96 protein-coding genes are annotated in these 115343 nt (G+C 34.0%); 47 read left to right on the forward strand and 49 right to left on the reverse strand.

The genetic code is table 11. From position 1 onward, the window contains the following. Window positions 1-324 precede the first annotated feature (324 nt). The 11 genes from DFQ02_RS13480 to DFQ02_RS13530 all read right to left on the reverse strand — a co-directional run bounded on the left by DFQ02_RS13480 (window position 325) and on the right by DFQ02_RS13530 (window position 10903). On the reverse strand, window positions 325-1566 hold the full coding sequence (locus DFQ02_RS13480) for an alginate export family protein (RefSeq protein WP_116524977.1): 1242 nt from the start codon (window positions 1564-1566) through the stop codon (window positions 325-327). A 165-nt stretch (window positions 1567-1731) separates the two neighbouring features. Continuing rightward, entirely contained in the window at window positions 1732-2562 is an 831-nt protein-coding gene (locus DFQ02_RS13485) for an ABC transporter ATP-binding protein (protein WP_116524978.1), read from the reverse strand. 9 nt (window positions 2563-2571) lie between these two features. Beyond that, on the reverse strand, window positions 2572-3420 hold the full coding sequence (locus tag DFQ02_RS13490) for an ABC transporter ATP-binding protein (protein ID WP_181896426.1): 849 nt from the start codon (window positions 3418-3420) through the stop codon (window positions 2572-2574). An 88-nt stretch (window positions 3421-3508) separates the two neighbouring features. Continuing rightward, the gene (locus tag DFQ02_RS13495; protein WP_116524980.1) at window positions 3509-4615 is read right to left on the reverse strand and encodes an ABC transporter permease; all 1107 of its coding nucleotides are present in this window, start codon (window positions 4613-4615) and stop codon (window positions 3509-3511) included. Between the two features lie 33 nt (window positions 4616-4648). Then, window positions 4649-6043, reverse strand: a complete 1395-nt coding sequence (locus tag DFQ02_RS13500) for a CmpA/NrtA family ABC transporter substrate-binding protein (protein WP_116525086.1) — start codon at window positions 6041-6043, stop codon at window positions 4649-4651. 227 nt (window positions 6044-6270) lie between these two features. After that, window positions 6271-6984 (reverse strand): cytochrome c3 family protein, encoded by a 714-nt coding sequence (locus DFQ02_RS13505; protein WP_116524981.1) that lies wholly within the window; start codon window positions 6982-6984, stop codon window positions 6271-6273. 15 nt (window positions 6985-6999) lie between these two features. After that, window positions 7000-8031 carry a ferredoxin--NADP reductase gene (locus tag DFQ02_RS13510; RefSeq protein ID WP_116524982.1) on the reverse strand — a complete coding sequence of 344 codons (1032 nt, stop codon included), beginning with the start codon at window positions 8029-8031 and terminating at the stop codon, window positions 7000-7002. Window positions 8032-8035: 4 nt separating this feature from the next. Then, window positions 8036-8518: a hypothetical protein gene (locus DFQ02_RS13515; protein WP_116524983.1), complete on the reverse strand. Its 483-nt coding sequence runs from the start codon at window positions 8516-8518 to the stop codon at window positions 8036-8038. A 93-nt stretch (window positions 8519-8611) separates the two neighbouring features. Continuing rightward, window positions 8612-9433 (reverse strand): c-type heme family protein, encoded by an 822-nt coding sequence (locus DFQ02_RS13520; protein ID WP_116524984.1) that lies wholly within the window; start codon window positions 9431-9433, stop codon window positions 8612-8614. A 21-nt stretch (window positions 9434-9454) separates the two neighbouring features. After that, window positions 9455-9871, reverse strand: a complete 417-nt coding sequence (locus DFQ02_RS13525; protein ID WP_116524985.1) for a globin family protein — start codon at window positions 9869-9871, stop codon at window positions 9455-9457. A gap of 282 nt (window positions 9872-10153) precedes the next feature. Next, window positions 10154-10903 (reverse strand): Crp/Fnr family transcriptional regulator, encoded by a 750-nt coding sequence (locus DFQ02_RS13530; protein ID WP_116524986.1) that lies wholly within the window; start codon window positions 10901-10903, stop codon window positions 10154-10156. Between the two features lie 279 nt (window positions 10904-11182). On the opposite strand from DFQ02_RS13530, the gene DFQ02_RS13535 reads away from it, so the two are divergent. Both DFQ02_RS13535 and DFQ02_RS13540 read left to right on the forward strand, forming a co-directional pair. Beyond that, window positions 11183-12190, forward strand: a complete 1008-nt coding sequence (locus tag DFQ02_RS13535) for a PorP/SprF family type IX secretion system membrane protein (RefSeq protein ID WP_116524987.1) — start codon at window positions 11183-11185, stop codon at window positions 12188-12190. Next, window positions 12190-15255, forward strand: coding sequence for a gliding motility-associated C-terminal domain-containing protein (locus tag DFQ02_RS13540; RefSeq protein ID WP_116524988.1), 3066 nt, complete (start codon window positions 12190-12192; stop codon window positions 15253-15255). Before DFQ02_RS13535 ends, DFQ02_RS13540 begins: the two co-directional genes overlap by 1 nt. A 59-nt stretch (window positions 15256-15314) precedes the next feature. Here DFQ02_RS13540 and dsrP read toward each other — a convergent pair whose 3' ends face one another. From dsrP to DFQ02_RS13570, 6 genes are read right to left on the reverse strand one after another with little or no spacing between them, the layout of a single operon-like run. Further along, entirely contained in the window at window positions 15315-16532 is a 1218-nt protein-coding gene (dsrP, locus tag DFQ02_RS13545; RefSeq protein ID WP_116524989.1) for a sulfate reduction electron transfer complex DsrMKJOP subunit DsrP, read from the reverse strand. Window positions 16533-16547: 15 nt separating this feature from the next. After that, window positions 16548-17633, reverse strand: a complete 1086-nt coding sequence (locus tag DFQ02_RS13550; protein ID WP_116524990.1) for a 4Fe-4S dicluster domain-containing protein — start codon at window positions 17631-17633, stop codon at window positions 16548-16550. A 2-nt stretch (window positions 17634-17635) separates the two neighbouring features. Beyond that, complete coding sequence (locus DFQ02_RS13555; RefSeq protein WP_116524991.1) at window positions 17636-18259, reverse strand: cytochrome c3 family protein; 624 nt, start codon at window positions 18257-18259, stop codon at window positions 17636-17638. Continuing rightward, window positions 18252-18947, reverse strand: coding sequence for a nitrate reductase cytochrome c-type subunit (locus tag DFQ02_RS13560; protein WP_116524992.1), 696 nt, complete (start codon window positions 18945-18947; stop codon window positions 18252-18254). Before DFQ02_RS13560 ends, DFQ02_RS13555 begins: the two co-directional genes overlap by 8 nt. A 3-nt stretch (window positions 18948-18950) precedes the next feature. Then, the gene (locus DFQ02_RS13565) at window positions 18951-21275 is read right to left on the reverse strand and encodes a molybdopterin-dependent oxidoreductase (RefSeq protein ID WP_116524993.1); all 2325 of its coding nucleotides are present in this window, start codon (window positions 21273-21275) and stop codon (window positions 18951-18953) included. A gap of 3 nt (window positions 21276-21278) precedes the next feature. Continuing rightward, window positions 21279-21518 carry a hypothetical protein gene (locus DFQ02_RS13570; protein ID WP_116524994.1) on the reverse strand — a complete coding sequence of 80 codons (240 nt, stop codon included), beginning with the start codon at window positions 21516-21518 and terminating at the stop codon, window positions 21279-21281. Between the two features lie 122 nt (window positions 21519-21640). Here DFQ02_RS13570 and DFQ02_RS13575 point away from each other — a divergent pair, with 122 nt between their 5' ends. From DFQ02_RS13575 to moaA, 11 genes are all read left to right on the forward strand, one after another. Then, window positions 21641-22819, forward strand: a complete 1179-nt coding sequence (locus DFQ02_RS13575) for a molybdopterin molybdotransferase MoeA (RefSeq protein ID WP_116524995.1) — start codon at window positions 21641-21643, stop codon at window positions 22817-22819. Window positions 22820-22830: 11 nt separating this feature from the next. Then, complete coding sequence (locus DFQ02_RS13580) at window positions 22831-23169, forward strand: winged helix-turn-helix domain-containing protein (protein ID WP_116524996.1); 339 nt, start codon at window positions 22831-22833, stop codon at window positions 23167-23169. A gap of 45 nt (window positions 23170-23214) precedes the next feature. After that, window positions 23215-23568: a four helix bundle protein gene (locus tag DFQ02_RS13585; RefSeq protein ID WP_116524997.1), complete on the forward strand. Its 354-nt coding sequence runs from the start codon at window positions 23215-23217 to the stop codon at window positions 23566-23568. Between the two features lie 48 nt (window positions 23569-23616). Further along, window positions 23617-24357, forward strand: coding sequence for a sulfite exporter TauE/SafE family protein (locus tag DFQ02_RS13590; RefSeq protein WP_116524998.1), 741 nt, complete (start codon window positions 23617-23619; stop codon window positions 24355-24357). Window position 24358: 1 nt separating this feature from the next. Beyond that, window positions 24359-24943: a molybdenum cofactor guanylyltransferase gene (gene mobA, locus DFQ02_RS13595; protein WP_116524999.1), complete on the forward strand. Its 585-nt coding sequence runs from the start codon at window positions 24359-24361 to the stop codon at window positions 24941-24943. Next, a complete protein-coding gene (locus tag DFQ02_RS13600) occupies window positions 24927-25160 on the forward strand; it encodes a MoaD/ThiS family protein (RefSeq protein ID WP_116525000.1) in 234 nt (77 codons plus the stop codon). The genes mobA and DFQ02_RS13600 overlap by 17 nt, the downstream gene beginning before the upstream one ends. Before the next feature lie 4 nt (window positions 25161-25164). After that, the gene (moeB, locus tag DFQ02_RS13605) at window positions 25165-26259 is read left to right on the forward strand and encodes a HesA/MoeB/ThiF family protein (RefSeq protein ID WP_116525001.1); all 1095 of its coding nucleotides are present in this window, start codon (window positions 25165-25167) and stop codon (window positions 26257-26259) included. Then, window positions 26249-26692: a molybdenum cofactor biosynthesis protein MoaE gene (locus DFQ02_RS13610; RefSeq protein ID WP_116525002.1), complete on the forward strand. Its 444-nt coding sequence runs from the start codon at window positions 26249-26251 to the stop codon at window positions 26690-26692. The genes moeB and DFQ02_RS13610 overlap by 11 nt, the downstream gene beginning before the upstream one ends. 26 nt (window positions 26693-26718) lie before the next feature. Continuing rightward, window positions 26719-27018 (forward strand): four helix bundle protein, encoded by a 300-nt coding sequence (locus DFQ02_RS13615; RefSeq protein ID WP_116525087.1) that lies wholly within the window; start codon window positions 26719-26721, stop codon window positions 27016-27018. Window positions 27019-27090: 72 nt separating this feature from the next. Continuing rightward, window positions 27091-28002, forward strand: a complete 912-nt coding sequence (moaCB, locus tag DFQ02_RS13620; RefSeq protein WP_116525003.1) for a bifunctional molybdenum cofactor biosynthesis protein MoaC/MoaB — start codon at window positions 27091-27093, stop codon at window positions 28000-28002. A gap of 88 nt (window positions 28003-28090) precedes the next feature. After that, entirely contained in the window at window positions 28091-29089 is a 999-nt protein-coding gene (gene moaA / locus DFQ02_RS13625; protein ID WP_116525004.1) for a GTP 3',8-cyclase MoaA, read from the forward strand. A 3-nt stretch (window positions 29090-29092) separates the two neighbouring features. On the opposite strand, the gene DFQ02_RS13630 is transcribed toward moaA, so the two are convergent. The 17 genes from DFQ02_RS13630 to DFQ02_RS13710 all read right to left on the reverse strand — a co-directional run bounded on the left by DFQ02_RS13630 (window position 29093) and on the right by DFQ02_RS13710 (window position 52883). Continuing rightward, the gene (locus DFQ02_RS13630) at window positions 29093-29464 is read right to left on the reverse strand and encodes an Hsp20/alpha crystallin family protein (RefSeq protein WP_116525005.1); all 372 of its coding nucleotides are present in this window, start codon (window positions 29462-29464) and stop codon (window positions 29093-29095) included. A gap of 208 nt (window positions 29465-29672) precedes the next feature. Further along, on the reverse strand, window positions 29673-31109 hold the full coding sequence (locus DFQ02_RS13635; protein ID WP_116525006.1) for a rubredoxin: 1437 nt from the start codon (window positions 31107-31109) through the stop codon (window positions 29673-29675). Further along, the gene (locus DFQ02_RS13640) at window positions 31109-34630 is read right to left on the reverse strand and encodes a nitrate reductase (protein ID WP_116525007.1); all 3522 of its coding nucleotides are present in this window, start codon (window positions 34628-34630) and stop codon (window positions 31109-31111) included. The genes DFQ02_RS13635 and DFQ02_RS13640 overlap by 1 nt, the downstream gene beginning before the upstream one ends. Window positions 34631-35167: 537 nt before the next feature. Continuing rightward, complete coding sequence (locus DFQ02_RS13645) at window positions 35168-35830, reverse strand: response regulator transcription factor (protein ID WP_116525008.1); 663 nt, start codon at window positions 35828-35830, stop codon at window positions 35168-35170. 50 nt (window positions 35831-35880) lie between these two features. After that, complete coding sequence (locus tag DFQ02_RS13650) at window positions 35881-36264, reverse strand: RidA family protein (RefSeq protein WP_116525009.1); 384 nt, start codon at window positions 36262-36264, stop codon at window positions 35881-35883. 6 nt (window positions 36265-36270) lie between these two features. Beyond that, on the reverse strand, window positions 36271-38091 hold the full coding sequence (locus tag DFQ02_RS13655) for a sensor histidine kinase (RefSeq protein WP_116525010.1): 1821 nt from the start codon (window positions 38089-38091) through the stop codon (window positions 36271-36273). A gap of 11 nt (window positions 38092-38102) precedes the next feature. After that, window positions 38103-38690 (reverse strand): DUF4202 domain-containing protein, encoded by a 588-nt coding sequence (locus DFQ02_RS13660; RefSeq protein ID WP_116525011.1) that lies wholly within the window; start codon window positions 38688-38690, stop codon window positions 38103-38105. Window positions 38691-38702: 12 nt separating this feature from the next. Further along, the gene (nirD, locus tag DFQ02_RS13665; protein WP_116525012.1) at window positions 38703-39080 is read right to left on the reverse strand and encodes a nitrite reductase small subunit NirD; all 378 of its coding nucleotides are present in this window, start codon (window positions 39078-39080) and stop codon (window positions 38703-38705) included. Window positions 39081-39101: 21 nt separating this feature from the next. Then, the gene (nirB, locus tag DFQ02_RS13670) at window positions 39102-41621 is read right to left on the reverse strand and encodes a nitrite reductase large subunit NirB (protein WP_116525013.1); all 2520 of its coding nucleotides are present in this window, start codon (window positions 41619-41621) and stop codon (window positions 39102-39104) included. 269 nt (window positions 41622-41890) lie between these two features. Continuing rightward, on the reverse strand, window positions 41891-44185 hold the full coding sequence (locus tag DFQ02_RS13675) for an FdhF/YdeP family oxidoreductase (protein ID WP_116525014.1): 2295 nt from the start codon (window positions 44183-44185) through the stop codon (window positions 41891-41893). Window positions 44186-44357: 172 nt separating this feature from the next. After that, window positions 44358-46574 (reverse strand): xanthine dehydrogenase family protein molybdopterin-binding subunit, encoded by a 2217-nt coding sequence (locus tag DFQ02_RS13680; protein ID WP_116525015.1) that lies wholly within the window; start codon window positions 46572-46574, stop codon window positions 44358-44360. 16 nt (window positions 46575-46590) lie between these two features. Then, window positions 46591-47052: a (2Fe-2S)-binding protein gene (locus DFQ02_RS13685; protein ID WP_116525016.1), complete on the reverse strand. Its 462-nt coding sequence runs from the start codon at window positions 47050-47052 to the stop codon at window positions 46591-46593. 114 nt (window positions 47053-47166) lie between these two features. Beyond that, a complete protein-coding gene (locus DFQ02_RS13690) occupies window positions 47167-48129 on the reverse strand; it encodes a YheT family hydrolase (protein ID WP_116525017.1) in 963 nt (320 codons plus the stop codon). Next, window positions 48129-49763 (reverse strand): adenine deaminase, encoded by a 1635-nt coding sequence (gene ade / locus DFQ02_RS13695; RefSeq protein ID WP_116525088.1) that lies wholly within the window; start codon window positions 49761-49763, stop codon window positions 48129-48131. The genes DFQ02_RS13690 and ade overlap by 1 nt, the downstream gene beginning before the upstream one ends. Window positions 49764-49816: 53 nt before the next feature. Further along, window positions 49817-51139, reverse strand: a complete 1323-nt coding sequence (gene tilS, locus DFQ02_RS13700) for a tRNA lysidine(34) synthetase TilS (protein WP_245940271.1) — start codon at window positions 51137-51139, stop codon at window positions 49817-49819. Between the two features lie 13 nt (window positions 51140-51152). Then, window positions 51153-51506, reverse strand: a complete 354-nt coding sequence (locus DFQ02_RS13705) for a four helix bundle protein (RefSeq protein ID WP_116525018.1) — start codon at window positions 51504-51506, stop codon at window positions 51153-51155. 54 nt (window positions 51507-51560) lie between these two features. Beyond that, window positions 51561-52883, reverse strand: coding sequence for an anthranilate synthase component I family protein (locus DFQ02_RS13710; protein ID WP_116525019.1), 1323 nt, complete (start codon window positions 52881-52883; stop codon window positions 51561-51563). A 138-nt stretch (window positions 52884-53021) separates the two neighbouring features. Between DFQ02_RS13710 and DFQ02_RS13715 the strand changes: the two genes are divergently transcribed. Then, complete coding sequence (locus DFQ02_RS13715; protein ID WP_116525020.1) at window positions 53022-54377, forward strand: DEAD/DEAH box helicase; 1356 nt, start codon at window positions 53022-53024, stop codon at window positions 54375-54377. Between the two features lie 212 nt (window positions 54378-54589). Here DFQ02_RS13715 and DFQ02_RS13720 read toward each other — a convergent pair whose 3' ends face one another. Beyond that, window positions 54590-54892: a hypothetical protein gene (locus DFQ02_RS13720; RefSeq protein ID WP_116525021.1), complete on the reverse strand. Its 303-nt coding sequence runs from the start codon at window positions 54890-54892 to the stop codon at window positions 54590-54592. Window positions 54893-55309: 417 nt separating this feature from the next. On the opposite strand from DFQ02_RS13720, the gene DFQ02_RS13725 reads away from it, so the two are divergent. Continuing rightward, entirely contained in the window at window positions 55310-56125 is an 816-nt protein-coding gene (locus DFQ02_RS13725) for a 2,3,4,5-tetrahydropyridine-2,6-dicarboxylate N-succinyltransferase (protein ID WP_116525022.1), read from the forward strand. A gap of 41 nt (window positions 56126-56166) precedes the next feature. On the opposite strand, the gene DFQ02_RS13730 is transcribed toward DFQ02_RS13725, so the two are convergent. Further along, complete coding sequence (locus tag DFQ02_RS13730) at window positions 56167-56916, reverse strand: glycosyltransferase family 2 protein (RefSeq protein ID WP_116525023.1); 750 nt, start codon at window positions 56914-56916, stop codon at window positions 56167-56169. Window positions 56917-56980: 64 nt separating this feature from the next. Between DFQ02_RS13730 and DFQ02_RS13735 the strand changes: the two genes are divergently transcribed. Genes DFQ02_RS13735 through DFQ02_RS13745 form a run of 3 tightly spaced genes read left to right on the forward strand, consistent with a single transcriptional unit; the run spans window position 56981 to window position 59038 of the window. Beyond that, window positions 56981-57766 carry a glycosyltransferase family 32 protein gene (locus DFQ02_RS13735; RefSeq protein ID WP_116525024.1) on the forward strand — a complete coding sequence of 262 codons (786 nt, stop codon included), beginning with the start codon at window positions 56981-56983 and terminating at the stop codon, window positions 57764-57766. 34 nt (window positions 57767-57800) lie between these two features. Then, window positions 57801-58232, forward strand: coding sequence for a glycosyltransferase family 2 protein (locus DFQ02_RS13740; RefSeq protein ID WP_116525025.1), 432 nt, complete (start codon window positions 57801-57803; stop codon window positions 58230-58232). 50 nt (window positions 58233-58282) lie between these two features. Continuing rightward, a complete protein-coding gene (locus DFQ02_RS13745; RefSeq protein ID WP_116525026.1) occupies window positions 58283-59038 on the forward strand; it encodes a glycosyltransferase family 2 protein in 756 nt (251 codons plus the stop codon). Here the strand turns inward: DFQ02_RS13745 and DFQ02_RS13750 are convergent, their stop codons facing one another. After that, a complete protein-coding gene (locus DFQ02_RS13750) occupies window positions 59039-59800 on the reverse strand; it encodes a lipopolysaccharide kinase InaA family protein (protein WP_116525090.1) in 762 nt (253 codons plus the stop codon). Window positions 59801-59874: 74 nt separating this feature from the next. After that, entirely contained in the window at window positions 59875-60525 is a 651-nt protein-coding gene (locus DFQ02_RS13755; protein WP_116525027.1) for a DUF1919 domain-containing protein, read from the reverse strand. Between the two features lie 121 nt (window positions 60526-60646). Here DFQ02_RS13755 and DFQ02_RS13760 point away from each other — a divergent pair, with 121 nt between their 5' ends. From DFQ02_RS13760 to DFQ02_RS13775, 4 genes are read left to right on the forward strand one after another with little or no spacing between them, the layout of a single operon-like run. Then, window positions 60647-61207: an L-threonylcarbamoyladenylate synthase gene (locus tag DFQ02_RS13760; protein WP_116525028.1), complete on the forward strand. Its 561-nt coding sequence runs from the start codon at window positions 60647-60649 to the stop codon at window positions 61205-61207. Between the two features lie 41 nt (window positions 61208-61248). Next, window positions 61249-62667, forward strand: coding sequence for a CCA tRNA nucleotidyltransferase (locus DFQ02_RS13765; protein WP_116525091.1), 1419 nt, complete (start codon window positions 61249-61251; stop codon window positions 62665-62667). 21 nt (window positions 62668-62688) lie between these two features. After that, window positions 62689-63708 (forward strand): COX15/CtaA family protein, encoded by a 1020-nt coding sequence (locus DFQ02_RS13770; protein ID WP_116525029.1) that lies wholly within the window; start codon window positions 62689-62691, stop codon window positions 63706-63708. Between the two features lie 37 nt (window positions 63709-63745). Next, window positions 63746-64258 (forward strand): IS1096 element passenger TnpR family protein, encoded by a 513-nt coding sequence (locus tag DFQ02_RS13775; protein WP_116525030.1) that lies wholly within the window; start codon window positions 63746-63748, stop codon window positions 64256-64258. Window positions 64259-64261: 3 nt separating this feature from the next. On the opposite strand, the gene DFQ02_RS13780 is transcribed toward DFQ02_RS13775, so the two are convergent. Beyond that, window positions 64262-65323, reverse strand: a complete 1062-nt coding sequence (locus DFQ02_RS13780; RefSeq protein WP_116525031.1) for a hypothetical protein — start codon at window positions 65321-65323, stop codon at window positions 64262-64264. Window positions 65324-65443: 120 nt separating this feature from the next. Here DFQ02_RS13780 and DFQ02_RS13785 point away from each other — a divergent pair, with 120 nt between their 5' ends. The 6 genes from DFQ02_RS13785 to uvrB all read left to right on the forward strand — a co-directional run bounded on the left by DFQ02_RS13785 (window position 65444) and on the right by uvrB (window position 83022). After that, the gene (locus DFQ02_RS13785; RefSeq protein WP_116525032.1) at window positions 65444-66352 is read left to right on the forward strand and encodes an ABC transporter ATP-binding protein; all 909 of its coding nucleotides are present in this window, start codon (window positions 65444-65446) and stop codon (window positions 66350-66352) included. Between the two features lie 4 nt (window positions 66353-66356). Then, the gene (locus tag DFQ02_RS13790) at window positions 66357-67181 is read left to right on the forward strand and encodes an ABC transporter permease (protein WP_116525033.1); all 825 of its coding nucleotides are present in this window, start codon (window positions 66357-66359) and stop codon (window positions 67179-67181) included. A gap of 29 nt (window positions 67182-67210) precedes the next feature. Continuing rightward, window positions 67211-69979 carry a T9SS type B sorting domain-containing protein gene (locus tag DFQ02_RS13795; RefSeq protein WP_116525034.1) on the forward strand — a complete coding sequence of 923 codons (2769 nt, stop codon included), beginning with the start codon at window positions 67211-67213 and terminating at the stop codon, window positions 69977-69979. Between the two features lie 126 nt (window positions 69980-70105). Further along, a complete protein-coding gene (locus DFQ02_RS13800; protein WP_116525035.1) occupies window positions 70106-74989 on the forward strand; it encodes a T9SS type B sorting domain-containing protein in 4884 nt (1627 codons plus the stop codon). Between the two features lie 178 nt (window positions 74990-75167). After that, complete coding sequence (locus DFQ02_RS13805; protein ID WP_116525036.1) at window positions 75168-80945, forward strand: T9SS type B sorting domain-containing protein; 5778 nt, start codon at window positions 75168-75170, stop codon at window positions 80943-80945. A 73-nt stretch (window positions 80946-81018) separates the two neighbouring features. Further along, window positions 81019-83022 (forward strand): excinuclease ABC subunit UvrB, encoded by a 2004-nt coding sequence (gene uvrB, locus DFQ02_RS13810; protein ID WP_116525037.1) that lies wholly within the window; start codon window positions 81019-81021, stop codon window positions 83020-83022. Between the two features lie 66 nt (window positions 83023-83088). Here the strand turns inward: uvrB and DFQ02_RS13815 are convergent, their stop codons facing one another. Further along, entirely contained in the window at window positions 83089-83496 is a 408-nt protein-coding gene (locus DFQ02_RS13815) for a TerB family tellurite resistance protein (RefSeq protein ID WP_116525038.1), read from the reverse strand. Window positions 83497-83873: 377 nt separating this feature from the next. Next, window positions 83874-85064, reverse strand: coding sequence for an ADP-forming succinate--CoA ligase subunit beta (gene sucC / locus DFQ02_RS13820; RefSeq protein WP_116525039.1), 1191 nt, complete (start codon window positions 85062-85064; stop codon window positions 83874-83876). 189 nt (window positions 85065-85253) lie between these two features. On the opposite strand from sucC, the gene lysA reads away from it, so the two are divergent. From lysA to DFQ02_RS13900, 16 genes are all read left to right on the forward strand, one after another. Next, window positions 85254-86489, forward strand: coding sequence for a diaminopimelate decarboxylase (gene lysA, locus DFQ02_RS13825; RefSeq protein WP_116525040.1), 1236 nt, complete (start codon window positions 85254-85256; stop codon window positions 86487-86489). A 214-nt stretch (window positions 86490-86703) separates the two neighbouring features. Further along, window positions 86704-87429, forward strand: a complete 726-nt coding sequence (locus DFQ02_RS13830; protein WP_116525041.1) for a hypothetical protein — start codon at window positions 86704-86706, stop codon at window positions 87427-87429. 113 nt (window positions 87430-87542) lie between these two features. Next, window positions 87543-88418, forward strand: a complete 876-nt coding sequence (locus tag DFQ02_RS13835; RefSeq protein WP_116525042.1) for an ester cyclase — start codon at window positions 87543-87545, stop codon at window positions 88416-88418. 27 nt (window positions 88419-88445) lie between these two features. Then, complete coding sequence (locus DFQ02_RS13840) at window positions 88446-89483, forward strand: hypothetical protein (protein WP_116525043.1); 1038 nt, start codon at window positions 88446-88448, stop codon at window positions 89481-89483. 144 nt (window positions 89484-89627) lie between these two features. Then, the gene (locus tag DFQ02_RS13845) at window positions 89628-90539 is read left to right on the forward strand and encodes a hypothetical protein (RefSeq protein ID WP_245940272.1); all 912 of its coding nucleotides are present in this window, start codon (window positions 89628-89630) and stop codon (window positions 90537-90539) included. Between the two features lie 95 nt (window positions 90540-90634). Further along, on the forward strand, window positions 90635-91957 hold the full coding sequence (locus DFQ02_RS13850; protein WP_245940273.1) for an MBOAT family O-acyltransferase: 1323 nt from the start codon (window positions 90635-90637) through the stop codon (window positions 91955-91957). A 294-nt stretch (window positions 91958-92251) separates the two neighbouring features. Then, window positions 92252-93388 (forward strand): FIST signal transduction protein, encoded by a 1137-nt coding sequence (locus DFQ02_RS13855; protein ID WP_116525045.1) that lies wholly within the window; start codon window positions 92252-92254, stop codon window positions 93386-93388. A 93-nt stretch (window positions 93389-93481) separates the two neighbouring features. After that, window positions 93482-94621, forward strand: a complete 1140-nt coding sequence (locus DFQ02_RS13860) for an FIST signal transduction protein (RefSeq protein ID WP_116525046.1) — start codon at window positions 93482-93484, stop codon at window positions 94619-94621. Beyond that, window positions 94622-96772: a sensor histidine kinase gene (locus DFQ02_RS15360; protein WP_245940274.1), complete on the forward strand. Its 2151-nt coding sequence runs from the start codon at window positions 94622-94624 to the stop codon at window positions 96770-96772. Between the two features lie 2 nt (window positions 96773-96774). Further along, on the forward strand, window positions 96775-99273 hold the full coding sequence (locus tag DFQ02_RS13870; RefSeq protein WP_116525047.1) for an ATP-binding protein: 2499 nt from the start codon (window positions 96775-96777) through the stop codon (window positions 99271-99273). Window positions 99274-99305: 32 nt separating this feature from the next. Beyond that, on the forward strand, window positions 99306-99680 hold the full coding sequence (locus DFQ02_RS13875) for a response regulator (protein ID WP_116525048.1): 375 nt from the start codon (window positions 99306-99308) through the stop codon (window positions 99678-99680). Next, complete coding sequence (locus DFQ02_RS13880; protein ID WP_116525049.1) at window positions 99680-100720, forward strand: adenylate/guanylate cyclase domain-containing protein; 1041 nt, start codon at window positions 99680-99682, stop codon at window positions 100718-100720. The genes DFQ02_RS13875 and DFQ02_RS13880 overlap by 1 nt, the downstream gene beginning before the upstream one ends. Window positions 100721-100741: 21 nt before the next feature. Beyond that, window positions 100742-101302, forward strand: a complete 561-nt coding sequence (locus DFQ02_RS13885) for a Pycsar system effector family protein (protein WP_116525050.1) — start codon at window positions 100742-100744, stop codon at window positions 101300-101302. 55 nt (window positions 101303-101357) lie between these two features. Next, on the forward strand, window positions 101358-102542 hold the full coding sequence (locus tag DFQ02_RS13890; RefSeq protein ID WP_116525051.1) for a DUF1624 domain-containing protein: 1185 nt from the start codon (window positions 101358-101360) through the stop codon (window positions 102540-102542). A 3-nt stretch (window positions 102543-102545) separates the two neighbouring features. Beyond that, window positions 102546-103841 carry an APC family permease gene (locus tag DFQ02_RS13895; RefSeq protein ID WP_116525052.1) on the forward strand — a complete coding sequence of 432 codons (1296 nt, stop codon included), beginning with the start codon at window positions 102546-102548 and terminating at the stop codon, window positions 103839-103841. 71 nt (window positions 103842-103912) lie between these two features. Further along, window positions 103913-104866: a PD40 domain-containing protein gene (locus DFQ02_RS13900; protein ID WP_116525053.1), complete on the forward strand. Its 954-nt coding sequence runs from the start codon at window positions 103913-103915 to the stop codon at window positions 104864-104866. A gap of 1 nt (window position 104867) precedes the next feature. Here the strand turns inward: DFQ02_RS13900 and DFQ02_RS13905 are convergent, their stop codons facing one another. Then, window positions 104868-105425 (reverse strand): hypothetical protein, encoded by a 558-nt coding sequence (locus DFQ02_RS13905; RefSeq protein WP_116525054.1) that lies wholly within the window; start codon window positions 105423-105425, stop codon window positions 104868-104870. After that, a complete protein-coding gene (locus DFQ02_RS13910) occupies window positions 105418-106269 on the reverse strand; it encodes a PPK2 family polyphosphate kinase (RefSeq protein ID WP_116525055.1) in 852 nt (283 codons plus the stop codon). Before DFQ02_RS13910 ends, DFQ02_RS13905 begins: the two co-directional genes overlap by 8 nt. 117 nt (window positions 106270-106386) lie before the next feature. Here DFQ02_RS13910 and DFQ02_RS13915 point away from each other — a divergent pair, with 117 nt between their 5' ends. After that, complete coding sequence (locus DFQ02_RS13915) at window positions 106387-107118, forward strand: hypothetical protein (protein ID WP_116525056.1); 732 nt, start codon at window positions 106387-106389, stop codon at window positions 107116-107118. 35 nt (window positions 107119-107153) lie between these two features. Here the strand turns inward: DFQ02_RS13915 and DFQ02_RS13920 are convergent, their stop codons facing one another. The 6 genes from DFQ02_RS13920 to DFQ02_RS13945 all read right to left on the reverse strand — a co-directional run bounded on the left by DFQ02_RS13920 (window position 107154) and on the right by DFQ02_RS13945 (window position 113440). After that, window positions 107154-108317, reverse strand: coding sequence for a sigma-54-dependent transcriptional regulator (locus DFQ02_RS13920; RefSeq protein ID WP_116525057.1), 1164 nt, complete (start codon window positions 108315-108317; stop codon window positions 107154-107156). Window positions 108318-108327: 10 nt separating this feature from the next. Continuing rightward, the gene (locus tag DFQ02_RS13925; RefSeq protein ID WP_116525058.1) at window positions 108328-109209 is read right to left on the reverse strand and encodes a mechanosensitive ion channel family protein; all 882 of its coding nucleotides are present in this window, start codon (window positions 109207-109209) and stop codon (window positions 108328-108330) included. Between the two features lies 1 nt (window position 109210). Then, window positions 109211-110521, reverse strand: a complete 1311-nt coding sequence (locus tag DFQ02_RS13930; RefSeq protein WP_116525059.1) for an ABC transporter permease — start codon at window positions 110519-110521, stop codon at window positions 109211-109213. A 2-nt stretch (window positions 110522-110523) separates the two neighbouring features. After that, complete coding sequence (locus tag DFQ02_RS13935) at window positions 110524-111450, reverse strand: ABC transporter ATP-binding protein (protein ID WP_116525060.1); 927 nt, start codon at window positions 111448-111450, stop codon at window positions 110524-110526. A gap of 307 nt (window positions 111451-111757) precedes the next feature. Beyond that, window positions 111758-112870 carry a molecular chaperone DnaJ gene (gene dnaJ, locus DFQ02_RS13940; protein WP_116525061.1) on the reverse strand — a complete coding sequence of 371 codons (1113 nt, stop codon included), beginning with the start codon at window positions 112868-112870 and terminating at the stop codon, window positions 111758-111760. A 9-nt stretch (window positions 112871-112879) separates the two neighbouring features. Then, entirely contained in the window at window positions 112880-113440 is a 561-nt protein-coding gene (locus DFQ02_RS13945) for a nucleotide exchange factor GrpE (RefSeq protein ID WP_116525062.1), read from the reverse strand. 252 nt (window positions 113441-113692) lie between these two features. On the opposite strand from DFQ02_RS13945, the gene DFQ02_RS13950 reads away from it, so the two are divergent. Both DFQ02_RS13950 and DFQ02_RS13955 read left to right on the forward strand, forming a co-directional pair. Continuing rightward, on the forward strand, window positions 113693-114346 hold the full coding sequence (locus DFQ02_RS13950) for a YceI family protein (RefSeq protein ID WP_116525063.1): 654 nt from the start codon (window positions 113693-113695) through the stop codon (window positions 114344-114346). Between the two features lie 68 nt (window positions 114347-114414). Continuing rightward, a complete protein-coding gene (locus tag DFQ02_RS13955; protein ID WP_116525064.1) occupies window positions 114415-115323 on the forward strand; it encodes a 3-keto-disaccharide hydrolase in 909 nt (302 codons plus the stop codon). The last annotated feature ends 20 nt before the right edge of the window (window positions 115324-115343 follow it).

The raw sequence follows: 115343 nt of genomic DNA on the forward strand, positions 1-115343 counted from the left end.
GGGTTATATTTTGATAAAGATTGGACCTTCTTTGAAGAGTTCCTTATTGTAGAGCGCATTTGTGAGTATCCTAAACACTATTGGTTGCCTTTTGAGGCAAACCAAACACAGTTCTATGAAGGATTCCCACAAAACCCAGGGTGGTAAGCTTTAATTTTACAAGTAATATTAAAATGGTCTTCTAAAAATACTTTTAGAAGACCATTTTTTATAACACCTTTGCTAACAAACAAATCTTATAAGCATAAAAAAATCCCGCAAGCAGGCGGGATTTTTAAAACTAGTCATGAAAAACCCGAACTCATTCAGGCTTTATTTTTAGTATTATTGAGCTGTATTTAAAAATTTCGGCTTGATTACTAACATAGCCCAAGCCCAATTTTGAGTATCCTTAACCCCTGGTAAATCTGCTACAGCACTTGGCTCAAAAAAGTGAGAATAACCACCAACTAATGAAAATTCTTTGAATTTCTTAGCTAACACTAAATCTATTTCAGAACCTAGATTGTTACCCATACCATCAATATCAGATTGTTCAGTAAAGTAGTGTCCAGCAATTGAAACAGCTACCCCAGAAATTTTGGTTGCATAAGATAATTGAAAATCGTTTAATCCACCTGCATTTGCATGGTTACCAACATAGAATCTATCAATTAATCCATTAAAGGCGTGGTTTGTACCATATAATGGAAAGAATGCTGCCGACTCAGAATTTCTACCTGAAATACGCTCTACTGTACCCGTAAGAGAGCTTTTATCACTCAATTTTAAGTTTGCCGCTAAACTTGCTAAATAAGCACCCTTAACATCAACTCCACCTATTCTCTGTCCTTCTTGTACAAATAAGTTTGTTGTTAACTTAACACCCCCTAAATTATAATCTGCATGAATACCAGCAGTTATTAAACTAGATTTATTTGATCCGTCTACATTTGAATCTTGGAATGTATTCACTAAACCCAAGAAAGTAAAATTCAGTTTCTCCCCTTTACTATTTGCTCTTGCAAAAACCATATCTCTATATGAAAACAGGTTTGAAACATTATATACTTCATCAGTAGTAGTATTTAAAGACCCACCTAAATCAAGGCTAAATTTTTCTTTTTTATACTTATATACAGCGGCATCATGTGTACGTGCTTGTTGTGCCCATCCTAAACCACCAAGAATTCTTTGATCATCGTAAGATAATTGTTGACGACCAAGTTTTAAACTAGAAAATTCACCTAATTTTAAATCTGCCCAAGCTTCTTGTACTCTAAAGTTGCCATTTCCATTTGTTGCAATCTGTGGTCGATCACCAAATGCAAAAACTTCTTGAAAACTTGTATAAACAGTATAGGTTTCTGCTTTATACTTGGCATTTAATGCTGCTCTTACCGTTGTTCTAATGAATCCTTCATCTGCATCGGTAGCCGTTTGAGCTGGAAATGTGCCTCCTGTAAAGTTACCACCATTACCAAAATATTCTGAACGTGGTCTAAATTCACCATCTAAAGTAAATTGTGCTTGTGCAAATTGTATTGCAAGAGCAAAAATTGCCAAAAATACGTATTGTTTCTTCATGTTTTCTGATTTTAAATTTTCTTTGTTGAATTAGTTATTAATTATTGAATTGAATTAGTTATTTATTTTATTCATTGTTTGAAACATCGAAGCAAATATAAAAAGACCTAAATATCTCTTTTATGACAAAACTCATGTTTCTAACTGCTTTTTTTCTTTTAAAATTTAATGTTCTAAGAAATCGATAAGGTGTTTTCTATACTTATAATAATCGTCGTGTTCAAGAACCGCTTTTCGTGTTCTTGGGCGTTCAAAATCAATTTCTAAAACATCCCCGATTTTTGCTCTTGGACCACTCGTCATCATGACCACTCTATCAGCTAAAAAAATGGCTTCATCAACATCGTGGGTAATCATAACTGCTGTAATTTTTTCTTTGTTCCAAATATCAATTAAAGTGTCTTGAAGTTCCCCTCTTGTTAGAGAGTCTAACATCCCAAAAGGCTCGTCTAATAACAACACTTTTGGCTTTATTGCAAAGGCTCTAGCAATACCAACACGTTGCTGCATACCTTGCGATAGATCTGACGCCTTTTTATGAAATGCATCTTCTAAACCAACTTTTTGTAAATAATATTTTGCAATATCATTACGTTGGACTTTGGTAGCATCTGGAAACACTTGGTTAACACCCAACAATACATTTTGTAGTGATGTCATCCAGGGCATTAAACTAGGTGCTTGAAAAATAACACCTCTATCAGGTCCTGGCCCCTTAATATGTCTTCCTAACACCGAAATATTCCCTCCAGAAATTGGATTCAATCCCGCAATCATAGAAAGCATCGTAGTTTTACCACATCCAGAATGCCCAATAATAGTAACAAACTCTTCTTTTTTAATTTGAAGGTTCAAGTCTTCTAGAACCACATAATCGCCTTTTGGTGTTGGATAAACTTTCTTTAGCTGCTTTAAATCTAACATCACTTCATTTGAAGGAAACAATCCGTTCTCCTCCAACCCAGTTGTTTTTTTATCTTTTATAATTGTACTCATTTGATGTTATTATTTAAATTGATAAACAAAATCTTTTGGAGTTAAATCTGGTAGTTCATATTCTTCTGTAGCCTCAGATTTTCTTTCATTTCCTATATCCATTAAATACTCTATAATGGCATTACGCGTTTTTTTGTAACTTTCATTATCATTCATCTCGGTTTTATCACGAGGTCTTTCAATGTCAATATTAAACTCTGGTCCCAAAGTTGCTCTTGGACCTGGCTTTAAAGGAATAATTCTATCCGCCATGTAAATACCTTCATCAACATCATTGGTAATCAATAAAGCGGTACGTTTATCCTTTCCCCAAATATTTAAAATCTGATCCTGAAGTGTGCCTCTTGTTAAAGCATCTAAGGCTCCTAGAGGCTCATCCATAATAATCATATCTGGTTTCATAGACAAAGCCCTTGCAACTGCAACACGTTGACGCATTCCTCCCGATAATTCTCTAGGTAACTTATTTATAGCTGGTGTTAAACCTACCATGTCGATATAGTGAGCTGCTTTACGCTTATAAACCGCTTTTTCTCGTTTAGGAAAAGCTTCTTTAACAGCCATTAAAACATTTTGCTCTACAGTTAACCAAGGTAATAATGAGTAATTTTGAAAGATTACCCCTCTTTCGTGACTTGTTCCCGAAACAGGTTTTCCTTTAAACAAAACCTCTCCACTTGTTGGCTCTAATAAACCGTTTATCAAGTTAACCAGAGTTGTTTTTCCACTTCCTGTAAAACCTACGATGGCTACAAATTCTCCCTCTTCGATAGACAAGTTGATATTTGATAGTACTTCAGTAGCGTGATCACCTTGACCGTAAGTTTTACTGATATTATTTAATTCTAAATATGCCATAATCTTAATTGTTTATTTGCTGTGTTGTTTATTTGTTAAGTTGTTTTTTTGGGCTAAACGTATAAACAACTGCACAACTCCATATAATTTATATTGCATCCGTCTTTTCAAATGACACTGAATTTTGAACAAATAACATCAAGCGATCTAACAAGAATCCTATAATCCCAATGACAAACATGGCAACAATAATCTTTGCATTAGAATCATTAGCGCCGTTTTGGAATTCCTCCCATACAAATGTTCCTAAACCTGGACTTTGTGCTAATAACTCAATAGCAATAAGTACCATCCAACCTACTGACATTGTAATCTTTAAACCTGTAAAGATTAATGGTAAAGATGATGGTAAAATCACTTTAAATATTTTTTGAAAAGTTCCCAACTTTAATACTTTAGCAACATTGATGTAATCTTTATCTACAGCAGAAACTCCCATAGCCGTATTTACTAAAGTGGCCCACATAGAACATAATCCTACACTAATAAATGAAATGGTAAATGAACTATCTTCACTAGAGTCAATTAATAAGGTCTTCACAATCATGAAAACTAACAAGTACCATACTACTGGTGACACTGGTTTGAAAATTTGAATAAACCAGTTAAAGGCACTCTTTAAAGTAGGACTTAATCCTATAAATATTCCAAGCGGCACAGCTATTAAAAGTGCTAATAAGAACCCTGCAAATACCGTTTTTAAACTTCTAAAAATTTGATCCACAAATGATGGTCTACCAGTATAAACAATAGGTTCTTTACCTTCTGCAACACGCTTTTCGTTTAAAGCTGCAGTTTTCTCTGCGAATGCAGCCTTATCTGCGCTAATAATTTGGTGGTCTTTTAATAAAGATTGATACGAATCCCAAACTTTTGCCGGAGATGGCAACGTATTTGGTTGACAACTGATGTCTCCCGACGCAATACATTCGCGCATTGCTTCGGCAGCCTCAGGACCTTGATCGTTAAGAGCTTTTTCAATTTTAAATTCTGCTTCTGTGTTGTACAAAGACTTAGCGCCTAAGTGCCACAGACCTAAAAATAATAGTATGGAAGCAAGCGGTACGACTACTTTACGAAGAAAACTTTTTAAATCTTCTTTTTCTAACTTCCCTGTAAATAAGTCTTTTAATGTGCTTAAAAAACCTAACCCCATAAACTTAGTTACTTTTCCTAATGTTATACTTTGCTTCATGACTAATCAAACTATTTTATTAAGTGATTTTTTTTATTTTACAGCTTCGTCTTTGTTTCCTATTTTGAAACTATTAATGTATCCTATAGGATCTTTTGCATCATACGTTGTACCATCAATAAAATCTGCAGTAGCTGGCTTATAACCATCTGTTTTTGGAATATCACCTGCTGGAATATTTCCCTCTTCCACTAAAAGATTAGCAGCTTTAGTCCAGATATCAGGTCTGTAAATGTTTTTAATAGTTTCTTCATACCAACCAGCTGGTTTAGCCTCAGGAATTTGCCCCCATCGTCTCATTTGAGTTAAGAACCATATACCATCAGAGTAAAATGGATACGTAGCATTGTACTTGTAGAATACATTGAAATCAGGCATCTCTCTTTTATCGCCTTTTTCAAATTCAAAAGTACCAGTCATTGAGTTAGCTAATACAGCTTCATCTGCACCAACATATTGAGACATTGAAAGGATTTTTACAGCTTCTGCTCTGTTTCCTGGTTCATCTAACCATTTACCAGCTCTTATTAAAGCTTTTGTAACAGCGACAGCAGTATTTGGATAATCATCTACAAATTTCTTTGTCATTACAAATACTTTCTCTGGGTTATTTTTCCAAATATCATAGTTGGTGGTTACTGGCACTCCAATACCTTTAAATACTGCTTGCTGATTCCATGGCTCACCTACACAGTATCCGTAAATGGTTCCTGCTTCAAGAGTTGCTGGCATTTGTGGCGGAGGTGTTACTGATAATAAAACCTCAGCATCAATTTGTCCTTGTACATTTTCAGCAGTATACATTCCTGGATGAATACCAGCAGCAGCCAACCAATATCTAATCTCATAGTTGTGTGTAGATACTGGGAATACCATACCCATTTTAAAAGCTTTACCACTGGCTTTGTAGTCAGCAATTACAGGCTTTAGTGCATCTGCTTTTATAGGATGAATTGGCTTGCCATCTGGACCTGCAGGCACATTTGGCTTCATTTTAGACCATACATCATTTGAAACCGTAATACCATTACCGTTTAAGTCCATAGAGAATGGTGTAACCAACTCTGCTTGACGACCAAAACCAGCACCAGCAGCAATTGGCTGACCTGCTAACATGTGAGAACCATCCAACTGACCATCTATAACTCTATCTAATACATTTTTCCAGTTTGATTGAGCTTCAACTGATACAAATAGCCCCTCGTCTTCAAAGAATCCTTTTTCTTTTGCAATGGCTAAAGGTGCCATATCAGTTAATTTGATAAAACCAAAAGTTAACTGTGGCTTTTCAATTTCTAATGTTTTTGTTTTTGTAGTTTCTGTTGAAACATTTTCTGCTATGGCAGCATCCTTTTTCTTGTTACCGCAAGAAAATAATAGAACAGCCACTGGCAGAATGAAGATTGATTTTTTAATTAGTGCTTTCATATTCATTGTTTTAATTAATTTCTAAGTAGTATTACTTAATTTTAAGACAAATATATAAGTAGACTGGTTTCTATTTCATGACTAACACCATACACAAAACACTTTTTACGCCATAAAAAAACCTGCTATAAAGCAGGTATTTATTTTAAATAATTGACTTTAAGGCGTTTTATATAAATATTTTATACTTATTTGCTAATTAACAATACTTAGATTTAAGTACGTACTTAGTTTTTATTTAATTTTTTAAGCCATTCTTCTTGAGAAAGTGCAATATACTTCTTGTCTGTACCGTATGGATCAGTTCCTCCTTCAAAATATTTTTTAACTTCAAGTAAAGGAATGGTATCTTTCATCTGTTCAGGAACCTCATATCGATGATTACCATGAAAATCATGACATTGAATACAGGTAGTCCACTGCTGGTTAGAGATCAAATCTTCATGCGATATATCTAAAGGATCATTTTCTACTACTAATTTTTGATGGCAATTCATACAGTAATCAGCTGTTTTAAGAGATACACGTTCTTTATCATGATGCTCTGTATGACAAGTAATACAAGTAGTAGCATTAATTACCTTGATAGCATCCTTAAATCTCGGTTCTGAAAATCGGTATGTTGGGTGTCTGTCATTGGCTCTGTCATGGCATTCTAAACAATTGTCTACAGTTACATCTTGCGTTCCGAAATCTACGCCCTCACTCCTAGCTCCAAAAGCATGGGAGATATTTGACTGAATTTGTTGCATTAAATTTCCTTTAGCATCTGCATGACATGCAAAACAGGACAAATCTTGATGACCTGTATTCATTGGACCTATGGAAACATATGCTTCTGTGGAATCTAACGTCAATATATAAAACAAGGAACTACCAAGTACTAAACCAATAACTCCTCCAATAACTTGCCGTTTTCGCAAAGGGCTTACTTTAAACATAGACTATGTATTTATCTAAATTTCTATAACAACTTTTTCACTCAAAGGATACGTAATACAGGTAAGTATACTTCCAGAAGCAACATCCTCGTCTGTTAGCAAATGGCCATTGGTCATTTTTACTTCACCTTCCAAACATTTAGCTTTACATGTAGAACACATACCTGATCTACATGAATATGGTAAAACAATATTATCAGACAAAGCCTGGTTAAGTATAGATTTATCACCTCTAACTTGTAATTGATGCTCCTCTCCTTTATACTTTAGCGTAACATCACTTAACAAATTTTTACCAGAAACCTTAACCTCTGGCGCCTTGAAAACCTCTAGCTTAATTTTATCTCTTGTGATACCGTTATCCTTTAAAATTTCCTTTATTTTTTCCATATAACCAAAAGGGCCACATATCATATAAGCATGATCACTGTTATAAGTAATATTATGTTTTACAAAGATTTCATCAATGAGTTTATGCGTTGCTAAACCAACATGGTAATTGTTATTTGACCCTTCATAAACCGAAACAATATGCTCTACGGAAAACTTATTTGGATACTCCTTTTCTAATGCTTTAATTTCCTCATGAAAAATAATAGATTCTAAATTTTGATTGGCGTATAACAAGAGAATCTTGGAATCTTTTTCTTCAGTTAGAACAGACTTTATTATTGAAAACATAGGCGTCACCCCACTACCTCCAGCAAATAATACATATTGCTTTTGGGATTTACTATTGGGATTAATATAAAATGAACCCGCTGGGTCATCTACCTCTAATTTATCTCCTATTTTAAGATTATCATGTACGTAGTTAGAAACCAACCCCTTTTCAACTCGTTTTATAGTTATTTTTAAATCCTTATCTGTATAAGGGTTACTACTGAATGAGTAAGCACGCTTATGAACCTTATTGTCAATTGGCACATGGATAGTTAAAAACTGACCAGGCTTATACTTTAGCTTCTTGAAGAAATTACCATTTTTAAAAGATAAGCTTACAGCTTCATTAGTTTCCTTTATAATATCTTTTACTACTAATTTCATAGGTCTATTTGTAATAAAAAACCATTACAATATGGAATACCATAAGAATGGTAATGATTAATGATAATGCCACGTGGCTCACCATCCAGCCTTTAAAGAGAGCATCACTATTATTTTTAATAACGTCTAAATTGAAATATCCCAAAATGGTATTTGAAAAGAATATATAAGATAACAACAATAAATAACCATAACCCATATCCATACTATGCACATAAAAAATCAACGGGCTTATAGCCCCTAACCATTTATGGAAATTTTGCATAGACATTGCATACCTTCTCAATTTTTTACTTGTTCTTACAAGAGAAAGTAACCATTGAAAAGCTATTAAAAGCCCCAAAAATAAACCAGACCATCTTTTATACATTTCATCTTGCTGCAATTCTGATAGCCAAAGCCATTCTATTTTCAGAAAAAATTGTACAAAAAATGCTACGAAAAACAACAAGCCTATAAGCGTAGATTTATTATTACCTAATACCATTATAGATATAAAACATTAAATAACATTACAATCAAAGGCCCATATTATATACACAATGAGCCTGATTGCAACATTCATTAACACTAAAATTATTTATTTAGAAGCCACTAATTGCTTCATAGTTTCATAAGACGCTAGTTTTCTAACACTATCTAAGAAAACTTCGGCAGTTGGTAGATAGTTACCTTCTTCTGGCCATTTATTACCAATTTCAGGTTTTTCACTTTCTTTGAAAGCTTCTATTTCATCCAAATACTCCATATAAATATCTACAGTTCCTTTGGCATAAGAATTTAAAACAGCTACGGTTTCCTTGTACGTTAGAGAATCTTTTGGATACTGCCATGTCGTTGCCCCCATAACGTCCCCCAATTTCCAGTCTGACTTTGTTGTTTGCGGATGGTCATTATGACAAGATACACAGGCACCTGCACTTGCTAGGTCTGCAAACATAGCTGTGTGTAATTTTTGATCTTCGTCATAAAAAAATTGAGGTTTTTGATCTTTTTTAATCTGATCGAATAATTCGGCTTGTTTTCCTTCAAATTTATTTGCTGCATTTACTGGAAAATCTGAACCTAAATACAGACCTAACGGAACTGGTCCTTTTCTAATACTTGTGGCTACACCTCTAAGAAACAGTGCAGGAAGTGGACCTGCCTCTACATCATCTTTTCTCCAGTCTTCATCAAACTTCATTCCTTGCTTTTTACCCTTTCCTACAATAGCTTTTGTATAAAGCGTTCTAGTTACATCATTTTCTTTTGCTACCATCTCAAGAACTTCTTCCACCGAAAAAGCCTTTTCTTCAGTTGCTGTTGCGGACTTTTCTTCTGGCACACCACCACAAGAGACTAATGCTATTCCTAATACATTAAATGCAATTATTTGTTTTTTAATTTTAGTTAATTCCATAATTCTTTCTTTATATGTTAATTATTTATATGCTGCTTCTATCATAACATCTGCCATGATTCCATAAACCGATGCCCAAGCATCTTTAACCTCTGGAGTAAAATCATCACCCAGACCTGCTTCAAGTGTGCCTAGTAAAGCCGCTCCTACCGTATCATAATGAAAAGCTTCAACCTTATACTCAACATGTCGTTTACCTAAATCTTGTAAAATAGGAATTAAAGCCTCAAGATTACTTAGGCCAGCCACAGCTGCAGCTAGCATCGACATCAATTTATTTCCTTGCTCTTTCATAGCATCATCACTACTAGGAAAGAGAGGCTTTAATTTTGGATCTAATTCAAATAGTTTACCGTAAAAAATCTCTGCAGCGGCAGGGGCTATTGGTTTTACTTTTTCAAAAGACTCTTGTACAAGTGTCACTGTTTTTTGTTCCATAATATTTGTTATTAAAAGTCTGTTTTAACTCCGAAAAAATATTAAGTATTAATACTTATTTCTGAAACAAAACTAACATGAGAGTTTTAAAATAAATATGGATAAGCGTAGTAATAAATATGTTTTTACCCCTAATTTTAAAACAAGATATAACAGTAAAAAAACTGATTTTACAACATAAATTTTATTGACTAAAACCAAGGATTTGGATACAAAAAGATGAAAACACTTATCTACAATTAAAGCTAAAGATTGTTAAAAAAAGATATTTTTGATAAATGTTTATGAATCCAAAAAGAAATTATGTTCGCTTATCTCTTTCCTGAGAAGTTCAATATCAGAGATACCTATTTTTTTTCCGTTAGCCTTAATCAAACCTTCTTTCTTAAGTGTTGAAAACACCCTGATTACCTGCTCTTCAGATGTACCAGCATAATCAGCATACTCTTTTCTACTTAAAGGCAAGTTTAAAAAGCCATTTACCTCACCAAACTTCCTATTTATATATAAAATAGTATCTACAACACGTTCTCGCACAGTCATTTGAGAGATGGATTTCACTTTATTTTCACTCCTATTCAGCTCATTAGCATAAAAAAGCATCATAGCATAAGTAAAATCAGGGTTATTAATTAAAACTTCTTGCAAAAACTCTTTAGAGAAATAGTGTAATTCGACGTTTTGAAGAGCTATAGCTCCAATTGAATAATATTCTTGTGTTCCAAAACCTCTGTGACCAACAATCTCACAAGCTCTAGCAAAACGAACAATTTGCTCCCTACCATTTATACCTGTTCTAAATACTTTTACAGTGCCACTTTTTATAAAAAAAAGTCCATTAACAGGCGCTCCTTCTATGATAAATTGCTGTCCTTTTTTACATTTTAAAACAGTACTTCTAGAAGACAACTCTGAATTAAAAAGTATCTCTGAATAGTTATGAATTAAACAATTTGCGCTACCACAAATATTACACTCCGTGCTAGAGGACAAGTTAAAGTTATTTTTTGTTTGTGATACTATTGCTAACATAATTAATTTACAACACGACAAACTTACGTAATAATACTTAGTTTTTTAGGTAGAAAACAAATTTTTAAGAAGCTAATAATTTAAGCTGCTTCATTTTTAATAACAAAAAAAATAAGGGCTCTAAAATTATCAAATGCTCAATATTAACCTACTTAGCTAAAAAAATCGCTAATCAAAATGATTTAGCAAATTTTTAATAGAGCACAATTAATTTTAACATTTACAAAATTCAAGAACAAAAAAATCATCGTAAATTAGTTGGTTAAGTCTGTGTGTTATATGACCATTGTGAATGTATCTTTTTTAAGCATAGTTATATCTCTTAGCATCAAGTACTATAAATTAATAGGCACTCTTATATTTTATTTTATTATACTAAATAACTCAACCTTAACAGCTCAACAAAACCCTCAATTTTCTCAGTATCTGCAAAACCCATTTGTTATAAACCCTGCAATGACTGGAGTTGAAAATTACGTTGATATAAATATTGCTTACAGAAACCAATGGACAGGTTTTAACGGTGCTCCCAAAACAGCAACACTAAGTATAAATGGTGCTTTATATCCATCTAAAATTGGTTATTTACCTGAAGAAGGAACACATCAAGGTGTAGGAGCTTTTATATACAATGATGGAGCTGGCCCTATTTCGCAAAGTGGATTTTATGGGAGTTATGCTTATCATATACAGCTATCGGAAAATTGGTTTTTGTCTTTAGGAACTTTCATAGGTGTTAAACAGTTTAAATTTGATACTAGTGAGGTTATAATATTCGACTCTCCCATAGATCCATTGATACAAAATATATCTGATTTTAATTTTGATTTGAGTTTAGGTCTTTATACCTATTCTAGAAACATGTTTTTTGGGTTGGCAGCAAACCAAATTCTAAACAAGCAAATTAGTTTTTCTGATTCTTATGATGGAAATTCTATAGTATCAAATTATAATTTTTTAGCAGGAGGCAGAATAAATATTCGTGAAGAAATACAGCTTGTATCTTTTACCTTGCTTAAATTTTCAGAAAACACCCCTGTGAGTTGGGATGCAGGAGCTAAATTAATTTACAATAATAAATTTTGGGGCGGTGCAGCCTACCGTGACCAAGAAGCGATAGTCGGTTTCTTTGGTTTACGTATTACTGATAATCTCTTGTTTAGTTACTCTTATGATTGGGTAACTACCCAATTCAATAACCAACAATCTGGTTCCCATGAAATCATTATTGGCTATAGATTTAGTCTTGATAAATTGAATTGTGCTTGCCCTCAATATTCCTTATAATGATAAAGCAACTAAAAATATTCATATTATGTGTTCTTAGTTTCCTAGGACTATCTGTAACCTCTGCTCAAATTGAAAATATGAATTTTGAGTTTGGTAATTTTGACAATTGGATTTTAGACACAGGGGTGAGGTCTGATACTGGTGATGTTGATTGGAATGCTAGACCTGCTAGTGATTTAGGGCTTCAAATAAAATTAACCAGTCCTTCTAGTCCACGTTATGACCAAAATGCTTTAAACTGTTTACCAGCATCTCTCAACATTCCAACTGTTTTATCTGGCGGAAGGTTTTCTGCACGCATAGGCAATCTAGATGGTGGCAATAAGGCGGCTAGAATAAGCCATACATTTAGAGTAACACCAACCGCTACTTTACTAAAGTATAGTTATGCCATAGTTTTAGAAGATCCAGGACATAAAAGCCATGAGCAACCAAAATTTGTAGTCAACATCAAAGACTCCAAAGGCAACCTTCTACCCTGCGGAAAGTATGAGGCTTTTTCTGGGCTTAATGCACTAGACAAAGGTTTTATAAATTGTGGTAAATTTCAAATATTACCTTGGAAAACTGAAAGCGCAGACTTAACGCCACTTATAGGTCAAGATATTACTATAGAATTTATAGCCTTAGATTGTACCCTAGGGCAACATGGAGGATATGCTTATATAGACGCTTCTCTAGAACCTCTAAAAATACAAGTTGAAAACTTGTGTAATAATAGAGACACTGTAACACTGCATGCTCCTGGAGGATTCTCTAGTTACGATTGGTCTAATGGAGAAGGCTCACCTAGCATTACTGTCACCAATGCCCAATACGGTGAAACCTACGAGGTTGAATTTACCTCCAACACAGGATGTTTAAGTACATTATTCATTACCCTAGAACCTAAACCTCGAGCAAATATAGATGAGATACCAGACGAAGAAATTTGTTTAGGTGGTAGTATTTTAGTACAACCTACAGGAGGTAATGTAGGGGATTTTCGGTATACAAGACCAGACCCTACAAATCCTGGTAAATTTATTGATATAGCACCTAGCGGGACTTCAGCAATATTAAGTCCAAGACAAAACACAACGTATACCATAATTGCTAGAGATGAAAATGGTTGTGATGGCCCATCCACAAGATTCAACGTAAAGGTTATTAATTCTGGTGGCCCACCATTTCCTAAAGCAGATTTTAAAATTGAACCATCAACTTCAATGGATAATAATATATGCTATACCATACGACTAAAAAACTTGTCTGACTACTGTAAGGGTGGGCTTACCTACTTTTGGGATTTTGGAGATGGCACTACTAGTACCGAAACAAATCCTTTACACAGTTTTCCTGTTACTAATGAAAACACAACCTATATTATTACATTAACTGTAAGGTCAGAAGATGGCTTAGTTGAATCTAAGTCTTTTGAATACAATGCTTTTATAACTGCTCAATTTTCAACTTCTATTTCAAACTGTGAAACTATAACGGTAACAAATACCAGTAAGATTTGTGATACTCCAGTAGAAAATTTTTCAGATCTTGTTTACAATTGGAATTATGGAGATGGTAGTCCAACTGTAAGCACTAATAATAATGAACTTTCCTTAACACACGTTTATAACGCTTCTGGCACCTACAATATTACACTACACATTACCAATGTAAACAATCCAGGAATAGTCATATCAACCTATACAGAACCCATTAGTATTAATATTGAAACTAATACAGATTTCAGCTTTATAATTAATTGTCTTGATGTTACATTTGAAGATGAGTCCGCACCATGCTCAACTATAAAAAGTTATCTTTGGGATTTTGGTGACGGTAGTCCAACTAGTAATGAACTAAGGCCTAGGCATACATATGCATCATCTGGGTCATTCACTGTAACCTTAACAATTAATGATGGAGTTCAAAACTTTACTCAAAGCAAAGAAGTTACGGTAAATACTACTGAAACTATTCCTGATTTTGAATTCGAAATAAATTGTGATATTGTAAATTTCACAAACTTATCAAATAGTTGCGACGACCTAGCATACCTATGGGATTTTGGTGATAATACTTCTTTTAGTACCAATAAAAATCCCATCCATAGGTATGATTTAAACAAAACCTATAATGTTACGCTTACGGTCAATGATGGAACCAGAGATTTTATCATAACAAAATCTTTTACCATAGGTAACGGCATCATTGGTTATAATATACCGCAAAATATGGTACTATGCACTAATCCTGGCTCTACCAATACACCTGTATTTGATTTAGCTGACCAAAAAGATTATATTCTACAAGGTTTAGCAGCCAACAATCTTGAATTACCAACCGTTAGTTTTCATTTAACTTCTCCTGAAGCGTTTAATGGATTGCGGGCCCTACCTTTACAATTTAGTAACCTCACAAATCCACAACCAATTTATGCTAGAATTGCAAACCAGAATGGCTGTGTTGAAGTCTTTATGTTTTCTCTTGCTATTTTAAACACACCAACAGTTAATAACATTGAAAACATTCATCTCTGTTATTTAAATGAGAACACTGTTAGGTATGATTTAACTCAAATAAACGCGCATATTTTTGAAAATATGAACCAAGACGAAATTAATCTAAGCTATTATCTTTTTGAAGACGATGCTCTGCAAGATTTAAATAGTATAACAGAATTAAACCTTAATGCAGGCGTAGACATTACAGTTTATGTCCGTTTCGAAAGTACTATTGATAGTAGATGCTTTACATTAAGCTCATTTGAAATTAGAATGGACAATGACAATACAGATACAGATAAACGTTGTATACCATTTTTTTCCAATACTATGACACCGAACGGAGATGGCCTTAATGACACCTTTTTTATTAAAAACGTAGAAGCCTTCCCTAATAATGAGTTAACCATATACAACCGTTGGGGGAATGTTGTTTACAAAGCTACAGGTTATAACAATTCTTGGGATGGTACTTATAAAGGTTCTCCGCTTCCTATTGGAAATTATTATTTTTTTATTGAATTAAATGATGAAGCCAATAGATCTCATTCAGGATACATTACGATTTTAAGATAGACTGCATCTCAATAAAAGTTTGGCGAAATCAATAATTAACTTGATGAATAATTGACAAGTTACTTCTTATAACGAAGTTTACCTATTTCAATGCCTATAGCTGTTTTAGCCAAAATAGTAAAAACAAAGGCTCCTAAAGCCCAAATACCTAGCGTAACCCCAATTTCAATTCCTGTAGGTATATATTCAGCTATTTTTCCGTATGGACCAGGGATAAAACCAGGAACTATTAAACCAAAACCTTTTTCAATCCAAATGGCTATAAATAAAATAAAGCAAGCAAAATATAATACCTTGAAATTATTCCTTAGTTTATGGAATGTCAATATCACCGTAGCTAAAATATTTAAGGGTATAGCTGTCCAAATCCAAGGCAACAGAGCATCTTTACCATGTAAACCAAAGAAAAGATAATAGGCACTTTCACTATGGTGAGTTGGTGCATAAAACTCCTTAAATAATTCTGAAATAAGCATAATTAAATTAATCTGAGCCGCCACAGTAACCACCATTGCTATTTTCTTGATAGTTTTATCTTGAATTTTGAAAGACGTGCTCGAACGTATTACTGCCAAAACTAAAATAATTAAGGCTGGTCCAGCAGCAAATGCAGAGGCTAAAAAACGAGGTCCTAACAAGGCATTATTCCAGAAAGGTCTTGCCTGTAAACCTTGATATAAAAATGCCGTAACCAAATGAATCGCCACTGCCCAAAATACCGATATAAACGCTCCTGGGATATAAACTTTCGATTTTGCTTCTTTTCCTTGGTAGTGCCTGAAAAGAATATACAGCGGTATGGTAATGTTAATAAATAAGTACCCATTAAGCACCAAGACATCCCAGGTTAACATAGAATTTGGAAAATTAAAAACACCTATTTCTGGTATCATATGCCATAAAACAGAAGGCCCACCCATATCAGCAATTACAAAAGCTAAACACATCACTAATGCGGCTACTGCCAAACCTTCACCTATTAAAACAGCTTGTTTAAAATCAATATCTTTTAATACATAGGTTGGCATAACAAGCATTACTGCCGCAGCTGCAACCCCTACCAAAAAAGTGAAATTTGAAATATATAATCCCCAGCTAACCCTATCTGTCATTCCAGTTACGCTTAGCCCTTCATCTAGCTGAATGGAATAACAATACATACCCACCAACATCATGAAGGTTAATGCCGCCATCCATAAATGGTACTTTCTAGAACCTTGCGTTATGGTATCTAAACTATCTCTTACTAAACTTTTAAAAACTTTAAATCGTCTCATCTCATTAACTGATTATTAGTCCATAAAATACCAAAACTTAGGCTCGGTTCCTAGGTCTTCTCTTAATCTAAATACTTTCTTGTTTTCCAATACCCATCTAATGGTACTGTTTGGGTCTAGTAAATTTCCGAAGATACGAGCACCCGTTGGGCAAGCCTCTACACAGGCTGGATTTTTTCCTGCTCTAGAACGCTGAACACAGAATGTACATTTCTCCATAACCCCTTTTTTACGAAGGCGATTACCTAAGTAATGCTGATTCTTATTGATTTCTTCTTCTGGCACCTCTGGTTTACTCCAATTAAAACGGCGTCCGTCATATGGACAGGCAGCCATACAGTACCTACAACCTACACACCAGTCATAATCCACAACAACTAATCCATCATCTTCGCGCCATGTGGCTTGGACTGGACATACATTTACGCATGGTGGATTATCACAATGGAAACACTGTGTTCCCATATAAAAATGGCCCTCAGCAGGTACTTCGTGATAGTAATTATCATCAGACTCGTTGAAGTTGAAGCCATTTCCATCTTTCATTTCATGAATACGGATATACTGCATCTGCGAATTTCTGTCTTGGTTATTCTCCTCAACACAAGCACTCACACAATCCATATAACCCTGACACTTGGAAATATTGAAAGCATAACCAAATAGTACATTTTCTTCAGCATTTTTAGAAGACATACTTATGGTCTTTCCAGTTCGTAATTGATACGAACGTACCAACCTATCAACTGTGGCTTTCTTTTCTTCATCGGTCATTAACTTGTAGTTCCCTTTAAACTGCTCTTCCCAATCTATTTGGGCTTTTTCCTTGCTTTCATCATCAGAAAACATACTACAAGATGTACTTACCGCCCCTGCTCCAATAGCTAAACTTGCGGCTAATTGTTTAAATGCGGAGCGACGGTTCATTTTTACATCGAACACTTGTTCAAAACCGTCTTTTCTTTCTTCTATATGTTTTATTTCCTCATGGTCATGTCCACCACAACCACCAGATTGTTTACCACAACTGCAACTACTCGAAGTTTCTTGGTTCTTGCGACCAATATTTAAGGAAAACCATTTTTTGTTATCACTGCTCATACCTATTCTCTTTCTTTTATTATTTGTGTGTTAAACCGTGCAGGCCATCTCGTCTCAAAATGAGGTTTGTGTGGATTATGACAATTCACACAAGTCATGGACGCTCTTGGTGGTGCCCAACCTCCAATACGTTTCCCATGTGCACCACCTTTCCAATCTTCAAATTGCTTGGTATGACATTGGTTACACAAATTATAACTGTTATTAAAATCGATACTGTTACCTGTTAAACTTTTAAGGTTATTCATATCATTTCCATCGTGGCAAGTAACACAATTCATGGTATTTTCATTGGCATGGTGCAACTTAATATCCCAATGCGCTTTCTTACCATCTTTACTTTGTAGTTGCGATAATGGTTTAGAATGACACTCTGTACAAGCAAATGATTTAATTTGACTCTTTCTTTCAGGAATTAAAAAACTATGCTCTCCTTCAGTAATCTCAATGGTTTCAACACCTTCTAAATAGGGCTCTGAAGACAAGGATGTACCATGATAATTCTCGCTTTTAGCTTTGATTTTGTCTGTTACTCCGTGGTACTCTCCATCACCATGTTTACATGAAAAAAACAATAGCACTATAAACGAAATACAAACGACTCTATGTATACTATGGTTATTCATTGCTAATTGCTCTTTTAAAGGTTCCTATATCGGTCATTTCTTTATTATTCGGAACATGACATTGTCTACAATTGATGCGCTCTGGATGCGTTACCCTAATTTCCTTCGGCGCACTTGGTCCGGCATGACAGGACAAACAATTTTCGTGCATCTGAATTTGATGCGGAATAATTGGTGGGCTTCCAGCCAAGGCATTATTAATTCCTGCTTTGGGTGCAACAACACTTCTATGCTCAAAAGGCCTAAATACCCCACTCGCATTTGTTGGCACATGACATTGCCTACAATTAACCAATTCCGGATGCGGCACTACAGGCGCGTAAGCATTAAATTTTTCAGTAAAACCACCATTTTCATGGCATTTCAAACAAGTATTTGCCCCAATAGTCATTTCATCTTTTATAGGATGCGGAATACTTGGTGGTGCCCCGTGATAAGCTCTGTTATCATAATAATGTTTCAAAGATCTTTGATGATTTTCATCTACGGGCATATTAGCGTAATCCAACGCATGTTCAGACCGCTCAAAAACCCCTTTCTCTGATGGAATAATAGAAGACACTTCTGTACTTCTTTCAAAAGGAATATAAGCTTCTTCTTTTCCAATTTGATAGCTAAAATTCCAAACAGCGATAAACGCAATAAATAGAATAATAAATAATGAAATGATACCCAGTCGTTTTTTCATAACCTATGCCTTTTCTATTTTAACAGCGCATTTTTTAAAGTCAGGTTCTTTTGAAATTGGGCAAAAAGCATCCAAAGTCACATCATTAATCAGCATGTTTTCATCAAAGAATGGTACAAAAACCTGTCCTTGTGTTGGTAACCCCCTTTCGTTTATAGAAGCTGGTAATACACAAGATCCGCGTCTTGAAGATACTTTTACCTTTTCTCCATTTCTTATACCTAGAGCTTTAGCATCTTTTGGATGAAACTCTACATAACTATGAGGCATAGCTTTGTGTAAAACAGATATTCTACGTGTCATAGAACCCGTATGCCAGTGCTCTATGACACGACCTGTATTTAACCAGAACGGATACTCTTCATCTGGTGATTCTGCAGCTGGTTCATAAGGACGCTGCCAGATTACTGCCTTTCCATCAGGTTTTCCGTAGAAATGAAAATCTTCTCCGTTACTACAAGCAGGATCAAACTTTGCATTAAATCGCCATTGCGTTGATTTCCCATCTACATATGGCCAAATTACTCCAGACTCTTTTTTCAGAACTTCTAGTGGAGCCATACCATGTTTTTTACCTTCATGGAACTGACGGTATTCGTTGTATATCTCTTCTACGTGGTTTTCTTCAGAATAAGGAAACAAATCACCATAGCCCATACGTTTAGCAACTTGAATGGTCATCCACGCATCTGGTGTGGTTTCTCCTGGACCTTCAATCATTTTATCCCAGTGTTGTGTACGGCGTTCTGAATTTCCATATAAACCAGATTTTTCAATATGCCATGATGCTGGTAAAATTACATCAGCCACATCTGTTGTTGGTGTTGGGAACACATCAGAAACAACCACAAAGCAAGAATCTTTTTCCATTCCAGGACGGAATCTACTAGTTCTAGGGAGAGACACTAATGGATTGACTACCTGAGTCCATATGAATTTAATATCGCCTCTATCTACCGCTCTAAACATTTCAGTAGTATGATAGGTTGGTTTAGCAGGAATTCTTTCTACCGGCACTTTCCAAATTTTTGCAGCTAATTCTCTATGCTCAGGATTCATTACCACACCTTTTGGTAATTTATGCGTAAAAGTACCCACCTCGCGAGCCGTTCCACAAGCAGAAGGTTGCCCCGTTAAAGAAAAAGGACCATTACCTGGTTGTGAAATTTTACCAGTTAATAAGTGGATGTTATAAATAATATTATTCATCCATGTTCCTCTAGTATGTTGGTTGACGCCCATACACCAAAGTGACATTACTTTTTTATTAGGATCCCCAAAAATTGATGCCAAGTACTTAATATCCTTTACAGATACTCTAGAAATTTTTGCTACTTTTTCTGGGGTATAATCCTCTAAAAATGCCTTATACTCCTCAAAATTTATTTTTTCTGGCTTGTCAGTAAAACTATAGTTATCCTCTAAACCGTATCCCATATTAGTAAGACCCTTACTTAAGTTACAGTGCTTTTCTACAAAAGTTTTATTTACCCAGCCATTTTTTATTATTTCATAACAAATAGCATTACCAACTGCTAAATCGGTTTGAGGTTCGAAAAGAATGGATTTATCGGAAGCTGCACTGGAACGAGATGTTCTTGTTGCAAAGTCTATTATTTTAGAGCCTCTTTTATTTTTTTGCTCTAACATTCTTGAGAATAATACCGGATGCATTTCTGCCATATTATTTCCCCAAGTCACATAGTAATCGGCATAATCAAAATCTTCATAACACCCCATAGGTTCATCCGCCCCAAAAGTTGTTAAAAAACCAGCGACAGCACTTGCCATACATAAACGGGCATTACAATCTAAATTATTAGTACCTATAGCTCCTTTCATTAATTTTGACGCTACATAACCTTCAGGAATTGTAGATTGCCCAGACGTATACATAGCTACAGAATCTTTACCATGTTTTTCTATGGTTTCTTTCATTTTACTCGCTACTAAATCCAGAGCCTCATTTAATGGTGTTTTAACATAAGTCCCATTCTTTTTCACCAAAGCATGTTCTAATCTGTCTTTAGCTTGAATACACATTGTTTGATGATATCCTTTTACACAAAGCAATCCTTTATTAACTGAAGAATTTGGATCACCTTTTACGGCTACTGCTTTACCATTTTCAACACCAACCAAAATACCGCAACCCACACCGCAAAAACGACAAGGTCCTTTTTTCCAATCTAAATTTCCGCTAGGAATTCCAGCCTCTTGTTCCTTTGCAAAAACAATACCTGGAAACATGGTGGCCGCTGCAGTCATCGCTGCCGCTGCTGCCATTTTTTTAATAAAACTTCTTCTGTTTGTTAAAGAGGTATACATAAGTTAATTGTTTTTTGGTGTGTCAAATCCTGAAACCATTGCCAGTAACTTTAAACTGTCTAGAGCTTCTATCTTTTCTTTTAATTGTTCGTCTTCTTCTTTGTTGTTGGTATCGGTAACGACTATGAGCAAGTCTTTGTTTTCGGCAGGAATCACCTCACAGTTAGAGAGTTGCGAAATTTCATTTATTAATGACTCCTTCTTTCCATCCTGAGGATGAGCTAAATAACTTATTATCGGCATTTTTGAGTTATTATAATTCGGACATAAATATCCTGTTTAATAACAGGAAAAAAACTGACTTTTGTCATGTTTGTTTAAAAAATCTATTCGCTATATTTGCATGGATATAACGAAAAAGAAATATGATTTCTATTGAGGACGCTTTATTTAAAGTAAAAAGAAACGTTAATCCACTTTTAAAAGAAGATGTCAAGGCTATTGAAAAAGCGAATGGATATCATCTTTCTAAAGATGTGATTTCTCCCATTAACATGCCACCTTTTAGGCAATCGGCCATGGATGGTTATGCTTTAAATTTGCACGATGACTTAAACTATAGGTTAATTGATGAAGTGAAAGCCGGTGATGGCCATCAACCCAACCTAAAACCAGGAGAGGCTGTTAGAATCTTTACTGGTGCTCCAGTACCAGACTCAGCCAATGCTATCATGATGCAGGAAAAGGTTATTACCAATAATGATACCATCACTATTGATCATCAAATTAATTTGGAGCAAAATATTCGACCTTTGGGAGAACAAGTGAAGCAAGGTGATATTGCACTAAAAAGAGGCACTAAATTAACACCAGCTGGAATTGGATATTTGACTTCCTTAGGTATTACAAAAGTTTCCGTTTACAAAAAACCTACCCTTGCTATAGTAACAACAGGCAACGAACTTATTGAGCCTGGACAAGAATTACAATACGGTCAGATTTATGAAAGTAACTCTAAAATGTTGCAAAGTGTTTTATATAGTCTGAAGTTTTATGATGTCTCTATTTACAAGGTTGCCGATGATTATCCAAAGACCGTTGATTTACTCAAATCGGTAATTAACAAAAATGATTTGGTGCTTATTACTGGCGGAATATCGGTTGGAGACTATGATTATGTTGGTAAAGCTCTAAACGAATTACAAGTTGAAGAAATATTTTATAAAGTAAATCAAAAACCAGGTAAGCCTTTATTCTTTGGGAAAAAAGCGAATACCTCCATTTTTGCATTACCCGGAAATCCCGCCGCTGCCTTAACCTGTTTTTATGTTTACGTTTATATCGCGCTACAGAATATGATGGATAGAACTGATACAGAATTACCCAGAATTCAGGCAACATCCCTTTCAAAATTCGTGAAAAGAGGAGATAGACCTCAGTTTTTAAAGGCGATTTATAATAATGGTAATGTAGAACTTTTAGAAGGACAAAACTCTTCTATGTTACAGACTTTTGCTTTGTCAAATGCTTTGGTTTTCGTTCCTGCTGAAATATCTGAAGTTAATATTGGTGATGCATTAGAAACTATTGTTTTACCAGTTTAAAGAACAAGCCCATGAGTTACAAAATTAAAAGCCGTATTTGGATTGAATCTGATAACAATGTTTTATTAGGCGAAGGACGCGTTCATTTACTAAAGGCCATACAAGAAACTGGTTCCTTGTCTAAAGCAGCAAAATCGCTAAATATATCCTATAAGAAAGCATGGCAATTATTAGATTCTGTAAACAAATCGGCTAAAAAACCAGTCACCATTAATAGTATTGGAGGCAAAGGTGGTGGCGGTGCTGAATTAACGGAGTATGGACAATCTTTAATAAACGCTTTCGATGAAATTAATAGAAATTGTTGGAAGTTTTTGGATGTCCAACTTCAAAAAATTGAAGAACTATAAGTGTCTAAAGTTTTGAGTACTTAGAGTGCCTAAAATTTACAAAAAATGGATAACAAGGAATTTGCAAAAAAATTAGAATACAGAACGAGGCAATTTGGAATAACCATAATCAAATTATCTTCTTCTTTACCTAATTCAATTGAGGGAAAAGTCATTCGAAATCAAATTGCAAAATCAGGGACAAGTGTTGGCGCAAATTATAGAGAAGCTAATAGATCAAGAAGCAAAAGGGATTTTAAAAATAAAATTCAAATTTCAGAAAGTGAAGCAAGTGAAACTGAATATTGGTTAGAAATCATTAACGATTTGAACTGGTCTAAAAAAGATGTACTTGTACCATTTATAAAAGAGACAAAAGAATTACTTGCAATTTTCACTTCAATAACAAACAAGCTGTAACTTTAAATACTTTAGACACTTTATACACTTTAAGTACTTATAACTTTTATGCTACAAACCGAAAACATATATTATTTTCTACTAATACTACCAATAGTATCGTTTCTATACTCCAGCGTAGGACATGGAGGTGCTAGTGGTTACTTAGCCTTGATGGCATTATTTTCGTTTGCACCAGAGACCATGAAACCCACTGCTCTATTGCTTAATTTGTTTGTAGCGGGCATTTCGTTTTATTACTATTATAAGGAAGGGTATTTTAATAAGAAGTTATTCATATCATTCGCCATTGCTTCCATTCCCCTAGCCTTTTTAGGCGGACGTATTGAAGTAGATGCTTCAATTTATAAAAAGATATTGGCCGTTCTTTTAATATTTGCCATTCTTAAAATGTTAAATGTTTTTGGAAAGGAAAGAAACGCCATAAAACCGGTAAAAATATGGCAAGGGCTTATGGTTGGAGGCGTCATAGGATTCTTTTCTGGATTAATAGGCATTGGTGGTGGCATTATTTTAACACCCATAATTTTATTGCTCCATTGGGGTAAAATGAAAGAAGCTGCCGCTGTTTCTGCTTTATTCATTTGGGTAAATTCGGCTTCTGGTCTAATAGGTCAATTAAGTAGTGGTGTTAAAATAGAAATGGCATCTTTTGTATTGGTGGCTATCGCTTTAATCGGCGGTATTTTAGGCGGCTACTATGGAAGTAAAAAGATTAATAACAAAAACTTAAGATACATATTAGCATTTGTACTAATCATTGCAAGTGCTAAATTAATGTTTACTTAAAATGACCGACAAAAAAGACATAACAGGCATTATTCTAGCCGGGGGTAAAAGCTCCAGAATGGGTTCTGATAAAGGTCTTATTAAACTGAACGATGAAAGCTTTATTGAATATAGCATCAAAGCTATGAAGCCTTTAGTCAATGATATTTTGATTGTTTCGGATAATCCTGATTATGATGTTTTTGGATACAAAAGAATAGAAGACGACATAAAAGATGCTGGTCCCGTAGCAGGTATATGTTCAGGCTTAAACGCCTCAGAAACCGAAAACAACTTAATTCTAAGCTGCGATATTCCATTAATAAAAACAAACATCTTAGAAAAGTTGATTAATTCTAGTGATGAACATTCTGAAATCATTCAAATTGAAAGTAATGGAAAGACCATGCCCTTAATTGCCATGTATAAGAAGCAATGCGCACCAACTTTTTTAAAGGCTTTGAAAAATGATGAACGGCGTTTACGACAAGTTATAAGTACCATGAAAACAAAAAACGTTGTATTGACTATCGAAGAACAAAGCACAACCATGAATGTGAATACACAGGAAGAACTTAAAACTATTGAACATGTATATAACGGTTAAATATTTTGGACAAATAGTTGAAGTAACCAATACTCAAGAAGAGACTATTGAAGTTGCAGGTGGTCATGTCTCGGATTTAGTAGAGGTTCTCAATTCTAAATATGACCAACTAGAGAACAAGGATTTTCAAATAGCACAAAATCAAGAATTAGTTTCATTGGAAACTGAATTGACCGGATTAGAAATTGCATTATTACCTCCTTTTGCAGGCGGATAAAAATATGAGCAGATATAACAGACATATAATTTTATCAGAAATTGGTCCAGAGGGTCAGGATAAGCTCTCCAAAGCCAAAGTATTGGTTATAGGAGCTGGTGGTTTAGGTTGCCCTATATTACAATATTTAACAGCTGCAGGAGTTGGCACTATTGGTATTATTGATTTTGATAAAGTGGAATTATCTAATCTTCAACGCCAAGTGTTGTTTGGAACTTCATCTTTGGGCGAAAATAAAGCAATAGCTGCTAAAAACAGATTAGAAGATTTAAACTCAGATATTGAAATTGAAGCGTATCCTGAAGCGCTTACCTATCAAAATGCACTTGAGTTATTTAACCAATATGATATTATTGTGGATGGTTCCGATAATTTTGAAACCCGTTATTTGGTAAACGATGCTTGTATCATAACAAAAAAACCATTGGTGTTTGGAGCGATTTATAAATTTGAAGGTCAAGTTTCTGTTTTCAATTATAACAACGGACCAAGCTATAGATGCCTATTCCCTAAACCACCTAAAAAAGATGCCGTTCCAAACTGCTCAGAAATTGGTGTTTTAGGAGTGTTACCAGGGATTATAGGAAGTATGCAAGCCAATGAAATTATCAAGTTAATTCTAGGAATTGGTGATGTGTTATCTGGTAAATTTTTATGCTATAATGCCTTATTAAACCAAACATCCACTTTAAAAATTAATAGGAATGATGCTGTTATAAGCGAGGTCCTAAATCGACAATCAACTTTTGGGAAAAGAACGCTCAAAATTAATTGTGAGACCAATGATATTGTTTCTATTCAAGACATAATTAATAATGAGAATATTCAGTTTATTGACATACGTGAGACCCATGAAGCACCGAAAGTTGATGAATTGTCTGTTAAAAACATTCCTCTCAGCTCAATCCAAAACCATTTAGAGCAATTAAATAATGACAAAGCAAAGTACTTTTTTTGTCAGTCCGGAACGCGAAGTAAAAGAGCTGTAGTCTATTTAAAAGAACAAGGCATCATCAACTGTTACAGTATAGAAGAAGGTGCTTTAGAAATAAAAAACTATCTAAAAGAACAATTTAAAGAAAAGACTAATGTCAGATAAAAAACCAAAAAACGCATTTAGACAAGGCGCCATTTCCTCAGATTTTATAGGGAATTCCATTTACAAACACCAAACCAAAACAAGTATTGGTGCTCATAACATTTTCCTAGGTCAAGTAAGAGCCGATGAGATTAATGGAAAAATAGTTTCGGCCATTGAATATACAGCATATGAAGATATGGCAAATCAGAAGTTTCATGATATAAGAGAAGCTGCTTTTGAAAAATTCGAGCTTACCTGTATGCATATATATCATAGTTTGGGCACTGTAAAAGCTGGTGAAATCTGTTTATTCGTTTTTGTGTCTTCACCAAGACGTAAAGTAGTTTTTGAAGCTTTGGAATATATAGTCGAGGCTATTAAAGACGAGGTTCCAGTTTTTGGTAAAGAGATTTTTGAAGACAGTTCTCACCAGTGGAAAGTGAATAATTGATTATTGACAATTTATTATTGATTATTATGAAGGAACAACTCAAAAAAAGTACTAAATTATTTGCTCATGATTGTGTAAAGTTCACTGAATTACTTCCAAGTACTTATTTAGGTAATCATATAAAAGGACAACTAATCAGGTGCTCAACTTCAGTTGTAGCCAATTATAGAGCAACTTGTATGACCCAATCCAAAGCCAGTTTTGTTGCCAATATTAGTATTGTAATAGAAGAAGTGTACGAATCGAACTTTTGGCTTGAATTTGCCCTCGATGAAAACTTAATTCAAAAAGAAAAAGCAGAATATCTACTGAAAGAGTCAAGCTAATTAACTGCCATTTTTGTTGCTTCAAGAAAAACCGCAAATAATAAATAATTAATTGAAAATAATAAATCCGAAATGGTTGATATCACACATAAAAATACAACGCTAAGAACCGCCGTAGCACAAGCTGTAGTTTCAGTAAGCAAACCCGAAACTATAGAGGCCATCAAAAATGACACCGTACCAAAGGGTAACGTCTTTGCCATGAGTAAGGCCGCTGGATTATTAGGCGTTAAACGGACTCCTGACATTTTACCTGATTGTCATCCCTTACCTATTGAATTCACCGGTGTTGAATATGAAATCAACGGACTTGAAATCACCATATTGTTCACGGTAAAAACTATCTACAAAACAGGGGTTGAAGTAGAAGCTATGCATGGTGCTAGTGTTGTTGCGCTCAATATGTATGACATGTTAAAGCCTATTGATAAAGGCATTGAAATACATGCCATCAAAATGCTGAATAAAAAAGGTGGTAAATCCGATTTTAAGGACAATTTTAGAAAAGATTTAAAAGCCGCTGTGGTTGTTTGTTCTGACACTATTTCGGCTGGACATAAAGAAGACAAAGCGGGTAAGGCTATCATTGAAAAACTAAAATCCTGCGATGTTTCCATTGCAGAATATGTTATCATTCCGGATGAAACTGATGCTATTCAAGATAAGGCTAAAACCTATCAGGAACAGAGTATTGATATGGTAATTTATACTGGAGGCACAGGGCTTTCAGGTAGAGATGTGACGCCAGAAGCTTTAATTCCAATTTTAGACCGACGTATCCCGGGAATAGAGGAAGCCATTAGAAATTATGGCCAAGATAGAACACCATATTCTATGTTGTCTAGAAGTGTTGCCGGAACAATAGAAAATACCTTAGTATTAGCATTACCGGGTTCAACAAATGGTGCTAAGGAATCTATGGATGCCATTTTTCCATCGGTATTACACGTTTTTAGGATATTAAAAGGGGCTAGACACGATTAAAACAATCAATGACCTGCAAGGTTTTTGCAATCTGGTAGGTCTAAACTAAAATAAAACATGGCGGGAAGAGATTCCTGCCTTCGCAGGAATGACAAAAATATTACAAGACAAATTTGGTAGAGAACACACCTACCTTCGCATTTCGCTTACCGAAAGATGTAATTTAAGGTGCTCCTATTGTATGCCCGAAGAAGGTGTTCAATTATCTCCTAAAAGTCATATTATGACCTACGAAGAAGTTTACGACATTGCCAAAACTTTTGTAGATAATGGCGTTACAAAAATAAGACTTACAGGAGGCGAACCTTTTGTTAGAAAAGACATTCCGGTAATTCTTGAAAAATTAGCCTCACTTCCTGTAGAATTGTCAATTACTTCCAACGCTGTCATTATTAATAGGTTTATTGATGTTTTAAAAGCTAACCAAATCAAGAAAATCAATGTGAGTTTAGATTCGCTTGATAAGGATAAATTCACACATATTACCCGTAGAAATCAATTTGATAAGGTATATAACAATATTCTACTATTGGTTAAGGAAGGATTTACCGTTAAGGTCAATGCCGTATTGATGAAAGATTTCAACGAAGATGAAATCATAGATTTTATAGAACTCACTAAAGATTTACCTGTATCCATCCGCTTTATAGAGTTTATGCCTTTTGATGGAAATAAGTGGGATCTAAGTAAAATGGTTGCGTATAAAGAAATCTTGGAAAAAGTAAATCAACATTTCCCAAAAGGTACTGTTGAACGCTTACAAGACGCTCCAAACGATACTGCCAAGAACTATAAAATAAAAGGGTACAGAGGAAGTTTTGCTATAATCAGTTCCGTGACTAATCCATTTTGTGATTCTTGTAATAGATTGCGTTTAACCGCTAATGGACATTTAAAAAATTGTTTGTTTTCTGCAACAGAATCTGACTTATTAACTGCACTTCGCGCTAAAAAACCCATTGAACCTATTATTCAAAAGGCAATTCAAGCCAAACTTAAAATGCGTGGTGGGATGGATACTTTAGAAAAATTGCAACAACCAGATTTACATCTAAAGAATCGTAGTATGATTACAATTGGAGGGTAAAGATTACAATTTATATAAAATGAAATACAATGTTTCATTTTCATAATTGACTGTTATGCGCTTTTCTATAGGTTTATTAGGTAGCGGAATTATTCTTTTAAAATAGGCTGAAGGATAACAATAAGAATGTTTTGAACGATTAACCTCATCTGGTAACATACATTTGCTTTTATCAGTAGTTAGAACAAGGTGGTTTCCGCTTATATAAAAATTGAAATCTTCTTTTATGTAACCCGGTATTTTTAGTTCATAATGAAAACCAGAATCCGACTCCTCAACTTTTATTTCATTTTTTAATGATTTAGAATACAAACCAATCTTATTTAGCTGTGTACTTCTTTTTTTATTTTTTCTGCTGGTTATTGAAGATTCCATGTAATGAGGAAAATTAAATAGATGGTAAAAAAGTAATAGAGTAGAATAAAATTCCATCTAGCAGAAGAACTCTTAAATTTACATGAAATATTTGAGCTAGCAAACAAGACCTCCTTGTTTATTTTGTCTTACAATAAAATTTAACGTACTCAGTACATTGCTTTTAAGAAATAGATTTAAATACAAATACCCTAAATAATTTATTTCTCTATGCTTGCCTAATCAAAACCTTTTTTTTAAAACTACTTTTTGGAGCTTCACAAAGTGAACAAGTATAAGTATCTGGTAGATTCTCAAAAGGAGTGTTAGGTAGTACGTCTTGAGTAACATCGCCATAAACTTCACTATAAACGGTTAAACAATCTGAACATTGGTAAACATCTTCTTCACTTAGTTCCTTTTTTATATCCTGCTCTGTTTCTCCTTCTGTTTCATTCCCTAATTGCTCAAAATATAATTTGCTCAACTCCATTAACAAACCAGGAAGCTCCACCTTATCAACATCTTGAACATGCATAATGTATTGTCTGGTGTTGGGGTCAAAATTTTTAGCGTATAACAGATTGTAGGTATCTCGTATGATGAAGTCTCCAATATTTTGAGGTTGCCTATTCTTTTCAATAACAATAGATGTAAAATTATAAGTGTCACTATCATAGCTTGTTATTCCAAAAGTTAATCCATAGGTACTTATATCATTTTGATCAAAGTTTGTAACTAAATACTTTTTTAGGTTTAAAGCTTCTGCATCATTTACTGGAACATGCCAATTCATCTCCAACATGGAGTGCCTTACATTAATTCCATACTTTCCTAAAAGCTTTTCCCATTGCAATCTGTTTTTTTCTGGTATGCCCTTAACAATGAATGATTTCCAAGGGGTAATAGATATTTTTCCTATTTTGTTCTCGGAACACAAGTCACACATAGCTTTTAAAAAGGCTAAATCATAACGGTTATTCCTCCAATACAATCCTAGCCAGTATCTATCTGTACCAATACGATTCATACCCTCGTAATACGGAAAAGGGTAAAACGGAACATCTAGTGGCTTATCTACAGTTCTATTGTTGGTGTCAACAGCATCACTAACAAGCTCAAAAACAGTCTCAACATCTTCAGGTTCTTCAATTAAAATTGCTTCTATTGCCATTTCAATTTTATCCATATCCCAGCTAAAAATTAATGCAGGATACATTATTGTTTTTTTCCATCCTGGAAGCCTTAAATATAAATACCAGTAATCTTCATGTTCAGAAGCAATAAAATTTACATTGCCAGTAAAAAGGGGCACAAGTTTTTGCTTTGGGTCGGTAACATTGATACGAAGTTTTGGCTTGTACTTAAACTGTTCTAAAATATATAAATATTTATCACTGGTGAGCCACGATGTACTTGATAAAATTTCGGCAGAGACATAAGAGGATGCGATATTTTCAACACCATCTCGTTTAGGTTTTACAAACTTAATCTTATCAAACTGATTAAATTTAGCCTCATCAATTTTTTCAGGAAAGATAATGTCCTGTCTAGACCCAAAGGATATCGCATCTAAACCTAAACCTTCGGCGGCTTCACAAATATATTTTAGTTCTCCTGGAGACAAAACACCTCCGTTAATCATTAGTCTATATCGCTCTTCCATTATGCTAACACTTTAGAATTTTGAAGTATTTCTCTAACCTCTGTTTTACAGCTACCACAACCCAAACCAGCTCCTGTTTGTTTACAAAGTTCAGTAAAATCTGTACAGCCTTTTACTATAGCTTCCTCTACATTACCTGCACCTACTTGACTACATGAGCAGATTAGTTTCCCTATAACCGGTTTATCATTAGAAGTTCCCCTAAGTAAGGTATCTCGCTTTTCAGACATTTCAATTTTACTCTCAATCAAGGTCTTAAATTCCGCAAACTCATTTTTATCTCCCATCAAAACAGCTCCAACCAATAAGTCATCTTTTACAATACACTTTTTATAATAGCGTTTTGAAATATCTGTAAATACTACTTCCTCATAACTCGAATCATTTTCAGGCACATTAATATCTCCAATACTGCACAAGTTCAAATCATTGAATTTTAGAATATTCATTAAAACAGAACCATTATAGGCACTACTAATATCTCCAGCGATAAAGTTTGCTAAAATAGTTGCTTGCTCCTCTGCCGCCGATGTGATTCCAAAAAGTTGGTTATTATACTCAGCTATTTCTCCAATTGCGAAAATATCGGGGTGAGAGGATTGTAAATGCTGATTTACAACCACACCACGTCCACATTTAAGGCCACTTTCCTTGGCTATTTCAATGTTTGGGATGGTGCCAATGGCATATACAATAGCATTGGCAGTGAAGAGTTTGCCGCTCTTTAAATTAATATTCAATTCACCAGTGTCTTCATCATCAAAAACTGTACTCACCTCATTATCAAAATAAATTTGAATCCCACGCTCCTGAACATCTAAAGCCAATAATTTACTTGAAATTTTGTCTAACTGACGTTCCATTAAACGTGATCCACGTTGCACAATGGTTACTTTTACATTTTTATGCTTTAAAGCTGCAGCTAATTCTAAACCTAAAAGTCCGCCACCAACAATAGCCACATGTTGTTCTTCAGGAGGTAAACCTGTATCATCTAAATAACTTTTAAATCTATCGGCATCTGATTTATTACGCATAGTAAATCTCCCAGGAAGATCAATTTGAACATCTCTAGGTATGAAAGCTCTACTACCCGTTGCCAAAATTAATTTATCAAATACATGGGTATCACCCTTACTATCTGTTACTACCTTTTCCGTGGAATCTATTTTTGTTATCAATGTTTCTGGATGCAAATGGACATTAAGCTTATCCAACTCTATCTTTTTGATTTTAAGCAGTTGCTCCCATGTTAATTCTTCAGTTACATACTCTGGTAATAACACTCTATTATAAAACAAGTTAGGTTCCTTTGAGAACACATGTATTTCATCCTTTTCATTATACTCCCTATAATTCTGAATAAACCTGAACGAGGCGGCACCAGCGCCTGCTATTAGGATTTTTTCTTTTGGCTTTTCATACTTTTTAACAGATACCCTGGTAAACTTAAAATCGGGTTCTTTAGATATGGGATCTACATGGGTATTAGTTAAGTTATTTGCTCGATTTAAATCGTTTTGCAATTGTTTACCCCAATGCATTGGTAAAAACACCACGCCCTTTTTAATAGATTCTGTGACCTTAGCACGTACGCGTGCTTTTCCGTTTTCCCCTATAATATCAGTAATATCTCCGTCTTTTATTCTATTTAAATAAGCATCAACGGGATTGATTTCTAATACAGGCTTTGGATAATGCGTTTTCAAACGCGACACTTTACCCGTTTTAGTCATAGTGTGCCATTGGTCCCTAATTCGTCCTGTTGTTAATATTAAAGGATAATCAGGATTTGGTTGCACCGATATATTTTCTAAAGTTGTAGCCACATTAAAAATAGCCTTTCTTGAGGGTGTGTAAAATACTTTATCTTGAAATAACCTAGGCGTACCTCCATGTCTATATTCATTTACAGGCCATTGAAAAGTACCCTCACTTTTTAATCTATCATAATTAAGGTAAGATATATCAATATTAGTCCCTTTGGTCATGGAACAATATTCATCATAAATCTCTTCGGTAGAAGCATAATTAAAGCTACGAAAGCCCATACGTTGTGCAAAATCGCAAAATATTTCAACATCTGGTCTAGCTTCACCTGGTGGATCAATTTCTTTAGGCAAATATGAAATTCGACGCTCTGAATTGGTCATGGTGCCTTCCTTTTCTAGCCAACCCGCTGCGGGGAGCAATAAATCTGCAAAAGCCGCCGTATCAGAACGATGTGATATATCCTGAACTACCACAAATTTGGCATTTTTCATGGCTTTTTCAATACGATTGGTATTTGGTAGGCTCACTAGAGGATTGGTACAAGCAATCCATACGGCTTTTAAGTCTCCAGATTCTAAGGCATCAAACATTTCAGTAGCCGTCAACCCTGGTTTCGGGTTGATCTTTTCAACACCCCAAAACTGTGCAACTTCTCTCCTATGTTCTTCGTTCATCAAATCTTTATGAACCGCTAAAAGATTTGCCATGCCTCCTACTTCTCTACCTCCCATGGCATTTGGCTGTCCGGTAAGTGAAAAAGGGCCCGATCCAGGTTTACCAACTTGACCAGTAATAAGTGATAAATTCAAAAGTGCTACATTCTTATTAACCCCTACCATACTTTGGTTGAGCCCCATAGCCCACATACTAATAAAGCCTTTAGATAACCCAATAATGTCTGCAGCTTTTTTGATATCCTTCTCATGGATACCACAAATTTTAGCTGCTTTACTAATTCTAGTATTAAATATTTGTTCTTTATAGGCAGCAAAACCTTCGGTATGATTTTTTATAAAATCCTCGTCTACAAGTCCGCGTTCATACAAGTGTCTACCAATAGCGTTATATAAAACAACATCGGTTCCTGGAAGAATTTGTAAATGCAAGTCGGCAAAACGTGCGGTGTCCGTCTCTCTTGGGTCAACTACTATAATTTGAATATCAGGATTTTCTTCCTTGTGCTTTTCTAATCTTTGAAATAGAATAGGATGACACCATGCAGGGTTAGCACCTGTAATTAAAAAGCTATCTGCTAACTCTATATCAGCATACGAAATCGGGACACTATCCTCTCCAAACGTTTTTTTATACCCCACTACTGCAGAACTCATACACAACCTTGAGTTGGTATCAATATTGTTAGTTCCTAAAAACCCTTTGGTGAGTTTATTGGCTATGTAATATTCTTCGGTTAAACTCTGTCCAGACACATAAAAACCAACGCTATCTGGACCATGCTTTTTTATAATAGATTTAAAAACGTTCGCTGCCCTATCTAAAGCATCATCCCAACTAACACGTTCACGAGGGTGTGATCTGCTCCAACGCATTTCTGGATATAATATCCTATCGGAAGTATCATTAACAACATAATGCAAATTTCTACCCTTAGAACAAAGCATTCCTTTATTTACTGGGTGGTCTATATCACCTTCAACAATAACCTTATCATTACTATCTTTTTTCACGATAATTCCGCAACCTACTCCGCAATACGAACATGTTGTTTTTACCTCACTTTTAATCATTTACAGCAGTGCTTTAATACGAATTAAACCCTTTTTTTATTACGAAACAAGGGTTGATTTCATTATTAATAATCCCTTAAAAAAGACTTCATTTATCATGAAATTGATAAAATTAGACTTCCGAAATTTAAAATTTGGTTTCGGTTAAATATTTTATTGTTATTCCCGATTTACCGAATGAAATCGGTAAATCACTCGGGAATAACCTTCTTAAAGAAAACCCCAAAACTTGAAGTTTAAGGAAAACTTTTAGAACTTAACTTTCATAATCAAAAGTTCTCCACTTATACTTCTAATAGACGCTTCAGGAAATATCTATTCTTCAGCTTTTTAAAAACTAAATTGTCTTTTTTCCTTTTAGGCAAAAAAAATACTTAATCATTTCTACAAAACTAAGTATTTATACGTAATTAATTGTATTAAAATTAAGTATTAAAGAATTATTGTGAGATTAATAAATTAGGAAAGACGATTTTACAGATTTCATAAAAAACAAATAAATTTCAAATACCATTCAAAGGAAACTGTAAAAAACAACTATATCAAATGATAGTCACGAGCTTTGTCAGTCAATTCCTTTAAATTAGAAACCTCAAGTTTTTTCATAAGGTTAAAACGGTGTACCTCAGCAGTGCGCTTACTTATTTCAAGTTCTTCCGCAATATCTTTATTATTTTTCAACTCTAGAACTAAACTTAGTATTTGCTTTTCACGTTTAGTTAATTTGAAAGGTAATTGTACAGGTTCTTTCTTTGTTTCTGAAGTAGAAGAAGAACCATTAACAAAATTATTCATAATAATAGCTGAAACATCACCAGTAAAATATTTGCCTCCGGAAGCCACTTTATTAAGAGCTTTTATAAATTCGTCTTTACTGGCTCCTTTTAACAAATAACCATCAGCTCCAGCTTGAATAGATTGTACCACATACTCTTCAGAATCATGCATAGATAATACCAAAGTACGCACATCTTTATGATTAGTACTCATTTCTTTTACAACCTCAATACCGTTCATTTCGGGCATTCTAATATCAACAATTAGTACTGTTGGTTTATTTCTATTAATCACTTCTAAAGCTTCTTTACCATTGGAAGCTTCGTCTATAACTTCAATTCCTGATTGATCTTCTAGAAGTGCTTTGATACCATCTCTAACTAATTCGTGATCATCAGCAAGTACAACTTTAATTTTACTCATAAAATACTATTATCAATGCAAAAATAATAAAATTAAGTACTCCTACGTATTTACTTAGTTTTTAATGCCGTAACTTCAATTTCAATTTTCATTTTTTCATTGGCTAAACCCGCAGATATCATAGTTGCTGCTGGTTTTACATGACCTAAATATTTTTTAAAAACCGGCCAACATAATTCAAAATCTGATGGATTTGGTAAAATATACGTAACTCTAACAATATCAGACATAGAAGCTTGTGCCTTCTCTAAAGTCGATTTAATATTAATTAGACATTGTTCGGCTTGTTGAACAACATCCTCACTAATGAACATGATTTTATAATTATAACCCGTTGTACCAGAAACAAATATCCAGTTGTCTTGTATAACGGCTCTGGAATACCCTATTTGTGTTTCGAAAGTAGAACCTGAACTAATAAGTTTTTTTGTCATATTTGGTTAAACTTCTTTCAATGGAATATTAAGTGTTACTCTCGTACCTTTCCCGAGTTCAGAATTTAAAAACAATCTACCATCAATGTATTTAATGCGTTCACGCATAAAAGTCATTCCCATACCACCATCCCCAGTTTTTATTTTCGCCACATTATCTGGATCAAAACCTTTCCCATCATCGTCAATTACGATACTTAATATGTCTTTACTATTTGATAAGGACACTAAAATATGGTTAGAATCTGCATATTTGATGGCATTATTTATGGCTTCTTGTGTAATCCTATAAATGTTGATTTCTGTAAGGGAATCCAAACGCCCATTAAATCCAGTTTTGTTAATAAATAGTATTTCCTTTGCTGTAAGTTTAGATAACTCTTTGGTAAGCTTAATCAATGCTGGAACAATACCATGATCTGCTAATTCAGGCGGTGTTAAATTGAAAGTAGCTGTCCTAACCCCTTTGATAATATTAGCCGTTAATTCTTTTAAATGTTCAATCTTTGATGCCGTTCTATCTATATCCGTAATATCAATACTTTCTAAATTATACTTCAATCCTGTAAGCATTTGCCCAATACCATCATGAACATCTTTGGCTATACGATTTTGTTCTTTTTCCTGGTTCTCAATAATTTTACTTGAAACAATTTTCTGTTGACTCATTTTCTCTTCAAAGCTTTCTTTGGTCAATCGTTCTATTTCTAACTGGCCTTCTTTCCGCTTTGTAATATCTGAAGCTATAATAAGTAACTCGAAACGTTCATTGGTGGGATTGTATGGTATCATTGATAACTCTAACCAAATATTTTCTTTGTTTTTATTAGTTGCCTTTACCTCTCCCTGCCATCCTGTTTTCTTGTGTTTAGAAATTAAGTTATTTATATGCTCCTGTTCACTATCATTCGGTGAAATTACTTTAGAAAAATTAGTAGCCTTATTAAATTTGTTAACCTTAAATAGCTTTGAAAACTTTTTACCCATGTGCAGTACCATACCCTCTGGGGAAATTCTAGCAAACAAAAGTGTCTCATCCATAGCATGAGTTAAAGCTCTCAACTCTTTAATAGATTTCTCTTTAGCTTCACTTAAAACATCAGCATTATAAGCCATTTCCTTAGCCTTTTTCTCGGCCAGAATTAATTCTGCTAGACTGTTTTTTACTGTTTTAGCTGTGGGCCAGAAAATGAAAAGGAATTCAGCAAGCAGAAGCAAAAGTGTAAATGCCATTAAAAATAACTCTAACTTCCTTAACCAAGCCACTCTTTCTTCAGCCTCTAAGTCGTATTGATTAACAATACCATCCATTTTTTTTAAAAAGACAGACTCATTTTGCTTTACAATATTTATTTCATCTGTAAAACTTTCAATAGGAATATTCGATGCATCTTCTATAATTTTTATGATAGATTCAGAAGCATTTTTAATAGCCGTAAATGCAGGATTTACATCATTAAACATTTTAGAAACAACCCTACTGTTATTTCCAGGTAAGCCTAAACTATCACTTCCTTTTTGTAATGCATTATGAGATATTACCCACATTGATAAAGTGTGTTTCAAATTATCTTTGATAGCAATTTGCTTATTATAATCATTTTCAGTAGATAGCGATAATATCTCTTTAGTGAGCTTCTGACTTAACATACGCTGTCTACCTGCAATGTTAATAACGCCAGAGTCACTCTCTTGACTTTTTAAATGTTTTCTTATTAATATCTGACTAACAATGACCGAAAGAGCTATGGTACTTAGCGCAATAATATATAAACGACGTAACCGTTCAAAAGTACTCTGGTCTAATGAATTACGTTTTACAACCATTTTTGCTTAGTTTATCCCTGAATTGCTTGTTTAATTAAAGCTATATTTTTATCGGAATAATTTAATTGTAAGGCAGCTTCATGCCCTTTATCAGACATTTTTTTCCAAGTCTTTTTAAGAATATCAATTACTTTTTCATCAGCATGTTTAGCTGCGAACTCCTCAAAATAATAATCAAGAAATACCAAACAAACTGTGTCTTCTAAGGTTTGAGATTCTTCATTTTTTTTGATAAGTTTTTTGGTAATTAGTTGCGAAACCCTTTCAATGTATTGATTGTCATAACCTACTTGTCTCAAAATATCGGCTGTAATTTCGGCATGCATTTTTTTAAGGGTTTCACGCCATTTTAAATATCCAACTCTATCCATTGTATATTCATCTCTTGCTATTTGCCATCTACAAATATGTTGCGCACGGGCTGCGATTTGTAGGGCTTTAGACGCATTAGGTTCAAACTGCAAAAGTTTTCGCGTCATGCGTTGCGAATACAGTAATTCCTTGGGGTATTCCATGCCAGAAACTTGGTATGTATTTATGTCTTCTGAGTTTTTTCTATCTATTAAAGCTATGGCTGTTTCAAATCTGGTTGGCTTCATTTTATGAGTATATTAGTCTAAAAAGCCAATATACACATTTTCTCCTTCAATTTTTACTGGGTAGGTTGCAATAGCCTCTAAATCGCCATTTAAATTTTCACCACTCTCTAATGAAAAGGTTTTTTTATGTAGAGGACACGCCACTTTAGGAGTGCCTTTTTCATCACCAATCATACCACGTGACAAAACCATTTCCATCTTGTGCGGACAAACATTTTGACAGGCATACCATTTGTTTATTCTCGCAAAATTAAACACTGCTATTTGCTTATCTTTATACTTTACGCAAGCGCCACCATCAGCAGGAAAATCATGTACTGACGCTGCCTTGAACCAAACTTTTACTTCCTCTAATTTTGTTGCTCTGTATTTTTCTAAAACTTCCTCCATATGCTTTAAATTTTAGTGCTATTAATTACTCCAAGGTTCTGGCATTTTTTGTTCTCTCATCGGAACAAACACCAAGTTATCATCTTCTTCCTCACTGTTTACAAAGTGACTGAAACGTTTCATCATTTCAGGGTTGTTTACGGCTTGTGTCCACTCACATTCAAACTTATTTACCAAGGTTTGCATTTCTTTTTCTAAATCTTCTGCAATACCTAACTTATCATCAATAATCACCTCTTTCAAATAATCTAATCCTCCTTCAAGCCTTTCTTGCCACGCAGCCGTACGCTGTAAAGGCTTTGCTGTACGCATATATAGCATTAAATAACGATCCAGGTATTTTATAACAGTTTCATTATCTATTTGTTCAGCGAATAGTTCTGCATGACGAGGATTAGCACCTCCGTTACCTCCAAGATAAAGGTTCCATCCGCCTTCAACAGCTATCAACCCAAAATCTTTACCACGTGCTTCTGCGCATTCTCTAATACAACCTGATACACCTCCTTTAATTTTATGAGGAGCCCGGATTCCTCTATAACGGTTCTCTAGTTCAATACCAAAACTCACACTTTCATCCATACCGTAACGACACCAGGTTGAACCAACACATGTCTTAACAGTTCTTAAAGATTTACCGTATGCATGACCACTCTCAAAACCATGACTAATCAATTCTTTCCAAATTAGAGGTAATTGTCTTAAAGTAGCACCAAATAAATCGATACGGACTCCACCTGTAATTTTTGTATATAAATCATATTTCTTAGCTATTTCACCTAGTGCAATTAACTTATCAGGTGTTATTTCGCCCCCTGGTACACGTGGCACCACTGAATAAGTTCCGTTACGCTGTATGTTTGCTAAAAATCTATCGTTTGAATCTTGAATAGCATATTCTTTATTAGCAGTATCAGCGTGAATGGATGCCATTAATGATGCCACTACTGGTTTACACAATTCACATCCATGCCCTCCGTTACCATGATTGTCAAGCACTTCATTAAACTTGGTATACCCTTTTACTTGAATGATTTGATATAAATCCTGTCTGTTATAATCAAAATGCTCACAAATGGTATCCTTCACTTCAATACCCAAAGATTTCAGCTTCGCATTAGTTAAATCAGCTACCATAGGTTTACACCCACCACAACCAGTACCAGCTTTAGTACAATTAACAACATCTCCTAAATCTTTAGCTTCTCCGCTCTCAATTACACCACAGATTTGTCCTTTGGTTACGCTTTCACAAGAACATATTTGAGCTTCATCTGGTAAGTCCATAACATCTCCAAAAGCTGCACCACCCTCACTAGCTGGTAATATCAATTGTGCAGCATTTTCAGGGATTGCCATTCCGTTTAAATAGATTTGATGCAGCATACTATAGTCCGTAGCGTCACCAACTAAAATTCCACCTAGTAATTTCTTGCCATCTAAACTTACATTTATTCTTTTGTATAAATATTCTGTTTTATTTTCAAAAATGATGGAATGTCCTTTGGATGCAGGCATAAATGGTTCTCCAAAACTAGCCACATCTACTCCAATTAGTTTTAGTTTAGTAGACATATCAATAGACTCTGGCATTATAGCTTCTGTCTCACCTAAAATCTGTCTTACAGCAATGTCAGCCATATCATACCCTGGTGCAACCAATCCATAAATCATTTGGTTATATAGGGCAATTTCTCCTATGGCATAAATATTCTCATCCGAGGTTTTCATAGTGTTATCAACCACAATACCTCCTCTTACACCCACTTCTAAACCACAAGCTTTAGCAAGTTCATCTCTGGGTCTTATTCCTGCCGATACAATTAGCATATCAACGTCTAAAACATCATCTTCTCCAAACTCCATCCCCGTAATTTTACCATCACCTAAAATCTGATTGGTCGCCTTACTTAAGTGAATATTTAATCCTATAGACTCTAATTTAAGCTTTAAGACCTGAGAACTCCTAGAGTCTAGTTGCCTCGGCATTAATTTCGATGCAAACTCTACAATATGAGGTTCTAATCCCATATCTAAAACAGCCTTTCCAGCTTCTAAACCTAATAACCCACCTCCAAGAACAGCAGCCCTTGCATTTGGTTTTTCTTCCTTAAGTTTAGCTGCGTAGGCTAACATACCTTCAAGGTCTTCAATTGTTCTATATACAAAAACACCTTCCTTTTCAACACCTTTAATTGGTGGTACAAAAGGAGATGACCCCGTTGCCATTATTAAATAATCATATGAAAATTCTCGATCTTTAGCAGTTGTTATTTTCTTTCCAGACCTATTTATATCTGAAACACGTTCACCAGTAATTAATTCGATGCCATTTTCAGAATACCACTCTGCAGGAGCCATTTCCAAGGCCTTGGCATCTTGATTATCAAAAAACTCACTTAAATGAACCCTATCATAAGCAGGTCTTGGCTCTTCTCCAAAAACGATAATTTGAAAATTTTTAGCGGTTTCTTGTGCCACAAACTTTTCACAAAATTTGTAACCTACCATACCATTACCAACTACAATGATTTTTTTCATATCTACGTATTTTATGTGCAAAACTAAGTAATTATACTTAATTTACATTCAAACAATACATAGTAAATTGACTATAATTTAAATTATTATAGATTTCGCAAATTGATATGTGGATAATTAATTAAACAACAAAAATTGGCTGTTAGAATTATATTATAATTGATAAATTAATAGGACGTGTGCCCTAAAATAATTTATATACAAAAGATGTTTTAAGAGATTCGTTAGCTATCTCAATATCTTAAAAAAACTAAAGACCATATTCTGGACTAAGCCTTAAAAACTTTGATAATTATACTTTTTGAAGCAGGGGTTTTAGCGGTATGTGCATAACTACTTAAAGGTACGAGTACATTTGTTTCAGGAAAATAGGTAGCGCAGCATTTTTTTGGTATATCATAACCCACTACTTTGAATTTGTTAGCCCTTCGAACAACGCCATGATACTCGGAATGTAAATTTACAACTTGCAGATCTCTAATACCTCTTTCTTTCATGTCTTCACGATTCATCATGATAACACGACGCTCATTAAAAATACCTCTGTAGCGATCATTTAAGCCATAAATAGTGGTATTGAATTGATCATGACTCCTAACAGTCATCATTATTAATTCATCCTTTTTAAGTTTCCATTCTGGAAGTTTATTAATTGTAAAATGTGCCTTTCCAGATTTGGTTTTAAATTCCCTGATTCGTGCCCCATTGGGTAAATAAAAGCCAGATGGTTGCTTTAAACGTTTATTATAATCAGCAAAGCCATCTACTACTTCTTCAATATCATTTCTCACTAAACTATAATCATCTTTATATGCTAACCAATTAATTTTAGTACGCTCCTTTAAAGTGGCATTCGCAATACCACAAACCACGGAAACTTCACTTATTATGTTTTTCGAACAAGGTTCTAATATTCCTTTTGTTGAAGACACTACACCCATAGAGTTTTCTACACTTTGCAATTGGATACCTGTTTTTTGATAGTCTTTTTCTGCTCTTCCTAGGCAAGGTAGAATAAGCGCTTCTTTTCCGGTAACTAAATGAGAACGGTTGAGTTTTGTGCTCACATGCACCGTTAAATTACAATTTGCCAAAGCCTGTGCTGAATAATTAGTATCTGGAACTGCCGAAATAAAATTTCCACCTAAACCAAAAAACACTTTAGCCTTCTGTTTGTACATGGCTTCTATAGCCTCGATAACAGAATAGCCATGCTTTGCTGTAGGCTTAAAACCATATTTAGTTTCAATTTTATTTAAAAAAGCTTGAGGTGCTGCCTCCCAAATACCAACGGTTCTATCGCCTTGAACATTAGAATGCCCGCGTACCGGACAGGTACCAGCTCCTTCTTTACCAACACTCCCTTTTAGCAATAAAAGATTTACTAGCTCACGAATATTATCAACTGCATTTTCGTGTTGGGTCAGTCCCATAGCCCAACAAATAATAATTCTATTGTTTTTTAGAATCAATTCGAATACCTCATCAAATATTGCTTTAGAAACACCAGAAAGCTTCAGACATTCCTCAAAATCAAATCGTTTTAAGTCGGCAATAAAGGCGTCGTAACCAGAAGTGTGAGTTTCAATAAACTGTTTATCAAATACGTTTCCTTGTTCTGCTTCTTTCTCTAGTAACTTTAAAAGAATGGCCTTAAAAAAAGCTACATCGCCATTAATTGTTACGGGTACAAAAACATCGGCTAAATCTGTTCCTCCAGTTAACATTTTAATAGGATTTTGAGGATTAGTAAACTTCATAAAACCAACCTCCTGCAAAGGATTCACAGCAATAATTTTACCACCATTCTTTTTACATTTTTCTAAAGCCACTAACATTCTGGGGTGATTGGTTCCTGGATTCTGCCCAACGACCATAACCACATCTGCCTTATACAAATCATCTAAAGTAACCGACCCTTTTCCAATACCAAGGGTTTCTGTCAACGCCTTACCACTAGCCTCATGACACATATTTGAACAATCTGGTAAATTAGAAGTTCCAAATTCGCGCACAAATAATTGATATAAAAAGGCGGCTTCATTGGTGGTTCTACCAGAAGTGTAAAAGATAGCTTCATCAGGCGAGTTTAAAGCATTTAAATGTGTACTTACTTTCTTAAAGGCCTCTTCCCAAGAAATAGATTGATAATGTGTTGCGCCCTCTGGTAAATACAAAGGCTCTGCTAAGCGACCCGATTTACCAATTTCAAAATCAGATAATTGTGCTAATTGATCAACAGAATGTTTTTTAAAAAAATTAGCGCCAATAGTCTTTTTTTGCGCTTCCTCAGCCATAGCTTTAATACCATTTTCACAGTATTCTCCCAAAATTGAACGATCATCATCGGGGTCTGGCCACGCACAACCAGGACAATCAAAGCCCCCTTTTTGATTTATTTTTGAGGAAATTTTGAGTGCATCTAAAGGCTTCATATACTTCAAAACCATATTTGAGGCCGATTTTAAAGCACTAAACCCCACACTATTTTTAGGAGGTTCTGTGATTTTTAAACCAGTAAACTGCTCTGGCGTTGCTGCCTTTTGTTGTGGTGTCTTGCTCATACTATCATTAGCTGTGTCTTACCAAAAATGGTAAATTATTTATTATAAAACCCCAACTGACATCAATTTTCATTTTATTAACACCTACTATTTTAGTAAACTTAGGTAAAATGTACATAAAAAAAGCGAGCATAACTACTCGCTTAAATATATAAATTTTATGTTATCTAAATTACCCTACAACTTCTTTACTTTGTAAATTATTCATAAAGGGTAATTTATATAAACGTTGCCCTGTTGCCTTATAAATAGCATTGGCAACAGCGCCCCCAACAGGTGGTAATGTTGGCTCTCCTAAGCCTGTTGGCGCAATATCACTTTTAGCAAAATGAACATCTACTTCTGGTGTTTGACCCATTCTTATTAATTGATAGCTACTAAAATTATTGGCCGAGGGTACACCGTCTTTGAAGCTAAAATCTGCATACATGGCATGCCCTATACCATCCAAAACACCACCTTTAGCTTGATTTAGTGCACCTAGAGGATTCACCACAATACCACAATCTATAGCGCAAGTAACCTTTTTAATAACTGGCATGCCGTTATCTAAAATCACATCTGCTACTTCAGCAACATGTGTGTTATGACAATAATATACTGATAAGCCTTGGTAAACACCTTCTGTAGTCTTTCCGTAATTAGATTTTTCAACTACCATTTGTAAAACACCTTGTAATCTTTCTGGACTATAATCTATTTTTGGATTAGGATTCTTTTTTACGTTATCTAACAAGTCCATGTGTAATTGTACTCGGTCTACCTCCATTTCTTCAGCTAATTCATCAAAAAAACTTTGCTCTGCAATGGCTAAGAAATTAGTATATGGGGCTCTCCACGCACCTGTTGTTATATTACTTCTTAAAGGAACACTATCTACTTGATAATTTGCAATGGCACCCGCTGGAAAAAAGTTAGGTACCAAACCATACATATTTCCATTAACACAAGCTTCTTTAAGATGATATCCTGTAAGTTTTCCGTCCTTTATTGATGCCGCAATTTTGTATTTACAGGCTGGACGATATACTCCAGTAGTCATATCGTCTTCTCTAGTAGATACCATTTTTACTGGCATTTTAATTTTATCGGCAATTTCGACTGCTTCCATAACATAATCGTTATATAAACGCCTTCCAAAACCTCCACCCATTCTAGTAAGATCAACATGAATATCCTCTAAGGGTCTACCCAACAAACTTGCCACAGCATTAGCAGCGGATTCTGGAGTTTGAGTAGGACCTACTAGATGTACTTTTTCTGGAGTAACATTAGCGAAAAAATTCATAGGTTCCATGGGATTATGAGGTAAGAATGTTGATTCATATATACGTTCAACAACCTTATCAGCCTCAGCAAAAGCTTTTTCAACATCGCCATCCTTACGTCTGGTTCTAAACTTTTTGCCATTTAAGAGACCTAATAATTTTTCATCGTGTTCTTTTGTACTTTCTAAATCAGAATCAGTTTTCCAAGTGGTTTTGACAGCCTTTGCTCCTTTAATAGCATCCCAAGTTGTTTTACCTACTACAACAACCTTATCTGTTGTACTTAACTTAACACTCCAGTTTGGTTTGGCTTCACTCAACATGTTTCTTGCTTTTTCGCCAATTGTAATCACATCGATTACTCCGGGCATTCCTTTGGCTTTTGTGGCATCAAAAGATTCTAAAACTTGACCAAATGCTGGCGGACGTATAACTGAAGCATACACCATGCCTTCTTCTTTATAATCTAATCCAAATAATGGTTTTCCTGTAATAATTTTATCAATATCAACATTGGCTGTTTTTGTACCGATAATAGTGAAATCTTGAGGGTCTTTTAAACTTACATTTTCTGGAACTTCTAACTGAGCTGCCTCTAAAACCACTTCGCCATAGCCTAAAGTGTCTCCATTAGCATTTGTAATGAAACCTTGTTTTGCCTTACATGTTGAGGCATCTACCCCCCATCTTGCTGCTGCTGCATTGACTAACATTTGTTTTGCAGTAGCTCCTGTTTGACGTAAAGGTTCCCAATTCCTTCTTAAAGACTGACTACCTCCTGCCGTTTGGTTTCTATAATTTTCAGTATCTAATGGCGCTTGAACCACATATACATCGTCCCAAGGCACATCCAACTCCTCTGCTATGAGCATTGGCATTGAGGTTTTTACTCCTTGACCAATCTCCGGATTCGTTGCAAAAATTGTTACTTTACCTTCCTCTGAAATTTTTATAAAAGCGTTGAAATCGTTGTAATTTAATTGACTTAAATCAATAGGCATTTTAACATTTTCCTTACAAGCATTAAATAAGTTAAAACCTATTAAAATACCGCCACTAGCCAAAGCAGAGGTTTTTAAAAATGATCGTCTACTAAATAGTATTTTATTTGAAGTTTTCATGATTAGTATAGGTTGGTTAACTCATTTTTTTTGCTGCCACTTTTACGGCTTCCTCAATGCTCCTGTATGATGCGCATCTGCAAATATTTCCGTTCATTGCATTTCTTATCGCTTCACTAGAAGGGTTTGTGTTTTTTTCTAGAAAGGCCGCGGCTGTCATAATTTGCCCGCTTTGACAATAACCACATTGTGGTACATCAATAGCTTTCCAAGCCTCTTGAACGGGATGATCTCCATGTTCTGAAAGTCCTTCAATGGTAGTTATATTCATGCCTTCGGCTTGAGACACCTGAAGCAAACAACTTCTATTAGCTATACCATCGGTGTGAACAGTACAAGCACCGCATTGCCCAATACCGCAGCTATATTTAGTACCTAAAAGATTTAGTTGATCTCTTAACACCCAAAGCAAAGGGGTATCCATATCGGCCTCTACCGTATAGCTTTTATTGTTGATTTTTAAGTTGAAAGTTGGCATAATTTAGAATTTGGATAAAAGTTACTAAAATTGTAACTAAACCTAGTACTAAACTTATGATTTTAACAGTGGCTTAACTAAACAAAAATTAATCCAGAGGGTGCTTGTGTTACCCTAATCATTAGAATTTATAAATTCTAATGCACGACGCTCATTATAGTAAATATTCTTTTTGTCAATAAAAGCCACATGCCCGCCATGAGTAGGCATTTCTAAAAAGATATTAGATTGCTCTTTAGCCTCTTTAACGGGATAACATTCTGGCGATAAAAAAGAATCGTTTAACGCGTTAATTATAAGGGTTGGGATTTTTATGTTGGGGATAAACTGTAAGCCACTACATTTTTGATAATAGTCTGAGGCATCTTTGAAACCGTGTACTTTGGAGGTGTAAACATTATCAAAATCTCTTAACGTTTTAATAGTATTCAAAACCTCTTTAGGAATCGTCTCAGGGTACTTTTCTAATTTAGTTTTTAATCGTCCTTTTAAATGATTTAAAAACCTTACAGCATAAGGTAAATTTTTAATCTTGTGAAGTTCTATGCATGAGCCATTTAAATCACATGGTACAGAAATACAAACAGCAGCTTTAATTTCAGTTGGTAAACTATTTCCCTCTCCTAAAAATTTGAGAATCATATTTGCACCAAGACTTATACCTTTTAAATAAATACTTGCGTAACTTTTTGTTGAAATTATATTCTGAACGACCTCATACAAATCTTCTGTTGCTCCAGAATGGTAACTTCTTAGTTTTAGGTTATCTTCTCCGCTGCAACCTCTAAAATTCACGGAGACAGTATCAATATTATTGTTGTTAAAATGTTTAGCTGCACCTAACATATAGGGACGCTTACTATCACCTTCTAAACCGTGTAAAAGAATTACGAGTTTGTCTGTTTTTTGCATTGAATAACTCCAATCTAAATCCAAAAAATCACCATCAGACAATATAATGCGTTCACGATCCTGCACTACATTATTAACCCTTCTAAACAGCCCAGAATAAACTGTGGCTATAAAACCATTTTTAAATAAAATTGGAGCTTTGTAATTAGATTGTAATACAGGCATTAATTAACTTCTAAAGAGGTAAATTTAAAATCAGTTCCATTAAACAAGCCTTTATCACTCAATTTTAACGATGGAATAACTAATAATGCCATAAAAGAAAGGGTCATGTAAGGAGCGTTTAGCTTACTACCCAGTTCTTTAGTCATTACATCTAATTTTTGATAAGTCTCAGCCACTTCTTCTGCACTTCTATCACTCATAATTCCAGCTACAGGTAGCGGTAAAATTTTTTCTTCGGAATTACTCACAGCGCAAATTCCACCTTTATTTTCAATTATAAGATTAACGGCTTTACAAATAGCTTCATCGGAAACACCAACCGCAATAATATTATGTGAGTCATGACCAACAGATGATGCTATAGCACCTTCTTTTAATCCAAAATTTTTAATAAATGCTATGGCAGGCTTATCTTCATTATCATTAGAATGATAACGATTCACTACAGTCATTTTTAAAATATCTTCATCAATATTTGAAACTATATTTCCATTATCTATGTTGGAGTTTGCAATAATTTCATTAGTAACTAATTGACCTTCTAAGGCTTCAATGACCCTAATTTGTTTTGTCTCTGATTCTATTCTAAAATCGGAAACCTGTTTTGTTTTACATTTAAAATTATTGATTGGTTTTACAAGTTCGGTTTGAATAAATGTCAACCCTTTATCGTAGACCAATTTACCATTTATAAATGTTTGAATTGTTTTGAAATTAACCAAATCTTCAACAACTATAAAATCAGCAAAGTCTCCTTCTTTAAGTAATCCAACATCCAAATTATAATGTTCAACAGGATTTATGCAAGCTACTTGCAGTATCTTGAAAATATCGATTCCTTTCGAAACCGCCCTTGCACACAGATTATTTATATGACTTAGCATTAAATCATCTGGATGCTTATCATCACTGCAGAACATCAAACGCTCATAATACTTTGGCAACAAACTAATTAAGGCCTCAAAATTTTTAGCAGCACTACCCTCTCTTATTAGTACTTTCATACCTTTTTGAAGTTTTTCTAAGGCCTCATCATAAGTAAAACATTCATGGTCTGTAGATATACCTGCTGAAATGTATTTTGTTAAATTATCACCAACCAAACCTGGTGCATGACCATCAATAGGTTTATTGAAATGTTTAGCCCAATGCAATTTTTTTAAAACCTCATCATCATCAAAAATTACCCCCGGGTAATTCATCATTTCTGTTAAATATTTGATATTTGGATTTTGAAGAAGTTCTTTAACATCGTTGGAGTTGATGGTAGCACCTGCCGATTCAAAAGTTGTAGCAGGCACACAAGAGGGAGCCCCAAAATTAAATTTTAAAGGCACCTGTTTTCCGCTTTCAATCATGAAGTGTACACCCTCTAATCCACAGACATTGGCAATCTCATGGGGATCTGATACGGTGGCAACTGTACCATGTTTTACTGCTATTTTTGCAAACTCACTAGGCACCAACATGGAACTTTCAATATGAATATGAGCATCTATAAAGCCAGGTAAAATATAGGTTTCAACATCATGATACTTTTCTTTAATAGAAACAATTCTATCATGTTTAACGGTTATTTCTCCTTTAAAGATGCGTTTGTTTTGTATGTCTACTATATTTCCTTGAAGTTTCAAAAGGCTCATGCTTTACATGTAAAATAATTCAAATCTGCTTTATTATATGTACCCTATTTTAATTCGATTTTGAGAATTTCTTTTGTCTCTTTTGTTACCCTATACCGATTATCGGCTCTTCGGTTTATAATCCAAACAATATTATTATCTGAACACAATAACAAAGTACTTTCTTTATCTAAAAGTGACAGTTTTTCGTCCTTGAAATATTTACTTACTTTTTTTCTTCCCTTCATTCCAAATGGGTAAAATAGATCACCCACCTTCCACTGCCTTATTAACAATGGAAATTTCAATAGAGCTCTATCTACATAAATAGATGTTGCACTATTATCAGAAATTTCATCAATTGAAGAAAAACATATAAGCCCAAAAGGCGTTTCAATTTCTTCACTAATATCATTTACAAGAATTTCAACGAGTTCACTGGGAATAATTTCACTTAATAAAAGATTATTTCGATGTTTAATTAACCTGTGTGTATTAGATAATATATACTTACCAGATTGTGCATCTAACAGATTTAAAGCATCATTCCATTCTGTAAACCCATAATCTTTGAATGTTTCGAACAAATAGGCCCTTGGGTTGTTTTGCTTTTTAAATTCAGATATCTTGAAGACCATTTTATTTTCTTCCATACTAACTACAGCCTCTTGAAAAAACTGCTCTAAATGATCCTCTACAATATCAGTGGCATCACTAAGATTATTAATAGTACTTTGATAACTTTGAAGTAAACTTGGGTTTATTTCTTTCAAAATAGGAATCACCTCATGCCGTAATTTATTCCGCAAATATTTGGTTGATGCGTTACTACTATCTACCCGCCACACTAATTCATTGGCTTTGGCATAATCTACTATTTGCTCTCTTGAAAACGGTAATAAAGGACGGACAAATTTATTATTAATAGGTGGTATTCCTGTTAAACCATCCAATCCTGTTCCTCTGGAAAAATTAATTAAAAACGTTTCCAAATTATCATCAGCATGGTGCGCTGTTAAAATGTAATCGAATTTTAGTTGTTGCGCCAGTTCATCAAACCAAAAATAACGCAATTCACGTGCCGCCATTTGTACAGATATTTTATACTGATTGGCATATCCTTGGGTATCAAAACTTTCTGTAAACGCCTCAATATCTAAGCTATCAGCCAATTGAATTACGAAATCTTCATCACCATCACTCTCCTTTCCGCGTAAGTTAAAATTACAGTGAGCTAAGGCCATATTTAAACTTAATTCATGACACAAATGCACAAGTACCACACTGTCAATACCTCCAGAAATAGCAATTAACAGCCTGCTTTCTTTTAAAAAAGCAAGATTATTACTTATGTGATTTTTGAAAATATTAAACAAGTCTTTAGTCATTAGGCACTAGGGATTAGTTAGCTAACTTTTTTATCAAAACATTTAACATTTTTTCTATTTCAACTGATAAATTAACCACATCAATTAAATCATCCTTATCAATAAATTCAAGATTTACAGCAATTTGAAGTTGAGTTTGCATTTCAAATAAAGACCCCCTGGAAATTTGTAGAAATCTTGCATAATCGTTTGTGTATTTTCTACCATAACCTTCGGCAATGTTGGAAGGAATTGAAATTGAACTCCTTTTCAATTGAGAAATCAAACTATATTTTTCATCCTCTGGAAATTGCTTTACAAGCTTATAAACAAGAGTAACTAAATCTATCGATTTTTGCCAGACTATTAAATCTCTGTAACTCTTCATACTACAAACTTACAACTTTTGCTTATGCCTTTTGCCTTTTTTCTTCTGACCATATTAGTTTTCCAACACCTCTCGCATCGCTTTAGCTTTTACCAAACACTCTTCGTATTCCTTTAAAGGATTACTTTTAGAGGTTATAGCACTTCCCACTGAGTAGGACACGAATTTTTTTGAAGCATTGTAAAGTATACTCCTGATAACCACATTAAAATCGAAATCGCTGGTAGGTGTAAAATATCCAATAGCTCCAGAGTACAAACCGCGCTTTGTTTCTTCTAATTTTTCAATGATTTGCATGGCTGAAATTTTAGGAGCACCCGTCATACTTCCCATTGGGAATGTACTCTTTATAATATCTACAGCATGTGTTACAGGGTCTACCACTGAAACTACCGTTGATATCATTTGGTGAACCTGCTCAAATGTGTAAACTTTACAAAGTTCTTCTACTTTTACACTGCCCTTTAATGCCATTCTTGATAAATCATTACGAACCAAATCTACAATCATGATATTTTCACTACGTTCTTTTAAGTCGTTTTCTAAATTGATTTTTAATGTTTGGTCCTCCGCGGCATTATCGGACCGTTTCGCGGTTCCTTTTATAGGTTGTGATACAATGGTCTTACCCTGCTTTTGCAAATAGCGCTCAGGAGACGCACTTAAAACATATTTATCATGAAACTTAATGTACGAGGCAAATGGTGGTTTAGATATTTCATTGAGTTTGAAATATGTTTCCAACGGATTAATTTGAGTGTTTTCAGCATAAAACTCCTGACAAAAATTAGCTTCGTAAATGTCTCCTCGGTGAATATGATTCAACATGGTGTTCACTTTTTCGAAATATTCATCTTTATGAATGCGAAGCTTAATTTTTATCTCTTCTGGGATTCTTCGCCTTTCGACTGTACTTGAGATAATATACTTAGGGTGACATTCATCTTCTTTTTCAATATCCCTTAAGTCTTCTTCAAACTCATCAGCAATAAAATTTAAATATTGAACTTCAACAGAATCATTCTTGATTAAAAAAAGTTTTTTAGGTTGAAAAAAATATAAATCTGGAAAACCTAAGCCATCAAAATTATTCGAAGATAACTTTTCAACATCATTTTTCAAATCGTAGGTCAAATAACCAAAAATCCAATCTTTAGTAGCGGATTGATACTCCTTCAATTTATTAAAAGCATCCTCATAATTCGATTGAATACTTGTAAATCCATCAACTGCAAGAATAGCATCGTAATTAGAATAATTATGATGGTAGTTATTAGAATCTAGCCAAACAACATCGTTAAATTGTTGTGCCCAATGCAATAATTGTTTCTTAAAACTAATAACGTTTTTTGGCTGGTATGTTGCTATGGTTCTCAAAAGGATTGCAAATTACCGAAATTTAATGTTGAAATAAAACAAGATCTTTACTATACTTTGCACCGCAAAAGAATTCTTTCTATAATTAAGAATGTCCAATTTTAAAACACATATCTTTGCGGCAATTAAACTTTTAACGTGACCTTTCAAGATTTAAACCTAAATACGCCACTTTACAATGCCTTAGACGATTTGGGCTTTACCGTACCAACCCCTATTCAGGAACAAGCTTTTAATGTGGTTAGCTCTGGTAGAGATGTTGTTGGAATAGCCCAAACTGGAACTGGAAAGACTTTTGCATACATGTTACCCATTCTTAAAAACTTGAAATTCTCAAAACAAGAAAATCCAAGAGTTTTGATTTTGGTTCCAACACGCGAATTAGTGGTACAAGTAGTTGAAGAAATTGAAAAACTTTCAAAGTACATCAACAACAGGGTTTTAGGGGTTTACGGAGGTACAAACATCAATACCCAAAAACAAGCAATTGCTGAAGGTTTAGACATTTTGGTGGCAACTCCAGGTAGATTATATGATCTCGCTTTGAGTAGAGTTTTGCAATTAAAATCTATCCAGAAATTGGTTATAGATGAAGTTGATGTTATGTTGGACTTAGGGTTTAGACATCAATTAATTAACATCTTTGATTTACTTCCTGAGCGACGTCAAAATATCATGTTTTCAGCTACCATGACTCACGATGTTGATATTTTAATCAATGAATTTTTTAGAAACCCCATACGTGTTTCTGTGGCTGTTTCTGGAACACCGTTAGATAACATTTCTCAAAACAGATATAGCGTACCTAATTTCAATACCAAAGTTAATTTATTGACCCATTTATTAAATAACTATGAAACTTTCAATAAGGTTTTAATTTTTGTGGCGTATAAACGAATGGCAGATCGTTTATTTGAAAATCTAAATACCATATTTAGAGACGAAGTTTGCGTAATTCACTCTAATAAAACTCAGAATTATCGCTTACGAAGCATTGAGGCTTTTAATGAAGGTGAACATAGGATTTTAATTGCAACTGATGTGATGGCACGTGGACTTGATATTGATAACGTGTCTCATGTGATTAATTTTGACACCCCTGAGTATCCCGAAAACTATATGCACCGTATTGGTAGAACGGGTCGTGCAAAACGTAAAGGGCGTTCATTAGTGTTTTCTACCGAAAAGGAACAAGAAGCCATTGAAGCTATTGAACGATTAATGGATATGAAAATTCCATTATTAGAATTACCAGACGTAGTTGAAATCTCAACAGAACTCATTGAGGAGGAACGACCTGAAACAAAAGAACATTACAACCCTTTAAAAAGAAGGCAAGACGAAGATGCTCCCGGTCCTGCATTCCATGAAAAGAAAGAAAAGAACAAAAAAGTAAACCAAGGCGGGTCCTATCGTAGAGAAATAGCTAAAAAGTATAAAAAACCGAAAACTAGAGGCGATAAGAATGCTAATAGGCGTAAAAACAGAAAATAGTTAATTCATACCAAAAGTTAATTATAAAGAAGAACCTATTTCATAAAACAAATCGTTTTGGAATTATATGTTTTGTGAAAAACATTTAAAAATAAGAAAGCATATCAAATAATAAATATTTCTGTTTTTAATTTCAATAAAGTAATTTCACAAAAAAAGACTGACTAAATTTAGACAGTCTTTTCGATTTAACCTTTATGTTAGAAATTTATTTAAGCTTTCTTTGCCTTATTGATTGTAGGGAATAACAATTTAATATTTTCAACATTTCTCTCTCTGTTAAAATATGTTCTTATATCGCTAGCAGTTCGAGCTATAGATGCCCTTAAATCTTCTTCACTAATTATTAATACTTCTTGATTAGTTTTTAGAGTATCATTAACAACCTTTACATTCTCTTTTGAAACAGAAACAGTTTTATTAGTTTCAATGTTTACCTCTATAGTAGTACTCTGAGCATGAGCAAAAGCAAAACTTAAAACTAACACTAATAACATGTAAACTCTTTTATTCATGACTTGGGTTGTTTGTTGGTTCAAATATATTATCGATTTATAGGTAGAATGCAAAAAATTAGTTGTAAAACCCAGAATTTTCGTTTATTAGAAAATGTGTTCAAAACCCCAGATTAACTGATAAAACACATGTTTTTTTCGGTTAAAATACATTTAGAATGCATTTTGTCGATATTTTTATTTATTTACTGGAAAATCAAAAAAAAGAACTCTTTTAAATACGTTTTTATCAGACAAAAAACATGCTATTTTAGTCAATATTAAGGTCAATGGATACCCATTATATTTCTTCATACAAAAACAAAATCTCAACATAATAAACCATACAAAACTTAGTTTCAATTAAGTAAGTACTATACTAGCAGTAGACTTTTTAAATAAAAAAAATCATGTACTTTTGCCTGAAATTAAATATCAATGACAGAATTACAACAAATAATAGAAGCCGCTTGGGACAATAGAGCCCTCTTAAAAGAAGAAAAAACAACCACAGCCATAAGAACCGTTATAGATTTACTTGATAAAGGTGAATTACGAGTAGCCGAACCTACAGAAGGTGGTTGGCAAGTTAACGAATGGGTTAAAAAAGGCGTTGTGCTTTATTTTCCAATTCAAAAAATGGAAACTATTGAAGCTGGCCCATTAGAGTTTCATGATAAAATACCTTTAAAAACTGGATACAAAGAAAAAGGCATTAGAGTGGTTCCACACGCAGTAGCAAGACATGGCGCCTTTATTTCTCCTGGCACAATATTAATGCCTAGTTATGTTAACATAGGTGCTTATGTAGATGAAGGCACTATGGTAGATACTTGGGCAACTGTTGGTAGTTGTGCTCAAATAGGCAAAAATGTACACTTATCTGGTGGTGTAGGTATTGGAGGAGTTTTAGAACCTCTACAAGCTGCTCCGGTTATTATTGAAGACAATGTATTTGTAGGCTCAAGATGTATTGTTGTTGAAGGTGTTCATGTGGAGAAAGAAGCTGTTTTAGGAGCTGGTGTAGTTTTAACCATGAGTACTAAAATTATTGATGTTACAGGTGATGCTCCTATAGAGTTGAGAGGCAAAGTACCGGCGCGTTCTGTGGTTATTCCTGGTAGTTACACTAAAAAGTTTACTGCTGGTAAATATCAAGTGCCTTGTGCCTTGATTATTGGCAAACGTAAAGAAAGTACCGATAAGAAAACATCGTTAAACGATGCGCTTCGTGATAACGATGTTGCTGTTTAAAAAATTTACCACATAAAATAAAGCGTTAAGAGATTAACGCTTTATTTTTTTACCCTTTGTAACTTTAAAAGCTTAGCATATTTCATATAGGAAAAAAAAGCTTGAATTAATGCTATTGATATACCATCTATTCCATTAAAAACACCCTTCTTAAGAAAATAACATCTTAAAAAAGCTACTGTTCCATTAATTATTGGCTTAAGCTTACTAACTCGAATTCCTTGATTAAAAAGTTGATTAGCATGCCAGGTGGAATATTGATTCTTTTTTGAAATTATTTGCTCGAAAGAATCCCAACCATAGTGCAGTATATGAACGTTAACCTTCTTCTCATTGGTTGTTAATATTCGTTGATGCACCTTTGAATCGGATGGCGTTGCTGTTTTTTTGTTAAAAAACCTAACCTTATGGTCTGGATACCAACCTGAAAAATCAATTAACTCATCACCTAAATAATTCTTTACTCTAAAAGAAAAAGCATCAAAATTTCCATTAAAATATTTTTTATTTAAAATAAAATCTATTGCATCAGCATCTAAAAATTCATCAGCATCGAGATTTAAAATCCAATCATTTTTACAAAACTGAAGCCCATGGGTTCTTTGAGGCCCATCTCCTAAAAATTCTTGAGTATAAACCTTGGCTCCCTTTTCTTTGGCTATTGCTAAAGTATTGTCCTTACTCAAAGAATCTATTACAATAACTTCATCACAAACTTTAAATAATGCTTCAATACATTTCCCTATGTTTTTCTCTTCATTATATGTTATTACCAACCCACTTATACCCATTATAGTTTTTTTAAAGATTTATTTAAATTATGTTTGTACAGTCAAAATTAATACTTAATTGAGTATGATTCCAAAAAAAATTCATTTCTGTTGGTACGGCAAGGGAAGTTATAATAGTACTATTGAAAAGTGTATAGCTTCATGGAAAGAACAATTACCTGATTATGAAATAAAAAAATGGGACGAAACTAATACTCCTTTTAATGAACTTCCTTTTTTAAAACTACTATATAAACAAAAAAAGTGGTCTTTTATTACCGATTATATTAGGTTGTACTCAATATATTTAGAAGGTGGCATTTATTTAGATACCGATATAGAAATTATAAAACCGTTTGGAAGTCTACATGAGGAATCTGCATTTATTGGATTTCAAACAAAATCAATACAAGGGAAATACCCGTTAAATTCGGCGGTGATTGGCTCTAGCAAACAAAATCCTTTTGTTTTGGATTGCATTAAAGCTACCGAGATTAAGCAACGTTTAAATTTCAATGCAATGGGAGGCCCACCAATTGTTAGCAGTATTTTAAGAGGTTACGGTTTAACAAACACTAACAAACAACACTTAAACAATATATTATTACTCCCATACGATTATTTTTACCCTTTTTCTTGGGAAGAAACATATAGCCCAGAATGTATCACAGAAAATACCATTTGCATACATTGGTGGGAAGATTCGTGGAAAAATAAGCATAAAGGAATTAAGTATTATTTGGAAAGCACCAAAAGAAAATTACAAAAATTACCACTTGTGGTAGCTAATAGATTTCAATACGCAGTTAATAAAAATAATTTTTATCTTATCGAAAAATTGATACAAAAAGATTATCAGAATTTTTCATAATAAAAATCTTTAAAAAACAACCCTAATTTATACTTTGAATAGTTCTTTAAAAATATCAGCTGTAATCATAACTTATAATGAAGAAGAACATCTTGAAAAACGCCTAAGCTCTTTAATAGGTATTGCTGATGAAATTGTTGTGGTAGATTCATTTTCAACTGATAAAACCCCCGAGATTTGCAAATCATTCAATGTGACATTTTATCAACATGCCTTTGAGGGCTATATTGAACAAAAAAACTATGCTGTTACCTTGGCTAGGCACAATTACATTTTATCACTAGATGGTGATGAAGCACTATCTGAAACTTTAAAGCAAAGTATTTTAAAAGTAAAATTACATTGGGCTTATGATGGCTATTATTGCAACCGTTTAAACAATTACTGCGGACAATGGATTAAGCATTCTGATTGGTATCCTGATAAAAAGCTTCGTTTGTTTAAAAAAGAAATTTATCATTATTAAGAAGGCTGAAAATATATAAAATCTTTGGTAGTCCAATAAAAAAGTAATCTATGACAAAGCTTACTGCACTTATCCCTACAGGAAACGAGATCCATAATATTGAAGCAGTTATTAAATCTGTTGATTTTGCAGATGAAATTTTGGTTGTTGATAGTAATAGTACTGATGGTACTTATGAAAAAGCTCAAAAACTAGCAACAAAAGTTATACAAAGAGACTACAAATATTCTGCATCCCAAAAAAACTGGGCCATTCCGCAAGCAGAATTTGAATGGATTTTATTGGTTGATGCCGATGAGCGTGTTACTCCTGAACTTAAAAGTGAAATTAAAGACATTCTAAACAATCCACCTTCAGATGTGGTAGCGTTTTGGATCGGACGCAACAACCACTTTATGGGGGAAAGAGTTCATTATAGTGGTTGGAGAAATGATAAGGTCATCAGGCTTTTTAAACGCGATTATTGCAAATATGAAGACAAACATGTTCATGCAGAAATTATCACAAATGGTAACGTTGGTAAATTGAACAACAAACTGTACCACAATACTTATATTAGTTTTGACAAGTATATTGAAAAAATGAATCGGTACGCTTGGTGGCAGGCCAAAGATTACGACAAAAAAACAGGAAGATTAACGCCCTATCACTTTGTAATAAAACCTTTTTGGGGGTTTTTTAAACATTACATAATTCAAAGTGGCTTTAGAGATGGAGTTGTAGGGTTTACTATAGGATATATACAGGCATACGTTATTTTCATGAGGTATGTAAAACTTTGGCTATTACGCAAAAACAGAACATAGTTACTTTTTCCAAAACTTAAGTTTCTTTTTCCATCTTTTTTTTCTATTAAACCTTTCTTGGAAAGCCTGAGTTTCTCTCCACATTAAACTAAAAACTTTGCTATAATTTACATTAGAACATTTGGCATACTCATCGCTCATAACCTCAACCATAGACTTGTGCTTAGTTAACCTTGCAAAGTTTTTAATTCTAGTTTCAAAATCCATGGCACCAAAATTCATTCGGTTTAAGTCTACTAAATAAAAATCGTATTTGTCACCATTTTTTTTAATAAGCGTATTTCCTGGTGAATGGTCTAAAAAATGAATTCCTTTTTCATGTAACGAAAAGGTAAACCGTGTAAATAGCCTTAGTATTTTATCGTAATCTGGGATATTAAAATCATGTGTAAGTTCTCTATAAGTAAAATCATAATCTAACTGTTCACTTACATAAAAACTTTTATTGAATAAAAACAACGACTCATATTCAAAATAGGCTATTGGTTTAGGAGTACCTACCTCTAACTCAATTAACTTTTTGGCATACTCAAATGATCTTTGAGCTTTACTTTTCCTAAAAAATTTGTAGGCAATTTGATTGAAAATATTGGGGATCTTAAAAGATTTGATATTTAAATTAACTCCATCTACATTAACAATTTTAATAATATTACGTTCCCCTACACCACCTTCAATACTGCTAAAATTACAAATTACCTCGGTTAATTTTTTTTTACACTTAACATTATCGTTAAAAACCTTTTTCTCTTTTAGTTTTATGGAAATCAAAATAAACTATGTTTTAATTTTTTGCCTTAAACATTTCCTTTTCTATAAATTATTCACTTAACAAATCACTTCATTAACCACTCATTCATATTAAAATAAAGATATGTTAATTCGAATAATTTTTTTCCATTAGGAACACTTCTATTTTTTCTATCTATCTCCAAAACTTTGATATGATTTTCTTCTTTCAGCTCATCGTAATTATGAATTGAAAACGAAATTTTATTTTTGTAGGGTAAATTATGAAATTCAACTAAATCATCTTTAGTTGTTAACTCCCTATCACATATTTTAAAAAAATATCTGTCTTTATTTTTCACCTTAAGCATTCTATCCCTTCTTCTATCCCATTTTTTCTTAGCCTCTTCGTTACTATTAAAATGCTCGAAATGTATTTCAATGTCGTCTAATAAACCTATGGGATACGACTTCCCTATGTCTGGATATTTTGATTTAGGAATAAAAGTTAATTCTTGCTTTATATAATAATCGAAATTCTTAAGTAATTTCATATAACAAGCGCCGTAAAAAAAAAGCCCCACAAAAGGAGTGTTATATTCACGCTTATACCACTGATATGCACTACCACCCCAACAATTATTAGAAATAATAACAAATGGTTTATCTCCTAATTCGTTTATGTCCTTTTTAGAATATACCTCCTGAAACGTTTTCCTAATTTTTCTTTTTACAAAAACCTTAGTTTTTCTAACCATAACAACCTAGCATATAGCTACATCCTCAATTATAAGTTTATCCTCGCTTAAATTTTCAGCAATATTACGAAGATTTAGACTTTCTATAAAACTAATGCTAAATTTGCTCCTATTTTAAAGCATGGAAAAAGAAATTCAAAAAGCTATAAAGGTTTTAAAACAAGGAGGGCTTATACTCTACCCAACTGATACTGTTTGGGGTATTGGTTGTGATGCTACTAATGAAGAAGCCATAAGAAAAATTTACAAACTCAAACAAAGAGAAGATAGAAAGGCGTTAATATGCTTAGTTGCTGATAACAGAATGCTGAAAAAATATGTAAAGCAAATACCCCTTGCAGCTCAAAACATAATCGATATAACAGACAAACCCACTACTATTATATATGACGAGGCACAAAATTTAGCACCAAACTTAATTGCAGAAGATAATACCATAGGGATTAGAATCCCTGATGACGATTTCTGTTATTGGCTTTCAAGAAAATTTAACGGAGGTATTGTTGCAACATCAGCAAATATTAGTGGGCAACCCACCCCAAAATCTTATAAAGAAATAGCGCCAGAGGTTTTAAAAGGAGTAGACTATGTTGTAAATTTACACCGTGAAAAACGTTGCGTAAAAACGTCTTCTATTATTAAACTAAGTAATAATGGAATCGTAAAAATTATTAGAGCCTAAAAAGAATGATTGTGAACAATCACAAAATTATGGCTACAGGAATGAATTACAAAGAAGCTTTACAACACCCCGTTTTTAAAACAATAACAGAATCTGCCGATAAACTTCAATTGGAGGTCTACGTTATTGGTGGTTTTGTCCGTGATTTTATTCTCAAAAAAAGAAATGCCAAAGACATTGATATTGTTGCCATTGGTAGTGGTATTGCACTAGCTAAGGAAGTTGCAAACAAACTACCTAACAAACCAAAAGTACAGGTTTTTAAAACGTTTGGCACTGCAATGTTGCGGTATGAAGATTTAGAAATAGAATTTGTGGGTGCCAGAAAGGAATCATATTCAGAAGATAGCCGAAATCCTGTAGTTGAAAACGGTAGCTTACAAGAGGACCAAAATAGACGTGATTTTACAATAAATGCTCTTGCCTTGAGTATTAACTCTAATAATTTTGGAGAGCTATTAGATCCCTTCAATGGCATTAAGGATTTGGAAAGCGAAATAATTAAAACACCTTTAAATCCAGATGTAACTTACAGTGATGACCCTTTAAGAATGTTGCGCGCCATAAGGTTTGCCGCACAACTAAATTTCACTATTGAAGAAGAAAGCTTAAATGCTATCACTCGAAATGCTGACAGAATTGATATAATTACCAAAGAGCGCATCGTCACAGAGCTAAATAAAATTCTGGAAAGCCCGAAACCTTCGGTTGGTTTTTTACTACTTGAAAAAACAGGACTGCTTGAATTCATCCTACCAGAATTAACCGCTTTAAAAGGCGTAGAAGAAGTGGAAGGTCAGCGCCATAAAGATAATTTTTACCACACACTTGAAGTGGTGGATAATATTTCTGAACACACCAATAATCTGTGGTTGCGTTGGGCTGCCCTATTGCACGATATTGGTAAAGCACCAACGAAAAAGTTTCATAAAAAAATTGGCTGGACATTTCACGGACATGAATTTGAAGGTTCAAAAATGGTCTATCGGCTTTTCAAAAGATTGAAAATGCCCTTGAATGACAAAATGAAGTTTGTACAAAAAATGGTATTAATGAGTTCCAGACCCATTGTTTTAGCCCAAGATATTGTAACAGATTCTGCAGTTAGACGTTTGGTTTTCGATGCTGGTGATTATGTAGATGATTTGATGACACTTTGTGAAGCAGACATTACAACTAAAAACCCAAAAAAGTTTAAAAAGTATCATAATAACTTCAAAATAGTTCGTGAGAAGATTGTTGAAGTTGAAGAACGTGATCATGTTCGAAATTTCCAACCACCCATTTCTGGTGAAGAAATAATGGAAACATTCCAATTAAAACCTTCTCGTGAAATTGGCGTTATAAAAGAATTTATAAAAGAGGCCATTCTTGATGGCGATATTCCAAACGAATACGAAGCAGCATATAAACTTATGCTTGATAAAGGAAAAAAATTAGGTTTAGAAGTTAGAAAGTAGAATTTAAAAATTTTTGAATTAGTGGCAACAAAAGATAATAAAACAGTCATTTATTGGCTATTAACCGGATGCTTCCTGATTTTTATTATGGTTGTGGTAGGAGGAATTACAAGGCTAACCCATTCAGGACTTTCAATTTCCAATTATAAACTTATTTCGGGCACTATTCCTCCTATGAATGAGTTGGATTGGCAAGAAGCGTTTGATTTGTACAAGCAATATCCAGAATATCAAAAACTCAATAGCCATTTTACATTAGAAGATTTCAAAGACATTTACTTTTGGGAATGGTTGCATCGTGTTATTGGCAGACTTATCGGATTAGTTTTCTTTATTCCATTCGTTTATTTTTTAATAAGGAATCAACTTTCAAAACCTACAGTTAAAAAAGCAATCATCTTATTGCTCATGGGAGGCTTTCAAGGGTTTTTAGGTTGGTACATGGTTAAAAGTGGCTTGGTTGACAACCCAGATGTTAGTCATTACAGATTGGCTGCCCATTTAACTACAGCATTTTTAACGTTTGCTTACACGTTTTGGGTAGCTCTAGATTTAATATTCCCCAACCCAAAACCTTACAATAAAAAATTCAGGAATTTGTTAAGATGGGGATTAGTGGTTCTACTAATTCAAATAATATATGGGGCTTTTGTTGCTGGTTTAGATGCTGGATTTATTCATAATCATTGGCCTATGATGAATGAGGGCAAGTTCATACACCCAACGGTATACATAGAACAAGAACCGTTACTAAAAAATTTCATTGAAGGTAAAAGCGGTGTGCAATTTGTACACAGAATGTTAGCCTACATCGTGGTACTTTTTGTTTTTATAATTTGGAAAAAATCTAAATCATTAACACTTACGTCATATCAATTAAAAGGAATTAAAATTTTAAATATTTTTGTTTTACTTCAATTTTTACTTGGTGTTTTTACTATTTTGTTACAAGTTCCTGTTTGGCTAGGTGTAGCTCATCAGGTTGGTGCCTTTTTCTTGTTAAGCGCCATGACATTTACACTACATCGTTTCAGCAAATAAAACAAAAAAACGTAACTTTGCTTCATAATTATTTACCATGATTTACAGGTTTAGAGTAATACTTGATAATGATACGGAAGAGGATATTTTTCGTGATTTAGAAATTAGAGAAACTGATTCTTTAGAGGATTTACACAATATTATTACGCAATCTTTTGGGTTTGACGGAACAGAAATGGCTTCGTTTTACTTAAGTGATGACCAATGGAATCAAGGTGAAGAAATATCGCTCTTCGATTTAAGTGACGATAACTCTGCGCGCCTAATGATTGAGACCACCATAAATGATGTAGTTCATGAAGCACAACCAAAATTAATCTACATCTACGATTTTTTAAGTATGTGGACGTTTTATGTAGAGTTAGCTGAAATTGTAGAAGAAGCTGAAAGCACAGACTACCCCAACCTAATGTTTGTTCATGGTCAGATTCCTGATACGGCACCAGAATTTTCATTTGAATCAGAAGAAGGAGAAGACTTCGATGAATTTGAAAATGGTTATGATGTTGATGATTACGAAAGTTTAGACTTTGACGAAAACTGGAATTAACCTCTATTTTAATTTTAAAGGATTTACATTTTCGTAGTTAGTGGTTAAAAATTGTAATCCACACTCCAAAATTTCACCCATAGTTTTACATTTTAAAAACTTTTCATCTTTAGAATATTTAAAGATGTCCTTTTTTAACATATCTATATGTTGTTTTGTAGAAATGGTATCTTCCTTCATACAAGATAATAACATAGCTATACGATTATGACTACTTTTTAATCGTTTTACTAAAATAGAACGCTCTTCGGTTTTATATTGAGCAATAGACAGTTTTTCAAAGGTTTCAGAAACCATTCTAACCATATTTATATTTTCTTTAAAAAATTGAGGACGATAAATGTTGAACTTACCTTCATAGGATTGTTGATCAAAATCTATAGCCCTTACCTTATAAACAACATGGTCAAAATCATGGGTTGGTACTATCACATAATTATAGGAACGCATATCACCTAAAAGCCGAATCATACAACGCTCATTAAACTTTACGAACTCCTTAGCAATTTGAGCCTTTTCAGACCTACTACATTCTGGCAACATGTTTTTTATAAAAACATCACCCGGAATACCAGAAATATGCTCTTCGATTAAGGTGTCTTTGTAAACCAAAAAGTTAAGATTGTAAGGAGATAACATATGCTCAAACTCTAAGCCGTAAATTCTGGAAGCATCAGCAGTTTTAATATAAAAATAGGTGAAATTATCATTTAAGATATTCCTGATTTTAATTCTGAATGGTTTTGAGTTTCCAAACGTACAAAAGTCAATAGCATCAACACTTAAAAAGGGCACCATATCATCATTCCCATCAGAGTGCAGAATGGTATACACCTTTTTTAAGGAGTGCTCTATTTCCTCACGTTCATAGTCGTTGTAATATACCCTAACCCATAAAGTATCATTTTCCTTTTCATCATATACCACAATAGAACCCTGAAATCTGAGCAAATCCTCATAGAAAATAGGAATCTCAGTGTTTCTATTATATTCGGTTAGATAATTGCTTAATTTTTCACTTATTGGATAAGATGGCTTGCGCTTCGAAATTTTTAAATCCTTCATGCTGTAAAATTAGTTATTTTTGAAGGTTTTGATGCAATCATGTAACAAAATATAGACAGGTTCGTCTTACTCTTATAACTAACCCTTGCCAAATTAACTTTGGCACACAAACGTTATAAATTGGAATCCATTCTTACAATTAACAACCTTACCAAAAAATTTGGCAATTTAACAGCAGTAAAAGACCTCTCTTTCTCCATAAAGAAAGGAAATGTTTATGGTATTTTAGGACCTAATGGTAGTGGAAAATCCACGACGCTTGGTGTTGTTTTAAATGTGGTCAACAAAACATCAGGAGATTTTCAATGGTTTGACGGTAAAATGTCTACCCATGAGGCGCTTAAAAAAGTGGGCGCTATTATTGAGCGTCCTAATTTTTATCCCTATATGTCTGGTTATCAAAATCTAAAATTAGTCTGTAAAATTAAGGGGGTTGATTACAGTAAAATTGAAGAAAAACTAAAAATTGTGGGGCTTTTAGAAAGAAAACATAGCAAATTCAGAACCTTTTCCTTGGGTATGAAACAAAGACTTGCTATTGCCTCTGCCCTATTAAACGATCCAGAGATTTTAATCCTTGATGAGCCTACCAACGGATTAGACCCACAAGGAATTCACCAAATAAGAGAAATAATAAAGCAGATTGCTGCTAAAGGAACTACTATTTTATTGGCGTCTCATTTACTAGATGAAGTTGAAAAAGTCTGTACACATGTGGTTGTTTTGAGAAAAGGAAAAAAACTATATTCTGGTAGGGTTGATGAGATGATATCTAGTCACGGATTTTTTGAGCTTAAATGCAACAAGCAAGAGGCGTTGGTTGAGCTATTAAAAAAACACACTTCCTTTAGTAAAATAAAAGTTGAAAACGATCTGATTGTAGCGTTTTTAAATGAGCCTATGCGCTCTGATGATTTTAATAAATACCTTTTTGAAAAAGGAATCATACTTACCCAATTAGTACAACGCAAAGAAAGTTTAGAAGAACAATTCTTGCAATTAACAGACAACCAAGCCAACCAAATTTAGTACCATGTTAAGACTTTTAAATTTAGAATTACAAAAACTACTGCTAAATAGAACAAGCATGACACTCATTTTTGTATCATTTGTTTTACCATTTTTTGTCATATTGTTATCCTCACTAAGAATAAACGTTTTTGGCTTTTTTACACTAGAATTGGGTGAATTAGGAATCTTTAACTTTCCTATTATATGGCATCTGACAACATTTTTTGCATCGCAATTTAAGTTCTTTTTTGCTATTGTGGTTGTGAGTATGATAGGTAATGAATATAGTAATAAAACCATAAAACAAAACTTAATTGATGGTTTAAGCAAAAAGGAGTTTATCCTATCAAAATTTTACACAATTATATTCTTTTCGTTGATTTCAACAGTATTAATCTTTGTTATTTCCTTTTGTATTGGTTTTTATTATTCAAGTTATAATGAGTTTTCTATTATTATTCAAGAGACAGAGTTTTTATTGGCATACTTCATAAAACTAATTGGATTTTTTAGTTTGTGTTTATTCTTTGGTATGTTGGTTAAAAGATCTGCTTTTGCACTAGCATTCTTGTTTATTTTATACATACTTGAATGGATATTTTTTGGCTTAATGGTATGGAAACTTGATATGAATACCGCTGAAAAGATCCAGAATTTTTTCCCTTTAAAATCTATGTATAAGCTCATAGACCAACCATTTCAAAGAATTGCAATGACAAAATTTCCTGAAAAAGCGAATTTATCCTACGATTATGGAGCACATGGATACGAAATGCTTATAGTTTTAGCTTGGACAGCCCTATTCATCTTTTTATCGTATAGATTATTAAAAAAGCGTGATTTATAATATCTTTGATAGCGTTTGCTATGTAAAAGATGAAAAACAACTTCTTATTTTTATCCCTCTGTGTATTTTCAGTTTTTGGGGTATTTGGTCAAAAAGAGGCAGCTAATTGGTATTTTGGGCAAAATGCTGGAATTCGTTTTAATGAAGATGGAACAGTTACCGAATTGATAGATGGTGCCTTAAGTACTAATGAGGGCTGCACAACAATATCAGATGAAAACGGTAACCTTTTATTCTACACAGACGGGATAACCGTTTGGGATAGAAACCACAAGCCCATGCCCAATGCAAATTCTGCAAGTGGTGGACTTTTTGGTGATCCTTCTAGCTCACAATCTGCTATTGTAATACCAAAGCCTAAGGATAACAATATTTACTACATTTTTACAGTTGACACCGAAGGTCCTAACGATCTTGTAGATTTCGGTTTTAACTATTCCATAGTAGATTTACGCTTAAATAATGGTTTAGGCGATGTAGTGGTAGGTTCGAAAAACATAAACTTACGTCCCGATAGCTCTGAGAAAATTAGTGCTGTTGTTAAAGATTGTGAGTCAGAAGAACTATGGGTAATCACCTTTGGTCCTTCTGGGAGAACAATAGAAACACCTAACAGGAGTATCCCTATTCATGATACATTTTATGCTTATGAAGTGTCCGAAAATGGCATAAATACAACTCCTATAGTGTCTACATTTTCTAATTTGAACATAACAGATTCTAGAGGATATTTAAAATTCTCAACAGACGGTACCAAAATAGCAAATGCCAATGTTGTATCAGGTTTGTTCCTTTATGATTTTGATGCAGATACGGGTATGGTATCTGGGCAGATAGAACTTGCGGTAAATAGCACACGCCCTGATAAACCACAGTCAGCTTATGGTGTAGAATTTTCTCAAAATAACAAGTTTCTTTATGTTTCCGCTTATTACGATTCTCGAGACCCCAATGAATTTAATGACCGATTTGCTCAATACACCTCATTAATTCAGTATGATATAACGGCAGCAGATGTAGCCAATAACGGTATTATTATTGATGAAAGGATTGGCTTTCGTGGTGCATTACAGCTTGGATTAGATGGCAAAATATATCGAGCGATGAGTGAAACTTATTTTGTTGGGTTACCCAATCTGTCAGTGATAAATACACCTAATTTAAGAGGTGCAAACTGTAATTATGAACACAAAGCTATCAATTTAAGACTGGACTCAACACAAGGGCTTCCCCCATTTATAACATCATTTTTTACTCAAAAGGTTGATATTATTGGTAATGATGGTACAACAACAGATTTACCTTTGTGCGAGGGCGATTCATTCGTTTTAGTTGCTCCAGACATTCCAAATGCGTCTTTTCAATGGCAAAAAAATGGTATTGCTATAAATAACCAAACTAATACCTTGGAAGTCACAAATGATGAAGTTGGTCTTTACTCGGTACTTATAGATGCCAATACAGGACGATGTGAAGATAGATTTGAAGGATTAGCACGGGTTACATTTAGTGAAAATCCAATGGCATTTGATAGTGCATTATTTCAATGTGATGAAGATGGTGCGAAAGATGGTTTCACGCTTTTTAATTTAAATGAAGCCAACACAGATTTAACTGGTGGAAATGAAATATTGTCTACAAAATTCTATATTGATCCTTCTAGAACTCATGAAGTAGATGGCAACTTTTTCGCCAATACAATAAACCCACAAACCATTTATGTTAAAGTTTTTAATGAGGAAACGAGTTGTTTCAACTACTCGGAGCTTACATTAGAGGTGAGTGTTACAGATTCAAACGATGCTACTTTAACTGCTTGTGATGACGATGGTAACGAAGATGGCTTTTACACTTTTATTTTAACAGATATTGAAAATAACATTGTTTCTGGCCTTCCAACAGGACTCAATATTTCGTACTATGAAACATATGAAAACGCTCTTTTAGAGCGAAATGATTTAGGGGATACTTTTACCAATACCACACCCTATTCTCAAACTATTTATGCCAGAGTCGAAAACGCCAACAACTGTTATGGTATTAGTGAAATTTTATTGACCGTAAACCAATTACCAAACATTGACACTGAAGATTTAACCTATTACTGCTTAAATAATTTCCCAGAGCCCATAACCATAAACGCAGGTATTTTAAACGATTCACCAAGCAACTATTCTTATAATTGGAGTTCTGGAGAAGACACCTACGAAGTTAATATTAACGAAATTGGAAACTACTTAGTAACTGTTACAAATAGCAATGGGTGTTCTAAAACAAGAATTGTTACGGTAGAAGCTTCAAATATTGCAACAATTAATGACATACAAGTAAAAGATGTTTCACAAAATAATGTGATTACTACCTTAACTTCAGGCGAAGGTGAATATCAATACCAGTTGCTTGATGAAAACAATATTCCCGTCACTTCATTTCAAGAAAGTAATATTTTCGAAAATGTATTTCCTGGAATATATTACATTAATATAATGGATATTAAAAATAATTGTGGTACTGTTAGAGATGCTATATCTGTGATAGGGTTTCCTAAGTTCTTTACACCAAATAATGATGGTATACGTGATACATGGCAAGTATATGGTGTATCTGATATGTTTCAACCTAATACCAAAATCCAAATATTTGATAGATACGGAAAACTTTTAAAAGAGTTAAGCCCTTCAGATGAAGGTTGGGATGGCTTATTTAATGGTCAAAGACTGCCATCAGATGATTATTGGTTTTTTGTGAGACTTCAAGATGGTAGAATTTTTAAAAGCCATTTTACTTTAAAAAATTAGAATTACTGTTTAAAAAACTTAGTAATAATGCATTTAATCCGATTTTCTTTGCGTTTTATCTATAAAAAAACTATTTTTCCAGCTTAAAACTAAATCATATTATTGTTTTTACCCAAATAAAACAAAGTGAAAAAGAACCTACAGATTAACTTCGCAGCAATATTACTGTTTCTCGGCGTCAACATAATCTTTTCGCAGCAAGTTTCCATCAACAATAATATTCCATTACAAAGTCTTATTGAAAACAATTTGGCTAATGGATGCGTAGAAATATCTAATGTATCTTCATCTATAAATGGAAGCTCAGATGGTTTTACTAGTTATGGTGCATTTCAAAGATCTGGGTCTAATTTTCCTCTTGAGAATGGTATCGTTTTATCTACTGGCAACGCTTCTTCAGGTGGCAATACCTCCAATGGCAATGAATTAAGTGAAGGCTCTAGAAGTTGGGGAAGTGATTCTGATATAGAATCTTTTATTGGGCTAGGAACCATGGCTAATGCTACTGTTATTGAATTTGACTTTGTATCGTTAACCGATATGATTCAATTTAATTATGTTTTAGCATCAGAAGAGTATTTTGCAAATTTTCCATGTAATGCCTTTGATGGTTTTGTATTCCTCATAAGAGAGACCTCTAGCACAGGCCCTTACCAAAATATAGCAGTTGTTCCTGGTGGCTCTGATCCAGTTACCGTAGGAAATATTCATGACGCTATCCCAACACAATGTGCCGCTTCAAACGATCAATATTTTGATGGCTACGGTTTTGGTGATACTAACTATAATGGTAGAACTACCGTTCTTACTGCTGGGACTACAGTACTTCCTAATGTACAATACCATGTAAAATTGGTCGTTGCAGAATCACCAGATCTTACGCAACCTCATCCCCTTTCTGATACTTCAGTATTTATTGAAGCAAACACATTCACCGAATTAGATTTAGGTGATGATATTAACACCTGTTCTGGAAGTGTTACTTTAAATGGTGAAATTCAAAATCCATTGGCTTCTTATGCTTGGTTTAGAGATAATATTTTGATTTCGGGCGAAACAAATCCTACACTTACAACTTCTACAAGTGGATTGTATAGAGTGGAAATATCCATTAATGGTAATAACTGTATCATTCAAGATGAAGTAAATGTAACTATAGATACAGAATTAGCTGCCAACCCAATTTCAAATTTTTATTTATGTGACAATGATAATAATGGGCTGGAAACATTCGACCTTTCTACAAAAAATACCGATGTAGAGAATGCTGTACAAAATCTACCCATAAATTATAGTATCACCTATTATACTTCTACAATAGATAGAGATACTCCAGCAAACAATATTACCAGTCCAATAATATCAAGTGGTCAAACCATTTATGTTCGTGTAGAAGATCTAAACACTGGTTGCTTAATTTATGGAGAATTTGATTTAATAGTGAATCCCTTACCAATTGTAACACAACCATCTAGTTTAGACGTTTGTGATAATGACAATATACCTGATTCTAGCACAGAGATAGATCTTAGTCAAAAAGATAACCAAATAACCGGTAGCAATCCTGATTTATTTGTTACCTATCATTTTACACCAATGGATGCCAATTCTGGATTGAATCCGATTTCACAACCATATGTGAATACGAATCCTACTGAGACACTTTATGTAAGAGTAGCAAATAATACAACTGGATGCGTTATTTCATCAGGTTTAACATTAACCATTAATGTTACAAATGGTAATACAGGCATTGTACGTAATACGCAGTATATTGATGCTTGTGATAGTGACCATGATGGCTACTATGACAATTTTGACTTAACTAGTGTTCTAAACGATATATTAAATGGTGAAACCGGATTTTTACCCCCTACCTATCATACTAGTCAGGCAGATGCAGAATCTGGAAGTAGTCCTATTGCTAACCCAGGTAATTATGCAAATACAGATCAAGATGAGCAAGTTATTTATTTAAGGTTAGAAGATAATACAACGGGATGCTTAGCTATAATTCCTATTGAAATACATACGAATTTGTTACTAACCGGAACCAACATTCCAGCCACAGGGTTTGCTTTTTGTGATGAGGATGATGATGGCAGCGTAGATGTATATCTTAATACACTTGAAAATGTTATTGCCAATGGACTACCTAACGTAAGTGTTACCTATTATGAAACTGAAGCAAACAGAGACGCCAACACCATGCCTATAGATACTTCAAACCCTTATGTATTGACGTCTTCGGTAACAGTGTATCTCAGAATTGAAAATGGTTCTTGTACTGAACTTTCAGAAGTACTACTACGCATTAACCCCGTGGTAACATTTAGTGATATAAATCCTATACCATACTGCGATAATGATGATGATGGATTCACAACTGTTGATTTTAATTCTTTTAATGATATAATTACAGCTGGTACTCCAGATTTTAATGTGCGTTATTTTTTAAACCCCACTGATGCTGATAACGGGACTAACCAACTTCCCCAATATTATGACACATCTTCGGGAACATTTTACGCAAGAATTGAAAGTAATATTACCCCCTGCTATACGGTTAACGATTTTCAACTGGAAGTTATACCTGCTCCTACAGTAATGCAACCAGCAGATCAATACTATTGTAATGACAACAATAGTAGTGTAAGAAATATAAGGCTTCAAGATTTAATAGATAATAACAGTATTGTTATAGACCCAACAAATTTAATTATTGAGTTTTTTGACAATCAAACTGACGCTGATAATTTTGATGTGAATAACCCTTCGAATAATCTCGATAAACAGAGTTATGATGCAACTACACAAACTATTTATATTCGTGTGGAATCTACAGATGCTACGGCTTGTTATAATACCACATCATTTAATATTGTTGTAAATACCAATCCAGATATCATTCCTATAAGCCCTTATCAGATATGTGTAGATGCAGGTACTTCAGATGCTGACTTCTACATGAGAGACAAAGATCTTGAAATATTAAATGGTCAATTTGATAAGACAGTGCGATATTTTAGAGACGTCCTTATGACTGATGAAATAGACAAAAACTTGGCGTACAACAGTAATGGTGCTGAAACTATATATGTACGTGTTGAAAATATTTCCGATTTAACCTGTTACAAAGAAGCTTCATTTTTATTAGAAATAGGGACCAATCCAAACTACAATAGCAATTTTACAAATTTTCCACCTGATTGCCAGAATGAAGCGCTTCTAAGAACATTTGACTTAGAAGCTAAACGACAGGAAATTGCAACAGGAAGCACTAATGCATTAGATATTCAATTTTATTTAGACGAAAATGACGCTATAATTAAAGCCAACAATAGCCTCCCAGATTTGTATGACTCTCAAGAATTACAAGGTCAATTTTATACAAGAATTGAAAATACAGCTAATGGTTGTTTTATTATTGAGGAAGTAAGATTTAATACGTTTCCAAAACCTGTATTTCAAACCGCTACTATAGATCCTGTATGTGACACAGATCATGATGGTAATACTTACTTTGATTTAACTAACGCCCTATTTCTTGTAGATAACATTAGGTTTGGTGGTGTTACATACACTTACTACTTAGATGATATTCTAAGTATGCAGATTCCCCCAAACCAAATTAATAGTTATCCAGTTTCAGGTACCACAACAATATATGTTCAAGTTGAAACAGATACAGGCTGTACAGACTCTATTCCTTTATTGTTACAAGTTAATCTGCCACCACTTATAAATACTATTGATAATATATCAGATTGTATAAACCCAACGAACACTTATGATCTAAGTCAAATTGATGACATTGTTGTAAATAACACTAATGATGTAACAATTAGCTATTATGAATCATCAAATGACGCTCTAAATAACACAGGAGCATACAATGGAAAAATATTCAATTACCCCTCTGCAGGTAGTTTTCCTATTCACGTTAGAGTTGAAGATAACAATAATGGGTGTCCTATTTTCACATCTTTTAATTTAGAAATCAATCCAAATCCATTATCAGGTACTACACCAAATTTAATTTATTGTGATGATGATTTTGATACTTCTAACCGACTAGAGTTTAATTTAAGTGATAATGATGCTGTTATTTTAGGAGGACAAAACCCTAACGACTATTCAGTGTATTATTATAGAAACGACGTTAACAATGCAGAAGACGATAGAAACAGACTAGACCTTCCATACCTTGCTACCAATGGAGAAACAATATATGCTAGAATTGAAAATAATAGCACTGGGTGTTTTAGCGTTACTCAATTTCAAACTATAATAAACCCTTTACCAGTAATTCCGCTAAATGATATAGAATCTGTTTGTATTAATGATTTACCAAGAACACTTAGTGCAGATACCGGTAACTCTGGTGACACTTATCTATGGTGGACAGGAGAAACCACACCAACCATAGAAGTAGATTTGAGTGATTTGTCACCTGATAGATGGGTAGAGGTTACAACTGCGTCTCCACAAAGTTGTTCTTATAGAAGAGAGTTTGATCTTATTCAATCTGTTCAAGCAACAATAGAAGCCACAGCAACAGCAGACTTCACAGACCCCAATACAATTACCGTAACTGTTAGTGGTATTGGTGATTACCAATATATTTTGGACAATGGCGAACCACAAGACTCCAATGTATTTACCAATGTTAGTTTAGGACCTCATATAGTAACTATCATAGACCTTAATGGTTGTGAACCCATTGAAACTGACGTTTTTGTAATAGACATACCAAAGTTTGTAACGCCTAATAATGACAGATATTTTGATACATGGCATATAGTAGGTATTGAGAGATTACCAGGAACATTGGTTTATATATACAACAGATATGGAAAATTATTAAAGACGCTTCATCATACGTCAATAGGTTGGGATGGCACCTTTAATGGGCAAAATATGCCTGCTGATGATTATTGGTTTTCTGCCGATATTATCCACAATGGTGAATCTTTCAATATAAAAGGACATTTTGCGTTAAAGAGATAAAGGTATAATTTCAAAAGAAACCTTTTCCTTTAACTATTATACTTATTTTATACATTTTATCTAAAAGTTTTAAACCTTTAAAGAGTATAAGGGTCTAAAATAAATATTTAATTTATTTTTGATGTTCGTTCTGTTCATAACAGTCGATTCACCAACAACTAAATCGTAAAAAATTGCAATGCAAACTAGCTCCCTTTTAAGAAATCTGCTATTTGTTTTAGTACTTCTTTTTTCTAGCATAGGATATTCACAGCTTAGTAAGAAACACTATATACCGCCTTTGACAGAGTCTGGAGATGGTTCTTCAGCACCACAAGATCAATATATTTATATCTCAACTCCAAGTAACTTACCTGTAAATATTACTATTAAACCAGTTGGATTGGGAACTAATGGTCATATAAATGGAAGTGTCTCAAAAAATAATCCTTTTATATACTCTATAGGAACTGGTAGAGACACACAACTTTTTGTTAATCATAATGAGACTAGCAGCATAAAATCAAATAAGGGATATATCATAGAGGCCCAAGACCTAATATATGTTTCGGTAAGAATTAACGCTGGTTCACAAGCAGGAGCTTTAGTTAGCAAAGGTGAAAATGGATTAGGCACAACTTTTAGAATTGGTGCTTTTACTAATCAAGCTGGTCGAACGTCCAGAATCCAAAACGGGGTTACTACTTACAGTGAAAATTTAATGAGCTTCCTCTGTGTAATGGCTACCGAAGACAACACTACTATTACATTTTCTGATATAGACAACAATACAGAAGTAGAAAATTTTAGCGGTACATTTCCGTATGATAGAGTACTGAATAAAGGAGAAAGTTATTGTATTGCAATGAACAGCTATTCCGCAGTATATCCCAACAATAATAAAACGGGGCTTATTGGTTCACTGATTACATCGAATAAACCCATAGTGGTAAACTGCGGCTCTGCTAATGGCAGTTTTGATGCTGGAAATGGAAGAGATTACGGCATAGATCAAATTGTAGATTATTCGAAAGTTGGAACAGAATATATTTTTGTAAAAGGAAATGGGACAAACGCTTGGGAAAATGTTTTAATTGTTGCTCATACTAATAATACCACAATCAATATTAATGGGGACACTACTCCTATAGCAACAATAAATGCTGGAGAATTTTATGTAATTGAAGGAGATCAGTATATTAATAATAATATGTATGTTCTAACTTCAGAACCTGTATTTGCTTATCAAGGAATTGGAGGTTTAAATAGTGATGGGCAACCATCCCAGGCAAATCAAGGCTTATTTTTTGTGCCACCTTTAAATTGTGAAGCCCGGGGCAACCTTGACAATATTGCTGATATAACTAGTATTGGAGGACTTACTTATACTGGAGGAATAAACATTGTTTCTAAAACAGGTAGTACAGTTTCTGTAAACGGTACTGCCATTTCTGGCGGAAGCCCTGTAACTGGGAAACCAGATTATGTTACATACCAATTAACAGGCTTAAGTGGAAATATTTCAGTAGAGAGCACCGATGAATTATATGTCTCTTATTTCAATCAAAATGGCGTGGCAACCTCAGGAAGCTTCTACTCTGGGTTTCCGTCGGCTCCAGAAATTAATTTTGATGTAGACTTTACTCCTAAGGGAAATTGCATTGGCAATGACCTTAAATTATCAGTAGCCAATGCTCAAAGCTTTGAAAGTTTTAAGTGGTTTTTTGATGATGGTTCTGGGTTTATAGAAATGTCTGAAACTAGTAATGAAATTATTCCAACCCAGCCAGGAATATACAAGCTTATAGGTATTATACCTTGTACACTTCGAGAACTTGAGTCTAAAGAAATTCCTGTGAGTATTTGTCCTGATGATATTGATAATGACGGTATTATTGATAATTTGGATATTGATAATGATAATGATGGTATTTTAAACTGTACAGAGTCAAGAGGCGATGTAACCATCAATTTAAATGATTTAAATAATCCAATTCTGGAATTTCAAGATACTACTACGGATGCCACAATCACTTCAGGAACTTTTACAACTACAAATAGTTCGGGAGTAGCAAATACTTTTACTGGTAACGATTTAGGAAATTTCACCAGTACCGTAGTGGCAGCTGCAAGTGCTGAAGGTAACTATGCTATGACATTTACCGAGTCTGTAAATGTAAACTTGTCCGAAGACATTTCTTATATCCATACGTCAGTGGATGGTGAATTTTTTATTGCTAAAATCACTCCAGCCAATAAAAATATTACTTTGTTAGATCCAGACGACAGACTACTTGTTGATTCAAATTTTGATGGTCTTTTTGAGACAGGTATTACACAAATTTCAGGTTCTGAGATCCATTTTAAATACAATCCTTCTCCTTTAGGAGCAACACCTTTTGAATTTTTTGCAAATCAGGTAGATGGTTTCGGATTCATTCATAGATTAAGTAATTTAACAGACAACTCTAATTTTCAAGCATATATTTCACTTAACTGCTTTAAAAATGATAATGATAATGACGGGATTAAAGATGAATTGGATCTTGATAGCGATAATGACGGTATACCAGATTTTGTTGAAAATCAAGGTACACTAGTTGCTCTTTCTGGAGTTGATTTAGACACAAACGGATTAGATGATATTTACGATATAAACTCATTACCAATTGATACTGATTCAGATGGTGTTGTTGATTTTTATGATTTGGATAGTGATAATGATGGTATTTATGATTTAATTGAATCAGGACAGTTAGGTATATTATCTGATACTGATTTGGATGGTATAGAAGATGGTCCAAATTATGGTGTAAATGGTTGGGCAGATGCTGCCGAAACTTTGCCAGATAGTAACTTAATTGGATATACACCAAACGATTTAGACACTGATACTATTTTCTCTTACTTAGATTTAGATAGTGATGGTGATGGCTGTAGCGATGTCATAGAAGCTGGCTTCTCTGATGGTAATGCTGATGATTTAATAGGTGATAATCCAGTAGTAACCGATCCCAATAATGGTGTAGTGATAAATGTTTCTGATGGCTACTCATTACCAAACAGTGATTATCTTGATATTGCACCAATTACTATTACAACGCAACCTGTAAACACCACAGTTTGTGAATTATCAAATGGTACTATCAGTGTAGTTTCCCCTGATGCCGAAACCTATCAATGGGAATTAAGCGCTGACGGAATGAACTGGAATGTACTTTCAGATGACATGATATATTCTGGGGTTACTACTGAAAACTTAACCATTAGTAATGCACAGCTATCTTTTGATAATTACCTATTTAGAGTAAAATTAGATAGATCCGGAAATAGCTGTGGGCTATATTCTGATGAAGTAGTTTTAACGGTTGATACGCTTCCTGTTGCAAATACAGCTGCTAACATGTTATTATGTGATGATGACAACAATGGTACTATGCCTTTTGATTTAGAATCACAAAACAGTTCAATAAATACGGTTTCAGGAATGACCATAACTTATCACGCCTCACAAGCTGATGCTGATAATAGAGCTAACCCTATAACAAGTCCATTTGAAAGTGGTAATACCACCATTTATGCACGCGTTGAAAATGATGCTAATACTACTTGCTATGATGTTTCTAGTTTTGATTTAGAAGTTTATGAAAGTCCGTTCCCTTCTCTGGCTGTCACACCACTTCAAGAATGCGATGACACTTCAGTTGGTACGGATACCGATGGCTTAAAAGTTTTTGACTTAACTCAAAAAGAAACTGAAATTTTAAACGGACAAAGCGCAACAGATTTTAGTCTGACTTATTTTATTGATGCTGCTTATTCAATTCCAATTGTATCACCATCTTCATTTGTTGGCTCCGTTCCAGGAGGTCGAACCATTTATGTTAGAATGACTAACAATCTTTACAATACTTGTATAGCTGATACAACTTTTGATGTGGAAGTCTTTAGTTTACCTATTGTAAATAACCCGAACACTTATAGACAATGCGATGACGCGTCAAATGATAGAGAAGCTTATTTCAATTTAACTTTAGATTGGATTAAGGAAGAAATCAACCCTAATTATATTTCCGAAGGTTTAACATTTACATATTATAATGATCAAACCCAAGCAGAAACCATTGGAGGCATTGAGATAATAGATGAAACGAACTATTTTGTTGACTTATCTACAAATTCTTCAGAAACGGTTTGGATTAGAGCCACAAATCCTAATGGCTGCTACCGTGTAGTACCTTTATCATTAGAAATCAACCCCTCAAGTGCCACTTTAGATAACTATAATCCAGATCCATTGTTTCAATGTGATGAAACAGGTTCAACAGTAAGAGGAAATGTTGCTTCCTTCAATTTAACTGATATTCATAATGATATACTAAACATTTTTGTACCATTAAACGTAACTATTCATTTTTACGAAAGTCAAGTGGATGCCGAGTTGGAAACTAATGAAATACCAGATATTTCCAACCATCAAAATACAAGTTCACCTATTTCACAAAACATTTGGGTTCGAGTAAAAAGTGATTTAGGTAACGATTGCTTAGGATTAAGAGAATTTACATCATTATTAAATGTAGAGACGTTACCCTTTGCATATCCAGTTACATTTAGTAGCCAATGTGATTATGACACGAACGATACGGTTTTGAGCTATCCGTTTGACACTTCAAATCTAGAAGCCGATATTTTGAATGGTCAAGATCCTATGAATGTTACCATAACATATTTTGATAATGTTGGAAATCCTTTGTTATATGCAGACGGAACCTCAGTAATAAGTCCCATTCAACCAACATTTCTAACAGAAAATCAAACCATCACGGTTAGGGTTACTAATAATTCTACAAATGACCCAGATGGCGCATGTTATGACGAAACTAATGTAGAGTTCTTTATAGATGAGCAACCCATAATTGCAAACCAAGTATCTCCTCAAGTTTTTTGCGATGATGGTTTAGATCTAACCCAAGAAAATGACGGCTTACACAATTTTGATTTGTCGGCATTTGAAAGTACCATCAGAGGCTCTCAAAACAACATGGAAATTTATTTCACATACATTGATGAAAATGGATCAACTGTAACCAATGAAGCTACTAATTTTCCAAATACACTCATTTCATCTAATCAAATCATAGACGTTGAAGTAATCAATCCTATAAATACGACTTGTTCTGCATTTACAACTATAGAATTAAGCGTTAACCCTTTACCTGAGTTTATACTTGAAGAAGAAATACTTGTTTGCGGCAACCCTTTTATACCGGAAGATATAATTCCGGTTCAAATCAATGCTTCTGAAACCTTTACCTATGAATGGCGTTTTGAAGATGGTAGTATTGTTGGAAATACACTTGTATTACCTAGCAGCAACATACCTTTACCAGGTAAATATACGTTAACATTAACAAACCCAACCACATTATGTTCAAAAACACAAACTGTGGATGTTAAAGCAGCAGATCCTCCAAACATAACACTTGATGATATCGAAATCGTAGACCTCTCTGAAAATAATTCTGTAACAATTATTAATCCTTCTAGCCTTGGCAATAGTACCTATATGTTCTCTTTGGTATCAGACGATAATCAAGTTTATTTCCCATATCAAGAAAGTCCTGTATTTAACAATGTTAGAGCAGGATTTTATACGCTATTTGCTCAAGATGTAGAAACAATTTGTGACGAAGTTCAATTACGGATATCAGTCATAGGACATAGGAAATTTTTCACACCTAATGGAGATGGTACTAATGAGCATTGGCAAATACAAGGCTTAGATATGACCCATGCTGGAAGTGTAATACGTATTTTTGATCGTTATGGTAAATTGTTAAAACAGCTAGATCCTCTGTCTGTAGGTTGGGATGGCACCTTTAATGGAGTTCTGATGCCTACTGATGATTATTGGTTTAGCTTAACTTTACCAGATGGTAGATCGTTGCTCGGTCATTTCACCTTGAAACGCTAAACCATATTTTTATAAACTTTAAATTCAATTTCCCAACTACTTTAAGTAATTTAGACACTTTATCTAAATTAGTATGCAGTTTAAAATTGAATCAGAATTTAGTCCCACCGGAGATCAACCAGAAGCTATCAATCAATTAGCTGAAGGCATCCTAACTAATGAAAAACACCAAACACTATTGGGGGTAACGGGCTCTGGAAAAACCTTTACAGTTGCCAATGTTATTGAAAAAGTACAAAAACCAACATTAGTTCTGGCACATAACAAAACATTGGCAGCGCAACTGTATTCTGAGTTTAAACAATTTTTTCCTAATAATGCTGTTGAATATTTTGTATCTTATTACGACTACTATCAACCAGAGGCCTACATTCCTGTAACAGGAGTTTATATTGAAAAAGACTTATCAATAAACGAAGAAATTGAAAAAATGCGATTAAGCACCACGTCTTCCTTACTTTCAGGAAGAAGAGACGTTTTAGTAGTAGCATCAGTTTCTTGTTTGTATGGCATAGGAAACCCTATAGAGTTTCAAAAAAACGTATTAACGCTAAAGAGAGATCAGGAAATTTCAAGAACGAAATTATTACACATGCTGGTTCAAAGTTTATATTCGAGAACCGAAGCAGATTTTAATCATGGAAATTTCAGAATTAAAGGAGACACTGTTGACATCTTTCCCAGTTACGCAGATAATGCCTACCGCATTCACTTTTTTGGTGATGAAATTGAGGAGATTGAATCCTTTGATATTCTAACCAATCAGATTATTGAAAAATATGAGCATTTGAATATTTATCCAGCTAACATGTTTGTAACCTCACCAGATATATTACAAAATGCTATCAATGATATTCAAGACGACCTCGTAAAACAATATGATTATTTCAAGGAAATAGGCAAACATCTTGAGGCAAAACGATTAAAAGAGCGTACGGAATTTGATCTTGAAATGATTCGTGAATTAGGTTACTGTTCTGGTATTGAAAACTATTCACGTTATTTGGATGGACGACAAGCAGGGTCACGCCCATTCTGTTTACTAGATTATTTTCCTAAAGATTTCTTAATGGTTGTTGATGAAAGCCACGTAACAATATCACAAGTTCACGCTATGTATGGCGGTGATAGAAGCCGAAAAGAAAATTTAGTAGAATACGGCTTCAGGCTACCAGCTGCACTAGATAACAGACCACTTAAATTTGAGGAATTTGAAGCCCTTCAAAATCAAGTAATTTATGTTAGTGCAACCCCTGCTGATTATGAATTACAAAAAACCGATGGGGTTTATGTTGAACAAGTAATCCGGCCCACTGGATTACTGGACCCAGAGATTGAAGTCCGCCCGAGTTTAAATCAAATTGATGATTTAATAGAAGAAATTCAACTTCGTGTTGAAAAAGATGAACGCACCTTGGTTACAACGCTTACCAAACGAATGGCAGAAGAATTGACTAAATATTTAGACAGAATTCAAATTCGTTGTCGCTATATACATAGTGATGTTGATACCTTGGAACGTGTTGAGATTATGCAAGATTTGCGTAAAGGGTTATTTGATGTCCTAGTAGGTGTTAATTTACTAAGGGAAGGTCTAGACTTACCTGAAGTGTCTTTGGTTGCCATTTTAGATGCTGACAAAGAGGGGTTTTTACGCTCAACCAGGTCGCTTACCCAAACAGTAGGTAGAGCTGCCAGAAACATTAATGGAAAAGCCATCATGTATGCTGATAAAATAACCAATAGTATGCAAAAAACCATTGATGAAACCAATTACCGACGGGAAAAGCAAATACATTACAATAGTAAAAACAATATTACTCCAAAAGCACTCAATAAAAGTTTAGACAACGCCTTAGCTAAAAATTCGGTAAGTACTTATAAATACAAAATGGACGCTTTAAAGGCAGCAGAACCAGAAAGTAACTATTTAAGTAAACCTGAATTAGAGAAAAAAATCAAACAGCGTCGTAAACAAATGGAAGAAGCTGCTAAAGCTTTAGACTTCATGTTAGCAGCTCAATTAAGAGACGAAATAAAAATTTACCAGCAAAAACTAGAAAAGCTAAAAGTATAAACTTTCAGCTTTTCTAATACCCGAAGGTCTACACAATACTATTATAAATTACTTAGCAGATTTATATTAATTGTACTGCGTTTTAAAAATATCAATCAACACGTCTGGAGGTACTATTTTATTAGGAAAGCTCTCCATTAAATACAACACTTTAGTAATAGATTCATGACTTAAACCCATTCTTAAACCAAAATTATATAGTTTTATAATGCCTACTGAATTGTCCTGATTACCTTGATCAATATTCATTAACAATACCAATCTGTGAAACTGAACAATGCGTTCACTATGCGATTTTAAATGAACATAAGTGACTGGATGCTCTATTAAGTAATCAAAATCTGATCTGCTAATCCCGAGTTGTTTAGCAACCCCCAACAGAAAACCATACTCTACATCGTTAATTTCTTTGTCATACTTCGCAAATGCAATCATTTCAGAAAGCAGACTTAACTTTTCTACTCTGTTAATCATTGTTCGGAAAAGGATTAATTAATTATGATATAAAGTTACTCAAAACCATCCTTTTATAATCGTTGATATAATGTAACTCATCGAAAAACCAAGCGTTTTTTATCGTTAATTTTAATGACTTAATCTCATTTTTAAAAATTATTTTTTGATAAGATAATAAATTACTTCAAATCTCATACAATCAAAAAATAACATAAAAAATTGATTATCAACAATTTAAAATAATATGTTAATTTGTTTAATTTCAAACAAAATATAATTTTGTTATTAGTTTATAAAAATTTTTGAAAACGCAGATTTTTATTATCTGATAGAAAAATAGAAACAAAAAAGAGCAACATAAAGTTGCTCCTTAAAAATTGTAATTAAAAAAAGTTTTATACTAAAACTTCTTGTACTTTATCTGCTGCCTCTTGAAACTCAGTAGCACTCAATACCGCTAACCCAGAATTATCAATTAATTCTTTAGCAATATCAGCATTAGTTCCTTGTAAACGAACAATAATAGGAACTTCTATATTACCCATATTTTTATAAGCATCTATAACACCTTGTGCTACACGGTCACATCTCACAATACCACCAAAAATATTGATTAAGATAGCCTTAACTGCAGGATCTTTTAAAATGATTTTAAAGGCTTGCTCAACACGTGCCGCATCGGCTGTACCACCAACATCTAAGAAGTTAGCTGGTTCACCACCCGCTTGTTTTATTAAATCCATAGTAGCCATTGCTAAACCAGCACCATTTACCATACATCCAACATTACCATCTAAATCTACGTAATTTAAACCTACTTCTTTAGCCTCTACCTCAATAGGGTTTTCTTCACGTAAATCTCTTAAATCTACATAATCCTTATGTCTGTAAAGCGCATTATCATCAATAGTTACTTTAGCATCAACTGCTAAAATTTTGTTATCACTGGTTTTTAAAACTGGATTTATTTCAAATAAAGACGAATCGGATTTTACGTAAGCCGTATAGAGCGCCATTACAAATTTGGTCATTTCTTTAAACGCCATTCCTGACAAACCTAAGTTGAAAGCTACACGTCTTGCCTGAAAAGGTAGTAATCCAACCGATGGGTCTATCTCTTCAGTAAAAATTAAATGAGGTGTTTCTTCTGCAACAGTTTCAATATCCATACCTCCTTCGGTAGAATACATGATCATATTACGCCCTGTACCCCTATTCAATAAAACAGACATATAAAACTCTTCTGTTTCACTTTCACCGGGATAATAAACATCCTCTGCAACCAAAACTTGGTGTACTTTTTTACCTTCAGCAGAGGTCTGTGGTGTTATTAGATTCATACCTATTATCTTACCAGCTATTTCTTCAACCTCTTGTAAATTTTTAGCTAGCTTCACACCACCACCTTTTCCACGTCCACCTGCATGAACTTGTGCTTTTATTACATACCAACTCGTTCCTGTTTCATTAGTCAACTGTTTTGCAGCTGTAACCGCTTCACTAGCATTTTGTGCTACAATACCGCGCTGAATACGCACTCCAAAACTGCTTAATATTTCTTTACCTTGATATTCGTGTAAGTTCATAATTTGCTCAATATTTTAAGAAAAGCAAATGTATAGAATAGCAATTACTTTCGCTAATAATTAATTGTGAAAACTTGTTATATTTCAAATAAGTTAAATAATTAACAGAATGTTTAATTTGTATAATTTTTTAGTTATTTATTTTTATTTCGATTGAATAAAATATCTTTGGTAAAAAATTTGAAAATTATGACGGAAAATCAATTGCTTAAAATAGCACAAGATTTTGGAAGCCCTGTTTATGTTTATGATGCTGAAAAAATTGAAGGGCAATATAAGAGACTTACCAACGCATTTAAAGATGTTAAAAGCTTAAAGATAAATTATGCTGTTAAAGCATTATCTAACATATCCATATTAAAACTTTTACACTCATTAGGTTCTGGCATAGATACCGTTTCCATTCAGGAAGTTCAACTTGGTTTAACCGCTGGTTATAAACCCGAGCAAATTATATTTACTCCCAATGGTGTTTCTTTAGATGAAATTGAGAAGGCCGCTAAATTAGGTGTAAAAATTAATATTGATAATTTATCTATTTTAGAACAATTTGGAACCAAGCACCCAGATATTCCAGTATGTATTCGTATTAACCCGCATGTAATGGCGGGAGGAAATTCAAATATTTCAGTTGGACATATCGACTCTAAATTCGGAATTTCCATTCACCAAATTCCACACATTTTGCGTATTGTAGAGAATACCAAAATGACTATAAATGGTATACATATGCATACGGGTAGTGATATTTTAGATATTGAAGTGTTCCTGTATGCTAGCGAAATATTATTTAAAACTGCCAAACAATTTAAAAATTTAGATTTTATTGATTTTGGATCGGGATTCAAAGTACCATATAAAGCAGGTGATATTGAAACCAATATTGAAGAACTTGGAAAAAAACTTTCCAAAAGGTTTAACGACTTTTGTAAAGAGTATGGCAAAGAATTAACCTTGGCGTTTGAACCAGGTAAATTCTTAGTAAGTGAATCTGGCAACTTTTTGGTGCAAGTTAACGCTGTAAAACAGACCACCTCAACTGTTTTTGCTCAAATTGATTCTGGTTTTAATCACTTAATAAGACCTATGTTTTACGGGTCACATCATGATATTATAAATATCTCTAATCCAAGAGGTAAAGAGCGTTTTTATACTGTTGTGGGATATATTTGTGAAACCGATACTTTTGGTAGCAACAGGCGTATTAATGAAATTAGCGAAGGTGATGTATTATGCTTTAAAAATGCTGGAGCCTACTGTTTCTCCATGGCTAGTAACTACAACTCTAGATATAGACCAGCAGAAGTACTATGGTATAAAAACCAAGCCTATTTAATAAGAAAAAGAGAAACGTTTGATGACATTACAAAAAATCAAGTTGAAGTAGATTTTTCTTCAAAAAAAGAAAAAGCATTGGTTAAATAAATCAAGGTTAAATCTTAGTTATTAAATGCTCAACTTATGTTGGGCATTTTTTTTTGCTGATTACAAATAAAAAACATTATCTTTAAAATAAATATTCTATTCTATAGAGTGTTTATCCCTTCTCTTAATAGCAATAAAATACTGCCCTAAATTAATTATGATGTTAGAATAGCTCTAACACATGTAACTATTAATTAATTTAAACCAACCTAAAATGAAAAAACTATTTTTTTTATTGTTACTGCTGCCAATGCTAGTAGTATCACAAGAGAATGAATCTTATTTACTAAATCTATCAGAGATTACTGTAAAAAATGGCCACAACGCTCAATTTCTTGAGGGTGTAAAAGCCTGGAAAGAGTGCTACCTAGAAAATAACGGCGAAGACAAATGGAATATGTGGAAACGTATACAAGGCGAAGGCACGGTTTATACTCTAACAAGTATGATGGCTAATTGGGCCGAAATGGATGAAGATGGCGATGATGCCAGTAAAGAATGTAGAATGACTGTTGTTAATTTAATTATGCCTCATGTTGAAAGCATACATTATAACATAGGGTGGTCTATGCCAGATTACAGTAGAAGCACACCTCTTGAAGACATGGGACTCGTTTGGGTCTATAATGTTAAAGTCAATAATTCAACGGCATTTAAAGAGGTTGTTTCTGAAATAAGTAAAGCAGTTAAAGCAGCCGAAGGTGATAACAGAGGTACTTGGTACAGTGTTGTTGGGGGTGGACCAGAGGTGTCAGACTATTTCATAGCAGTTCCTTTTAAAAACTTCGCTGGGTTAGATGTTGACACCGATAGCGTTTGGACAGTTTACGAAAAAGCCAATGGCAAAAAGAAAACTGATGCACTTAGAGATAAATTCAGAGCTTGCATTGATAGTGATTGGGCATATATATATACCCTTAACAAAAAACTTTCAAACTAACTTCAATAATCTTATACTATACAGAAAAGCCCTTCTAAGTATGGGCTTTTCAGTGTGTGGGTAATTGAAATTATTTTATTTACATAATAGCAACCAATAAAAACCAACCAAAAATGAAAACTCTTAGAAATCTTTCTCTTTTATTAGTTATAATCTTTTTATCTGCATGCAAAGATGCTCAAGTGGAAAAAAATATTATCATGTACTCTAACGTTTGGGATGAAATTGTGAATAAGGGCAATTTAGACCAGATCAATGACACCAATTTCGACAGCAATATCACCATGATTTCCAGTCCTGAAAATATAGTGGGTATTGAAGATTTCAAAGCTTATTATTCAAACTTTATAACCGGGTTTTCAGATATTGAATTTACCATTAATGAAATCTTTGGTCAAAATGATAAAATTGTAAAACACTGGAATTTTAAGGGTACGCACTCTGGGAATTTCTTCGGGATTCCAGCTACTGGAAAAACGGTTGACTTATCTGGCGCTACCATTGCCGTAATGAAAGATGGTAAAATTGCTCAAGAACAAGATTTTATGGATAACATGCTATTTATGCAACAATTAGGAATTGTTTCTAACCCTGAAAATGTTAGCTTAATTGAGGGTATATATAAATCATTTGCAGCTGGTGATGTACCCAATGTACTTGCCGCTTTTGATGCTAATATTTTATGGAACGAAGCAGAAAATTTTCCTTATGCCGATAAGAATCCATACATAGGACCAGATGCAGTTTTAAATGGTGTTTTTGCTCGTGTAGGTGGTGAATGGGAGAATTTCACCCTAGTTGATTTAAAACTTCATAATATGTCTAACAACTATGTTTTAGCAACTGGTCGATACCAAGGGAAGTACAAGAAAAACGGAGCGTCTATTAATGCACAAATGAGTCATTTATGGCAGTTAAAAGATGGAAAAGCAATTAGCTTTCAACAAATGGTTGACACTAAGCATGTGAATGATGCCATAAAAAAATAGATGTTATCCAATATTTAACTACCCTTTATGAAATTAAAACAGTCCTTTATAATAGCGTTGATCTTAACTCTAATCGCTTTAACCATTTGGGAGTTATATTGGCGAACCCAAACAGATTATTACATCGCTTATTTAGAAGATGATAGAAATTTGTGGGCAGAAGAACGATCTAAAGTTGAGACAGCAACTTCCAAGGATATAATCTTGCTAGGTGCTTCAAGAACAGGTTATAACTTTAACACTCATATTTGGGAAGAAACACAAGGTATAAAACCAATAAACCTATCTGCCAATGGCAAACCTTTTACACCATTTTTTGAGGACATTGTTAATAATACAGATTTTAACGGCACATTAGTTATTGGTGTAGTACCTATAGCTATTTTTGAAAAGTTTAGAATAAAAGCAGCAAAACAATGGGTAGAACATTATTATAACAGAACCTATGCTCAAAGATTAGGTTTTAAACTGTCAAAACCGTTACAACGGCATTTGGTTATGTTATCAGCTTCCGAATTAAAAAGTTATAACAATCTGGATTTAAAATCTCTAATAAACACTATTTCTATTAATGATGGTAGAATAAAAACTAACGGTTTTAAGTTGGTTAACATTGGTTATAATGATGAAGACAGAAACCTCATCATGTTTCCGCGTATGACTAATAATCCAATATATCAAAAAGAAATTACAGATATGTGGGATAAAGTTATACCTATTCTACCAGACTACTCTGATAAGGTTGAAAAAGAAGCGGCCTCTGTAATTACTGAACTTTCATTACTTATCAATACATTTAAAGCTAAAGGTGGTAAAATCATCTTTATTCGGCATAAGGCAGAAGAAGGCTGGCTCAAGCATGCAAAACGTATGATGCCAAGAAAAAAGGTCTGGGATAAATTTATTCAAACTGTAAATTGTCCTGCCTATCATTTTGAAGATTACGAATTCATGTCTAAATATTATTTACCTGACTGGTCACACCTAAATGCTGAAGATGCTAAAACCTACACTAAAGACATGGTAAATCAATTAATCAAAGATGGACACTTAACAAAGCACTAACAACCAAAACCAACCAAAATGAAATTAAAAAAATCACTAATTATTGCAATTGCGATTACTATAATTGCAACGGTAGTATGGGAAATGTATTGGCGCTCCCAAGGTTTCCATCCAACCCTAAACGATGAAAAAGCTCTATAGGCCATGACCAGAGCTAAAGTTGAATCAGCCACTAAAGATGATGTCGTCATACTTGGGTCGTCAAGAGCTTATTTTGATATACAAGTAGACCAATGGAAAAAATTAACAGGGAAAGAACTTCTGCAATTAGCATCAACAGGATCTTCCCCACTTCCTACATTTCATGACATCGTAAATAATACTGATTTCGACGGTACTATTGTTGTAGGCGTTACCCCTGGATTATTCTTTTCTACCACCTTTCCAAAAGCATTTCCTTGGGAACGACCGCAAGCCAAAGTAGACCACTACTTTGATGGAACTTATGCGCAGCGATCAAACTTTCTATTATCTGTACCCTTACAACAAAATTTGGTACTAATGTCTGCCGATGAGGAAGAATGGGCCGACGATCTCGATTTAAAATCCTTATTAAGAAATGTTCACTGGGGAAAACGAATTCCTCCTCCTGCCCAACCTCCATTCTACAATTTTGGAGATGTTTCCATTCCCAGAAATATAAGCATGATGCCAAAAACGGTAACAGATACTGCTTTTGCTAACTCGATTATCAAAGTTTGGCATTTCTTTGGTAAAGGATCACCTGCTCCAGATAAAGACGGAACAACATCTTTTTTCATGAAGGATGTTGAAAAATTCAAGAAAAAAGGCGGTAATCTAATTTTGATTCGCCCGCCTTCTAGCGGAGGTGTGAGAATGGGTGAAAAAATGGGGCTACCTAGAGAAAGGTTTTGGGATTCATTAGTCAATTTAGCTCAAGTTAAAAGCTATCATTTTGAAGATTACGATCAATTTAAAAATTTAACCTGTCCTGAAGAATCCCATCTTTCGATTGAAAACGCGAATTATTACACAGAAGAATTAATAAAAATTCTAAAAAAAGACAACGCTTTAACCATCCAAAAACCTAACTGATTATGTTATTTAATTCACTAAGTTTTATACTTTTTTTAATTATCGTTCTTGCCCTGTATTATTCTAAAATCTTTAACTGGACTAACAAAAAGCGTATGCTTCTTCTTTCCAGTTATATATTCTACGGTATGTGGAATCCACCATTAGTTATTTTACTATGGATATCTACAATGATAGACTGGACTGCCGGAAAACGTTTAGCTATTGAAGAGAACCAAAAGAAACGCAAAATGTGGCTTATATTAAGTATGCTTGTTAACCTTGGCTTTTTAGGTTTCTTTAAATATGGAGATTTTCTTCTAGAAAATTTTGTAATAATTATGAATGCGATTGGAATAGATTTTCAGGCAAAACCTATGGATATTATTCTGCCTATGGGAATTTCATTTTATACGTTCCAAACCATGTCTTATACCATCGATATGTATAAAAGGAAGACGGAACGAGCCAGAACATTTTTAGATTTTGCTTTATATGTTACTTTCTTTCCACAATTAGTCGCAGGACCTATTGTTAGAGCTAAAGATTTAATCACACAATTTTACGAAGAAAAGAAAGCCACCACCAATCAGTTTATTTGGGGGCTATTTTTATTAACCATTGGCTTATTTCAAAAAGTGGTTATGGCAGATACACTTTTGGCAGGAACATCCGATGATGTTTTTGGGTCTACCAAACTACTTCATGGAGTTGATGCCTGGGTAGGAACTATAGCCTTTTCTGGACAGATATTCTTTGATTTTGCAGGCTATTCTACTTGTGCCATAGGCATTGCTTTAATGTTAGGAATTATTCTGCCAGACAACTTTAAATACCCTTATGCATCTCTTGGGTTTTCAGACTTATGGAGACGCTGGCATATATCATTATCTAGTTGGTTACGAGATTATTTGTACATCCCGTTAGGAGGAAATCGTCACGGTATTACTAGAATGTATGTTGCTTTAATGGTTACTATGTTGCTTGGTGGTTTATGGCATGGAGCCGCATGGACCTTTATGGTTTGGGGTGGTTTACATGGTACCTATTTAATATTGGAACGCTTACAAAGACGCTATTTACCATTTGAAATCACCAAATGGAACGGTATGCTTTTGGCATTTATCACCTTTAGTTGTGTGAATATCACTTGGGTGTTTTTTAGAGCTAACTCTTTTGAAAAAGCTTGGAATATGGTTAAATCTATGTTCTATATGCAAACCGGGGGCGAAAAAATATTAGATACCTTTACTATTATTAAGGTAACTACAGTAATTGCAATAATGTTTTTGTGCCATTGGTTTATGAGAAACACTTCTATGAAAGAAGTCTCTTTAAAAACATCGCCCTATGTATTAGGTGTCGTATGGGCCATCATGACTTTTTTAATAATTATTGCTCAAGGAAGTGGTGAACAGTTTATTTATTTTCAGTTCTAGTGGATGACCAATTATAAAGAAATTGTAACAATTGTTAAACCTTAGCGTCCAATTGGTTATCCAATAAGGCTTTAGGTTGAATTGTTAAACCCAGAGAGTTGCCCCTATCTTTTATAACCACTTTAACATTACATGATGTTAATCTGCTTTTAAATGCTAACAACTAAACACAATGAAGCGAAACTTTAAATTCCTCGTTTTAACCATCCTTGTAGTGGCAAATATAAAATAGAAAACGTTGATTGAAGTAAGTGAATTAAAATAAAACCACCAATCATTGAAGAAAACCAAATCATGAAAGCAAAATCGATAAAAGGAAAATCAATCGAAGCCATAAAAACGGCTTTAAAAGATAGTATGATAGATGGTTTTAAGCCAACACTCGCTTTTGTTTTCATAACAAATATTGAATTTGCAGAAGCCTTGGCTGAACTATTCGATAAAGAAGGTATTGCCATTTTTGGAGCAAGCTCAAGCCAAAAATTTACAGAACAAGGCATTGAAGCAGAAGATATTGTTGTGCTTTTATTAGACATTAAAACGGATTGTTTTAAAATTCTATTGAAAGATTATCAAAAAATGTCTCCATACGAATCTGCCCAACAAACTGGTGAAACTGGAATTCAGGCTTTTAAAAATCCAGGTTTTATTATCTCTCCTGCAGATTATTTAATGCCCGGTGAAGATATTATCAAAGGACTAAGAGATACAGCTGGTAATAATGCTACTATCATGGGGGGTACAGCTGGAGATCCAAATAGTTTTACAGGTATTGTATTTACAAATAATGCATCCACTGCAAGCGGTCTTCTAGCCCTCATAATTGACCAGGATAAAATTACTTTAAATGGGCTTGCTGTTTCAGGCTGGAAGCCAGTCGGAATAGAAAAGGAAATCACTAAGTCTGAAGGTTCATGGGTATATACCATCGACAATGAACCCGCCATGAATGTTATCCGAAAATTTTTGGGCAGTAACATATCATTAAATAAACCAGCTGAAGGTTTGGTTCGTTTGGATTCAACGTTTCCTTTGCAATTTCAAAGAGCCTCGAGAACCCCTATGATGAAACCCGTATTACTCTGGAACACAGAAGATGATTCTGTAATGGTTGGCGGGCAAGTGAAAGATGGCCAACACTTTCGTTTTTCACTGCCTCCTGATTTTGATGTAATTGATACGGTAATTGAAAGTACAAGAAAGGAAAAAGAAAAAAATATGCCTGACGCTGATGCATTGATTGTTTTTTCCTGTGTAGGCAGGTTAGAAACATTAGGCCTCATGGTTTCTCAAGAAATAGAAGGACTGGCAACCATTTGGAACAAACCTATGATAGGCTTTTTCTGTATGGGTGAATTTGGAAAACTTGATGACGGGCCCTGTGATTTTCACAGCACTACAGTAAGTTGGGTGGCATTAAAAGAAAAATAAAATCATGAATCGAGCATATTCAAAACGTTATCAACTGGGAAAACAAGTACTAGCGAACAATATGCTACCGATTTAATATAATATTATAAACGCATGAAAGCAAAATCGATACAAGGAAAATCAACCGAAGCTATTAAAACGGCTTTGGAAAATACTATGGCAGATGGCTTTAAGCCCACGCTGGCCATTGCATTTGTATCCATAAGCCAAGACAGAACCGCTATCAGTAAGTTACTTGATACTGAAGGCATTGCAATTTTTGGCTGTACAACCAATGGCGAGTTTATTGATGAAAAACCAGAAAAAGATTCCGCAGCCATTCTTTTACTTGACATGAAAAAAGAACATTTTGAAATTTATTTTGAAGAATACCCCGAAAAAAACTTCAGAGAAGTGGCAAACTCCATTGCGAAAAAGTCAAAATTAAGATTTGCAAAACCGGCATTTTTAATTGGCACTAGCGATCCGGCTTGTGATGGCGAAGAAATATTGCACGGACTGGAAGATGTAATTGGCAAACAAGCAACCATTTTTGGCGGTGCGGCTGGTGATGATTATGCATTCACAGAAACCTTTGTTTTTTCCAATGCAAAGGACAGTAAATGTGGTTTAGTATGTATAGCATTGGATGAAACCAAAATAGATATTCTTGGAGTTTCCACCTGTGGTTGGAAGGCCGTTGGTACAGAAAAAACCGTCACAAAAAGTGAAGGAAATCATGTGTTTTCCATTGATAATATTCCTGCTTTAGATATTACCGCTAAATACGGGGGCTTAGAAAACATCACCCCAGAGAATACTGATCTTCTTGTGGAAATTGCATCCAATTTCCCTTTGCAATTACAACGAGAAAAAGGAGATCCTATTATGCGTCCTGGCTTGGTAGTAGATTGGTCTGATCATTCTTTTTACACGGGCGGTACCGTACCGCAAGGTTCTAAAGTCCGCTTTTCATTGCCACCAGATTTTGATGTGATTGATAAAGTTGTTAAAGAAGTTGAAAAACTAAAAGAAACCAAAATGTCCGAAGCAGATGCGGTTGTAGTTTTTAGTTGCGCTGGAAGAATTCTTACGCTTGGACCATTGATGTCTAAAGAACTTGACGGTGTTAAAAATGTTTGGAACGCACCTATGGCAGGTATGTTTAGCAATGGGGAGTTTGGTAGAGCCACCGGTGGAAATATTGAACTACATAACCTCACTACTTGTACCGTGGCCTTAAAAGAAAAATAAATGAACCCACAGCTTCAAACCATACACGATTTTATTCAGCAGAATGAAAATTTAACTGCCGATGAAAAGACGGCGCTCCTAAAATTGGTCAAGAAAGTGGATTCCGATTTGACGATTTCAGAATTCAAACTGGAAAGAACGGAGAAAGTAAAACGCACCACTGGTATTTTATTGGAAGAAACCATAGAAGAGCTGGAACAGAAGCGAAAAGCTGTTGAAGTACAAAACCGAGAACTAGAAATTGAAACGGCACTTGAAAAAGTAAGAAGCAGAACCATGGCCATGCAAAAAAGTGAAGAACTACCTGAAGCTGCGAACAACTTATTTCTACAAGTTCAGGCATTGGGTATACCCGCATGGAGTGCAGGGTATTGCATTTGGGAATCCGAAGATAAAAAATCCGCTTCCTGTAATATGAGTAGTGAAGGCGAAATCCAAAAAGGTTTTTCACTACCAACTATTGGTGAAGGATATAATTTTTATGGCCCCTTAAAAAATGGAGAAAGCTTTTATGTCGCAGAATTAGGAGGTAAAAAATTGGTGAAGCATTATGACTTTATGAAAACTCTCCCAATTGTTGGAGAGGTCTTAGAGGGATTTGATAAAAAAGGCATTTCCTTACCAACCTTTCAAATATTCCATATCGTTTATTTTACACATGGTTATCTTATGTTTATAACCTATGAAGCTGTCACAAATGATTGGGATATTTTCAAACGTTTTGGAAAAGTTTTTGAACAAACCTATACCCGTTTCCTAGACCTTCAAAAAGCCGAAGCACAGGCTAAAGAAGTTTTAAAACAATCAAGTTTAGATCGGCTTAGAGCTAAAATTTCTTCCATGAGAACGTCTAAAGATCTTGACCAGATCATTCCTTCTATATGGAATGAGTTGGATATTCTTGGAGTCCCTTTTATTCGTTGTGGGGTATTTATAATAAATGAAGCACATGAAAAAATAAACACCTATTTATCTGCACCAGACGGAAAAGCTTTAGCAGCTTTTGAATTGGGTTATGACACCAATGACATTGCAAAAAATGTTGTATGTAACTGGAAGAAAAATAAAATCTATCAAACGTCGTGGAGCAAAATGGAATTTGTGGCCTTTATGACAGATCTTGTAGATAAAGGCTTGCTTAAAGACCTCATGTTCTATCAAGGAGTCGAAACACCGCCAGCCCAGTTACATTTAAATTTTGTCCCTTTTGAACAAGGGATGCTATATGTAGGTAACACTATGCTTTTAAAGGAAAATGAAATCGAGATCATTCAATCCTTGGCCAAGGCCTTTAGTACAGCCTATGCGCGTTACGAAGATTTTAAAAAACTTGAGGCGGCCAAAGAACAAGTAGAGAAGGCTTTGATAGACCTTAGGCAAACGCAATCCCAACTCATTCAATCCGAGAAAATGGCAAGTTTGGGTGAATTGACCGCGGGAATCGCTCATGAGATACAGAACCCCTTAAATTTCGTCAATAATTTTTCGGAAGTCAGTAAGGAATTGTTGGAGGAAATGTTGGAAGAACTAAAAAATGGTGAGATTGAAGAAGTAAATGAACTTGCTAGTGATGTCATTCAAAACCTCGAAAAAATCAATCATCACGGCAAACGAGCCGATGGTATTGTAAAAGGTATGTTACAACATAGCCGGACCAGTAGTGGCGTAAAGGAACCCACTCATTTGAACACCCTTGCCGATGAATATTTACGATTGGCCTATCATGGGTTACGTGCTAAAGACAAGTCGTTTAATGCCAACATTCAAACGCATTTTGATGAATCCATAGGAAACATAGACATCATACCACAGGATATTGGACGCGTTTTATTAAATTTAATAACCAATGCCTTTTATGCAGTTACTGCAAAAAAGAAACAACAGCCATCAGACTACGATCCGACGGTTACGGTCACCACAAAAAAAATAGACAGTGGTATTTCTATTTCGGTAAAAGATAACGGCAATGGGATCCCAAAAAGTATTTTGGGCAAAATTTTTCAGCCCTTCTTTACCACCAAACCTACCGGACAAGGTACCGGACTGGGCCTAAGCTTAAGTTATGACATTGTAAAAGCTCACGTAGGAGAAATTACAGTGGAGTCAACTGAAAATATTGGAACGGAATTCATTTTAACATTACCCATTTAGTTATGAAACAGTACCTAACCTTCATCCATATCGCACTATGTTTTAGCATATTTTCTTTTGCGCAAACGCCAGAAACGGTAACTATTGTCCAAACCAAAATAGATAGCATAAAACAACTGCTCAATAGCCATAATAAAGCAGACGAGGAAAAAGTACGACTGCTTAATGAATATGCAAGGGCATCCTTCTATGAAATGAATTTTATGGACGGTTTGAAAGCGACCCATAAAGCGCATGAACTTTCCAAAGATATTGACTTTGAAGGAGGCATGGTTATGTATTACGAAACATTATCCATGTTTGTCGGCTATGGTGCGATGGCCGACTATTACCAGAAACAGGCAGAGTGGTTATCATTACAACCAGAAAAAAATCTGGAGAAGTACTATTTAGAGCTACCCAATGCGCCATATAATTTTGAAGGCGCCTTAGAAAACTGGTTAAATCAATTCTCTGAAGCATATACCTACTTTGAAACGCTAGACGCCAAAGAAATACAGGCCACTATTCTATCTTGGATTATGTATTTTTATGTAAGGCAAAATAACTTTGAGGAAGCATTACAAACAAGCCAAAAAGGGATAGAACTCGCAGAGGAACTCAATCAACCGTACCTTGTTTTTTTGTTTATGTCGCGTAAAATGAATCATTTAAATGACTTGGGCAGACAAGAAGAAGTCAGCCGTATTGAAGCAGATTTAGTTGAGTTTATTGCCAAGAATAAAGACGCCAACACCATAGGTTTAATTACCAGTACGATGGCATTCGGATATCGTTTGAGTGGGAGACATGCTCTAGCCATTGAATATCACTCACAAGCCATAGAAAAATTTGAGCAAAGTAATGATACCATGATGTTGGCACATTCGTACAACAGAATTGCATTTGCCTATGCACATCTGGAAATGTTCGATAAATCAGTTGAAATGCACGAAAAAAGCATAGCTATACGGGAACATAAAAATGACAAAGAGGCGCTAATTAATGACTATAACAGCGCTGTTTTTCCCTATTTCTATATAAAAAATTACTCCAAAGCCAGGGAGTATATGAAACTGGCCATGGAAACAACGGATGAGCAAAGACTCATATACCTAAAGGCCAGACAAAATTCTCTGGAAGGGCAAATTCTTATGGATCAGGAACAATATGCTGAGGCTATTCCAATCATTCAAAGTGCACTTGATACCTATCTGGAACATAACAGGTTTCAATCAATGCCATTCGCATATATGTTTTTGGCCCGATGTTATTACAACCTCGAAAATTATCCTGAAGCATTGAAAAATGCACTTTTAAGTTTTAAAATTGAAAACGAGAATAATCGACACAGGATTAGGGTAAAGCATGAAATCACCCTGTTGATTGCTGAAATCTACAATAAAATGGGGGATCAAGGTAATGCCTATCGTTATATGAAAATACATCATGATTTTCGGGATGCCAATGACAAACTGGATGCGGCAAACAGACTGGCCGATGCCAAAGTACTCTCCATAATAGAAAAAAGTCAAAATAGAATTGATGCCATTGAAAAGGAAAGAGAGCAATCTATACAGAGAAACCGTATCCAGCGATTATGGCTTTTTAGTATTGCAGGTGGATTACTTTCGGCTTTATTCCTTGCCTTAATATTGTATCGCAATAATAAGAGCAAACAAAAAGCCAATAAACTGTTGCAAGCGCAAAAAGAGGAAATTCAGGATACACTAAAAAAACTTGAAGCTACCCAAACCCAACTTATTCAATCCGAAAAAATGGCATCGCTTGGGGAATTGACCGCGGGCATAGCCCACGAAATACAGAACCCGCTAAACTTTGTCAATAACTTTTCAGAAGTCAGCAATGAACTTATTGATGAAATGCACGAAGAAATTCAAAAGGAACATTATGATGAGGTTAAGGCCATTGCTTCTGATTTGCGGATGAATCTTGAGAAAATCAATCATCATGGCAAACGTGCCGATGCCATTGTTAAAGGGATGTTACAACATAGTCGAAGTAGTAGCGAAACTAAAGAACCAACTGATATTAACAAACTGGCGGATGAATACTTCCGTTTGGCTTACCATGGTTTACGTGCTAAAGACAAGAGTTTTAATGCCACCATGGAAGCAGATTATGACGAAAGTATTGGCGAGGTGAAGATCTTTGCCCAAGATATTGGGCGGGTTATTCTCAACCTCTTAACCAATGCATTTTATACGGTACACAAAAAGAAAACATCCAGTCCTGATAACTATACACCAACCGTAATCCTAAAAACCAAAAAAGGAAAGGAATACGTAGAATTACAAATTACCGATAATGGTAGTGGTATCCCAAAAGATGTAGTGAGTAAAATATTTCAGCCCTTTTTTACCACCAAATCAACGGGTGAAGGTACAGGTCTGGGGCTAAGTTTGAGCTACGATATAGCAAAAACACACGGTGGCGATCTAAAAGTAGACACTACAGAAGGTAAAGGAAGCACCTTTACTTTGGTTCTACCTATTGAATAAATGTGTAAATTTAACTAAACAACTAACCATGTATGAAAATTTTAGTAGTAGATGATGAAAAAGATGTCCAAATCTTATTTCAGCAACGGTTTAGAAAAGAAATTAAAAACGGTGACCTGAATTTTATGTTTGCATTTTCCGCTGAGGAAGCCATAGAAACTTTGCAAGACATAGAGCAGGAAGCGGTATTGATACTATCTGATATTAATATGCCCGGTATGAGCGGGCTGGAGCTTCTGGATTATATTAAAAGACATTACGACACCCCGCCTCCAGTGGTGATGATGATAACAGCTTATGGTGACGAAGAGAATCGAAGAAATGCCAAAATATTGGGAGCCGATGCGTTCCTCACCAAACCTCTGGATTTTAAATCCCTGAAAGACGAACTTCTAAAATTGAGCTAATGACAAAAATATTAGTTGTAGATGATGAAACGGATTTGGAAATTCTGATTAAACAGAAATTCCGAAAAGAAATACGTGGCAACAAGTATGAGTTTCTTTTTGCTATAAACGGCATTGATGCTCTGGATAAACTAAAAGACCAACCCGATGTTGACATTGTTTTAAGCGATATCAACATGCCCGAAATGGATGGCCTTACCCTACTGACCAAGCTAGGTGAATCACGTCCTTTAATCAAGTCTGTTATCGTTTCGGCTTACGGCGACATGGAAAATATTAGAACTGCCATGAACCGGGGCGCTTTCGATTTTATCACCAAGCCCATCAACTTTGAAGATTTGAATATCACAGTTGAGAAGACCATAAAACAAGCCAACCAATTAAAAGAAACGCTTTTAGCCATTAAAGAAAATAATATTTTAAAAATGTATGTAGATGAGACTGTCTTGAATTTCATGGGGAGCAAAGAGTATGAGACTACTATTATGGCCAGTGAAACTATTGAGGGTACCGTTTTATTTATTGATATTTGCGGATTTACGACCATTAGCGAATCCACTTCACCAGATAAGGTGGTTGAATTGATAAATGCCTATTTTGAAGTTATGGTTAAGGAAATAACAGATCAAGAAGGCTTCATTGATAAATTTATTGGAGATGCGGTTATGGCCGTTTTTAGAGGCGATTATCATTTAGACCGTGCTATTGATGCAGCTTTAGCTGTTAGGAATAGCATCAATGATTTACCTGCTTTAGAAGATGTTATAGCCTTTAAACCCAAAGTTTCCATTGGTATAAAAAGTGGAGAAATGATTTCGGGGAATATTGGCTCCTCCAGTTTAAAGCGATTGGATTATACGGTAATTGGAGACACCGTAAACACCGCAGCCAGACTACAAGATGCCGCTAAGCAAAACCAGATAGTTATTTCCGAAGATTGCTACCAACAAATTAAGGAATCCTTTGTTTGTGAAAGTCTAGGAAGTATTTCAGTTAAAAATAAAGCCAATCCTTTAAATATTTATGCCGTTATAGAATAACCTCCAAAATCAATAAGTCACATGGAAGAAGAAGATAACATAAAACAAGTGCCAATAGTAGAAAAAAATAAACACCTTGATGATCTTGTAGATCATTATTGGGGCAGCATAAACTATATTTTCAACCTTATCAGAGCCTCTGAAATTAAAGCGGGGCTTATTTTATCATTTTATGGCATTGTATTAAATTTTGTTTTTAAAAGTGCTGATACAGTTTTAGAATCAGGACAAAACAAAATTGGTTTCTACATCTTAGCGGGTTTATGGTTTGCCTGTACTGTTGTTTCTATTTTCTATAGTATCCGGTGTTTTATGCCAAAAATTGAAGGTAAATATGATAAGAATATTTTCTTTTTTGGTGATGTCATCCAAAAATATGGAGACATAAAAGAATTTTCAAAAACGTTCTACGCTATTAGTAAAGATGAAGATCAATTATTTGACCAACTAGGACAACAGGTTTATGTTAACTCTAGGATTGCTGCAAGCAAATTTAAAAGTATTAACAATTCCATAAGGTTTTTAGCAGTTGGCCTTTTTTTGATGATTATTTTGGGAGTTTTTTATGTAATTAACAGTTAGTAAAATACTCATTAACACACGATATAATTTTGTTGATATTCTTACTTAAAACTAGATGATTAAAGTCAAATCTACCAGAATTCAATCTATTGATGTTTTAAGAGGCTTGGTAATGATTCTCATGGCACTAGACCATGTTAGAGATTTTTTTTACCATGGTTCTTTTTTAAATGACCCTACCAATTTAGAAACCACTACCCCAATTTTGTTTTTCACAAGATTTATAACACACTACTGTGCCCCCGTTTTTGTATTCCTAGCTGGAACTGCTGCTTTTTTATATGGAAGCAACAAAGCAAAGCCTCAGTTATTTAAATTCTTAATAACACGTGGTATCTGGCTTGTTATTCTTGAAATTATTTTAAACAACCTTCTTTGGAAATTTGACATTACTTATAGCAGACTCATCTTACAAGTTATATGGGCCATTGGTATATCTATGGTTGTACTATCCTTCTTGATATTTCTAACAAAAAGATGGCTCTTGTTTGTTGGTTTACTAATTACATTGGGTCATAATTTATTGGATGGCATTATTATGAAAGGCACTGAACCTACATCAATTTTTTGGTATATCTTACATCAGCCAAACGTAATATCTTTGAATGAAAATAGAGATTTGGGAATATTTTACCCTGTACTCCCCTGGATCGGTATAATGATATTAGGTTACTGTATAGGTCAATTATATGTTAAGAATTCTAATGCTAATTCTAGAAAAAAATGGTTATTATTTTTGGGTATTGGTGCAACAACAATGTTCTTTATTTTAAGAGGTATTAATTTTTATGGAGATCCAGCACCGTGGCAACATCAAGATACTCTAACAAAAACAATTTTATCATTTTTCAAGGTTACAAAATACCCACCCTCGTTAGCTTATACGCTTATAACCATAGGTCCCTCTTTACTTTTTCTCTATGCTATCGAATCCGTCAAAAATAATATAACCGATTTCTTTTTGGTTTTTGGACGTGTACCATTATTTTATTATTTCTTACACATTTTTGTAATTCATATATTAGCTATTATTGGTGTTTTGATTTTTGGTGGTGATTGGCAAATTATGATCTTATCTAAAGACATGTTTTCCAATGGTAAATTATTAAACTATGGCTATTCCTTATACGCTGTTTATTTAATTTGGGTGGGTGTTATTATATTGCTTTATTTTCCTTGTAAAAAGTATATGATTTATAAAGCAAAAAATAGAAATAAATGGTGGTTAAGCTACTTGTAAATTATGATTATAAAGGATAAAGGGCTAAAAAGACGAATTGGTGTTTTAGGTCTTTCGGCTAATATTATTAACATCATTGTTGGGTCAGGTATTTTTGTTTTACCTGCTATTGTAGCTTCTCATATGGGACCCGCAAGTATTATTGCTTATGTATTCTGTGGCTTTTTAATGGCAATGATTATGTTATGCTTTGCCGAAGTTGGAACAAAAGTGACCAACACAGGAGGACCTTATACATACATAGAGGCCGCTTTTGGTGATTATGCTGGTTTTATATCTGGCTTTTTTGTTATTGGTACATTTTTATTCGCTGATGCAGCTGTTTCAAATGCTTTGGTAGATGTACTTGCATCTAATTTACCATATTTCAGTGAAACGCCTGTAAAAATCTTGTTTCTTTTTATCCTTTTTTTTGGCTTGGCATACATTAATGTAATAGGTTTAAAACAAGGCATAGGCTTAGTTAAATTTAACACCATTGCCAAACTAATTCCTTTAATACTTTTAATTCTAGTTGGATTTAAAGATGTATCTCAAAGTAATTTGGTAATTGAAACCATCCCCAGTATTTCAACCTTGGGAAAAACTTCTCTTATTTTATTTTTTGCCTTCCAAGGGTGTGAAACAGGATTAATCATTGGTGGAGAAGTAATTAACCCTAAACGCACCATACCCCGAGCAATTTTTACTAGTATTGCTGCCGTTGTTATCATATACATTTTAGTTCAAACAATATCACAAGGTATACTTGGAAGTGAACTCCCTAATTATAAGGCAACACCACTTGCTGATACAGCTGAAATAATATTCGGAAAACTAGGGTACAGCTTATTAATTATTGGGGGCATTATTTCCATGTTCGGCTATATGAGTGGATCCATTTTAAATAGTCCAAGGGTTGTCTATGCACTTTCAAGAGATAGAGTAATACCAATTAAAGGATTATCTAAAATTCACAAATCCTTTGCTACGCCTTATGTGGCCACAATAATTTATGCATCTATTGGTTTTATTTTTGCTATTTCTGGAAGTTTTGAGCAACTTGCAGTGATAGCCAGTAGCTCAATGTTATTTATATATTTAGGGGTTGCGCTTTCTGTTATTAAATTACGATATCGCTCTAGAGATAATAATAGCTCCTTTAAAACTCCCGGAGGCTTATTAATCCCCATAGTTGCCATACTTATAATATTTTTCTTTTTATCTAATATTTCAAAAAAAGAAATGATTGGAACAACCATCTTCATTGTAGTTTTAAGTTTAATTTATTTGTTAAACAGAGTATTTCAAAAAAAATAATTTTTGAAATAAATCAACCGGCATGAGCAAAAATTAAATTATCTCTATATTTAAGAAAAAATTATTTTCAAATGTTATCCTTAACTACCACAAGCATGATTAAAATGGTGATGGCTAGCGCACTTGGTTTGTTCAGTTTATTAGCTATTAAAGCACAAGAAGAAGGATTCAAGGAAGTACAACTTACACACACTAGTTCAGATAACAGATATGCTAGTTACAATAAAAACGGCACCAAAATTTTATTTGAATCCAATCGAGATGGTAAGTGGCAAATTTACACAATGGATATAAATGGTGAGCACCAAAGAAAATTATTCAGAAGTGCCTCTAATGATAGAAGACCCTCATGGCACCCGTATAGAGATATGGTAATATTTGATTCTGACAAAGATGGGGGGACCGAACTATTCACCTACTCTTTTGAAACTAATTCTGTAAATAAAATAAAGGTTCCTTTGAACGGTGATAAAACGTTTGCTAGGTTTGCTCCTAACGGTGTCGAAATTGTTTTTTGTCATAAAAAAAACGAAGAAGTTACGGATTTATATATCTGTTCTTTGAAAGGAAAAAGGCTGCGTAAAATTGTTTCGAATAAGCATATTAATCTATATCCTCATTTTTCTCCAAGAGGTGATAATGTGCTTTATTTTTCAAATAGAAACACTCAGGGTGAAAGTAACATTATTTATTCGTACAATATTATTACTGAGGATAGAGACCGCTACACATATTTCAAAGATCATAGTGAATACCCCAATTGGTCCAATGTAAGAGGTAAACAAATTGTATATTCAGCTCAGGTTGGAGATGATATGAAACAGCCTGAAATTTATACCATGCGGAATGACGGTAGATATAAAACAAGAATCACTTTTAACGATACAGAAGATATTTTACCCAGTTGGTCGCCTAATGATATTAATTTATTAATTACAGGGTATAGAAACGGACACTACCAAATATGTAAAATTTTATTAAAGGAGCCGTTAGATCCTAACAACAAGTATAAAGTAGGTGAATAGTTTAATTTTTTAGTTTTCCTTGAAAAACAGAGACTTTAGAATTAAACGGATTACCTGAAGCACGTCTTAACATAACTATCTGTCCACAGTGCCATAATGCATCAGAAATTGGTCCGTTAATGATGTTCCAAAAAGGTACTGAGGTTTCTTCAAATTTGAATATTTCTTTTGAGCTTTTAAATACATCAGACACCATCTTTAAATTCATTAAAGTTTGTTTCCTTTTTTCATTATAACTGAGTTCAGATTTGGTTTCATCTTTATTGTGTTCTAAAATACTATTCCTTATAAAACGTGACAAACCGTAAAGATGATCAATGGTTTCTCCAGTATTACGACCCGATTCACTTGGTTTGTATTCCAGATCTACATCTCTCAACCCTTCGGTAGCCCAATAATACCGGAACCCCAAACCATCAATCATTCTAGCAACAATGAAATTTGAGTCATAGGTTTCTGGATAGTCTTCTATTTCGTAAAAAGGTAGTTTTTCAGATTCCACTTGGGCCATACTTAGAGTTGATAACAATATAAAGAAAATAAAAATCTGTTTATTCATTATTTAATTGTTGTTTATATAATTCAATATTTGCTTTAATATCATCATCTAATTCTGGTTCCTTGATATCAGTATAGGTTTTTAGCGTTTCATAAATAATTTTTGCAACTATGTATCTTGCAGATGGTTTATCATCGGCAGGAATGGTATACCAAGGTGCATGCTCTTTAGAGGTTTTGTTAATAGCCTCCTCGTAGCATATTTGGTATGCATCCCATAGCTTACGTTCTTTTAAATCTCCGGGTGAAAATTTCCAGTTCTTTTCTTCCATTTTTAACCGTCTTAACAATCGGTACTTTTGTTCCTCTTTTGATAGATTTAAAAAGAACTTAAAAATGATGGTTCCGTTATCTGCAATATGCTTTTCAAAATTATTTATTTGCTTAAATCGAGCATTCCAAAAGTCATCATTGATGTCTTTAACAGAGTTAACAGAAGGTATATTTTCACCTAAAATATATTCAGGATGTACTCTTGTAACAAGAACATTTTCGTAGTGCGTTCTATTAAAAACTCCAAATTTACCCCTTGCAGGTAATGCAATATAATGACGCCAAATATAATCATGCTTTAACTCTAATTCTGTGGGTACCTTAAAACTGTGCACCACAACCCCTCTGGCATTAAAATCTTTAAAAACCTCTCTTATTAAGCTATCTTTTCCTGCCGTGTCCATACCTTGTAAACAGACTAAAACAGCATATTTACCATGGGCATACATAGTGTCTTGAAGTTCGCCAAGTTTTTTTCTTATCTTCTTTAATTCGTTTTTAGCATCATCAATGACAACCTTAGTTGGTCTATCCTTTAATGAAATAGTTGAAGTTACTTTATATTCACTCATTACATTTATTTATATTTTTAATAAATATACTAAAACCATAATTTCGATGAACGGTAAGCCCATTAATTATGTTTTTTATACTTTTGAATCACCTACTTATGAACCAATATAAATACCATGAAAAGAATTTACACCTTTTTGTTTACCTTTTTTACGTTTTCATTTCTTTTTTCACAAGATTATTGTACCAATGCTGATTCGAATCTTATCTACGCTTATTCTAACGTGAAAGACGCCTATGAATCTAACAATTTAGATCATTTAAAATATTATTCTAATAAGTCATTAAAATCTTTTGAAAAGGCGAAAATCAATTTAAAAAAATGTGGTTGCGAAACCGCTTTTGATTTGGTATATGACGGTGCAGAATTACTATCAAAAGTAGAAAATCAAGCAACTTTTGAAGATGGACGCTTTTTTGTAAAACGTGCTAAAGAAATTACTCAGAAAGCCATTGCAGCTCTAAATAAATTTACTATCAATAATGTTAGCACTAATCAAACTGATGATTTAAATGCTTTACAACTTGAAAAAGAACGTTTAGAGCAACAGCGGCTTGTATTAAAACAAAAAGAAGAAGCACTAGCTAAAAAATTGGCGGAACAAAAAGTAAAGACTAACACTCTAGAAAAAGAAAAGCTTATTGAGAAATATGAAGCAGCGATTGTAAAAAATATTGAAATTTATAACGAATTATTAAAACTTTACGGGAGTTCTTCTAAATTAAACTCAGAAAACGCCAATAAAAATGAGCTTAAATCCAAAAGTATTGAGGAAATAAAAGATTACTACATAGAACACATTAAATCTGTTACCAATACCTATTTAGCTGAATTGAACGACATTTAAAACAAAAGGCTCTGATTAAATCAGAGCCTTTTAATTTACTTTGAAGCAAACAGTTTTACATCTTGTTCGCTGACCTCGGAACCTCCAAGAATAATAAGCCGCTCCACCACATTGCGTAGTTCACGAATATTACCTGTCCAGTCATAATCTTGTAGTAATCTTATAGCTTTATCAGAAAACGATTTCTTAGCGGTTCCTTGCTCATTAGCAATTTTATCTGCAAAATGATTTACTAATAACGGAATATCTTCACGCCTATCATTTAAAGCTGGAACCTTTATTAAAATAACGGCAAGTCTATGATATAAATCTTCACGGAATTTACCTTCCTCAATTTCCCTTTTCAAGTTTTTATTGGTAGCTGCAATGACGCGCACATCTACTTTAATATCTTTATCACTACCCACCCGTTGAATTCTGTTTTCTTGTAGAGCCCTGAGCACCTTAGCTTGAGCAGATAAACTCATGTCTCCAATCTCATCAAGAAAAATAGTACCTCCATTAGCAGCCTCAAATTTTCCAGCTCTGTCTTTATTGGCACTAGTAAAGGCACCTTTAACATGACCAAACAACTCACTTTCAATCAACTCACTAGGTATAGCCGCACAATTCACTTCTATCATATTACCTTTAGAACGTTCACTTTTTTCATGAAGCCAATGCGCTACAATCTCTTTTCCAGTTCCGTTTGGTCCCGTAATCAAAACACGAGCATCTGTTGGAGCCACCTTTTCTATAATATCTTTTATTTGAGAAATAGCCTCACTCTCCCCAACCATTTCATATTTTTTGCTAACCTTTTTCTTTAGAATTTTGTTTTCTACTACTAATTCTTTACGGTCTAATGCATTTCTAACGGTATTAAGTAATCTATTTAAATCTGGTGGTTTTGATATATAATCGTAAGCTCCTAAACGCATAGTATTAACAGCCGTATCCAAATCACCATGACCAGAAATCATCACTATTGGTGTTTCAGGTTTTATTTTCTTTACGGCTTCTAATACTTCAACACCGTCCATTTTAGGCATTTTAATGTCGCAAAGCACTAAATCATAATCATCATTTTTTATTTTTTCAATTCCAGCTAATCCATCTTCAGATTCTTCTACTTCATAGGTATTACTTTCTTCAGAAAGAATTTTAACCAGTACACGTCTAATGGCCGCTTCGTCTTCAATTACAAGTATTTTGGGCATATGCTTTTATTTATTTTTGAATAATATGAACATCTCTTTGAGGGAATGGTATAGTGATGTTGTTTTCTCTAAACAGGCGGTCTATTTCAAAGCGAATATCACTTTTAGGGAAACGAACGTTAAAACTATCATTAACCGTAAAAGCAATTCTAAAATTTAGGGAACTTTCACCAAAATCGGTAAAAAACACTATTGGCTCTGGAAACTCCAATACATCTTTATGTGCTTTTGCCGCTTGTAGTAATAATTGCTTAACCAATTGCACATCACTACCATAAGCTACCCCAACTTCAACAGTCTCTCTGGTAGCCACACCATTTTGTGTCCAATTATATAAACTGTTTGTTAAGTATAAATGATTGGGTATGATTAAAACTTTATTGTCAGCCGTTGTTGCTCTGGTTGTTCTTAGTTTTATCTCTTCTACTCTTCCTACTTTCCCTTCTAATTCAATAATATCTCCAACGTGAACCGTTTGATCTAACAAAATAAAAACACCAGATATGATATCTTGAAAAAGGGTTTGTAGAGCCAAACCTACCCCTATAAGAAGTCCTGCAGAGGCTGCCAAAACAGCATTTATATTGACACCAATGGTGCTGAATGCTATTAGCAACACAATTAGATAAATAAACCACTTTGAAAAAGAAAAAACAGTAATAAATTTAGCCTTATCTTCTTTAGGTAATTTTCTAGTCACTATCCTTCTTACTAAAGAAAGTAAAACATTGGTCAACACAAAAGAGGCCAAAACAATTAGTAGAAACCCAATAGTTATAACAATAGTACCCGACTCATTTTTATAAAGTACAACGTTTACAAAATCAATGAAACTTTCAATTATTGAACTTTCACTAATAACTTCTTCAATATGTTTTGATTTTTGAATCATACTAGTACTTTATCCACTTTAATAATTCTTTATAAGAAGGTTTTTTACCATACATTAAAATACCAACTCTGTATATTTTCGCGGCAAACCAAACCGTTAGCATAAATGTACCAATCAAAATTAATAAAGACAATACTTGTTGCCAAATAGGAACTCCAAAAGGGATGCGCATTAACATAACCACTGGCGATGTAAAAGGTATGTATGAGAAAACAGTAGACACTGTACCATGTGGATCTTCAATCACTGTAAATATACCAATATAAACTGCTAAAATTAATGGCATTAGTATAGGCAACATAAATTGTTGTGTGTCTGTTTCATTATCAACGGCAGCTCCAATTGCTGCATAAAGAGAACTATATAACAAGTACCCAACAACAAAGAAAAACACGAATGCTACTATAAGGTTTATTAAGGGCATATTGCTTAATGCTTGTTTAAAGGATTCAAAATAAAACTCTGTACCCTTATCGGATGCCATCTCAATTAGTTCTTGTTGTGGCATAGAAGAATCCACTAAACTAATACCTAGAACTAGAGAAACAATTGTCATCAAGAGTCCACCAAAAACTACCCAAATTACGAACTGTGTGATTCCTGCCAACGAGGTACCAAATATTTTACCTAACATAAGTTGCACCGGCTTAACCGAAGAAATAATTACCTCTATAATTCTACTTGTTTTTTCTTCTATAACACTGCGCATTATCATATTACCATAAATTATGATAAACATAAATAACAAATAACCCGCAGCACAACCAAAAATAAGCTTGATAACACTATCCATTTTTGAAGACTGTTTCCCTGAAAAGTTCTCCTGACCGATATTAATATTAACTTTTGAAGCCTCAATTTTTGAAATATCAATACCTGCTTCCTGTATTTTTAAATTGGTAAAGGCCTTTTCTAGTTTTCTTTCTAAATCAGAAATTAATGTAAGCGAAGGAGATTCTTTAGAATAAAATTTTATGTGGTTTGAAACTGAATCTATATTTTTAATATTTTCTATATGTAGTAACCCATAATTAGTAGTTTCATTTACAATATCTTTAGCAGAATCCAACGAAACCCCTTCTAGTAAATCATAATGAACATTGCCTGAATCCTTAAAAATATTCTTAACCAAACCAGATTCATCTAATATTGAAATAACTCTTATTTTTTCGTTATTTAGATTTGATAAATAGGCCACTACAGCTATTAGTGCAATCATTATTATAGGACTAAGAATAGTCATTACAATAAATGATTTGTTTTTAACCTTGGTTAAATATTCACGTTTTATAATGAGTGGGAGATGATTCATGTTTAATTATTCTGAACGGTTTGAATAAAAATATCGTTTGCACTTGGTATAACCTCAACAAAATGATTAATTCTTGCTTGTTGATTTAAAAATGAAATAAGGTCTTGGGCGGTTTCATTTTGAGAAAGTCTAATGTTTAATTTCAAATCATTATTCAACGATTTGAAATTGGCCTCAGTAACAACAAACTTTTCAGCCAAATTAGTTTTTAATGCTATTTTGTTATTCGCTTCCAAACCAACTTCAAACGTGTTGGTTTTATATTGTCTTTTAATATCAATAAGTTTCCCCTCTAAAATTTTATTTGACTTGTTGATTAAAGCAATATCATCGCATAATTCTTCAACAGATTCCATTCTATGTGTAGAAAAAATAACTGTGGCACCGTCTTCACGTAAGCGCAAAATCTCATCTTTGATTAAATTGGCATTGATAGGATCAAATCCAGAAAAAGGCTCATCAAAAATCAACAACTTAGGGTTGTGCAAAACCGTCACCACAAATTGAATTTTTTGTGCCATCCCTTTTGAAAGTTCCTGAATTTTCTTATTCCACCAGTCACCTATTTCTAAGCGGTCAAACCAGTATTTTAAGCGTTGTTTTGCTTCTGTTTTTGTTAAACCTTTTAATTGAGCTAAATACAAGGCTTGCTCACCTACCTTCATAGATTTATACAATCCTCGTTCTTCAGGTAAATAACCAATGTCTTTGATATGTGTAGGATTTAGTAAATCACCATCTAAACGCACTTCACCAGAATCTGGCATGGTAATTTGATTAATTACTCGAATCAAGGTAGTTTTACCAGCACCATTAGGACCTAAGAGACCAAATATACTGCCTTTTGGTACTTGGATAGACACATTATTTAGGGCCCTAAATTCTCCGAAATGTTTTGAAACTTCACTTACTTCTAATAAGTTGGTCATACTTTTTTAAACAATCTTGTTGGTTTGTAAATATATTAAATGTTTGTATGAGACCTTCAATAATAGTTACAATTTAATAATTTGAAAATGTTAGGCGATTGGTATATAAACAAAACCCATCCTTAAAATAATATTAAGGATGGGAAAAAAATTGCTATGAAAAAGAAAAATTACCACTAATTGAAATTAGTGATAGTTCAAATATAATTCTTTTTTCTAAATTTTTAACATTTATAGTATATAACTTGCATTTTAATTCTTTCTTTATTGATAAAGAAACACCTAAATCATATCTAAAACACTGGGTTTAAGAGAACATATCTTTAACTTTTTCAAAAAATGATTTATCAGAACTTTCTGGCTTAGGTTCAAAATGTTCATCTTCTCTCATACTTTCAAAAAACTCTCGTTGCTGCTTGCTTAATGTTTTGGGTGTCCACACATTAACATGTACTAATAAATCACCTCTTCCGTAGCCATTGATACTAGGTATACCTTTTCCGCGTAAGCGTAAAATTTTTCCAGATTGTACTCCCGCTTCAATCTTAATACGCACTTTTCCTGTTACAGTATCTATTTCTTTTGAAGTTCCTAAAACCGCATCGGGATAACTTACATATAAATCGTAATGCAAATTATCTCCTTCACGTTGTAATTTCTCATGAACTTCCTCTTCAATAACCACTAAAATATCACCAGCAATACCATTACCGGGAGCTTCATTTCCTTTACCAGACACTTTAAGTTGCATACCATCAACTACACCAGCAGGTATTTTTATTGAAACGGTTTCTTCAACCATTTTTAACCCTTGAGAATCAGCATCGGCAGGTTTTTTATCAATAGTTTCACCAGCACCACCACACACATTACAAGGCGATGAGGTTTGCATTCTACCTAAAATAGTATTAGCAATTCGGGTTACTTGCCCAGTACCATTACATGTAGAACATGTTTTGTAAGTTGTTCCTGGAGCTTTAACTTTTCGTTTTACTTTTATCTTCTTTTCAACACCGTTGGCAACTTCCTCAAGAGTTAATTTAACTCTTATACGTAAATTACTTCCTTTTACTCTACGCTGACCGCCTCCGCCTCCAAAACCAGAGAATCCGCCTCCAAAGGCGCCCCCAAAAATATCTCCAAACTGACTGAATATGTCATCCATATTCATACCACCACCAAAACCACCTCCATTTTCAAAGGCTTGGTGTCCAAATTGGTCATAACGAGCTTTTTTATCAGCATCACTTAATACCTCGTAGGCTTCGGCTGCCTCTTTAAATTTAGCCTCAGCTTCTTTATCATCTGGGTTTTTATCTGGATGATATTCTATAGCTTTTTTACGATATGCTTTCTTTATTTCTGAAGCACTAGCACCTTTACTAACCCCTAATACTTCGTAATAATCTCTTTTTGCCATATTTTATTTTTATTGCCCAATAACAACTTTTGGAAACCGAATTACCTTTTCTCCTAATTTATATCCTTTTTCAATGACATCAATGATTTTACCCTTAAGGTCATCTGTTGGTGCAGGAATTTGTGTAACCGCTTCATGGTTATCTGCATTAAAATTATCTCCCTTTTCAACCTTGATGGACGCTAATCCTTTTTGCTCTAAAGTTGACAACATTTTCTGATAGATAAGTACCACGCCTTTACGTAACTCCTCTGCTTCTTTATCTTCTTCAATATGCGTTAAAGCACGTTCAAAATCATCTATAATTGGTAATAAAGCTACCATTACCTCTTCGCTAGCGGTTTTAAATAAATCTAAACGCTCTTTTGAGGTTCTTTTTTTATAGTTTTCAAACTCAGCAAATAAACGTAAAAACTTTTCTTTTTCTTGCTTCACTTCTTCCTCAAGCTTCTCTTCCTTGGTCAACTCCTCTACTAGTTCCTCTGCTTGATTTTCTACATCAATTGTTTCTGTTTCAGTAGCGTCTATTTGTTCTTGTTCAATATCTGTGTTTTTTTCTTTTTTGCTCATTTCTAAATTCTATTTAGACTATTTGTGAAATTAGTTGGCAAAAGTACTGCCATTATTATAAAAATGTCAAAATGTCACCAATTATTTTTTAATTTTTTTATCCTTTTATTCTTATTACCTTTTTAGTAGCAGATAATACTGCAGTTACCTTAAACCTTTCATTTCCTACGTATTCAATATATATATTTGAACATCTTGGATTCATAGTTTCAATTGGTTAACTTTACAGATATAACACTAAAAAAATATATTATGAAAAAACGAATTGTAACTAGTTGTGTAATAGTAAGCCTTTCAATAGCTCTTTTTAGCTGTAAAGACAAAGCTAAAGAAGCTGAAACTAAGGAAGCCGAAACTCCTACTGTTGTTGAAGTTTCCTCTGAAACCTATACCGTTAATACGGAAGCATCCACCATTGAATGGCGCGGTTTTAAACCTACGGGAGAACATAACGGGACTATCAATTTAGCCAATGGCTCTTTTGAAATGACCGATGAAAATATTGCCGGCGGTAATTTTACCGTAGACATGAATTCTATAGTAGATTTAGATATACCAGCCGATGATGAGAAAAACGCCAAATTAGTAGGCCATTTAAAAAGTGCTGACTTTTTTGATGTTGAAAAGTTTCCTACAGCAACATTTGAAATTACTGGTATAGAAGATAAGGAAGGTAAAACCATGCTTTCTGGGAATTTAACCCTAAAAGAAAAAACTAATAATATTACATTCCCTATAAATGTTTCTCAAGAAAATGACACTCTTTCCTTATCCAGTGAAACTTTTACAATTGACCGTTCTAAATGGGATGTACGGTATGGCTCAAAATCATTTTTTGATAACTTAGGAGACAAATTTATCAACGACGATATTGAAATAACCGTATCTGTTAAAGCAACTAAATAATTATAAAACAAATTTTTTAAAAAGCCACTTTATGTAAATAGAGTGGCTTTAAATTTCAATTGCACAATATGAAACAACCTCTATTCCTTTTTACAATTTTTGCAATTCTATTATCCTGTAATCCATCAAAAAAACAAACCAATCCAGATTCAGAAGAATGGGTTTTCCTATTTAACGGAAATGATCTTACGGGATGGGATATTAAAATTTCTGGTCATGAGTTAAACGACAACTATAAAGAAACATTTATTGTGCAAGACAGTATGATAAGAGTGAACTATAATAATTATGAAACTTTTGACGATAAATTTGGACACATGTATTACGAAACCCCCTTTTCATATTATAAGTTGAGTTTTGATTATAGGTTTATAGGTAAACAAACTCCAGGAGGGGCACATTGGAACGTAAGAAACAGCGGTGTTATGCTGCATTCCCAATCTGCTGCAAGTATTGAAATAGGACAAACTTTTCCCGTTTCTGTAGAATTGCAATTATTGGGTGGACTAAACGATGGTATAAGACAAACTGCCAATGTTTGTACGCCTGGAACTGCTGTAGTATTTAATGACACCATCAACTTTGAGCATTGTATCCGATCTAACTCCAAAACATTTAATGGTGATCAGTGGGTTCATGTAGATGCCACGATAATGGGTGGCGAATACATGGAGTTTTTTGTTAATGGTGTATCGGTTTTAAAATTCGACAAACCTCAAATTAATGGCGGATTTTCTTTTGAATGGGAAAAAGGTAAAGATTGGGACCGAAATAAAATTGTTAGAGATAAGCAAAGTTGGATAGCCAAAAAAGGAACCATTTTAACTGAAGGTTATATTGCATTGCAAGCTGAAAGCAGCCCTATAGATTTTAAAAACATTAAACTTTTAGACCTATGCGGTTGTATGGACCCAAAAGCAAGAAATTATAAAACCTATTATATTAAGGATAAGCCTGAGAGCTGTGAATACAAATGATTGAAAAAATTATTGTTCTA

This window comes from Seonamhaeicola aphaedonensis, from assembly GCF_003386195.1.
Classification (GTDB): Bacteria; Bacteroidota; Bacteroidia; order Flavobacteriales; family Flavobacteriaceae; genus Seonamhaeicola; species Seonamhaeicola aphaedonensis.

Excerpts from the sequence above, each read along its gene's own strand:
- DFQ02_RS13480 (WP_116524977.1), bottom strand. The coding sequence starts at position 1,566 with ATGAAGAAACAATACGTATTTTTGGCAATTTTTGCTCTTGCAATACAA.
- DFQ02_RS13485 (WP_116524978.1), bottom strand. The coding sequence starts at position 2,562 with ATGAGTACAATTATAAAAGATAAAAAAACAACTGGGTTGGAGGAGAAC.
- DFQ02_RS13490 (WP_181896426.1), bottom strand. The coding sequence starts at position 3,420 with ATGGCATATTTAGAATTAAATAATATCAGTAAAACTTACGGTCAAGGT.
- DFQ02_RS13495 (WP_116524980.1), bottom strand. The coding sequence starts at position 4,615 with ATGAAGCAAAGTATAACATTAGGAAAAGTAACTAAGTTTATGGGGTTA.
- DFQ02_RS13500 (WP_116525086.1), bottom strand. The coding sequence starts at position 6,043 with ATGAAAGCACTAATTAAAAAATCAATCTTCATTCTGCCAGTGGCTGTT.
- DFQ02_RS13505 (WP_116524981.1), bottom strand. The coding sequence starts at position 6,984 with ATGTTTAAAGTAAGCCCTTTGCGAAAACGGCAAGTTATTGGAGGAGTT.
- DFQ02_RS13510 (WP_116524982.1), bottom strand. The coding sequence starts at position 8,031 with ATGAAATTAGTAGTAAAAGATATTATAAAGGAAACTAATGAAGCTGTA.
- DFQ02_RS13515 (WP_116524983.1), bottom strand. The coding sequence starts at position 8,518 with ATGGTATTAGGTAATAATAAATCTACGCTTATAGGCTTGTTGTTTTTC.
- DFQ02_RS13520 (WP_116524984.1), bottom strand. The coding sequence starts at position 9,433 with ATGGAATTAACTAAAATTAAAAAACAAATAATTGCATTTAATGTATTA.
- DFQ02_RS13525 (WP_116524985.1), bottom strand. The coding sequence starts at position 9,871 with ATGGAACAAAAAACAGTGACACTTGTACAAGAGTCTTTTGAAAAAGTA.
- DFQ02_RS13530 (WP_116524986.1), bottom strand. The coding sequence starts at position 10,903 with ATGTTAGCAATAGTATCACAAACAAAAAATAACTTTAACTTGTCCTCT.
- DFQ02_RS13535 (WP_116524987.1), top strand. The coding sequence starts at position 11,183 with ATGACCATTGTGAATGTATCTTTTTTAAGCATAGTTATATCTCTTAGC.
- DFQ02_RS13540 (WP_116524988.1), top strand. The coding sequence starts at position 12,190 with ATGATAAAGCAACTAAAAATATTCATATTATGTGTTCTTAGTTTCCTA.
- dsrP (WP_116524989.1), bottom strand. The coding sequence starts at position 16,532 with ATGAGACGATTTAAAGTTTTTAAAAGTTTAGTAAGAGATAGTTTAGAT.
- DFQ02_RS13550 (WP_116524990.1), bottom strand. The coding sequence starts at position 17,633 with ATGAGCAGTGATAACAAAAAATGGTTTTCCTTAAATATTGGTCGCAAG.
- DFQ02_RS13555 (WP_116524991.1), bottom strand. The coding sequence starts at position 18,259 with ATGAATAACCATAGTATACATAGAGTCGTTTGTATTTCGTTTATAGTG.
- DFQ02_RS13560 (WP_116524992.1), bottom strand. The coding sequence starts at position 18,947 with ATGAAAAAACGACTGGGTATCATTTCATTATTTATTATTCTATTTATT.
- DFQ02_RS13565 (WP_116524993.1), bottom strand. The coding sequence starts at position 21,275 with ATGTATACCTCTTTAACAAACAGAAGAAGTTTTATTAAAAAAATGGCA.
- DFQ02_RS13570 (WP_116524994.1), bottom strand. The coding sequence starts at position 21,518 with ATGCCGATAATAAGTTATTTAGCTCATCCTCAGGATGGAAAGAAGGAG.
- DFQ02_RS13575 (WP_116524995.1), top strand. The coding sequence starts at position 21,641 with ATGATTTCTATTGAGGACGCTTTATTTAAAGTAAAAAGAAACGTTAAT.
- DFQ02_RS13580 (WP_116524996.1), top strand. The coding sequence starts at position 22,831 with ATGAGTTACAAAATTAAAAGCCGTATTTGGATTGAATCTGATAACAAT.
- DFQ02_RS13585 (WP_116524997.1), top strand. The coding sequence starts at position 23,215 with ATGGATAACAAGGAATTTGCAAAAAAATTAGAATACAGAACGAGGCAA.
- DFQ02_RS13590 (WP_116524998.1), top strand. The coding sequence starts at position 23,617 with ATGCTACAAACCGAAAACATATATTATTTTCTACTAATACTACCAATA.
- mobA (WP_116524999.1), top strand. The coding sequence starts at position 24,359 with ATGACCGACAAAAAAGACATAACAGGCATTATTCTAGCCGGGGGTAAA.
- DFQ02_RS13600 (WP_116525000.1), top strand. The coding sequence starts at position 24,927 with ATGTATATAACGGTTAAATATTTTGGACAAATAGTTGAAGTAACCAAT.
- moeB (WP_116525001.1), top strand. The coding sequence starts at position 25,165 with ATGAGCAGATATAACAGACATATAATTTTATCAGAAATTGGTCCAGAG.
- DFQ02_RS13610 (WP_116525002.1), top strand. The coding sequence starts at position 26,249 with ATGTCAGATAAAAAACCAAAAAACGCATTTAGACAAGGCGCCATTTCC.
- DFQ02_RS13615 (WP_116525087.1), top strand. The coding sequence starts at position 26,719 with ATGAAGGAACAACTCAAAAAAAGTACTAAATTATTTGCTCATGATTGT.
- moaCB (WP_116525003.1), top strand. The coding sequence starts at position 27,091 with ATGGTTGATATCACACATAAAAATACAACGCTAAGAACCGCCGTAGCA.
- moaA (WP_116525004.1), top strand. The coding sequence starts at position 28,091 with ATGACAAAAATATTACAAGACAAATTTGGTAGAGAACACACCTACCTT.
- DFQ02_RS13630 (WP_116525005.1), bottom strand. The coding sequence starts at position 29,464 with ATGGAATCTTCAATAACCAGCAGAAAAAATAAAAAAAGAAGTACACAG.
- DFQ02_RS13635 (WP_116525006.1), bottom strand. The coding sequence starts at position 31,109 with ATGGAAGAGCGATATAGACTAATGATTAACGGAGGTGTTTTGTCTCCA.
- DFQ02_RS13640 (WP_116525007.1), bottom strand. The coding sequence starts at position 34,630 with ATGATTAAAAGTGAGGTAAAAACAACATGTTCGTATTGCGGAGTAGGT.
- DFQ02_RS13645 (WP_116525008.1), bottom strand. The coding sequence starts at position 35,830 with ATGAGTAAAATTAAAGTTGTACTTGCTGATGATCACGAATTAGTTAGA.
- DFQ02_RS13650 (WP_116525009.1), bottom strand. The coding sequence starts at position 36,264 with ATGACAAAAAAACTTATTAGTTCAGGTTCTACTTTCGAAACACAAATA.
- DFQ02_RS13655 (WP_116525010.1), bottom strand. The coding sequence starts at position 38,091 with ATGGTTGTAAAACGTAATTCATTAGACCAGAGTACTTTTGAACGGTTA.
- DFQ02_RS13660 (WP_116525011.1), bottom strand. The coding sequence starts at position 38,690 with ATGAAGCCAACCAGATTTGAAACAGCCATAGCTTTAATAGATAGAAAA.
- nirD (WP_116525012.1), bottom strand. The coding sequence starts at position 39,080 with ATGGAGGAAGTTTTAGAAAAATACAGAGCAACAAAATTAGAGGAAGTA.
- nirB (WP_116525013.1), bottom strand. The coding sequence starts at position 41,621 with ATGAAAAAAATCATTGTAGTTGGTAATGGTATGGTAGGTTACAAATTT.
- DFQ02_RS13675 (WP_116525014.1), bottom strand. The coding sequence starts at position 44,185 with ATGAGCAAGACACCACAACAAAAGGCAGCAACGCCAGAGCAGTTTACT.
- DFQ02_RS13680 (WP_116525015.1), bottom strand. The coding sequence starts at position 46,574 with ATGAAAACTTCAAATAAAATACTATTTAGTAGACGATCATTTTTAAAA.
- DFQ02_RS13685 (WP_116525016.1), bottom strand. The coding sequence starts at position 47,052 with ATGCCAACTTTCAACTTAAAAATCAACAATAAAAGCTATACGGTAGAG.
- DFQ02_RS13690 (WP_116525017.1), bottom strand. The coding sequence starts at position 48,129 with ATGCCTGTATTACAATCTAATTACAAAGCTCCAATTTTATTTAAAAAT.
- tilS (WP_245940271.1), bottom strand. The coding sequence starts at position 51,139 with ATGACTAAAGACTTGTTTAATATTTTCAAAAATCACATAAGTAATAAT.
- DFQ02_RS13705 (WP_116525018.1), bottom strand. The coding sequence starts at position 51,506 with ATGAAGAGTTACAGAGATTTAATAGTCTGGCAAAAATCGATAGATTTA.
- DFQ02_RS13720 (WP_116525021.1), bottom strand. The coding sequence starts at position 54,892 with ATGAATAAAAGAGTTTACATGTTATTAGTGTTAGTTTTAAGTTTTGCT.
- DFQ02_RS13725 (WP_116525022.1), top strand. The coding sequence starts at position 55,310 with ATGACAGAATTACAACAAATAATAGAAGCCGCTTGGGACAATAGAGCC.
- DFQ02_RS13730 (WP_116525023.1), bottom strand. The coding sequence starts at position 56,916 with ATGGGTATAAGTGGGTTGGTAATAACATATAATGAAGAGAAAAACATA.
- DFQ02_RS13735 (WP_116525024.1), top strand. The coding sequence starts at position 56,981 with ATGATTCCAAAAAAAATTCATTTCTGTTGGTACGGCAAGGGAAGTTAT.
- DFQ02_RS13745 (WP_116525026.1), top strand. The coding sequence starts at position 58,283 with ATGACAAAGCTTACTGCACTTATCCCTACAGGAAACGAGATCCATAAT.
- DFQ02_RS13755 (WP_116525027.1), bottom strand. The coding sequence starts at position 60,525 with ATGGTTAGAAAAACTAAGGTTTTTGTAAAAAGAAAAATTAGGAAAACG.
- DFQ02_RS13760 (WP_116525028.1), top strand. The coding sequence starts at position 60,647 with ATGGAAAAAGAAATTCAAAAAGCTATAAAGGTTTTAAAACAAGGAGGG.
- DFQ02_RS13765 (WP_116525091.1), top strand. The coding sequence starts at position 61,249 with ATGAATTACAAAGAAGCTTTACAACACCCCGTTTTTAAAACAATAACA.
- DFQ02_RS13775 (WP_116525030.1), top strand. The coding sequence starts at position 63,746 with ATGATTTACAGGTTTAGAGTAATACTTGATAATGATACGGAAGAGGAT.
- DFQ02_RS13780 (WP_116525031.1), bottom strand. The coding sequence starts at position 65,323 with ATGAAGGATTTAAAAATTTCGAAGCGCAAGCCATCTTATCCAATAAGT.
- DFQ02_RS13790 (WP_116525033.1), top strand. The coding sequence starts at position 66,357 with ATGTTAAGACTTTTAAATTTAGAATTACAAAAACTACTGCTAAATAGA.
- DFQ02_RS13795 (WP_116525034.1), top strand. The coding sequence starts at position 67,211 with ATGAAAAACAACTTCTTATTTTTATCCCTCTGTGTATTTTCAGTTTTT.
- DFQ02_RS13805 (WP_116525036.1), top strand. The coding sequence starts at position 75,168 with ATGCAAACTAGCTCCCTTTTAAGAAATCTGCTATTTGTTTTAGTACTT.
- uvrB (WP_116525037.1), top strand. The coding sequence starts at position 81,019 with ATGCAGTTTAAAATTGAATCAGAATTTAGTCCCACCGGAGATCAACCA.
- DFQ02_RS13815 (WP_116525038.1), bottom strand. The coding sequence starts at position 83,496 with ATGATTAACAGAGTAGAAAAGTTAAGTCTGCTTTCTGAAATGATTGCA.
- sucC (WP_116525039.1), bottom strand. The coding sequence starts at position 85,064 with ATGAACTTACACGAATATCAAGGTAAAGAAATATTAAGCAGTTTTGGA.
- lysA (WP_116525040.1), top strand. The coding sequence starts at position 85,254 with ATGACGGAAAATCAATTGCTTAAAATAGCACAAGATTTTGGAAGCCCT.
- DFQ02_RS13830 (WP_116525041.1), top strand. The coding sequence starts at position 86,704 with ATGAAAAAACTATTTTTTTTATTGTTACTGCTGCCAATGCTAGTAGTA.
- DFQ02_RS13835 (WP_116525042.1), top strand. The coding sequence starts at position 87,543 with ATGAAAACTCTTAGAAATCTTTCTCTTTTATTAGTTATAATCTTTTTA.
- DFQ02_RS13840 (WP_116525043.1), top strand. The coding sequence starts at position 88,446 with ATGAAATTAAAACAGTCCTTTATAATAGCGTTGATCTTAACTCTAATC.
- DFQ02_RS13845 (WP_245940272.1), top strand. The coding sequence starts at position 89,628 with ATGACCAGAGCTAAAGTTGAATCAGCCACTAAAGATGATGTCGTCATA.
- DFQ02_RS13850 (WP_245940273.1), top strand. The coding sequence starts at position 90,635 with ATGCTTCTTCTTTCCAGTTATATATTCTACGGTATGTGGAATCCACCA.
- DFQ02_RS13855 (WP_116525045.1), top strand. The coding sequence starts at position 92,252 with ATGAAAGCAAAATCGATAAAAGGAAAATCAATCGAAGCCATAAAAACG.
- DFQ02_RS13860 (WP_116525046.1), top strand. The coding sequence starts at position 93,482 with ATGAAAGCAAAATCGATACAAGGAAAATCAACCGAAGCTATTAAAACG.
- DFQ02_RS15360 (WP_245940274.1), top strand. The coding sequence starts at position 94,622 with ATGAACCCACAGCTTCAAACCATACACGATTTTATTCAGCAGAATGAA.
- DFQ02_RS13870 (WP_116525047.1), top strand. The coding sequence starts at position 96,775 with ATGAAACAGTACCTAACCTTCATCCATATCGCACTATGTTTTAGCATA.
- DFQ02_RS13875 (WP_116525048.1), top strand. The coding sequence starts at position 99,306 with ATGAAAATTTTAGTAGTAGATGATGAAAAAGATGTCCAAATCTTATTT.
- DFQ02_RS13880 (WP_116525049.1), top strand. The coding sequence starts at position 99,680 with ATGACAAAAATATTAGTTGTAGATGATGAAACGGATTTGGAAATTCTG.
- DFQ02_RS13885 (WP_116525050.1), top strand. The coding sequence starts at position 100,742 with ATGGAAGAAGAAGATAACATAAAACAAGTGCCAATAGTAGAAAAAAAT.
- DFQ02_RS13890 (WP_116525051.1), top strand. The coding sequence starts at position 101,358 with ATGATTAAAGTCAAATCTACCAGAATTCAATCTATTGATGTTTTAAGA.
- DFQ02_RS13895 (WP_116525052.1), top strand. The coding sequence starts at position 102,546 with ATGATTATAAAGGATAAAGGGCTAAAAAGACGAATTGGTGTTTTAGGT.
- DFQ02_RS13900 (WP_116525053.1), top strand. The coding sequence starts at position 103,913 with ATGTTATCCTTAACTACCACAAGCATGATTAAAATGGTGATGGCTAGC.
- DFQ02_RS13905 (WP_116525054.1), bottom strand. The coding sequence starts at position 105,425 with ATGAATAAACAGATTTTTATTTTCTTTATATTGTTATCAACTCTAAGT.
- DFQ02_RS13910 (WP_116525055.1), bottom strand. The coding sequence starts at position 106,269 with ATGAGTGAATATAAAGTAACTTCAACTATTTCATTAAAGGATAGACCA.
- DFQ02_RS13915 (WP_116525056.1), top strand. The coding sequence starts at position 106,387 with ATGAAAAGAATTTACACCTTTTTGTTTACCTTTTTTACGTTTTCATTT.
- DFQ02_RS13920 (WP_116525057.1), bottom strand. The coding sequence starts at position 108,317 with ATGCCCAAAATACTTGTAATTGAAGACGAAGCGGCCATTAGACGTGTA.
- DFQ02_RS13925 (WP_116525058.1), bottom strand. The coding sequence starts at position 109,209 with ATGATTCAAAAATCAAAACATATTGAAGAAGTTATTAGTGAAAGTTCA.
- DFQ02_RS13930 (WP_116525059.1), bottom strand. The coding sequence starts at position 110,521 with ATGAATCATCTCCCACTCATTATAAAACGTGAATATTTAACCAAGGTT.
- DFQ02_RS13935 (WP_116525060.1), bottom strand. The coding sequence starts at position 111,450 with ATGACCAACTTATTAGAAGTAAGTGAAGTTTCAAAACATTTCGGAGAA.
- dnaJ (WP_116525061.1), bottom strand. The coding sequence starts at position 112,870 with ATGGCAAAAAGAGATTATTACGAAGTATTAGGGGTTAGTAAAGGTGCT.
- DFQ02_RS13945 (WP_116525062.1), bottom strand. The coding sequence starts at position 113,440 with ATGAGCAAAAAAGAAAAAAACACAGATATTGAACAAGAACAAATAGAC.
- DFQ02_RS13950 (WP_116525063.1), top strand. The coding sequence starts at position 113,693 with ATGAAAAAACGAATTGTAACTAGTTGTGTAATAGTAAGCCTTTCAATA.
- DFQ02_RS13955 (WP_116525064.1), top strand. The coding sequence starts at position 114,415 with ATGAAACAACCTCTATTCCTTTTTACAATTTTTGCAATTCTATTATCC.